At 69.7% G+C, this 81285-nt stretch carries 63 protein-coding genes and 4 pseudogenes (1 of these 67 running past the window's edge); 24 read left to right on the plus strand and 43 right to left on the minus strand.

The genetic code is table 11. The features are described 5' to 3' along the window. A protein-coding gene (locus tag ACLBYB_RS22430; RefSeq protein ID WP_447700096.1) for a DNA-binding protein crosses the window boundary here: on the plus strand, nucleotides 1–565 show its 3' portion. Its footprint begins 86 nt before the window's first position; the window shows 565 of its 651 coding nt (coding positions 87–651); the start codon falls outside the window, past its left edge; it ends in the stop codon at nucleotides 563–565. Nucleotides 566–796: 231 nt separating this feature from the next. Here the strand turns inward: ACLBYB_RS22430 and ACLBYB_RS22435 are convergent, their stop codons facing one another. From ACLBYB_RS22435 to ACLBYB_RS22445, 3 genes and pseudogenes are all read right to left on the minus strand, one after another. After that, a complete protein-coding gene (locus ACLBYB_RS22435) occupies nucleotides 797–1828 on the minus strand; it encodes a hypothetical protein (protein WP_447700097.1) in 1032 nt (343 codons plus the stop codon). Then, nucleotides 1825–4044: an AAA family ATPase gene (locus ACLBYB_RS22440; RefSeq protein ID WP_447700098.1), complete on the minus strand. Its 2220-nt coding sequence runs from the start codon at nucleotides 4042–4044 to the stop codon at nucleotides 1825–1827. Before ACLBYB_RS22440 ends, ACLBYB_RS22435 begins: the two co-directional genes overlap by 4 nt. Before the next feature lie 563 nt (nucleotides 4045–4607). Continuing rightward, a pseudogene (locus ACLBYB_RS22445) lies at nucleotides 4608–5587 on the minus strand (IS3 family transposase); the annotation flags it as partial. 195 nt (nucleotides 5588–5782) lie between these two features. Between ACLBYB_RS22445 and ACLBYB_RS22450 the strand changes: the two are divergent. Then, complete coding sequence (locus ACLBYB_RS22450; protein ID WP_447700099.1) at nucleotides 5783–6118, plus strand: hypothetical protein; 336 nt, start codon at nucleotides 5783–5785, stop codon at nucleotides 6116–6118. Nucleotides 6119–6173: 55 nt separating this feature from the next. Here ACLBYB_RS22450 and ACLBYB_RS22455 read toward each other — a convergent pair whose 3' ends face one another. The 3 genes from ACLBYB_RS22455 to ACLBYB_RS22465 all read right to left on the minus strand — a co-directional run bounded on the left by ACLBYB_RS22455 (nucleotide 6174) and on the right by ACLBYB_RS22465 (nucleotide 9472). Then, entirely contained in the window at nucleotides 6174–7010 is an 837-nt protein-coding gene (locus ACLBYB_RS22455; RefSeq protein WP_447700100.1) for a hypothetical protein, read from the minus strand. Then, nucleotides 7007–8716: an ATP-binding protein gene (locus tag ACLBYB_RS22460; RefSeq protein ID WP_447700101.1), complete on the minus strand. Its 1710-nt coding sequence runs from the start codon at nucleotides 8714–8716 to the stop codon at nucleotides 7007–7009. The genes ACLBYB_RS22455 and ACLBYB_RS22460 overlap by 4 nt, the downstream gene beginning before the upstream one ends. A gap of 507 nt (nucleotides 8717–9223) precedes the next feature. Further along, the gene (locus tag ACLBYB_RS22465) at nucleotides 9224–9472 is read right to left on the minus strand and encodes a hypothetical protein (RefSeq protein WP_447700102.1); all 249 of its coding nucleotides are present in this window, start codon (nucleotides 9470–9472) and stop codon (nucleotides 9224–9226) included. Between the two features lie 573 nt (nucleotides 9473–10045). On the opposite strand from ACLBYB_RS22465, the gene ACLBYB_RS22470 reads away from it, so the two are divergent. Continuing rightward, entirely contained in the window at nucleotides 10046–11134 is a 1089-nt protein-coding gene (locus ACLBYB_RS22470; protein WP_447700103.1) for a flagellin, read from the plus strand. Here the strand turns inward: ACLBYB_RS22470 and ACLBYB_RS22475 are convergent. After that, a complete protein-coding gene (locus ACLBYB_RS22475; RefSeq protein WP_447700104.1) occupies nucleotides 11106–12167 on the minus strand; it encodes a hypothetical protein in 1062 nt (353 codons plus the stop codon). The genes ACLBYB_RS22470 and ACLBYB_RS22475 overlap by 29 nt on opposite strands. A gap of 841 nt (nucleotides 12168–13008) precedes the next feature. Between ACLBYB_RS22475 and ACLBYB_RS22480 the strand changes: the two genes are divergently transcribed. From ACLBYB_RS22480 to ACLBYB_RS22535, 12 genes are all read left to right on the plus strand, one after another. Then, entirely contained in the window at nucleotides 13009–16134 is a 3126-nt protein-coding gene (locus ACLBYB_RS22480; RefSeq protein WP_447700105.1) for a MobA/MobL family protein, read from the plus strand. Between the two features lie 282 nt (nucleotides 16135–16416). Next, the gene (locus ACLBYB_RS22485) at nucleotides 16417–17061 is read left to right on the plus strand and encodes an AAA family ATPase (protein WP_447700106.1); all 645 of its coding nucleotides are present in this window, start codon (nucleotides 16417–16419) and stop codon (nucleotides 17059–17061) included. Beyond that, complete coding sequence (locus ACLBYB_RS22490) at nucleotides 17058–17387, plus strand: hypothetical protein (RefSeq protein WP_447700107.1); 330 nt, start codon at nucleotides 17058–17060, stop codon at nucleotides 17385–17387. Before ACLBYB_RS22485 ends, ACLBYB_RS22490 begins: the two co-directional genes overlap by 4 nt. 300 nt (nucleotides 17388–17687) lie before the next feature. Beyond that, on the plus strand, nucleotides 17688–18818 hold the full coding sequence (locus ACLBYB_RS22495; RefSeq protein WP_447700108.1) for a hypothetical protein: 1131 nt from the start codon (nucleotides 17688–17690) through the stop codon (nucleotides 18816–18818). A gap of 463 nt (nucleotides 18819–19281) precedes the next feature. Continuing rightward, on the plus strand, nucleotides 19282–20235 hold the full coding sequence (locus tag ACLBYB_RS22500) for a hypothetical protein (RefSeq protein WP_342144827.1): 954 nt from the start codon (nucleotides 19282–19284) through the stop codon (nucleotides 20233–20235). Nucleotides 20236–20384: 149 nt separating this feature from the next. Continuing rightward, the gene (locus ACLBYB_RS22505; RefSeq protein ID WP_342144829.1) at nucleotides 20385–21839 is read left to right on the plus strand and encodes an exodeoxyribonuclease VII large subunit; all 1455 of its coding nucleotides are present in this window, start codon (nucleotides 20385–20387) and stop codon (nucleotides 21837–21839) included. A gap of 23 nt (nucleotides 21840–21862) precedes the next feature. Next, a complete protein-coding gene (locus ACLBYB_RS22510) occupies nucleotides 21863–22069 on the plus strand; it encodes a hypothetical protein (protein WP_447700109.1) in 207 nt (68 codons plus the stop codon). 664 nt (nucleotides 22070–22733) lie between these two features. Then, entirely contained in the window at nucleotides 22734–28034 is a 5301-nt protein-coding gene (locus tag ACLBYB_RS22515; RefSeq protein ID WP_447700110.1) for a sacsin N-terminal ATP-binding-like domain-containing protein, read from the plus strand. A 290-nt stretch (nucleotides 28035–28324) separates the two neighbouring features. After that, nucleotides 28325–29056, plus strand: coding sequence for a hypothetical protein (locus ACLBYB_RS22520; protein ID WP_447700111.1), 732 nt, complete (start codon nucleotides 28325–28327; stop codon nucleotides 29054–29056). Between the two features lie 169 nt (nucleotides 29057–29225). Further along, nucleotides 29226–29639 carry a DNA-binding protein gene (locus tag ACLBYB_RS22525; protein WP_447700112.1) on the plus strand — a complete coding sequence of 138 codons (414 nt, stop codon included), beginning with the start codon at nucleotides 29226–29228 and terminating at the stop codon, nucleotides 29637–29639. A gap of 78 nt (nucleotides 29640–29717) precedes the next feature. Next, nucleotides 29718–30308 carry a hypothetical protein gene (locus ACLBYB_RS22530; protein ID WP_447700113.1) on the plus strand — a complete coding sequence of 197 codons (591 nt, stop codon included), beginning with the start codon at nucleotides 29718–29720 and terminating at the stop codon, nucleotides 30306–30308. 192 nt (nucleotides 30309–30500) lie between these two features. After that, the gene (locus ACLBYB_RS22535) at nucleotides 30501–31160 is read left to right on the plus strand and encodes a hypothetical protein (RefSeq protein ID WP_447700114.1); all 660 of its coding nucleotides are present in this window, start codon (nucleotides 30501–30503) and stop codon (nucleotides 31158–31160) included. 508 nt (nucleotides 31161–31668) lie between these two features. On the opposite strand, the pseudogene ACLBYB_RS22540 reads toward ACLBYB_RS22535, so the two are convergent. The 6 genes and pseudogenes from ACLBYB_RS22540 to ACLBYB_RS22565 all read right to left on the minus strand — a co-directional run. Beyond that, nucleotides 31669–31962: pseudogene (locus tag ACLBYB_RS22540) on the minus strand (DUF411 domain-containing protein); the annotation flags it as partial. A 31-nt stretch (nucleotides 31963–31993) separates the two neighbouring features. Further along, nucleotides 31994–35344, minus strand: coding sequence for a UvrD-helicase domain-containing protein (locus tag ACLBYB_RS22545; protein ID WP_447700115.1), 3351 nt, complete (start codon nucleotides 35342–35344; stop codon nucleotides 31994–31996). Continuing rightward, nucleotides 35344–38001: a PD-(D/E)XK nuclease family protein gene (locus tag ACLBYB_RS22550; protein WP_447700116.1), complete on the minus strand. Its 2658-nt coding sequence runs from the start codon at nucleotides 37999–38001 to the stop codon at nucleotides 35344–35346. The genes ACLBYB_RS22545 and ACLBYB_RS22550 overlap by 1 nt, the downstream gene beginning before the upstream one ends. Nucleotides 38002–38349: 348 nt before the next feature. Then, complete coding sequence (locus tag ACLBYB_RS22555; RefSeq protein WP_447700117.1) at nucleotides 38350–40668, minus strand: DEAD/DEAH box helicase; 2319 nt, start codon at nucleotides 40666–40668, stop codon at nucleotides 38350–38352. Further along, nucleotides 40665–42014: an ATP-binding protein gene (locus ACLBYB_RS22560; protein ID WP_447700118.1), complete on the minus strand. Its 1350-nt coding sequence runs from the start codon at nucleotides 42012–42014 to the stop codon at nucleotides 40665–40667. The genes ACLBYB_RS22555 and ACLBYB_RS22560 overlap by 4 nt, the downstream gene beginning before the upstream one ends. Further along, nucleotides 42011–45319 (minus strand): TerB N-terminal domain-containing protein, encoded by a 3309-nt coding sequence (locus ACLBYB_RS22565; protein ID WP_447700139.1) that lies wholly within the window; start codon nucleotides 45317–45319, stop codon nucleotides 42011–42013. Before ACLBYB_RS22565 ends, ACLBYB_RS22560 begins: the two co-directional genes overlap by 4 nt. A 370-nt stretch (nucleotides 45320–45689) precedes the next feature. On the opposite strand from ACLBYB_RS22565, the pseudogene ACLBYB_RS22570 reads away from it, so the two are divergent. From ACLBYB_RS22570 to ACLBYB_RS22580, 3 genes and pseudogenes are all read left to right on the plus strand, one after another. Then, a pseudogene (locus tag ACLBYB_RS22570) lies at nucleotides 45690–45824 on the plus strand ((R)-mandelonitrile lyase); the annotation flags it as partial. A 139-nt stretch (nucleotides 45825–45963) separates the two neighbouring features. Continuing rightward, nucleotides 45964–46779 (plus strand): hypothetical protein, encoded by an 816-nt coding sequence (locus ACLBYB_RS22575; RefSeq protein ID WP_447700119.1) that lies wholly within the window; start codon nucleotides 45964–45966, stop codon nucleotides 46777–46779. An 8-nt stretch (nucleotides 46780–46787) separates the two neighbouring features. Further along, on the plus strand, nucleotides 46788–48170 hold the full coding sequence (locus ACLBYB_RS22580) for an FAD-binding protein (protein WP_447700120.1): 1383 nt from the start codon (nucleotides 46788–46790) through the stop codon (nucleotides 48168–48170). Nucleotides 48171–48456: 286 nt separating this feature from the next. Here the strand turns inward: ACLBYB_RS22580 and ACLBYB_RS22585 are convergent, their stop codons facing one another. The 5 genes from ACLBYB_RS22585 to ACLBYB_RS22605 all read right to left on the minus strand — a co-directional run bounded on the left by ACLBYB_RS22585 (nucleotide 48457) and on the right by ACLBYB_RS22605 (nucleotide 54495). After that, nucleotides 48457–48792: a cupin domain-containing protein gene (locus tag ACLBYB_RS22585; protein WP_376770389.1), complete on the minus strand. Its 336-nt coding sequence runs from the start codon at nucleotides 48790–48792 to the stop codon at nucleotides 48457–48459. A 37-nt stretch (nucleotides 48793–48829) separates the two neighbouring features. After that, the gene (locus tag ACLBYB_RS22590) at nucleotides 48830–50245 is read right to left on the minus strand and encodes a hypothetical protein (protein ID WP_447700121.1); all 1416 of its coding nucleotides are present in this window, start codon (nucleotides 50243–50245) and stop codon (nucleotides 48830–48832) included. Continuing rightward, nucleotides 50242–51228 (minus strand): hypothetical protein, encoded by a 987-nt coding sequence (locus ACLBYB_RS22595; RefSeq protein WP_447700122.1) that lies wholly within the window; start codon nucleotides 51226–51228, stop codon nucleotides 50242–50244. Before ACLBYB_RS22595 ends, ACLBYB_RS22590 begins: the two co-directional genes overlap by 4 nt. A 713-nt stretch (nucleotides 51229–51941) precedes the next feature. Next, a complete protein-coding gene (gene atzD, locus ACLBYB_RS22600; RefSeq protein ID WP_447700123.1) occupies nucleotides 51942–53048 on the minus strand; it encodes a cyanuric acid amidohydrolase in 1107 nt (368 codons plus the stop codon). A 502-nt stretch (nucleotides 53049–53550) separates the two neighbouring features. After that, nucleotides 53551–54495, minus strand: coding sequence for a LysR family transcriptional regulator (locus ACLBYB_RS22605; RefSeq protein ID WP_447700124.1), 945 nt, complete (start codon nucleotides 54493–54495; stop codon nucleotides 53551–53553). Nucleotides 54496–54737: 242 nt separating this feature from the next. Between ACLBYB_RS22605 and ACLBYB_RS22610 the strand changes: the two genes are divergently transcribed. After that, nucleotides 54738–55178: a hypothetical protein gene (locus ACLBYB_RS22610; RefSeq protein ID WP_447700125.1), complete on the plus strand. Its 441-nt coding sequence runs from the start codon at nucleotides 54738–54740 to the stop codon at nucleotides 55176–55178. An 82-nt stretch (nucleotides 55179–55260) separates the two neighbouring features. Continuing rightward, a complete protein-coding gene (locus ACLBYB_RS22615) occupies nucleotides 55261–55749 on the plus strand; it encodes a DUF302 domain-containing protein (protein ID WP_447700126.1) in 489 nt (162 codons plus the stop codon). Nucleotides 55750–56006: 257 nt separating this feature from the next. On the opposite strand, the gene ACLBYB_RS22620 is transcribed toward ACLBYB_RS22615, so the two are convergent. From ACLBYB_RS22620 to ACLBYB_RS22720, 21 genes are all read right to left on the minus strand, one after another. Beyond that, nucleotides 56007–56693, minus strand: coding sequence for a zinc metallopeptidase (locus tag ACLBYB_RS22620; RefSeq protein ID WP_447700127.1), 687 nt, complete (start codon nucleotides 56691–56693; stop codon nucleotides 56007–56009). Between the two features lie 175 nt (nucleotides 56694–56868). Continuing rightward, nucleotides 56869–57660 carry a sulfur oxidation c-type cytochrome SoxA gene (gene soxA / locus ACLBYB_RS22625; RefSeq protein WP_091681520.1) on the minus strand — a complete coding sequence of 264 codons (792 nt, stop codon included), beginning with the start codon at nucleotides 57658–57660 and terminating at the stop codon, nucleotides 56869–56871. Between the two features lie 9 nt (nucleotides 57661–57669). Further along, on the minus strand, nucleotides 57670–57990 hold the full coding sequence (locus tag ACLBYB_RS22630; RefSeq protein WP_020095601.1) for a thiosulfate oxidation carrier complex protein SoxZ: 321 nt from the start codon (nucleotides 57988–57990) through the stop codon (nucleotides 57670–57672). A 5-nt stretch (nucleotides 57991–57995) separates the two neighbouring features. Then, nucleotides 57996–58448, minus strand: coding sequence for a SoxY-related AACIE arm protein (locus tag ACLBYB_RS22635; RefSeq protein WP_056531344.1), 453 nt, complete (start codon nucleotides 58446–58448; stop codon nucleotides 57996–57998). 29 nt (nucleotides 58449–58477) lie between these two features. Next, nucleotides 58478–58924: a sulfur oxidation c-type cytochrome SoxX gene (gene soxX, locus ACLBYB_RS22640; protein WP_234083010.1), complete on the minus strand. Its 447-nt coding sequence runs from the start codon at nucleotides 58922–58924 to the stop codon at nucleotides 58478–58480. 20 nt (nucleotides 58925–58944) lie between these two features. Then, complete coding sequence (locus ACLBYB_RS22645) at nucleotides 58945–60204, minus strand: NAD(P)/FAD-dependent oxidoreductase (protein ID WP_020095604.1); 1260 nt, start codon at nucleotides 60202–60204, stop codon at nucleotides 58945–58947. After that, nucleotides 60204–60488 carry a cytochrome C gene (locus ACLBYB_RS22650; RefSeq protein ID WP_170863003.1) on the minus strand — a complete coding sequence of 95 codons (285 nt, stop codon included), beginning with the start codon at nucleotides 60486–60488 and terminating at the stop codon, nucleotides 60204–60206. The genes ACLBYB_RS22645 and ACLBYB_RS22650 overlap by 1 nt, the downstream gene beginning before the upstream one ends. 5 nt (nucleotides 60489–60493) lie before the next feature. Then, the gene (locus ACLBYB_RS22655) at nucleotides 60494–62689 is read right to left on the minus strand and encodes a molybdopterin cofactor-binding domain-containing protein (RefSeq protein ID WP_447700128.1); all 2196 of its coding nucleotides are present in this window, start codon (nucleotides 62687–62689) and stop codon (nucleotides 60494–60496) included. A gap of 14 nt (nucleotides 62690–62703) precedes the next feature. Further along, nucleotides 62704–63165 (minus strand): (2Fe-2S)-binding protein, encoded by a 462-nt coding sequence (locus ACLBYB_RS22660; protein WP_020095607.1) that lies wholly within the window; start codon nucleotides 63163–63165, stop codon nucleotides 62704–62706. Nucleotides 63166–63463: 298 nt separating this feature from the next. Next, entirely contained in the window at nucleotides 63464–64696 is a 1233-nt protein-coding gene (gene urtA, locus ACLBYB_RS22665) for an urea ABC transporter substrate-binding protein (protein ID WP_091681517.1), read from the minus strand. 174 nt (nucleotides 64697–64870) lie between these two features. Beyond that, complete coding sequence (locus tag ACLBYB_RS22670; RefSeq protein ID WP_042675556.1) at nucleotides 64871–65707, minus strand: urease accessory protein UreD; 837 nt, start codon at nucleotides 65705–65707, stop codon at nucleotides 64871–64873. Between the two features lie 2 nt (nucleotides 65708–65709). Continuing rightward, nucleotides 65710–66336, minus strand: coding sequence for an urease accessory protein UreG (ureG, locus tag ACLBYB_RS22675; RefSeq protein ID WP_447700129.1), 627 nt, complete (start codon nucleotides 66334–66336; stop codon nucleotides 65710–65712). 42 nt (nucleotides 66337–66378) lie between these two features. Next, nucleotides 66379–68091 (minus strand): urease subunit alpha, encoded by a 1713-nt coding sequence (gene ureC, locus ACLBYB_RS22680; protein WP_447700130.1) that lies wholly within the window; start codon nucleotides 68089–68091, stop codon nucleotides 66379–66381. A 10-nt stretch (nucleotides 68092–68101) separates the two neighbouring features. Beyond that, nucleotides 68102–68797: an urease subunit beta gene (locus tag ACLBYB_RS22685; RefSeq protein WP_056530829.1), complete on the minus strand. Its 696-nt coding sequence runs from the start codon at nucleotides 68795–68797 to the stop codon at nucleotides 68102–68104. Between the two features lie 10 nt (nucleotides 68798–68807). Beyond that, the gene (locus tag ACLBYB_RS22690) at nucleotides 68808–69491 is read right to left on the minus strand and encodes an urease accessory protein UreF (protein WP_056530826.1); all 684 of its coding nucleotides are present in this window, start codon (nucleotides 69489–69491) and stop codon (nucleotides 68808–68810) included. Next, entirely contained in the window at nucleotides 69485–69949 is a 465-nt protein-coding gene (gene ureE, locus ACLBYB_RS22695) for an urease accessory protein UreE (RefSeq protein WP_026605247.1), read from the minus strand. Before ureE ends, ACLBYB_RS22690 begins: the two co-directional genes overlap by 7 nt. Before the next feature lie 90 nt (nucleotides 69950–70039). Then, nucleotides 70040–71347 (minus strand): type III glutamate--ammonia ligase, encoded by a 1308-nt coding sequence (gene glnT / locus ACLBYB_RS22700; protein ID WP_447700131.1) that lies wholly within the window; start codon nucleotides 71345–71347, stop codon nucleotides 70040–70042. Nucleotides 71348–71422: 75 nt separating this feature from the next. Further along, entirely contained in the window at nucleotides 71423–72751 is a 1329-nt protein-coding gene (locus ACLBYB_RS22705) for an FMN-binding glutamate synthase family protein (RefSeq protein WP_447700132.1), read from the minus strand. A 103-nt stretch (nucleotides 72752–72854) separates the two neighbouring features. Then, complete coding sequence (locus ACLBYB_RS22710; protein ID WP_100252594.1) at nucleotides 72855–73541, minus strand: GltB/FmdC/FwdC-like GXGXG domain-containing protein; 687 nt, start codon at nucleotides 73539–73541, stop codon at nucleotides 72855–72857. Nucleotides 73542–73575: 34 nt separating this feature from the next. Continuing rightward, nucleotides 73576–74484, minus strand: a complete 909-nt coding sequence (locus ACLBYB_RS22715) for a class II glutamine amidotransferase (protein WP_447700133.1) — start codon at nucleotides 74482–74484, stop codon at nucleotides 73576–73578. Nucleotides 74485–74585: 101 nt separating this feature from the next. Then, entirely contained in the window at nucleotides 74586–75272 is a 687-nt protein-coding gene (locus ACLBYB_RS22720; RefSeq protein WP_020095167.1) for a helix-turn-helix domain-containing protein, read from the minus strand. A gap of 308 nt (nucleotides 75273–75580) precedes the next feature. Between ACLBYB_RS22720 and ACLBYB_RS22725 the strand changes: the two genes are divergently transcribed. The 4 genes from ACLBYB_RS22725 to ACLBYB_RS22740 are packed head-to-tail and all read left to right on the plus strand — an operon-like array spanning nucleotide 75581 to nucleotide 78921. Further along, nucleotides 75581–77035: an FAD-binding protein gene (locus ACLBYB_RS22725; protein ID WP_447700134.1), complete on the plus strand. Its 1455-nt coding sequence runs from the start codon at nucleotides 75581–75583 to the stop codon at nucleotides 77033–77035. A 59-nt stretch (nucleotides 77036–77094) separates the two neighbouring features. Continuing rightward, nucleotides 77095–77514, plus strand: coding sequence for a DUF4383 domain-containing protein (locus ACLBYB_RS22730; RefSeq protein ID WP_026605246.1), 420 nt, complete (start codon nucleotides 77095–77097; stop codon nucleotides 77512–77514). Further along, nucleotides 77511–78638: a hypothetical protein gene (locus tag ACLBYB_RS22735; protein WP_447700135.1), complete on the plus strand. Its 1128-nt coding sequence runs from the start codon at nucleotides 77511–77513 to the stop codon at nucleotides 78636–78638. The genes ACLBYB_RS22730 and ACLBYB_RS22735 overlap by 4 nt, the downstream gene beginning before the upstream one ends. Beyond that, a complete protein-coding gene (locus ACLBYB_RS22740) occupies nucleotides 78622–78921 on the plus strand; it encodes a hypothetical protein (protein ID WP_447700136.1) in 300 nt (99 codons plus the stop codon). Before ACLBYB_RS22735 ends, ACLBYB_RS22740 begins: the two co-directional genes overlap by 17 nt. A 46-nt stretch (nucleotides 78922–78967) precedes the next feature. Here ACLBYB_RS22740 and ACLBYB_RS22745 read toward each other — a convergent pair whose 3' ends face one another. The 4 genes and pseudogenes from ACLBYB_RS22745 to ACLBYB_RS22760 form a co-directional block, all read right to left on the minus strand. After that, a complete protein-coding gene (locus ACLBYB_RS22745; protein WP_447700137.1) occupies nucleotides 78968–79312 on the minus strand; it encodes a hypothetical protein in 345 nt (114 codons plus the stop codon). Between the two features lie 152 nt (nucleotides 79313–79464). Next, nucleotides 79465–80391, minus strand: coding sequence for a lysozyme inhibitor LprI family protein (locus ACLBYB_RS22750; protein ID WP_447700138.1), 927 nt, complete (start codon nucleotides 80389–80391; stop codon nucleotides 79465–79467). A gap of 91 nt (nucleotides 80392–80482) precedes the next feature. After that, complete coding sequence (locus ACLBYB_RS22755) at nucleotides 80483–80902, minus strand: hypothetical protein (RefSeq protein WP_056530795.1); 420 nt, start codon at nucleotides 80900–80902, stop codon at nucleotides 80483–80485. 128 nt (nucleotides 80903–81030) lie between these two features. Then, nucleotides 81031–81285: pseudogene (locus ACLBYB_RS22760) on the minus strand (hypothetical protein); the annotation flags it as partial.

The following is an 81285-nucleotide window of genomic DNA, read 5'->3' on the forward strand; positions in this document are numbered from 1 at the left end:
CGGCGAGCGCGTGCTTACGGCCATCACGAATGAGATCATTGTCCCTGACATCGTGGCTGAGGAACTGGAGCACGAGACGAGCCGGAAGAACGGGGAACACAGTTTTCTGGGCGATCTCACTGCGCGCGGCCTGGTGACCGTCGTCGGCATGACTGACGCGGAGTATGAGTTGTTTGCTACTTTGTCCGGCGGCTCCCCTTCTTTGGATGACGGGGAGGCTGCTACCGTCGCTATCGCGGTGCATCGAGTTTTCCGCGCCGTCGTCGATGAACGAAAGGGCCGCGCGCAGGCAGTTGCGCTCATGAATGGCGAGGAACCCGGCTGGTCGCTCAATCTTCTGCGGCATCCCAGCGTTGTGCGAAGCCTAGGCGAGCGCTTGGCCGCTGACGTCGTCTATTCGGCATTGCGGCACGGTCGTATGCGCATCCCGGCGCAGTGCGTCGACGAAGTCGTGGCTTTGATCGGGCGAGAACGTGCCCTTGAATGCACTTGCCTGCCAAACTTCAAAAATTTGCTGCGGGATGCGTCGATTTCTGTGCCGCCGCTAGTGCGGCCACTTCGGTAAGAACGGCGCGAGTCTGAGTAGGCCGCGCCATGCCTGCAAGCCGCACATATTAGGACCTCTGGCGCCGACGGCCGTGTGCTGATCATCGGCGAAATCGGCAGCTGAGCCAACATCGGGAGCCGGCTCGAAAACAGACGGTTGCAACGTCCGCTACGAGTCATTCACCCCCCTAGGGGGCGATCACCCTACTGGTGTGTCCAGGCTCAACCAGTTCCGGCGTAAGGCGACGCACTACGACCAGACCGCGGCCTCGTTTCTCGCCTTCTCGAACTCGCAGCCCTGCGCATCTGGACCCGATACGTCCACGCCACCTAGTCGGGTGGTTGTAGACGGTCCTGCCGCTTCAGCGTCGGCCAGGATGGCGGCGGGTGCGTTCGCTTGTAGCCATGCCCCGAGTTCTTCGCGGAAGGCGGCGACGAAGGCCGTCGCCATAGCCGCGAACTCCTTGTCGGCGCCGCAGTGCAATTGCATATCTCTCACGCTCTGCAGGACCAATTGCATAGCCTGTGCCTGCGCGGTGTCCGGTATCGCGCGGGCCGCTTCCAGGCTTTCGAGGATGCGGACCCTTTGTCCCCGGAGGATGTTCAGCTGCTTCGTCCGTGCTTCCACCAGGCCCACCCGGTTGAGTGCCAAGCAGCGGATCGTTTCTGTTCCCTCGATCGACGGCGGCCCTGAGTTGGAGCGGGGCGCAAGGATGCTGAAGTCCGACGCGTGGCTCCAACGGAGATGATCGTTCGGGTCGCTCCGGGTCGGATCGATGAGATGCGGCTGCTCGGTGGCATGGTCTTCCGACCCGGCCGTCAAGCGCGCCGCACCGACCGGAAACTGGTTAGCCTTGCCCGCGAGCTTCGCGGCCGGCCTTGCCTGAAGCGCCTCGACATCGTCGACCGTCATGTCGGCGGTCACGAGGTGCTGCCTCAAACCCTTGTTACATGGCCCGCACGTCGGCAGGAGATTGGACCAACTGTGGGCCAGCCACCAATAACCCGGGTGGAGGGGATCGCCGACGCCGCCCTTCGGCCGATAATGCTCGACCTCACGCGAGCCCTTCTCAATTGTGCGTTCGCAATAGGCGCACTTGCCGTGAAACATCTTGCGCAACGCGTCGATGACGTCGCTCCCGGCATAGGCCTTGAACTTGCCGTATGCCGCCATGCCGGGTTTCCAACCCGCGTAATGGAGCGCTGCCGCCTTCTTCTCCGACTCGGCCGCGTCCCCGCCGAGCGAAGAAGGCACCTCATCCGGTCTCTTCGCCCGGATCATGCCGGACCCCGCTCCGGCTCGCCAGGGCCGAAGGACGGCGGCGCCGCGAGCGCCCTGTAGACAGCCTCAACGGCCTCGGCGCGAACGTCGGTCCGGAGGCTGCCTGCTGGCTTCTCGCGCCTGTCGAGGAAGCGCTGGAGCGCCGCCTGGACCACCTGTTCGCCCGCGCTGTCGCCGAGCGTCAGACGGGAGACCGCCTCGCTCGTCACGTGCTCGTCGGGACGCTCGGCGACTTCCGCGGCGAAGCGAGCCACCTCGAGCTCCGTCTCGGGGTCGATGGTACTCGAGAGCCCGAAGTAGTCAGACGTGAGCAACTGTTCGGCCCGCATGCCCTTGAGGCCCGGTAGGCCTTGCAACAGCGCGATCTCGCCGTCGGCGTCGCGTTGTAGAACTACCACCTCGCCGTCCTCCATGCCCCGCAGGCAGAGCGGATCGTGGGTGGTAACGATGAACTGGACGTTCGGCAGGGCACGCCGTAGCGCACGCATCACCTGCATCTTCCAGCGCGGATGGAGGTGCGTCTCGATCTCGTCGACCAGTACCACGCCATGCGCGCGTTCGAGGTCGCGAAATCGGTTCAGCATCTGCCGGAATATGTCGGCGGCGAGCGCGAAAACCGAGCGATAGCCTTCGCTCAGTCGCTCGATCGGGACCGGTCGGTCCTCGACCTTCACGCAGATGCGTCCGTCCGTGTCCCGCACCAACTCGTCGTTGTCGCTGAGCGCCAGGATTGGACGCAACGCCCGCACGACGGCGTCGAACTGGTCGTCGGGAAGGCTGTTCAGCCAGACTCCGGGATACGGGATCGTCGCCAGTGGGTCGAAAAGCGTGCGCACGCACGCGTAAGGCTGCGACGCGGCGGCCGTGCGGCGGCGGTCGAAGTAACGTCGGGGGCCGTAGCCCAGAACGAGGGTGGCGGGAGGAGCCGAGCCGACGATGCGCCGCTGCGTTCCGTCGAACTCGATGGTGGCGTGCCCCTCGTCGAAGAGAAAACCCACCTTGAGTGAGGCGGGCTCTGGATCAAGCTGATCCCAGCGTCTCGTACTCCGGCTGCGGAGGAAGTCGTCCGCCGTCAATCTCAAGCGCCTGGCCTGCGGGCCGCCGAGCAAGGCGAGGGCTATGCCCTGCAGAACCGTGGACTTCCCTGTTGCGTTCTCACCGAGAAGCATGAGGCACGGTGCCCCACGACGTGTCCGGCGCGCCGTATTGCCCTCTATCCTGAGATGGTCGATGCCCTTGAGGTTGCTGACCTCGATGCGTCCCACGTGGCGCGGCTTCATGGACCGCACGCCCATGCGGCGTTCCTCCGGCGGAACGGAGCGCGTCACGGTCAGGTAGTCGTGGTGGTCCTGCTCGACTTCCCGCGCTTCGTCAGCCTTGCGCAAGTCGTCCAGTCGCGCGAGCACTCGACGCCGCTCCTCGATACCGGACGCGAGAAAGCGCGCCATCCGTGTCGGTAGAAGCCGTGCGGGGCCGCGCATGGACTTCCCGAAGAAGGTCATGCCCTCCAGCGCTCGCCTCAGGACGTTCAGGCGGGCGCCGGCGAAAGGACGCCTGCGGTCGAAGGCGTCCTCCACCTGCTTCCAACCGCCGTCTTCGGCCCTGGAGCTCAGCTCCATCTGAAGTCGACCGAGATCGTCCTGCCGCTGCTCGCGCAGGCGCTCGCCGCCGAGTTCGAACAGCGTCGTCGTCGCCCGCCCCCTGTCAGTCAGCGGCGCGCAACGCCCGTCCATGAGGAAATCAAAATGCCGGTCGGGTGCGTCGTGGTACGGGTCGACGAGGAGCGGCGCTTCGAGCCGGCGCACTTCCTCGAAGCTCGCCAAGTAAGGTGCTCGCTCTCCGATAACCGGAAATCGGTCTTCCCTCGCACGCGAACAATACTCACACATCGAAATCAGATTGTTCCACTCATATGCAAGCCAAGCGTAATGATTGAAATTTCCTCCGTCTCCGATGTCGCGCACGCGAGGCGGCCGGAAGTGCTGGACGCCGTTGCTGATTTGAGCGGCTTCGCAGAACGCACACTTGTGACTACAGCGTTCGGCGACCGCATCCCACAACTCACGATGGTAGAACAACTCGTCGGCGATCGGTGGTCGGCGGCTCAGTCGAGCCGCCTCGGGGCGACGTAGGTACGCGAGCAGCCGCTGCCTGTGCTCCCACACGACGGGTGAAGTCAGGATTTCCGGCACGGGGCGGCTGTCGATCCGGATCATTCCACCGCTCCGCGGTCAGTGAACGACGTCCTGGTGAGGTCGCCGACCAAGGCGCAGGATGGCCTGCCGGACCTCGGGTTGGCAATGCCCGCATCCCCTTTGGAGTGCGTCGCGCGACGTCTGCACGATGCGCCAACTCGTCCTGCCCCAAGTGCAACAAGACACGAACGGCTCGGCACTGCGCCCACGGTGTTTCCACGTGTCGCCAGATCTCAGGCCTTAGTGCTGCACCGCATTCGAAGTGACAGGCAGTCGGACCTCGTCGTGCCACGTCTGCTTACGGGAAACGCCGGAGCCGCCCGGAATCGCCGAGCTGGGCGCAAGGCAAAATGTTCGCTTTTCGCCGGAGGCTCAACGTCGGCTCGCCATGCCATCCGGACCTTCGGCGGGCATAGGTCAAATGTCCGCTTGGGGCCGATTTTGTTCTCTAATGGGTCAATGGGTGGCAGCTCGGTCCAGAGCGTTCGACGCTTTCGGGTGCCTGCGTTCTCTACGTGCTCGTGCGGCACTTGATGGGGTCAGCTGGGTGCAGAGCGGCTCGGTTGAAAGCGCAGACGGCACGAGGCCGCCGGCAGGCCCCTGAACAGATGCTCGTTCAGGCACTCGTCGCGCAAGCTCCCGTTCAGGCTCTCGACAGAACCGTTCTGCTGCGGCTTGCCGGGGGCGATGTAGTGCCACGCGACCGCACGCTCCTCCTGCCACCGCAGGATGGCGTGCGAGGTCAACTCGGTGCCGTTGTCCGAAACGATCATCAGCGGCTTGCCCCGGTCCTTGATGATCCGGTCGCGTTCGCGCGCAACCCGCTTTCCGGACAGCGACGTGTCGATCACCAGCGCGAGACACTCCCGCGTGCGGTCGTCGACCACGACGAGGATGCGGAAGCGCCGCCCGTCGTCGAGCGTGTCGGAGACGAATTCCAGGCTCCAGCGCTGGTTCGGCTCCTGGGGCACGGCGGCCGGTGCCCGCGTGCCAAGGGCTCGTTTGCGCCCACCGCGCTTGCGCACCGACAGCCGTTCCTCCCGATAGAGGCGGAACAGCTTCTTGTGGTTGAGTATGAGGCCCCCACGCCGCATCAGGATGAGCAGGCGCCGGTAGCCGAACCGGCGGCGCTCGCCGGCCAGGCTGCGCAGGCGTGCCCGCACGGCTGCATCGTCACCGCGGGTCGAGGCGTAGCGGTACGTCTTCGGCTGAAGGCCGATCAGCCCGCAGGCGCGACGCTGCGAATAGCCCTTCTCCGCGATGGCCCAGTTCACGGCCGTTCTCCGTGGACCGGGCGTCAGAAGTTTTTTCCCAGCGCCTCACGCAGCGTCGCCACGTCGAGCATCGCCTCGGCCAGGAGCTTCTTGAGCTTGCGGTTCTCCTCGTCGAGCGCCTTCAGGCGACGCGCGTCAGAGACCTCCATGCCGCCGAAACGCGAGCACCACGTGTAGAACGTCGCGTCGCTGATGCCGTGGCGACGGCAGATCTCAACGACCGGTAGCCCGGCCTGCTGCTCCTTCAGGATGCCGATGATCTGCTCTTCGCTGAACCGGCTCTTCTTCATCGTCCGTCTCCTGCTCGACGAATCCTCGCTTCAGATCGAGGGCAATCCAGGGGGCAAGGTCACCCGTCGCCCGGCAGCTCTGCTATTTCATCGCCTATCAGCATGAGCCCTCCGGGCTCGCCGCTGACGGCACGAAATATAGCAAAGGCAAGATCGACCTCGCCGTCCTGTTCGACTGGGAGTCGTGAGCGCTACTTGGCCTACGAATGCAAACGCCTGGATGTTCGAAATTCCGGTGCACGCGCCTCTCTGGCCACGGAGTACGTGGTCGAAGGTATGATGCGGTTCATCACCGAACAATATGCCCAGGATTTGCCGATGGGTGGCATGCTCGGCTATGTCATTGACGGAGACTTGGCCTTTGCCGACCAGCGCGTATCGGCGGCCATCGCCGCGCATGCGCCGCTCGGCCTAATTCATGGCCCGACCTCGCGTCCGCCGCTCGGCCCGCATTCACGGTTCGAGACGCACCACCGACGGGCCAGCGGCAGCGAGATCGATTTGCGGCACGCGCTCCTTTCTTGCATCTGATCATTCCGGACGCGGCGCTAGGCATGGTGCCTAGCGCCTTCGCGTCCCGCATGGTCTAGCGATAGGCGGGCAGATCTTCGTCGTTGAGATAGGCCAGCATGGCGGCGTTGGCCAAGACCGCGTGATAAAAGACATGCTCCCAGGCATTCCGCGTCGGATGGGCCGCGTTGTCACGAAAGAGGGTCAAGTTCTCCTCCACGTCGAGATCGGCGTCTCGAAGGCTTTGAACCAGCCGTAAGAGCCGTTGATGCTGGTTGCGGAAGAAGCGTGCGTAACGCGGGACGATGCCGAGCTCCTGGAGATGTCGGTTCACCAGGGCGCGTTGCGGCGCCGTTAGGCCAGCCACCGCGCTGAGGTCGAAGGTCGGCGTGGCAAACGGCGGCTCAATAGACAGCTCGAGCACTTGGTTCGCGATGAACACGTCGAAATAGGGGTGCAGGAAAAAGCGCGGGTCGGCGGCATCGCCCGTTTTCTCCTTCTTTTGGGTCTGGCAGGCGTCGCACATCGGGAAAAGGTTGTGGGGCGTCACGCAGAAGTGCGGATATTTACCCTTGGGAAGGTAGTGATCGAGCGTATTCGGCGCGCCGGCTTCGCCGCAGGCGGGGCACAATGACAATGCATGGTCCCGCATCGCTTCAAGCACCGCTCCTTGCACCGAGCTTTCGGTCGGCGACAGGTAGAGATTAAGGAAGCTGTTCTTCTTATGCGCAATGTCAGGCCAAGTCGGAACGAATTCAGGAGACCCTGCTGCGTCAATGTAGACCTGGACCCGATCACGCCAGTCTTGGGCTATTCCCGTGAAAAAGCCGGCGTTCTTTCCCCCCTGACGCTCCGCGACAACGTCGTCGACCAACTGGAGACTGCAGGTCGCCGGCGTGGTGAGTAGCATCACCACTGGCCACGCTCCATTGCTTTGATCTGAACGATTAGCTCTTCGTTGAGATCATCACCCAACGCGGCGATCACCGCGTCCGCCGTTTCCAATTCGTCGAGTTGCGCCTTGATCCAGGACTCAAAGGGCTTGGACACCGCCTTGTCCCCGAAGACATAAGACGAGATGCGCTGAAAATCACCACCGAACGTCTGAAAGGGCGGGTGTTTGAGCACGACATCGTCATCCGTCTTCTCAAACACATGGACGCATTGGGAAGGGATCTCGCGCACTGTCACCACCGAGTGCGTCGCCAACAGGGCCTTCGAGTTGAAGCGCGACAGGATCGTCTTCAACATGTCGACGAACTGGATCTCGAGCGTGGGATGCAGAAACAGCTCGGGCTCGTCGACGAGGATCAAGCTGTTGCGTCGAATGGCGCCCAAGATGTTGATTACGATGTAGGCGAACAGGCGCTGCCCCGAGCTCAGCTCGATCGGCTGACCTTCAAGGAAGAAAGTGACCCCGGATGCTGGCTCCACCGCCGCAGTTAGACGTTCGTCGTCGAGTTCTTCGATGCGGTCGGACCCGATTGGGATGAAACGCTGCCGGTCCGTCCCTTCGCCGACATCGAACCCTAGGGGATCGAGCAGTCCTGTCTCGCGGTAGAAGGACTCGATCCGCTTGCGCGGCATGACCTCGACGGCTGCGAAGTCGAAGCTGATCGCCGTTCGGAGCACGCGCTCCATCGTGGCGACCTTTCGCGACCAATCTCGGATCGAACGAAGCCGCCGGTCGTCGGCCAGACATTGGATCAGCGACTGCGCCGCGTTCCGTTTCGGGTAGTCGTGCGACAAGGTGATCCGCCCGCGCTTGCTCGGATCGCTCGGTGTGGTGCGACCGCGCAGGCCGAAGTAACGATAGGCCTCCTGATCCTGGAGCTTGCGGCCCGCGAGATCGACTGGGAAGCGCTCGAACGGGCTGTAGGAGATCACGACAAGCTGGCTGAGGTTCGGCTTTTCGACGAACCCCGTCTCGTCCTCCTCAGACGGCGAAATCCAGTCCCTCACCATCTGGTGGAGAAGCTGCGACTTGCCATAGCCGTTCGGTCCGATCAGCACGTTCACATCGTGCGGCAGCCGGGTCCTCGGTTGGAACTTCAGCTCGAGCGTCGTGCGATTGCCAAACACGTTCTCGAAATCGAAGCCGAGATCGAGCACCGCGATCGCTTGTCGTTCAAACACACGCCAGCCGTCTATGAAGGCTTGCGTGCTCGCGCGCTCGCGTTGCAACGAATTCCGAAAACCTGCGCTGTCGACCAGTGCCTTGGCCGCCTCGTCTTCGGCGACGTGGACAAGATAGCTGGCGTCGCGCAGTTGCTTCGCGGCTTCGATCGCGGCTTCGATGCCCAGCGCGCCTTCGATCTGTTCGTAGAAAGTGATCTCGGTCGGAACCGACACATAGTCGGCGTCCGGGATCGGAAACACGCCGTCCCAGCCTTCATTGAGCATACGATCAAGGGCGGTGCTGGACGTGAGAGCTTCTGCCACCAACAGCCGAAGGCCCGGCAGATCGACGATCTCGTCGTTCAGCCGGCATGTCACCGGAAAGCTCGTCTTATAGCCGTAGTCGTCCCAGTTGTTCGACAACAACTCGATGACATTGCCCTCAACTTGAGGAGGCGGATTAGTGCGGCGGCTCGCGCGGCCGAGATAAACAATCTGCATAAGCCCTTGCTTCTCCCGCTATGAGCAGTCGCCCCTTAAGGATTCAAACATATCAGTGATGCTGCGATCACCGGCACGCTCGTCTCGGTAGCGCTCCTTCCACTTGTCTTGCATGTGATCGGCATACTAGTCTTCGTGCTCCTCCCACTCGGCGTTGGCCTCCTCAACCCGTTTGATCAGAGCACGAACGTCGACCCCGAGCTCGTCTCGAGACAGCTCCTGCTCCAGCGTACTCGATCGGGTCCGGTCATAGCACCGATCGCGAAGCTTAAAATCCGGTTTGCGCATTGATCGGGCATCAGAGCCAGAGGGGCAAAGATAACCGACTTAATCAGATCGCCAGCCCAGAAGCGAACCCTCTGAATGTCTGCAAAGGGTCAAAATTTCACTCCGCCCCGCTCCTGCTTCCAATGAGCTTCGAAGCCGTTGCTGGAGGCACGGGAGCATGTTCGACCGCGTTCAGCGAGCAGGGCGAACTCCAGAATGTTCACAATGGTGCCGGTTACGTCAGGGCTCTGCACAGAGCGCTTCAGCCTCCCGCTTGTGCAGGACGCCATCGTATCCTGGGCAGCCGGTGAGCGCGCCATTGCGGATCTCTCGCACGGCGAACAGCAGCAACAAGGCAGCCAGCAGCATCAACACGGCCCAGGCGGTGAGGTCCGACAGGCGCTGGCCCGGCAAGAGTAGGTCGGCCACGCGACTCAGCCGCTGCCAGTACCGGCGAGGGTGCGAAGAGGAGCGGCGGCTCTCGGACATGGCTGTGATCTGCAGGTTGGAGGGGTACGACAGGGATCAGCCGAGCCAGCCACCGACCACCATGGCGAACACGTAGGTGACCAAGACGAGGGCGACGCAGACGGCGAAGCTTTCCGGGGTCGGTTCTCGCCTCATCTCGGCGCCTGCCGCACCAACTGAGGTTCGTCGCCTCGGACCTCAGCTGCGACCCCGGAGCGGACGTCCCACGACAGCGTCCTGCGACGTAGGCGGCCCACGTTGGACATCACCATCCGTATTGCGGTGATATCCAACGCAGGGAAGCGGCTTCGCTTAAGGGGAGACCGCACTAGCAGGTGCGTTGGATATCTTCTCGCGTCGAATACCGCATGCTCTCCAACGTCTTAGCGTTGCGTTGGATATCACACGCGGCTCGGCGAGCGCGGCTGCCCCAGCGATCAGAGACAGTCGCCGAAAGTATCGAATCGCGTGAGATGGCACACATAGATCTTTACGCAGCCTATCACCGGCGCTACACAAGCATCATGGCGCTGAACAGAATTGCCAATTCTGTCGTCCTTTAATTTTTAACGCTTTTTTGCTTGCGTAGACTTGGTGGACTGCGGTACAATCCAGACCATCCAGACCATCCAGGCCGCCTCCAAGGGCGTCGACACCCTGACCGCCCTCGTCAAGCAGATGCAATCCGTCGTCGCCCAGGCCCAGTCGAACGCCGCCACCAACCTGCCGAAGATGCAGGGCACGGTCGCCCTCGGCACCGCGGCCGAGGCCACCGCGACGGGCAAGAGCCAGCACGATGTGGCCGCCGCCAAGACCATCCTCGGCACCGCCGCGAGCGCGACCGCCTCCACGACCGGCGTCGTCGGCGTGGAGGCCACCAAGGCCGAGACGCTGCAGCTGAAAGCGGGCGCCAGCGTCTACAACGTCGGTATCGGGGCGAACGACACCCTCAACGACATCAACAAGTCGGGTCTGGCCACCGCGGCGATCGACGCGCAGGGCCAGCTGCAGATCACCGGCACGGGATCCGACACGCTCACCGTGCAGGCCGGCAAGATCACCGCCGCCACCGGCGCAATCACGACCGATGCGGGCGAGCTCGCCAAGCTCACCGGAGGCGCTGCGGTCTCGGCGGCGGGCGGCACCTCGGCCCAGCGCTCGGCGCTGGTCGATCAGTTCAACACGCTGCGCACCCAGATCAACCAGGCGGCGCAGGATGCGGGCTTCAACGGTACCAACCTCCTGAACGGGGACAGCCTGACCATCGCCTTCAACGAGAAGACGGGCGCGGCCCAGTCAAAGCTGTCCGTGCAGGGCAGCGCCATCACGGCCGACGCGCTCGGGCTCGGGCGCTTCGTGGATTCGGCCACCGCCCAGGCCGGGGCGAACTTCGGGGTTCAGAACAACACCGACCTGTCGAAGGCCTCCGACGCGCTGCCGAACGCGCTGACGGGGCTGAAGTCGCTGTCCTCGAGCCTGGGCTCGAACCTGTCGGTGGTGCAGACGCGCCAGGACTTCGCCAAGCAGATGGTCGACGTGCTCGACACCGGCTCGGGCAACCTCGTGAACGCGGACATGAACGCGGAGGCCGCGATCGAACCGGGCTGCCGGCCTGCTGGTCTCTGCTCAACATCCTGCCGTACTCATCGCTCCTTCAGACGCCTTCGGCCAGAAGCGCTGTGAGTTCGAGCCAGACCGAACGCCGGTAGGGATCCAGGGTCGCGACGAACTCAGTCTGCTCGTCCTGGAACATCGCCCGGGCCTGCTCGCGCGTCGCGGCCTGCCACGAGCCGCCGGGCGCAAGAGCAACGACGCAGCGGTACCATTCGAGCAGATCGGACCACAGGGCGCAACGGGCCTCCTCCCGCTCGAGCGCCTGCGAGAGCGCTGCCCGGCAGGCGGCCCCGTCCTCGGACCAGAACCACTCGAGCAGATGCGCCTCGAAGATGGGCGCCGCCCGGACGAGATCGTCATGCTCTGCGGGTAGCCGCACGAGGAGCTCGATCAGGTTCTCGCCGTCGATATCCCTCAGTGGACCGATCCGCTTCTCGAACAGGGGAAAGCGCTCACGCACGCTCTGCGGGGGCGAACGGACCTCGCACCAATCCGGCGCACACGCCTCGATCGTCGGCAGCATGGCTGCGAGCTCCGGGTCGTCATCGTGCTCGATGGGATCGGCAGCCGGTCCCGGGCCGGGGTCACCATCGGCAGGCCGCTGCGCCGTGGACGTGCCGTTGCCATCCAAATCGTCGGCTCCCGCTGGGTTGTCGCTCCGGGAAGCCGACACGGTCTCACCGCTTCCCGGATCGGTCTCGTGATCGGGAGGCGTCGGCGTCTCCACGTTTCCCGGATCGGATGAGGGTGTGACCGTCGTCTCGAGGGGCGACACCGTCTGCGCGCTCGAACCCGGGACAGGCGCGGCCGCGTCGGGCTTGCCCGACCGTTCCGCCGCCGCGGCATACAGATCCGCCATCGTCAGTTCGAGCAGGCAGGCCGCGCGTCGTTGTCCGAGCTCGTGCATCCTGCGGGTGAAGGCCTGCGTCGCGGCCTCCTGCTCAGCCTCGATCACCGCGAGCTGCCGCATCAGGCGGTTACAGCGGGCCCGCAGCTTCTCCTCGCCCCAGACGTACGGTGCGCCGGGACGCGGCTGGTAGGGCTGCAACCCGAAACGGGCGCACAGGGCCGCGAATACCTCGCGGACGTCCGGGTTGGTCACTCTCCGCTTCACGACACCACGCACCTCGCATTCGGGCCGCACCGGGGATCGGCGACGGGCTCACGCGTGAAGGCGACCAGGACGCGCGGCCAACCGTCAAGCTCCTGCTGATCGTGTCGGAGCGCCGGATCGGCTGCCCGGGCCACCGCGGCGGGCGGCCTGGGCAGCCCTCAAAATCCCGGAAGGGAACCCCAGAAGACGGCCGCCCCGACGGGCGGCGGCCGGGCTTTGCCGTTCGCTCGGGCGCGCGAACCAAAGCCCGGCCAGGACCCCGGAAGGACATCGATCCCGGGAAGGACGATCCCAGAAAGACGTCCCGGTTCGTCTCGCTCATCCGAGCCGACCCGGGACAGGGCTCAGCTCCCCTAATCCAGAGCAGCCCGGCGGCCGCTCCCGATTAGGCGGCACCTGCGCGCCGGCTTCGACTTCCCAAACAAGGGCGGACTGACCGGGCCGTCAGCCGCCGGATCGCGGTGGTTCGATCGGCTCGGCACGAGGCTGCCTGAGCCCGTTTGACGTCGCCGCCAGTCGGACCAGAGACGGGCGTGGGTGGCCCGTCAGAACGCGTCCTGTGACGGGCCCGGGATGCCTGGTGCGGCAGAACATCGCATTGTACAGCATACAACCTAGGGCGAGCCCGACAGCAGCAACTCAATTTCAGATGGTTAGCGATTCCTTACCGCTTGCCATCCATTGGTTAAGCCCAAGACGTCAGGTCAGGACACCTAATCGACTCCCACAGACCGAATCGCTCAATGCTTTTGTGCGCTTGATCGAATCGACAACCCCTGCCTAAGCTTGGCCATCTGCACTTGCCGGTGCTTGCCGCCGGCCATCGAACATGCCCGATCCAATCACCACGCACCCCTTCGTGCGCGGCGTCCTCGCGTCTCTCTGCCACGACGCGGACGGCCCGCTCATGCCCGAACACGGCCTCGACCGCGCTCGCCTGCCCGAGACGGTGCTGCGCCTGCATCGCTCGCCGGGCGTGCGCTTCGCCGGCCGCGGCGGGCGCGAGCGCCCGCTCTCGCGCGACGGGGCGGTGACCTGCCACTTCTCCCAGACCTCGGTCTCGAAGACCTCGCCGATTCTAGCGAGGATCCGGGCCGCCAAGGCGGGCCGGTGCTACCAGGGATCACGCGCCGTCGCGCACGAGGCGTATATCGAGCGGCCGGGCGCCGCCGAGCGGCTCGGGCCGGCCCGGAGCCGACGCGCCGCCGGCCGCGACGGTCCCGCGCAGCAGGTTTATCTCGAGCGCGACGGAGCGGTCGAGGCCGATCCGGACGACGCCCTCGCGCTCGCCTCGTTCGGCACGATCGGCGACACGCCCGAGGAACGAGCGCGGTTCTGGACGCTCGTCGAGGAGAGCGAGCGCTCGGCCCGGGGCGACCGGATCAGGATCGCGCCGGGGCGGGACCCGGACTGGTGGGCGCGCGCGCTCTCCGCGATCGACGACGCACCGGAGGCGGCCCGGGCCACGCTGCGGGCGGCGGGCCCGCAGCGTTCGACCCCCCTGACGCTGACGCTTGCGACCGAGGACGCCTTCGCGCTGTGGCACTGGGCCATCGGCCTCGGCGCGGACGCGCCGGTCACGATCGCGCCGGGGCGCGGCGGGCGCATCCAGACGCGGGTGATCGCCGAGCTGCCGCACGAGATCGACGCCCGTCAGCGGCTGGCCATCGTCGAGGCCTTCACGGGCAAGCTCGCGGGCAAGGGCTTTCCCTACTGGGCGGTGGTGCACGCGCCGGATGCCCGCAACGACGCCCGCAACGTCCACGTCCACATCGTCTACTACGACCGCCCGGCGCTACGGATGCCGCACCCCGACACGGGCGCACCGAGCTGGGACTTCGCGATCACCTGCGAGAGGCGGCGGGCGAACCGCACCCGGGTGCTGACGCGGCCCTACCGGCAGCCCAAGGATCGCGCCAGCCACGACCGCGCCTGGATCGGAGAGCTACGGTCGCACTGGGGCGCGTGCTGCAATGCGGTGCTGGCCGAGGCGGGGATCGCCAAGCGCTACGACCTGCGCGCCTACGCCACGATCGGCATCGCCCAGGCGCCGGGCGTGCACATCCCGGCGCGCCAGTACAACAACGAGCGCAAAGGCGCCCTGACCGAGGCGGGGGCCGACCTCGCCCGCAGGCAGTGGCAGGCCGAGGCGGACCGCATCCTCGAGGCGCGGGCCGCGGCGACCGGGGCCAAGCTCGGCCTGTTCCTGCAGCGCGGCCGGCAGGCCGAGTTCGCCGCGCCGCGCCCCGCGATGGGCGAGCGGGGTGCTGCCGGCCGTGACAGGGCCAGTGGCTCCGGCGAACCGGTGCGGGCGCTGATCCGGCGCGGGCTCGCCCTCGTCGTGAAGATCGGCCGGCTCGAGCTCGCGCGGGATCTGGCCCGGCTCGTCTGCGCGCGGACCCTGTCCCGGCCGCGCCTGCTCCTAGCGGCGAGCACGGCGCCCGCGCGCGCTCGGGGCGCCAAGGCCGATCCGGGCGGGATCACCGCCGAGGATCCCGCGGTGCCGGAGGGCGCGCCGTTCGGTCTGGCGCGCCGGAGCGAGTTCGTCGGGCTGTGCGACCGGCTCGATCGGGGGGCGGGGCAGCTCGCTGCGGCCTACGAGGCGCGGATCGCGGACGCGTCCGAGCGGCTCGACCGGATCCGGGCCGACCTCGCCCTGGCCGGGCGAACGCAGCCCGTGGATCAGGCGCGGGCGGGAGCGGCCTCCGCGGTGGGCCCGGATCCGGCGATCCCCGCTGTTCCGATCGATCCGGTCCCGGAGGCTGAGTTCACCGCACGGGTGCGGGCAAGCCTGGAGCCCGCCACGGCGGCGCTCTGGGCTCGGTACGCCGCGGCCGAGCCGGCAGAGGCCGAGGCGGCGGCCAAGACACCATCGCCGGCGATCGCCTTGCGCGAACCGACACCGAACGTGAGGCCCGCGGTGGATCCGGCGGCACCGCCACCGCCTCCGGTCGCGCCGGTCGGCACCCACGTTTCGTCTTGGTCGGACGCCGTCGCGCGTGCGGCGGAGCGGCATGGCAAAGCTCAGGTCGATCCGATCCCACCCCTGCGGCCTCGACCGCCTCAGCACGAGCGCGCCCGACCGCCCGTCTTCAGCCTCGGCGGGGCTCGCCGCTCGAACGGTGCGCCGCTGATGCAGGCCGCTCCTCATCCCACGGCCGGTCGTGCGGGCGCAGAGGCCGCGGATCCGGGCGCAGGTCAGCCGCTCGCGCGACCGCCCGAGGCGCGTCGTGCGGTCTCGCCGCCGGCCTCTTCCATGCCGGCGTCCGTGCCTGCAGCGGAGGCCGCGCGCGCAATCGTCGCGGAGAGCGTTGCGTCGACCGCCGCCTCAACGCCGGTAGCCCCCGCCGCGGTCGCGCCGGTGCCCGACAAGACCGCGGTGCCACCGAGGGCACCGGTGCCGGTACGACCGGAGCCCGAGGTCACGGACGCCACGTCGGCTCCGGTCGCCGCGGGCTTCGAGGCTGACGCACTGCCCGAGCCGGCCGCGCCGGCCCTGGCCCCATCAGAGATCGTCGCTGCTCCCGCCACCGCGGACACGCATCCCAGCCGGATCCAGCCTCCGCACTTGGAAACGCCGGCGATCCGGAGCGAGCCCGCGCCACAGGTCCTGGCACTCCAGTCCGAGCAGGCGGCGCAGGTCCGAGCGGAGAGATCCTCCACCGCCGATGACCCGATCGCGGCCCAAATCCCGACCGCGCCGCAGCGGCGCGGCGGCGAGGACGACGCGCCCTGGCCCCGGCCACCGCAGGACGGAGCGCCCGACCCGGCGCCTCGGGTCGCCCTTCCGGCCCGCCCGCCGCCCGAGGCCCCACCGCTGCGCGTGCCGCTCTCGGCCGTCCACGGCGCGGACGAGGCTGCCGCGACCGGCAAGCGTCGCGCGGGTCGGCAGCAGCACGCACCACACCCAAAGCGAAACGGACGCGGCCGCGGCGGTCGCGAGATCGGAGACTGAGATGATGAACCCCCGTGCCCATCGGACCCGACATCGCCCGCCCGCCTCGCACCTGGCGAGCGGCCGGCCCCGCACGATGAGGCTGCAGTGTCACGGCGCTGTGATGCCACGACGCCGTGGCGCTGCGATGCCGTGGCGCCACGACGCCGGGACGCCAGGGCGCTGGAGCATCACGATGCCATGGCGCTGCAGCGCCGTGACGGCGTGTCATCGCGATGCCGAAGCGTCGGGACGCCGTGATGCGGCGGTGCTTGGCCGTCCCACGCGCGGGGGGCCGTCGTGATGGACGTCCTCGCGATCGCCACCCAGAAGGGCGGCTCCGGCAAGACCACGGTGGCCGTCAACCTCGCGGTCGCCGCCCATCAGGCCGGGCGACGCGTCGCCGCCCTCGACCTCGACCCGCAGGGCTCGCTCGCCGCCTGGGCCACACGCCGCGCGGCCGACGATCCGGCCGTCGACCATCTCGGGCTCGAGCGGGTCGGGCAATTGCCGGAGATCCTCACCGCGCTCACGCGGCGCGGCTTCGACCTCGTCGTCCTCGACACCGCCGGGGCCCTGAGCCCCGCGGCCAACCAGGCGCTGCGCGCGGCCCATCTCGTGCTGGTCCCGGCCCGGCCGACCCTGCTCGATCTCCTCGCCACCGAGCCGACGCTGCGCGCGCTCGCCCAGATCGGCCTCGCCGCGCGCGTGGCGCTCATTCTGAGCCAGTGCCCGCCGCAAGGCGGGGCGCGCACCGCCGGCTACGCCGAGCGCCTACGCCGCTGGGGGCATCTGGCCGAGCCGCCGCTGACCCAGCGGGTCGACCATCAGGACGCGCTGCTGGGCGGGCAGGCCGTCACCGAGTTCGCCCCGGCCGGCAAGGCGGCGGCCGAGATCCGCGCGCTCTGGTCCTGGACCGCCCAGCGCCTGACGGAGATGCCGCGATGAGCGACCCGACCCGACGCCCGCGGAAGCGGCTCGACCTGCTCGGCAGCCTGGACGATCTGGGCGGTACACCGCCCGGCTCCGGCCCGTCGGCCACTCCGGCAGAGCGCGGCCCGGCGGAGCGGAGCCGGGAGAGTCCGGCCCCGAGCCGAGGCTCCGAGGCGACGCGGCGCACCTCGGTCTATTTGTCCGCGGCGATGCTGCGGCGTCTGAAGGAGCTCGCGCTCGCCCGCGACTGCAAGGTCAACGACCTGCTGGTCGAGGGCGCGGAGATGGTCCTGCGCGAGAGCGGACACCTGCCGTCCCCGGTCCGCCGGGACACGAGCTGAGCGCGCTCCTGCCTCGGTCCCGCCTGCCCGACCTCACGACGCCTCGATGCCGTGACGCTCCGGCATCGTGAAGCTTCGGCATCACGGCATCTCGGCGCTCCAGCATCAGGGCACCTCGGCAGCCGGGAGCGCTGCTGCGTCTCACCCCGGAGGCCGGGCAAAGACCGCCCCGCCTCCAGCCTCGATCCCCAGCGCCACGCCCCGCCGGCCGGCCCCATCCCCGGGCGCCGCGCTGCTGGGGCAGCCCCGATGCCGGGGGCACCCACCATCCCGTAGCATGAGCACAAGGAACCCACGATCATGTCGAACAAGCGCCAGATCTACGATCCCAACATCGATCGGGATCACTCTCGACCCCCAGCGGCCATCGCATCGGTCCTCGATCACATGCGCGAGGGCGTCGCGAGCCAGCGCTTCCGCCTGGCCCTTGTGGGCGCGCAGCCTTCGAAGGCCGCCACGGCGACAGCGGACCGGCACGCCGTCACGGATGGCGGTGTCGGGCAGCCACCCCGCGACGTTACAGCACCCACTGGCTCCGAGGCGTCACGCCGCCATACGGCCCGGGACAGCTTGAACGCGCGGATGCGCCCGATCCTCTACGCACTCGCGCAGAACACCGGCCTCGACCCGGCTGTCTGGAAGGCGCGCATCGATGCTCCGATGCCGTTGACCGATCCCGAGATCGTGCGCGCGCTGCCCGAGGTGTTCGCGTCCGACGCCTTCCGCGACGCCCGCGCGGCCTGCCGGGACATGACCCTGTTGCCGCCGGAACGGCGGCGATTCGCCGAAGCACCGTTCGACCTCGGCTTCCGCGGGTGCCCACCGCCGCAGATCCTGGTCGATTATCCGTGTTGGGACCTCCCCTTCGTGCCGGGAGCCCGTGCCTTGGAGCGTTGGACCATCTCGGATGCATCCGACTGGATGCTCGAATGGCCGCCCGAGTCCGGCGAGCTGAAGCATCCGATCGATCTCTGGGACGCTCCCACTGCCGACCTGTGGCTGCGCCGGCACACGCTCTTCGATGGTCAAGAGGCGGACAAGACGGACCCGCTCGTCGCCTTCCGGGAAGGGCGGTCGCGGAAGTATCCGCTCAAAATTCTGGCCGGGCTCGACGACGATGCGCTGCTCGTCTTGACCGACGCGGTGCTCTGCGAGCGCCTGCGCCGCGAGGTGATGTCCGGGCTGATGCAGGATCGCGCCGACCTCATCCATGTCGGTCTGGATATGGTGGCGTGCGGCTATCTGAGCCTGGATGATGTGCGGGCGGCAGTCGCTGCGCATGACGAGGCGCGGGAGGAGAGGTTCCGAGAAGCTTTTGCCGATAACGACGACTGGATGGGCGAGTGGATCGTCGATTGGAGCAGGAGGCTGATCGGTCTCTACGACTGGCCGCTGCGCTACGAGTCCCGTGCCGTGTCCAAGGGCGAGTGAGGCCCGAGGCGGACCGTGCTCCTGTTGACCCGAGCGCTGCGCGGTCGAAGCGGGAGGCGCCGGATCGTCCGGATCCGGCAGATGGGAGAGGGGTACGACGCCGAGACGGATGACCCTGGGTTACACATCGGCGTGGTGGGTGCGTTGGACAACACCTGAGGCCGAATGCCGGTTGTTTAGCAAAGACTTGGCGCTGCGTTGGACAACACACAACGGGGTGAACAATGGCGTTCCCACCCGAGCCGGTGCCGCCGGGGACGCGGTACCGGCTCGGCTGAGGGGATCGGGTACGAGAACAGGCGAGGACGAGAACAAGAGCGGGGAAGTTGGGCGAAGGCTCCTTCGCTGCAAACCCCTGAATGACGCGATGACGTGATGGGGAGGGCGACGCTCGCACAGCGTCCGCCCGAGGTCGGCGAGGCTCCTTCGATCCCCTGACCCTGCATCACGAAAGTCTCCCACCATGACAGATCACCACGCGCCCTCCGGCGCGAACGAGCCCGGCTGCGCGCTGACCCCGACTGGCCTCTGGGTCCGCGCCCAGGTCCGGCAATCGCGCCGACACCGGGACGGGCTGCTGCTCGGCCTAGAGCCGCTCGATCCGCATCGCCCGGGCCGGTTCAGCGCCGTCCTCTCCGGCCCCTTCCTACGCCAGATCGAGGCAGCCTCGGGCGTCCTGCTCGATCCGGACCACCTCGTCGGCGAGCACACCCTGCTGCTCACCCTCGTCATCGATCCGCTGCTCGGCCTGACCGGGCAGGTGCTCGGGCTCGAGCGCGGCGCCTTCCTCCAGGCCTGGCGCGAGCAGGATCGGACAGCGCAGGCGGCATTGGAAGCGGATGGACTGTGGGACCGCCAACGCGGCTTTCCAGTCCCGCACAAGCTCCGGCGGGTCGTGCTGATCGAGCCCGACGACGCCGCGCCACACACGCTCGGGGCGACGCTCGCGCGCTGGTTCGACCAGGGTCTCCTCGAGCTGATCCGCCTGCCCGTTCCTTACGAGGAGCCGAGCTCGGTCGCTGCGCTGCACGAGGCCTTCGGGGCGGCCTACGACCAGTTCGATTGGGGCACCCTCGACGCGGTGGTTGTCGAGCCGGGCCTCGGCTTCGCCCACCGGGCGCTCTCGGACGAGGGGCTGATGCGCCGCATCGCCGTGCTGCCGGTACCGGTGCTGTTCCGCCGGGGCGGCGCGCCGACACTGCTCGACGGTGTGGCCTTCCGCGCCCACGACACCGCCGAGGCGCTGCTCGCCGATCTCACCGGGATCCTGCGCGGCGAACTCCGCACCGGGGGCTTTGCCCGCCTCACTTCGATCGCCCACGCGCTCGGTCCAGACCCGGCCGCGTCTGCGTCTGCATCGGGGTCCGACGCTCCCGCCGATCCGAGCCCTGCCCGACAGGGACCGCTGTTCGACTGAAGCCGTCCCACTGCCGATCCGGCTGCCCGCACCGAGAGCGGCCGGATCCACCACCCTCAGTCACCTCGCCTCACGCTGCTCCTCGACCCTCCGCCCACGAGCCCGCGCGCTCGCGACATCCTCACCCCAACACGGATCCCGACACTCCCATGCGCCATCACAGATTCCACCACGGGCCGGACGCACCGCCCCGACCGCCGCGCCCGGCCTCCCAGCAGGACGGCGCCCACCGAGGCCTGCCCGATGCGGGCGATGCAGTTCAGTCCGAGGCAGCGGTCGTCGGCGAGCTGCGCGACCTCATCGGCTGGCTGCGCCAGCGCCTGCGCGGCGAGCACAATGTCCGGGCGAGCGTGCTCACGGTTGAGCCCAACGGACCCGACAGCTATCTCATCCTGCTCGGCGAGGCGGAAGGCCGCCTCACCAACGATCCGCCTCGGCTGAAGGCCCGGCTCGATGCGGCCGAACTCGGCGCTATCCGGGCCGAGCACGGCACCGACTTCGATCCGGTCGGTCTCGTCAACCGCACGGTCACGCTCACCTTACGCACCAGCCTGCGCCAGCGCTTCGGCCGCGGGGCCGGCGTCCAGGCCAAGGTCATGGGCTTGCTCTGCGTCGGGCAGGTCCCGCTCGAGGCCGATCTCGACCGCGAGCGCACGCTGCAGCGGCTGCGCCTGGAGGGGCAGCGCTTCGGGCCCGAGACCTGGAGCGAGCCGGAGGATCCCCGTCATATCGCCCTCGTCGTCTCCGAGCACGGCGAGGTGCGCCGCGACGTGGAGCATGTGCTGCAGCCGCTGGAAGACGCCGGGCTGATCCGGATCCACCGGGTCTGGGCGATCTTCGAGGGGGCGGGGGCGGAGCGTTCGCTGGCCGAGGCCTTCGCCCGGGTATCGGGCCTTCAGCGGGAGCACGGTCTCTCAGCGACGCTGGTCTGCCGGGGCGGCGGACCGGTCGAGGCGTTCCGGCCTCTCAACGCCTTCGTGACAGCGAACGCTGCCGCGCACCCTGAGGTTCCGAACCTGATCACGGGCCTCGGCCACGCCGGCACACCGCGCACCGCGCTCGACGCGGTGGCGGCGCGCTCGGAGCCGACCCCGACGGCGGCGGCGATGCGGGTGCGCCAACTCGTCGAGCGCACCGGGACCCGGGCCGAGCGGGCGCTGGCCGACCTCGATGCCGCGATCGAGGCTGAGCTGGAGGCGGCCGGCCGCATCGTCCTGGCCCGGACCGGGGCCGCCTTCGACCGGGCACTGCGCGATCTCGCCGACCAGGCCGACGAGCGGCTGCGTCAGCTCGGCCAAGCGGTCGAGCAGAGCCTACTCGCCAATCTCGCCGCCGCCACCGGTGTCAGCGCGAAGTCCGCGTCGGGCGCCAACACTGCTGAGACTACTCCGCTCGATCAGGCTGATGCGCTCGACGAGGAGGGCGACGACGATCGCCTGAGCGAAGCCCTGACGCTGGTGATCGCAGCCGAGACCGGCCGGATCGTCGCCACGGCTGAGCAGGCCCGCGCAGAAACAGACCTGCTGCTGCACTTCCCGGACGGCGTCGTACCCGCCCGGGTCGAACCCCGCACTACAGCCACCCGCTACGCAACCACCCACTGACCCATCACGAGGAGAACCCCAGCATGACCACGACCCGTACCGACATGACCGCTGCGCCCGAGACGCCGAGCTTCCTCTCGGCGGTGAGACGCATCGAGGCGCTGACGCAGGAGATCCGCCGCGAAGGTCTCGGCGCCTTCGAGAAGGCGGAGGCCGCCTACACCGAGGTTGAGCACCTGCGTGCCGTGCTTACCGCACGCATCGCCGACCTACGCCGTCGCAGCGCGTAGTCGGGAGCAGCGCCACCGCCAAGCCTGATGGTGCCGGCGGTAACGTTCCCACAGTCAGAAGCGAAGAGGCCACTCCCTTCGGATGCGATGCCGCACAGGCATGGGTACGGTACCAAACCCCGTGCGAACACATCAGACGGCAGCCCCGTGGACCGAAACCTCAGTTCACGGCGGAAAGGCCCGCTACGGTAAAATCTGCTCAGTCGAGGGTTCGGACCGGTTCAGGCCGAGAACCACCTGTCCACTCTGGGACGTGGCTTCCAAGAGTGCGGACATTCAGCACGGCCCAAACGAATGCCTCAGTTTGACCCTTAGCAGTCATTCAAGGAATTTCCTGCAAGCAGCCCCTTTCGGTCTCGAAGCGGACGTGCATCATACGTGGCGAAGCTCGACGGAAGCGGACCCGTATTCCTTAGAGCTTGTTACTATTGCAGCGTGATCGATCGGTCCGCGATCCACTCGGCCATCACCGTGTCATGCGTGACGAAGAGGATAGCGAGGGCCATTAACCTTGCCAGTCGTCTTTTTGCGGATCGAGACGTCAATTTGCGTCCTAATGGCCTAGCCTGGCGCTTCAGGTCTGGTGTCCCGGCGGCGGATTCGAAGCATGTGTCTGTGGCGGTCTCCTCTTCGATCATGCCAGCGCCCTGCCGGGTGAGCCGACGTGCTTGACGAGCTCATCCGCGAGGATTTTGCGGGCGGCCAATCTGAGCCGGCGCGTCGTTTGGACGAGGCATGCCGCAAGGCTGCCCGCGATGCCCTGCACCTGCCCGAGATCTTCGCCAGCCTGACTGGTACGATCCGTCACATCGCGGCGGATTACCGTAACCGGGCGGTCTTCGAGATGATCCAGAACGCCCACGACGCGCTCGGGGGCGAGGGTGCGGACGAGATACGGATCGTCTTGAGTAGAACCCATGCCGGCTCCGGCACGCTCCTGGTCGCCAACCGCGGCCGCGGTTTCTCTTGGGAGAACGTGTCGGCCGTTCGCCTGCCGGCCCAGAGCACGAAATCGTACGGCGAAGGCATAGGGAACAAGGGGCTGGGCTTTCGGAGCGTCATGTCGTTGACGTCCGTGCCGGAGGTGTACTCCTGCATAGGCGACGGTCGGCCTCGCGAGATTTTCAACGGGTTCTGTTTTCGTTTCGCCGACGACGCCCAGGCCACGGCCCTGTTCCAGGACGCAGGGGGCAGCCCCGATCAAGTTCGGTCGCTGCTTCGTGACGTGCCTCGGTCCATGCTCTCCCTTCCGGTCGGGAGGCAATCGGACGAGATCCGTGAATTCGCGAGACAAGGGTACGCCACCCTCGTGCGCATCGAGCTACCCGACGCGGAGGCCGTGTCGGACGTGGAAGCTCAAATCTCCGAGCTGCGCGACGCCGAAACTCCGCCTACCCTGTTCCTGGATCGCATCGGCAGCCTCGTCGTCGAAACGCAGGTGGAAGGCTCGAACCCGTCTGTCACGCGGATCACGCGACAATCGAGCCACCTCTTCGACCTTCCCGGCGCCGTCCCGACCTCCGTGGAGAAGACCAGAATCAACGGCACGGACTTCCTGGTCGTCCGGCGTCGTGTCGAGACGGCGGCCTTCGAGACTGCGGTGAGGAGCAGCCTCAAGGACGACAACAGGTTGGAGGAGTGGCTCGGCTCTGACGCCCCGACGGTCGTTTCCGTCGCCGTGCCTCTCAAGGCCCCGCGGCCTCGCGCCGGTCGGGTCTACTGCTATCTTCCTCTCGGGAGTTCCGTCGAGGCGCCGATCTTCGGCCACCTCGACGCCCCTTTCCTCGCCTCGCTCAACCGCAAGGACTTCGTCGAGAGCGTACCCTTGAATGCCTTCCTCCTGGAGGCTTGTGCGGGAGCCGCCCTTGCTGCCGCCCGACATCTCGCGGGCGGTGCGGCCGTGGCTCACGGGATCGAACCACGGGCAGTCGTCGACCTCGTGGCGTGGCGCGCGTCTCACATGCGTCATGTCGTGAAGGCCAACGGTGGCCGGCCGCCCGTGAACGACGAGATCCTGCCTGTCGCGGGAGGAGGCTGGACCAGCTTCCGTCGCGCCCGGTGGTGGGGGGCGGCTCGTACCGCCCTGAAGGCGCCAGTTCTCGCCGAAGTCGCTGGCGCGCCGCTTCTCGATCCCAGGATCGGCGACATTCGATTGGCCAGGCTGACGGAGGCGCGCCCGGCGCTTTCGTTGCCGGCAAACATGGCCCCGAACGCGTCCGAGATGGCGGAATGGATCGAGGCCGTGGCCAACGAACGGGCTCGCGGCCGTGACCCCTGGAAAGGCTGGGACAAGTTCCTGGACGCTGTCGTCGGTTCGTTCGACGACCTCGAACTCGATCTCGACGCCGTCGCCGGAAAGTCGATCCTCTTTGGTGGGCCTTCGGGTTCCCCGCCCCATCTCCTCCCGGCGCAAACCGACGAGGCGCACCCCGTCTACCTCATGGACCGTGGAGGCCGCGGGAGGTCGCGCGAGGTGAGGATGCCGCCGCGCTCCCTCAGCCGCCGCGTCCCGTACCTCGACCCCAGGATCACGTTGACGTCCGAGACCAGGACGGCCCTGCTAAAGGCCGGCCTCGTCAGCGAGATGGACCCGGTCAAGATCCTTGCGGACCATCGACGCATCGTCGCCGCGAACCCCAAGCCGGAGACGCTCGGCGATATCCTAGCCTGGGCCTTCGACGTATGGTCCGTAATGGGAAAGGAGTGCGAGCCGGCGCTTCGCGAGGCGCGCCTTCGCGTCCCTGTCGGATCCGGTCGCTGGATCGAGGCCGAAGACGCCCTCATGTCGGGAGCGTGGTCCGAAGACGGGCGCCGGCTCGAAGCGGTCGTCGCGGAATTGGTCGAAGTCTCCGACGACGCGAAGAGGCTTCGCGACCGCATGCTGGTGCACCCCGGTTGGGGGTTGAAGGGCGGGGACGGCAAAGAGGGGTCGCGAGATGCCTGGGCCAAGTTCCTCGAAGCCTGCGGAGTGAAGGACGGGCTTCAGCCTATCCCGGCGGCGCCCGTCGCCGGCTACGTCCATCTCTTCTGGAGACAATATCTCGCCGGAACGAGGAAGCCCGGTGCGGCGGACCCGCACTGGGTCGAGGACGTTGCGAAGACCGAGTTCAGGTATTCGCAGTCGATGTACGTCTCCCGGGCAGCGCACGGGCTCGGATTCTGTCACCTTCCATGTCAGGCGGAACACGGCAAACTCTCCGAGGAAGGTCGCTCGGAGTACGCGATGCTTGTGCTGGGGCTACTGCGTCGTCTCGATCCCTTCACGCTGAAGGTGGCGGTCCATCACGAAAGCAGAGGCGACCATCACGAGCTTCCGACGCCGGCGTTGTCGTTCCTGAAACGGGCGGCTTGGTTGCCGTGCGTCGAAGGCTCGGGCATCGGCTTCGTTCCTCCTCGCTCCGTCTGGTGGCGACGGTCGCGCGGACGCGAGATACCGCGCTCGGTGCCGCGGCCCCATGAGGACGTCCGCACCGCGTTGGTCGAAGAGACCGCCTGGGGTCGCCTGAAACGCCTCGGGCTTGGCGACTGGTCGGACGCGGGCACCGCCTTCCGCCGCCTCGCTGTCCTCGCCCAAGCGGTTCAGAAAGCCCAGCCCGCCTCCGAAGAGAAGCCTTCGATCCGCACCGCGGTCGCCGTCGCATGGGAGGATGTCGTCGCGACGAAGGCCTCGCCGCCTCCGGGTCTCAAGATCGTGGCCGAAGCGAGCGACATGTTCGTAGCCGTCGGCCCCGGCGAGTCGCGCCTGTACGTCACGTCGGACATGGCATCGTTGGAAGCACGGATACTGCAGGATCGCGGGGCTCGCATCCTGGAGGGCGTCGCCCAACCTGCGGCGGTGGCCACCATCCTGACCCGCGCCGGCATACCGGCCGTTTCCCTCGCCGATGTCGACGTGTGGATGGAGGCGGACGGGAAACGCTTCGTGCCCAGCGCTTCCGATCCGAGACTGCCGGCCGGGGGGCGTGGCTGGTTGGTGCATCTCGCGGTGCTGGCTTTGGACGTGGAAGGAAGGGGGTTTGCGTTCCAGGTCTCCCGGACGGCGTTCCGGGCCGCGCTTGCCAGGGTGCGCCTGCACTTCTGCGACAGTTTGGCCGTCGTCGTGGACGGTGGAGACCCAATTCCGCTCGCCGAGCGGTTCGTTCACCTGCGCGACCGCGAGCACCCGACCTTGATGGTTGTCGGCAGGCCGGAGTTCGGGTGGGACGACTTGCGGCCTCTCGCGCGTGCCCTCGAACGTCTTGTCGACGGGCGCGCCGACGGGGCGCTCCGAGTATGCTTCGGCACGGTCGCGAGCGAGTTCGCTCACACGCCCTTTGAAAGGCCGCCGAACGAGGCTCTCGCTTCCGCCCTGAGGTGGCATCCCGCACGGATAGCGCAGGCGTTCGGATCGAACGTCGGCAGCGTTGACCAGATCCGCGACCTCGTCGCACCCGTGATCGCCTGCGTGGCCGGGGTCGAGTACGGCGCGGCGCTGTTGCTGGCGTTGGAACAGGTCGACGACTTCGACTTGCCGTCATGGCTTCACCGCCAGAAGGTTCCGCTACCCTGCGCGTTGCAGGAGTTTGTCGCCGCCTGCACCGGTAGCGAGGATCGGGATGCGCTACGCCGCCGATTTTCGATCTCGTTGTCGAATTTCAACGCCGCCCTGGCGGCGCTCGGACAGGAGCCGCTGACCAGCCGTGCCGACCTGCGCGGCCAGTTCGAGTTCGCTCGACGCGCCGTCCGCGACCGGGTGATCGAGCGTCTCAGGCGCCACCAGCGCGCCCAGTTCGTCGAAGGAGGTTCGCTCTCGGGATACGCACAGGCGCGCACCCTGTCGTTCATCGCCTACGATCCCTCGTGGGAAACCACTCTCGAAGGCGTCGGCGAGACCTACGTGTGGAACCTTGCCTCGGCAGAAATGGACGCTGCGCACGGCCCCGATCTTCCGGAAACGCTGGAACCGTTCAGCATCGTTCATTCCCACAACGCGGAGGTTGCCCGTGAGGCGGTGAGGGACGCCATGCCATCCGTGGTCGCCTGGTGCGAGCACAACGGCCGAGACGTGCCGGCCGCCTGGAAGAAGACTATTGTGGACATCGTCCGTGACCTGGACGAGGCAGGAGTTCTGGATTTCGAACGCCTGACGCGTTCGGGCTTTCTGCTAGCTTTCAGGTTGGCGGGAGTCTGGCCTGCGGGCATGCCAGACAGCCTGGACCCGAGCACCCTCGGCATCGACGCGACGTCGGTGGAGGCGGCGCGGAATTGGCGAGCCGACCAACAGCGGAAGCGAGATGCGGAGCGGCGAACCGTCTCGTTCGGCGGCCAGCCCTATGACGCGGGCAACAAGGCGGACCTCGCCAAGCTCGTATCAGCCGCGCTCAAGGATGCCGAGGACGACCAGGATTGGCCTTCCCGCTGTGGTCCCGCCACACTCAACCCGATCAGCAAGGCGCCATCGAAGTCCTCGCGAGGTGGCGGTGGCGAGGGCGGGCGGAGAGGCAGCTTCGTCGTCGCCGAACGTCGGATGTCGGAGGACCAGCGTGCCGCCATCGGGTTGCTTGGCGAGACGCGCGCGTTCCTCTGGATACGGCAGAGGCACGGCCTTTCGGTCGAGCAGGCGGAAGCGGCGTGGGTTTCGCCGAACCGGTCGGTGAGCTTGCTAGGTGACCGAGGCACGGACGCATCGGGATACGACTTCGAGGTCATCAAGGAAAACGGCGTTCGATGGCGCTATGAAGTGAAGGCCTCGACCGTCGACCCCGGTGAATTCGAACTCGGTTCGAGCGAAGTCCAAGCGGCGCTTGAGGCCTCGGCCGACCGCAGCGTGAAGTTCCGCATCCTGTACGTTCCCGAGGTGACCACCCCGGGACGATGGAGGGTCGTCGAGCTTCCCAACCCGATGTCACCGACGAAACGCGGCTTCTTCGAAGAACTCGGGCGAGCCTCCATCCGGTTCGGCTTCGATCCCAAAATCAAACCTTGAGCGGGGTGTCGGTACCCATTGGGGGAAACCACATCGGTCACTGCAAGCACCCTTGCTGAGCGCCTCCGGTCGCGGAAGGCCTGCCGTCGTCGTTCGGCAGACGGTGTAGCCGTCCCTTTCAGTTCGCCCTGGACCTAAGGTCGACGATCAGAGTTGTCGCGCTGGGACGCAGCCTGAGCTAGCGAGGCGCGTTCCGACGATTCCGACATACGAGTCCCGGCAGCGCTCAAGCTTGGGGCGGCTCAGGTCGTTTCGATGTCGCATCACCGCCCGGATCAGGAGGGGCACCGTTGGACGACTCGGAGAAGCTGGTCGATACCTACCTGAGGAGCTTGGGTTTCTCGGATGTCCTATATGAGCCGGACGGCAATATCCCGCCCGACTTCCTGGCCGACGGTCGTTTCGCCGTCGAAGTGCGCCGGCTGAACCAGAACCACGACGATGGCGGCGGGCGCGGCACTAGGGGTCTCGAAGAAACGGCGATCCCGCTCTGGCGGCGCATGGAGACGTATCTCCACGGTCTCGGACCCGCTCCGGCATCGGGCCAGAGCTGGTACGTCCTTCACCGGTTCAGTCGACCGGCTCCTCCTTGGAGGGTGCTAAAGACGGCGCTGGACGCGCTCCTGCTGCCGTTCATGGCGAGCGCCGATCCCCAGCCCTTCGACAAGCCGCTCAACTTGCAGGGCGAGTTCTCGATCAAGGTTTTCCGGGCACCGGGCCCGAAGCCGACCTTCTTCAGGCATGCCGGGCAGAGCGACGAGCAGTCGGGAGGCTGGCTGATCGAAGAGATCCGCAGCAACCTAGCGCATTGCGTGACGGAGAAGACGGGCAAGATAGCGGCCTACCGGCCCAAGCACCCGGAATGGTGGCTCGTTCTGCCGGATCAAATCGGCTACGGGCTCGACGATTTCGAGCAGTCCTTGTTCCTGGATCAGGCGACGGTCCAGCCAGGCAGCTTCGACAAGATCGTCCTTCTCGACCCGCGTGATGCCGGGCGCTCGTTCCAGGTCTATCCGCGATAGCGGGGAAGCGGACATGTGCGACTCCTCGCGTCACGGTCACGCGTAACGATACCCGCCACCGTTACGGCCAAGCCGGCCGCCTTCCCGCGCTGCCGGGACGGAAACCGGTCTGCAACCCGTTTCGTCCAGGATCGTCGCGGGCGTAGGTTGGGGCGCGGCGATGCCGACGATGCAGGAGATCGAGTTGGTTGCCGCGAAGCTGCTGCGGACCAACAGGCGCGTGAGCGTGTGCAACGTCCGTGGCGAGCTCCCGCGTGGCGGCTCGCACTCGGACATCGGCCCGATCCTGGCAGTCTGGAAGGCGAACGCGAACTACCGCCCGAAGGAGTTACCGAAAGAAATCCCGGGCAAGCTCGCGCCGGTGATCGAGGAGTTCGCCGCGAAACTCTGGGCGGCGGCGCGCGAGGAAGCGGAGACCGTGGTCGAGGCCCGCCTGAGGCAGCAGGCGGAACTGGAGCGGGTCTACGAGGTCGAGGCCGGGATCGCCTGGGCCGAGGCCGGCCGTCTGACCGAGGAGGTGCGGCGGCTGCGCGGACTCCTGTGCGAGACCGGGCAAGAGATTGGTACGATGCTGCCGCCCTAGGCGTCTCAGGAGGCGCGTGATCGGTCGAAGGAGGTCTGGGGCGGGACCGACGCCTCGCCTCCTCGTGACGAGCGCGTAGTGGCGCCGTCGGGCCTGACCGACCGGATCGGCAAGAAGGCGGCCGCGGCCATCGGCAAGTCCGGCAAGGAAGGGCTGACGGCCGCCGAGATCCTCGCTCTGATCGGCGATGTCCGCCATTCGAACTGTAAGCCGGTGACGGAGAAGACGGCCACCCTGCTCCTCGACAACCTGGCAGGGCAGTCCCGCCACGTCCGAAAGTTGGAGCACGGTCGGTACGCGTCGCTTCGCCCAGCCAAGGCGGCGGCGGCGTCGAGACACAAGTCCTCGCGGTACGATCCGGTCGTGGAGGAACACCTGGCGCCTGTCGAAGAGGGCTGGTCGTGGAAGCACCTCGTCGCGGACGGGATCACGTCCCGGAAGTTCTGGGACGGGGTGATGCGCTACGTGGCCCAGGTGATCGAGAGTTGGCGCAAGGACGCGCTGTCCGCGGCGGAGATCCTCGCCGCCCTGCCCGAGCCGGTGGTCCGCAAGTCAGCCGACTTCGAGCCGATGGACGCCGCGATGCTGGCGGAGAAGCTCGCCTTCCGGTCGATCAAGGGCGAGTATGTGATCGACCTGAAGGACGGGACGTTCGCCGCCAAGCCCTGACCATGAGGCGCTTGCAGCCGAACGGCGCCAGCACTACGTTGGCGTCCGGAGCCGATGGCCTGGGCTGCAAGCGACCCAAAAGGCGGCGCGTTCGATTACGCATCGACACCTGAACGGCAACCACTCAGCCGGCGCATGGTGATCATGAAGCGCTTGTGACCACCAATCAGACGCCGGGCTGACGGGTTTGCCATGTCCTTCAACAAGCTCTGCGCGGACCACCTGCGCGCCCAACATCTTGCCCGATCCGGCGAGAAGCTCGCGTCCGGGCATGCACACGAGATCGTCGCTGCCTTTTTCGGGTACGGCAGCGCGGCTGCGCTAAGCCAGGAGGTCAAGTACCCACTGACCGACCTGGAGCAGGCCGCGTTCCTGGTGCCCGACCTTAAGGGCATGGACCAGCGTCTGTCCGCTCTCCGCGGATTGCCGCCGAGCCTGCCGTCCGTCGACGACATCGCCACCGAACTGTCCGCCTATCTCGTCGCGAACGGCCATTTCACGGGTCAGGTCTGGCAGGCGCGCCAGCTCGACGACGACATCAACGGGTACGTCCAGAAGGAAGCTTCCCAGATCGAGGATGCCCTCGGAGGGGAGATGGCAGGCACGAACGCCTACTTCGACGAGATCAACCTCGACGAATACGGCTACCAGTCGACCCCTGACGCGTGGATCGTCACCGTGATGGGCACTTTCGACGGCGAGAACGACCCGGACAGCACCTACGTCGGAGACAGGATCGATTTCTCAACGACCATGACCTTCGACCGGGTAGCCGGCAGGACGGCCTTCGCCGATCCTGAACTCGATACCGGCGGAGCGGTCGACCGATCCGGCTATTACGATCCCGAGTGATCCGGACGGCGCATTACGACGAACCGGTGCTGCGCGTCTGATGCGGTACCGGTTCAGAGCGGATCGCTCGTCACGGCTCGACTACGTCACCGCGGCGCGCGCGGACGCCGGCCACGACCGCGGCCAGCGCGAGCCTGACGTCGAGCGGATAGCCCCTGTCGCGCGCCAGACCTAGGATCGGGACTGGGCTCGAAGGTACGCGAACCGGCGGGGTGAAGACGGTCATCGGACGCCGCGGCATCCTGGGCGGTTGAGCGGGCGGGACATGTCGGGCCCGCATGAGGGACGCCTCACGCCCGCGGGCTTACCGCCTCGCCACCGGGTGGTCCCGTCCGCCTCCATCGCCATCCGAATCCGCATCACGGCTACAGTCGAGCATCGTCTCGCCGTGCCGGCAAGGCGGCTGCTGCATGGGCCTTTGATCCGGCCATCAAGTCATTCGTCCGGTCTCCTGCCTCGTTTCGAGGGGGGCGGGCTCCGCCGAGGCCGATCCGGCGCGCCACGAGGATCACGCCGGGTTCGCGCCCCGGTACCGTGCGAAGGTGCTCCGCCCTTCAGGCCCGAACAGGACCACGTCGTAGGTGGCCGGCTCCATGCCGTCGACCTCCATGCCGGGCGAGCCCGCTGGCATGCCTGGCACGGCCAGCCCGATGCCCTGGGGCTTCTCGGCGAGCAGTCGCTTGATCGCGCCGGCCGGCACGTGCCCTTCGATCGCGTAGCCGTCGACCTGCGCGGTGTGACAGGAGGCGAGCTCCCGCGGCACGCCGAGGCGCACCTTCACGGGGTTCACCGGGCCCTCGGTGTCTCGAGGATTCCCGCGGGCGGCGCCTGCCTCAGGCCGGCGTGACGGAGACGACGGTCCCGTCGGTTACGAACACGATCAGGCCCATACGCGCGCCGGTCGCGGCGAGGTAGCGCGCGACCTGCGCGCGATAGCCCAGGACCGCACCCTCCTCCGGGGCGACGTCGCTCTTCCAGTCAACGACCACGTCCGGCTGTCCGTGCTCGTCGCAGGCCAGTGCATCGGCCACGCCCGAGGTCGCCCGCTCCTCCTCGTCGAGGGCCTCGTAAGCGTAGACCGGCACCTCCGCGCGGAGGCGTTCGCGGATGCCTGCGACCTGCGGGAGGGCGAGCGCCCTGGCGACGCAGGCGGCAATATCGGCGGGATCGAGCGCGGCCGGCCGGCCGTCCGCTCCGCACGGACGCAGGTGCCCCGCGAGGAAACGTGCGCGGGCCTCCAGCCCGTCACGCTCATCAAGCTCCCCGGTGAGGATTTCCTCCAAGAGCTTGTGGATGACCGTGCCTCGCTCCCGGCCGCCTTGCGGAGGCGCCGGTACCGCTTCGGTCGGAATGGGCAGCGGCTCGGAGCCGGCGTCTTCGAAGCCCGGCACCGGGGCGTCGTCCCGGCTCGGCACGATCCACGTTAGCCGCCGATGGCGCGCGACCGTCGCCGCCTCCGAGGCGAAAACCTCGCGCGTCTGTTCGTTCAGCGTCTCCGTCACGGCCGCCATCGGCCGGAGCGGAAGCCGTTCCAGATCGATGGCGGGGACGGCGTCGAGGCCGAGAGCGATCACCGACGCCCAGGAGGTCCGGTCGGACGGCTCGGGGAAGCGCGGCAGCACGAGGGTCTCGCGGGCCCGCGTGGCCGCGACGTACCAGAGCCGCACCCGCTCGTTGCCGACCTCGCGGCGTTCGCGGTCCAAGGCATCCTCGTACCCGGCCGGGCGGACCCCGAAGACCGGGCAGTACAGGCAGTTCGCCGGTCGGTCGACGAGGGCTCCGCTCACGGCCTTCGTCCTGGTCGAAGTGTTGATCGGAATAACCACGGGCCACTCAAGGCCCTTGGACGCGTGCATCGTGAACAGGGAGACCGCCGCCTCCTGGGCGTCGGGCCTTCCCTCGACCGTGCGCGTTCGCCCGTCCCAGGCCGCCTTCATCGCCCTGGCGAAGGCGCGCAGGCCGCGCACGGCGTAGGGGCGCGACATCTCCAGGAAGAGGTCGACGTTCGCCAGCGCGCGCTCGGCGTGGCCGTCGTGCCGTTGCCGGACGACGGGCCGAAGCCGGATCGCGTCCACCGCCTGGCTCAAGATGTCGTGCGGCGTCGTGCCGAGCGCCTGCCTCGCCAGGACCTGCAGGCGCCCGATGACCTCCCGCGCGACCGGGTGGGCGACGTGCGCGACATCAAGGCCGAGTCGCAGCTTCTGCCGCGCGTCGGGTCGCTCGGGGTCGCGCGGCAGGGCGTCAACCAGGTCGAGCAGTTCCTCGTCGGTGAGGCCCACCGCCGGGCCGCGCAGGAGCGCCCCGAGGGCCAGGGTGTCGCGAGGGTCGGCCAGGACCCGCGTCAGGGCGATCAGGTCCTGGATCTCCTGCCTGCGGAAGAACCCCTTCCCCGCCTGGGTCGACACTGGGATGCCCCTGGCTTCCAGGGCTTCCTCGTAGCGCCACAGGTCGCTGCCGCTCGGCGCGAGGAGCGCGATGTCGCCGGCCTGGAGGATCCGGGTCCCGTTGCGGCTGCAGGTCACGAGACGCTGGCCGATCAGGCGCGCGCACAGGTCCGCGACGGCTTCCGCCTCGGCGTCGCGAAGGGCGTCGGCGCTGCGCTTCCCGTCCCCCTCCGCCGCCGGGATGTCGAGGGCGGCGACGCAGGGACCCCGGTCGTGGTCCTCGTGGAACGGGTCGAGGGCGACGTAGCCCGGTTGCCCCTCCACCTGCAGCACCTCGCGGAAGCGGTTGTCCACGAAGGCGAGGATCGAGCGGCAGGACCGGAAGTTCGTCGAGACGGAGATCACGTCATCCGGCGACTTGGCGCGGATGCAGTCGCGCGCCTGCACGTAGGTCGACACGTCTGCGCCCCGGAAGCGGTAGATCGCCTGCTTCGGGTCGCCGACGAGGAAGAGCGCACCGGGCCGCAGCACGCGGTCGGTCCAGGTCGCGCCGGCCGCGTCGGCGGGCAACTCACCGCACAGGAGCCAGAGGATCTCCGCTTGCAGCGGATCCGTGTCCTGGAACTCATCGACAAGGACGTGGCGGTACCGCCTGCCGAGCGCCTGCCGCACCTCCTCGTGGTCCCGCAGGAGCGTGGCCGCCGATGCGATCAGGTCGTCGAAGTCGAGCAGGGCGCCCGCGCGCTTCCGCTCCTGGTAGCGGCGGAGGACCTCGCGGACCTGCACGACCAACCTGACCAGGAGCTCACTGGCGGCGTTCGCCCGCATGCTCTCCCACGTGTCGCAACAGGCGCCGTGCAGGGCCTTGGCCGCCTCGTGGAACAGATCCGCCTCGACCTTAGGAATCCCGACGGCCTTGGCGGCGGCCGCCCACTTGCCCTTCCCGCCACGATAGCTCGCAAACCCGCCGTCCTTGATGCACAGGCTCGGCTCAGGCTCGGACGTTAGCAGAGAGACGACCGTGGCGTCGTCGTTGCCGTCGAGGTGGCGGACGCGCTCGGCCATGGCCTGGAACGCCAGCAGGGCCGACGCGGTCTCCTGCTCGGCTACAGGGCAGGCGCGGACGAAGTCGGCGAACGCGGTAACTCGTCCGCGGAAGGCCTTCGTCGAGTGGGGCAAGGGTTCCGCAGGACGCGTCCCGACCGTACGCCCCTCGCGCAGGCACTCCGCCACCCGGTCGACCGCGTCCTTCGCCGCGACCGGGTCCGCCAGCACCATCTCGGCGACAAGGCCGCCGCCGCCCGAGAGACATTCCCGCAACCACTCGTCGAGGAGGTCGCGGAAGATGCCGTCGGCTTCCGCCTCGTCGGCCACCCGTGCCCCCGGATCGATGTCGGCCTCGACCGGGTAAGGCTTCACGAGGCGCTGGCAGAAGCCGTGGATGGTCGTGCAGACCAACTCGTCGAGCCGGGCCTCCGCCTCGGCCAGGTTCGCACCCTGGAGCGGCGACAATCCGTGCGGGAGTGCGAGCCTCAACTCCTCCGGGACCTCGCCGGCGAGCAAGTGGGCGACGACGTCGCCGACCCGCTCAAGAAGTTCGCTCGCGGCGAGTTCGGTGAAGCTGACGGCCGCGATTGCTCCGGGGGCGACGCCGGAGGCGAGCATCAGGGCGATTCGGCCCGACATCAGGGCCGTCTTGCCGGAGCCGGCCCCGGCCTCCACGATCATCGACCGCTCGTGCGCGGCGATGGCGAGGGCCCGCTGGGCGGCGTCGGCTAGGGTCCTGTCGTGCGCGGTCATTAGGCGGCCTCCCAGATCCCGGCGGCCTCGCCGAGCACGACCCTTACGGCGTCCCGCTTGCGCGGGCAGTAGAGCTCGCTGGCGTTGGCCGGGAGCGCGAACGACAGGTCGTTGTATGCATCCTCCGCGTCAGGGCCGGGATGCGCGTTGCCAGCCCTGAGGCTGTCTCCAGCCGCCGCAAGGTGGCGGGCGAGGTCGCCGAGCGCCGTGTCAGGCTGGTTGAGGGTCAGGCAGATGTCCTCCTTCGGGTAGTGAAGCGAGGCGTCGACGGAGACGCCCGGGCCTAGAAGGACTCGCGCGGCGTAGCCGTACAAGCACCGCTGCAGCTCGCGTCCGCCGGCAAGCACGTCGGTGGGCTTGCGCGGCTTCTCGGTCTTGTAGTCGCGCACGCGCGCCTCCGAGCGGCACTCGGACAAGTCCAGTCGGTCAATGAAGCCGGAGATGCGAAATTCCGTGCCCGGGATCTCGACCGGCAAGCTGTGGTCCCACGGCACCGCGGCCCCGGCCCGTTTCGGCGCCTGCCCGCCGAACGGCACCTCCACCCAGGTGGTCTGCCCGGCGTAGGCCGCATCCGGATGGGACAGGGCGGCCAGCGAAATCCCAGTCACCTCGTCCAGGGTCCGCCGCCAGACGAGCGCCGGGGGGACCGGCCTCTCGCGCTCCCACGCGGCGGCGACCGAGGCCACGGCGGCGGCCAGCGCCTCCCGCCGGCGGTCCGCCGACGCCGCCGCGAAGCCGCCCCCGGTCTCCAGAGCGCCGACGGTGGCTTCGAGAACCTCATGCATGAGGCTGCCGAACGCCCTGGGGTCGAGCGTGAGGGTCTCCTCGCTCGGGTCCGCGGTCTCCAGGCCGAGCCCGTAACGCCAGACGAAGCCGAGCGGGTCGCGCAGCAGCTTGCGCAGCGACCGGGCCGAGTGGACGCGCCCGAGCACCGAGAGCACGACGGGATGGTTCGGGCGTATCCGTCCGTCGTGGGCCGTGAGCCCGGCGCCAGCCCAGGCCCTCCAGCAACTCGCGGCAGCCGTGGCCTGGGCTGTCCCCCGGAACTCCTCCGGCCTCGCCATCAGGCGGTCAATCTCGCCGACGGCGTGCTCGGGGACCCGGTTCCGGCCGAGGTGCGTCCCGTCGGGGTGCCCGCGCAGGAGCGGGCTCTTCCCGAGCAGGCGGCCGTCGGCGCCGCGGCGCGGACGCGAGAGAACGACCGCGTCGGAGCTGGTCGACAGGATGGCGGCGAAGTCGCCGCGATCGGAAACCGAGCGCGGCACCGGCTCGAGGATGCGGGATGGCACTAGGTGGTCCGATAGCAGCCGGTCCTCGGAGGCCACCTGCGGCCAGCCGCGGGAGCTCAGCCCGAGCAAGCGGACGAACCGCCTGGGGGCGCAGGCCAGGGCCGAGGCCGGGGCCCAGACGACCGAGGTCCCGGCGTCGGCGTCGTCGTCGATGCGCTGGTGCGACAGCGTCAGGTCGACGACCGCCGGCGAGCCTTCCAGGAGCGCCTTCCGCCAGATCCGCAGCGAAAGTCCATGCAGCAGGGTCTCGCCAGCCTCCGCGGCGGCCGACGTCCCCCGTGCCAGGAGCGACAGGATGGCGCGAAGGTCCTTGGCGACGGCTGGCCCCTCGGGGCGGGTCAGGACGTCCTTGCCGGCGAGCAGGCGCTCCCAGGCCGCTAGGTCGGTCAGCGGCGCCTCTCGCGGGAGCATGGCTGTCCATCCGGGCGGGAGCGTCCCGAACGGACCGGGACCTTGGCGCAGGAGCGCGGCGAGGCGCCGGATGCCGTCCTGCGAGAGGCCCCTCACCAGGACGTCCGCAAGCGCGGCCGCCGCCTGTCCCTCGCGCACGGAGGCGGACGGGACGCCGTGGACGAAGCGAACGTCGAGGTGCGCCTCGGCCCGCAGCGCAAGCACGACGTCGTCGTACTCCTCAGTGCGGCAGGCGGCGATGGCGATCTCGGACGGCCGGGCGCGGCCGGACGCCATCAGTCCGCGGGCCCAACGGAGCGCCTCCAGCACCTCGTGACGGGGCGTCGCAGCGCTGCAGACCTCGACGACGGGGGCCTCTGGCTCGCTGGAAACGACCCGGATGGCGGTCGCCGCGATCCATTCGGGGACGGGCCGCGGTCCCGAGGCCCAGGTGACCGCGACGCGCTGGGCAAGCGCGACGACGACGGGGCGCCAGCACGGCGCCAAATCCGAGAGGTCGATGAATTCGACGGGCCCGAGGATGGCTGGCGCGTGGTCGATCCGCACCGCGGCGGCCGCGGCCATCTCGCCGGGGCGCAGCATGCCCGGCGGCAGCGCTGCGACCACCGCCCGCTCCAGGTGGGCAATGGAGGCGACGCGGTCGCCGCGGCTGGCAGCGGCCTGCAGGTCGAAGCCTGCAGACCATGCCTTGCGCAGCGTTTCCGCCGCCGCGTCGATCATCCCCGGCAGCGCCTTGATGGGATCAAGCTCGCCGAGTTCCGTCTCGGGAAGCACCGCTTTCAGGGTCGACTTGAGCGTCTCCTCGTCGACCGGCCGCGCGAAGCCCCCCGCCAAGCGTGCCACAAGGGCGTCGATGGATAGTACGCGGACGCCATGCTCCCCGCGCCGCGCGGCGCTCAGGCGTGCATCCGCCGTCGCCAAGCGGCCCTGGACCACGACCGCTCGACGAGACACCATACCCGACAACCTTAATCTCAGGTTGCGGTAAGTCTCCGGATTTACCTCCGTATGGTCAAGCTTGGTCGGCTGTGGATATCGGGTAGAACGTCGCGTTTCGATGGCTGGGATTTGACGGGTGTAATGGCGGCTTTCGACACCGTCCGAACCCGAGGCAATCGCGTGATCGGTGGTAGCGCTCTACTCCACGCTGATGGTCCTGACGCTCCTCGCGCTGTCAGGTGTGCTTACCCTATTCGTCATGAGGTGTGTTCGCCCCGAGTTCGTGTGCCGGATCGCGTGGCCTTGGCTCCGCCGTTTCCGGGCCGGTATCGCACGACATTCCTTCAGACTTTTCCGCTCTGAGTGTCAGGCACAGGTTCCGAGGATGCGGCGGGCGACGGCCGGTATCGACGCCGCGTCCAGACGCTCAGCTGTCGCAGCCTTTGTGAGTAAGGCGTCCGTGAGATAGGGGTCGTACTTCTCCCGGGCTGGCTTGGCGGCGAGGACCGCCAGCACCTCGCTGTCAGGCGGCGGCGATGCGGCCATCTCGGATAGGACTGCGCGCAAGTCGTCGGCGGAGCAGTCCCGTACCTCGACGGTGTGCCACAGGGGGGATGCCTGGAAGTTGCGCGCCAGCAGCGCCAGCGCGAGCGTCTCAAGCTTGAGGCTCCCGACCCAAGGAAAGATCACGCAGTCGCGCTTGATCTGCAGGATGGAGCGCCGGTCGAGGCCGTCCGCACGGAAGGCTTGCCTGCCCTGTTCGAGCAGCGCGCGCGCGCCGGGGTCGAGGAACGCCGGCACGTGCGTGCCGGCCAGGCACCTCTGCATCGCCGCCACGACCTCGTCGTGGATGGAGGCCCCGTCTCCGCCGAACCGCGGCGGCAACGCGGCCACGGTTGGGATTACCAGGAGCACCTTGGCGCGCGCGTCGATGCTCTCGACCCGCCATCTCCGGCCGTTGAAGATGATGGTCTGTCCCCGTGCGAGCGTCGTGTCGAGCGGCACGGTGCCCAGGGTCTTACCGCCTGCGACGACCACCCGGTACTCCTCGTCCACCTGGAACACGGCGTAGAAGTCGTAGCCCGCCGCGAGGCGCTCGCCGGCCCGGCCCAGCATCAGCAGGCCGTCCGGAGACATCTCGACAAGGGCCGCTTCCGGTCGGGCGATGGCGCGTAGCACCTCGACGAACAGGTCGCGACCGACGTTCCGGAACGGGCCCCGGCGGCACAGCACCTGCCAAGCCGTGTCCGGGCGCAGGCCCCCGGTCTGGGCGATCAACGCGAGTACCTGATGGACCAGGGTGGAGAGGTGAAGACCCTGCACCCGCGGCGGCTCGCACCACCGGTCTAAAAGAAGCTCGACCATGGCGACGGCCTGCGCGAGGTCGAGCCTGAGCCGATCGGCCGGGTGAAGCGTGGGGGCGAAGACGTCCTCCGCCACGTAGATGCGGAGGATCGACGGCTTCCCCTTGCGGCGGCCTGAGCGTCCCAGGCGTTGGCGGAGGGACGAGACCGACCAGCCGGGCCCGATCTGGGCCACGCTCTCGACGTCGCCGATGTCGATGCCGAGCTCTAGCGTGGTGGTCGCCACTGCGGTGGTGGGCCGCCCGTCCTCCCGCAGGCGCGTCTCGACCGTCTCGCGCTCGGCCCGCGCCAGATTGCCGTGATGGGGGAAGAACTCGTTGGGCAGGCGCGCCGCCTCCGAGAGCGAGCGGAGGCGGTCGGTGTAGATCTCGACGTTCTGGCGCGAGCCGGCGAACAGGAGGTTGCGTCGGCCCCGCAGCACCTCGAAGAGGTGTTCGGCGATAGGTCCGACCTCGGCCGATGCCGGGTGGGATCCGTCCTCCGGGCGGACGGGGAGGGTGCCCCTGGCGCCGGGGCCGGCGGGGGGAAGCGCTGGCGTGTCCCGTGACGGCTCCCGGCGCTGGGGGCATTCATAGCCGCGAACCTGCAGAAGCAGGTCGGAGCCGCCTTCCCGGCTCTCGACCAGCCTGACGCGATCAGGCTCGCCGGGACGCAGCGCCTCGCGGGCGAGCGCCATGTCGCCCAGCGTCGCCGAGAGCCCGATCCGGTCGATCCGGTCGCGGCCCGCGCCGGCCTCGATGCGCGACAACACAGACTGGAGTTGGCGCCCGCGCTCGGTCCCGACGAAGGCGTGGAGCTCGTCGATGACGATGGCGGCCAGGGCGCCGAACAGGCGGGGCGCGTCCCCCCCGCGGCGAACAAGCGTGGCCTCCAGGGACTCGGGCGTGATGAGCACCACGCCCTGCGGACGCTCCCTGGCCTTGCGCTTGGCGTCCGCGGACACATCGCCGTGCCAACGGTGCAGCGGCAGGTCGCAGGCTTCGAGCAGGCTTTCAAGGCGTCGGAATTGGTCGTTGATGAGAGCCTTGAGTGGGCTGATGTAGAGCACGGAGAAGCCGGGCCGACCGCCGTCCAGGGTCGGCAGCACCCGTGACAGGAGGGGCAGGAACGCAGCCTCCGTCTTGCCGGCGGCCGTGCGCGCGGCGAGGATCACGTCGCCGCCAGCGAGGATGGCAGGCACGGCCTGCTCCTGGACGTCCCGTAGCTCCGACCAGCCCTGCTGCCAGATCCAACGGCGGACCGGCTCGGCGAGCTTTTCGAAGGCCTGCGAGGCGCGGTCCTCGGAAAGGGCCGGGACCGGGGCCGCGGCGGGACCGGTCACAACTGAAGGCGCGCTAGTTCGTCGTCACGATGGACGGGCTCGCCGTCGTCCGGGTCGGCCGCGGCCGCCAACTCGTCGACGCCGCCGCGGTCCTCCGACACGGTCACGACGCCGAGCCGCTCGCGCCAGTCGGTCCCGGGGTTCTGCTCCAGAACCGCGAGCAAATCGACGAAGGCCTTTACCGTGTTGCGGGGCGTGCGGAAGTATGCGTCGCCGACGCGCGCCCGACAGTGGTCGAGGAACGCGTGCAGCGCCTCGTCCGGCACGAGGTGGCGCATCGGATCGCCGCCCGCAAACACGGTCCGCAGCCGCTCCAGCAGGACGAGCATCTCCTCGGGGGTCAGGTTCTGGAGCCTCACCACGGGCCCCGAGAGATCGACGAGCCCATCGGTGGCGAAGCTGTTCCCGGCGAGGCGGGACTGGAGCGCCTCGTACGAGTAGAGCCCCCGCCTTGTGTCGAGCATGAACTCGGGCGTGCCCCCGAGCACGAATCCCAGGCCCTCGACGGTGCCCTGCAAGACGTCGTTGAGAATGCGCAGGATCTGCTCGTAATTCTGGTTACGGGCCTGGGCGCTCTGGAGCTTGTAGAGGTTCACGAGCTCGTCGAGGCACACGAACAGCCCGCCGTAGCCCGCCATGCGGACGAAGCGGGCGAGCAGCTTCAGGCTGTCGTAGACGTTGGCATCATCGATGATGCTGCGCACGCCGAGGTCCTGCCGCGCTTCCGTCTTCGCCGTGTACTCGCCGCGCAGCCAGCGAAGGGCGTTCGCCTGCCGCGTTTCGTCGCCGTCCTCGTGGGCGGCCGCGTAGGCCGCCACCACGGTCGCGAAATCGTACCCCCCAACCTGTTCCTGCAGGTTGACGAGCCTTGCGCGTATCCAGGCCTCGGTGCCGCGGCCTTCCCGGCCCGCATGCTCGATGGCCTGGGCGACGAAGCGCTCCAGGACGTTGCGCAGCGCCCCCCCGTCCGGCGCGGTCCGGGTCGCGAGGTTGCGCACGAGTTCGGCGTAGAGCAGGCGAGCCTGTCCACCGGTCGCATGGAGGCGCCGGTCCGGGGCTAGGTCGGCCTGCAGGACGACGAGGTTCTTGGCGAGCGCAAGCTGCCGCACCAGGAACAGGAAGAAGGTCTTGCCAGCCCCATATTCCCCGACGACGAAACGCATCGCGGCGCCCCCGTCGGCCACCCGCGTGACGTCGGCGATGAGCGCTTCGATCTCCCGGCGCCGGCCGACCTGGATGTGCTGGAGGCCGAGGCGGGGGACGACGCCGGCCCGCAAGGCGTTGATGACGGTGTCCCGGTCTCGGGGCTTGATGGGGGGCGCGGACTTGGTCCCGGGGGCGGTCATGCGGCTTCCGACAGGGTCTCGGGGAGCAGGTGCAGGTTGACGTGGACGGGATCGCCCTCCTCGACGAGGACGTCGTCGAAGCAGTCGTAGGCCCACGCGTTCAGGTCTTCCATGGCGGCGCCCGGCATCAGGCCGAACTCGCGCGCGAGGCGGTCGAACTCGGCCCGTGGCCAGGCCGGTCGCGCGATCAGCTCGCGCAGGAGGCGGGCGTGGCGGGGGTCGAGGCCGGCGAAGGGGCCACCAGCCTCCGCTGCGTCCTCCTCGGCTCGTGCGGCCCCGGTAGATCCGGCGTTCGCCGCCTCCGGCTCGGTATCGAAGACGCCGGCGAGGACAGCGCTGATCGCGAACGTCTCGGCTCTGATCGCCGCCAGGCGCTCGGCATCGACCTGGTCCGCCGCCTCGGCGGCTACCGTGCGTCCGCCCTGGACGCTCGACGTGTCCGTGACTGCCGCCTGTCGCGCGGCCGCCGCCGAGGGGTGGGGCGCGGCGATGGGCGCCGGGGCACCGGGGATGGCGTAGGTTCTCTCGCTGTACGTTCCGAGCGCGACGCGCACCAAGTCGTCGGGAGCCGCGGCGACCCGCGCCGCATCGGGGCCGGGACCTGCCCGGTGCAGCGCCGCGTAGAGGCGGTCTTGATCGAGGCCCATCTGCCTGAACGCCTTTTCGAGGAGCGCGATTTCCGCCCGGTGATGGCTGCCGTCACTGGAGGCAACGCGCACGAGTGCGTCGCCGATGGATTGCCTTTGCCCGATATCGAGCTCGGAAAGTCGGGAGCGCAGCGACGGCAGCTCGGCGGGATGGGCTTCGAGCCAGGATGCGTCAGCAGCCAGGCGGCGTCGCTCGTCAGGGGCGAGGCCAGGCGTTGTTGCCACCAATTCGTTCAAGGTGGAGCGCTCATCGTCGGTGACCTCACCGTCGGCCTTCGCGACCAGCATGCCTACCGACAAGGTCAGGAAGGCCGCCTTGTAGATGTCCGACGGCGGGCCGACCGACTCGCTCGGGGCGTCCAGAGGGAAGAGCAGCAGGGCCGACGAGGAGGGCGCGCGCACGGGGAAGCGCGGGTCGGGGATGAGCCCCAGCCCGAAGCGGCAGAGCGTGTCCGCGAGGTCGCGGAGCCTTGCCGGCGTGGCCTTCTCCTGGGGCTGCCCACCCACCCGCGCGCACACTTCCTGGAAGGGCACGGGTGCGCCCGCGGCCGCGCGTGCCACCAGCCAGGCGAGGCCGTCGCCTACGGCCTCGCGCGACGCGCTCTCGCGCCGGCCCGGCGGCAGCAGCGCCAGGGCATGCAGGGTCTCGCCGGCCGAGGCGCCCCCTCTCCCTAGGTGCCGGCTATATGCGTCTAACCGCTCGGTGCACAGGTCCAGCAACTCGCGGCCGGTGGCGAGCGCCTCTGGATAGCGTGCCAAGTCAGGCAAGCCCTCCGCGCCGGCCGGGCACAGGTCGGCGCTGAAGGTTCCGCTCGCGGAGCGGTACCGGATGGGCGAGATTCCGCCCTTGCGGACCTTCAGGGGAAGGCCTCCGGACGGGTTCCTGCGACTGAACTCAGAGGTGAACTCGGACCTGAGATGCTCGAAGGCGCGACGTGCAGGGGTCCGCACCCGCGTTTCGGGATGCGACATCGTCCATGCCAGCAGCCAATCCGCATCGACCGGCCGCCCGTCCTGGATCCGGGCCCCGATCCCGATGCGGATCGCGGGTGGGAGGTCCCCGCCGCTCGGGAAGAAGACGGGCGGTGGATCCTGCCCGGGCGCGAGGTCGAGGATGTCGAGGGCTGCGAGAAGGTCGCCGGCGTAGCGACGGAACGAGCCGTGGTGGCCATACACGGCGAGCAGGCGCTCCACCTCGGCACGGATGGCAGGGCGGTCCTCGACCGACCGCTCCAGCACTGCGCGCCGCTCCAAGCCGTAAAGGTAGACGAAGACGTAGCCGATGTACGTGTCGGGTCCGGAGCGGTCGCCTGACAGCCATTCGAGGAACGCGCGTCGCGAGGACGGTCGCATGCTCTCGTAGGCTGGCCAGTAGTCCATGTGCTGGCCGACGGCATCGGCGTTGCTCTTGGAGACGGTCAGGCCGGGATCGACGAGGCAGTTGTCGTTGCGGCCGTAGCCTTCGGCGGGCGCCAGGATCCGGCCGACGTAGACCAAGCCGGGGATCGCGAAGCCGGCGACCGTCGCCCTAGCGCCCGCGGGAACCCATGCTTTGTCACCGGCAGCCCTGTGTGGCGACGGTTTCGCCGGCGGCTTTGGCGTCGCCGGCTCGCGGTCCGGGCGGCCCGCGGAACGCGGGGGCGGCGCTTCCGCGCTCGCCGAAAACTGAGGAGGCAAGCCCCTCGTGCCGAATGTCGCCCGGGGCTCGGGCGTGGTACTCGGCGAGGTGGCGGGGGGTGCACTTTCAACTTGAACGGACGCTACAGGCGGGACGCTGGGCGGGACGACGGGGGATGGGCCGACAGGCTGGGCTGCCGGAACGTGCGGTGCGCTTGCCGGTGGCTGGTGGACCGTTTTGTCGGGTTGCCCCGGAACGGTCGCGGGTGACGGGACCTGCCCGCCTTGAACGCCGCTTGGCCGCTCCGAAGTCTTGTCGGTGTCGTTCCCGGAGGCACCGCCCTCTCCCGACGCAGCCTGGGAACGCCGACGCATGCCCCAGAACGCTAGGAGGCCGCCAGCCAGGAGTCCAAGCGCCCAACGCGGCATCGCATTCGACCAGCCTGGACCGGAATGGGCCGACGCTTCCCCCTCGGCCTCGCTGGCGTCCGCGAATACTTTTGGAAGGTCGGGCGCGGCATTGGCGGCCGGCTCGGGGGGAGAGTCGGTGACGGGCGGCGCTTGCGGCGCCGGGTCCGAAGTTGCGGCGGTGCCCCCGGGAGTGGTGGGGGACTGGATCCCTCCCTGGGCCGTATCGTCGGCTGTTGCCGCCACAGGAGCCGGAAGGGCCGGTGGCGGGGGTGCGCTAGAGGTCGGCCAAGTGGGTGCCGATACGGAAGGGGCGGCCGTCTCGATCCCACCCGGCGGGGCAACAACGGCCTGCCTCCGCTCTCGCAAGCGGGCTACGGTCACGGGGTCGGCGCGTCCGCTTGGAGGCAGGCCTTCCGTTCGCTGAAAGCGGAGAAGGGCTTGAAGCGACTGGCGACCCCATCGACCGTCGATGACGCCGGGATCGAAGCCGAGTGCGTGAAGGTCGGCCTGTACGGCGCGCGCAGGCGCAACTGGCCCACCTTGCTGTGCCGAAGCCGGCGACGGGATGGAACCGCTCCCCGCGAGGGCAGTCATTCCGCAGAGGAGCAGCCACCGCGGCGCGGTTCGCATAGCCTTGGCCACGTAGGTCGCGCCCCCACTCGCAGCCGTCAGATCCCCGGTCCTGCGCCCTTCCACCCGACTGTATTCTAAGTTGCTGGGTCAAACCAAGGCCTCATCTGCAACCTGTGAGCCTCACTACCTCCTCACTCCTGGGCTCATGCGAAGGGACGCCTTTCGAGGGTTCACGCCGGCGACCGTCGGTCGACCGATGCCTCGTCCATCCAGTCGTGCCTGCCTGCCGTTTGCCGGCCCGCGGCCCGATAGCCTGAGCAGGCCGGCATCCAGCCTGCACAGATGGCAGGCACCAGTTCGTCAGACCCACTCCATCTCGCCCTTGATCGGCTTCAGCCCGTTCGTAGCCTTGAGCCTGCCGGACATCCCGCCCAGGGTGAAGCACTGGCACGGGGCCCTCCCCACCGCCGGGAAGAGCCACATCGCCCTGTCGGAGGCGGTCGACGGCAAGGTCGTCGACTGGCTGGAGCACGTCACCGACGCGCAGTACCGGGGTGAATGAGCCCTTCGAACCACGCGAGTGAGTAGCCCGATAGTCCGGTGCGCAGGCTGGGAAGGCTCTACCGCTCGACGCTGACAAGCCCTATTCTCTTCCCGTGACAAGAAGGGACGTGGGGCCAACCTCGCGTCGGACTAACGGTATGAGCGAGACCAGGGACTTGGCCGAACCTGTCGAAGCTGCCCGCCGCGCCGGCGCCGGTGCGAGCGGGCTTGCGTCTCTGCACGCCGACCTGACCAGTTCGACGAAGCAGCCACAGAAATCGCAGCCCGTCATCGTCCCGCGGTTTAGGGCCCTGGGACCTCACGTATCCGGGAATCCGAAGGGCAAGAAGGCTGCTAAGCGGGAGTTCTGGAGGAATGTCCGCCATGCCGGCGGTTCCGACGCGGCTTCGATGCTGATTCGGAGGGAGAACAGGTTCGATCCCCGAGCTGCCAGGGCCCCTGCGGTGGCCCATGCCGTTCCATCCGGTGTGGATGCAGGGTGGGCGGCCCTCGGACAGGAGTTCGGGTTCCTCCCGGTCTGGAACGACATCGCCGTCATCGAGCACCGGAGCCCGACCTATGTCGGGGCGCTGGCCAAGGTTGAAGGCGCATCGCGCAAGGTCGCCAGGCTGAGGGAACTCCTCGCAACGAAGGGCATCGACGACGTCACCGTGGTCCTGGCCATATCGAAGCCGAAAGCCGAGGAGATCGACCTCATCTGCGACCAGGACGCTCATGTCGTCGCGGTGCCGGAAACGTTCTGGGCGCAGGATGCGGCCGGACGGGTCGGCACCTGCAGGGGCTTGATCGCCCAACCCTCGGGCGTCGACCATCTCCTTCCCGGCATCACGGCCGACGAGATGAGGCTTTGCGACCGGGTCGATGGCCAATACTCGGGCAGGAACCCGGACCTGGATGAGGCGGACGTCGAGGAATGGCGGCATAGGGTGTTCGAGACGGCAAGGGTCGCCTAAGCGCCCCGATGCCTAAGGACCCGGTGCTGTCGGCGCACGCCGTCAGCGACAACCTGTTCGAGATCGGCGGAGAGTTCGCGCCCGCGAGCATCCGTGACCAGATGGTCAGGGCGCGCCTCGTCGTGAACCGCCTGATCGAGAACGGTCGCATCGGCAAGGGCGGTCCCGACCTGCTCGTGATCGGAGCCGGTTCCACCGGGCTGACGGCGGCCATCCGCGCGGCGAGCCTCGACGTCAGGACCGTCGTGGCGGACAAGGAACCGCCTGGCTTCCGCCTGAGCCGGTGCACGTCCAGGGACGTCGAGCCGACGCTATATGACTGGCCGGCCTCCCACTGGCCCGAGGCGCGTTTCCCCTGGGGTGGCGAGGCCATGCCGTTGCCCTGGACGGCGAAGAAGGCCAACGAGATCGCCCTCGACTGGGACATCCGGCTTCGGGCCTGGCGCCGCGCCCTCGGCAAACGGCTCGACATCCGTTACCGGACGACGGTCCGGCTCAGTTCGAACGTCCTCGCACCGTCCGCCACGCCGTCGGACCTCGTGGAGGTATCGTGCGTGAACACGGCCGTCCAGGCGCCCGAGAAATTCGGTGCCGTCATCAGTTGCATCGGCTGGGGACAGGAGAGCTGTGAGGGTCTCTCGGCGCCCTACCGAACCAATTATCGCGGCTTCGATTTCTGGGAGAAGGACGAGTTCCAGGATCGGAATTGCGGATTGGCCTCGCCGCCGAACATCCTGATCTCGGGTGGTGGGGACGGTGCCCTGCAGGACCTGATCCGGATCTTGACGCGGAGGAGCGCGGCCCAGGCCTTCGCGCTCGTCCTAGATGCCATGCGGGGGCATCCTGGCGTGCTCGCGGCGGTGACGGAGGAGATCCGCGAGGCCGAGGACATCGCCCGGCGCGCCCTGTCGTGGAACCTGACCGAGCGGCACGACGCCGCCGTGTTCAGGGGCCTGGAGGACGCGCATCTCAGGGCCATCGCCCACCTCAAGGGTTCCGCGGCCTGGCCATCGGTCCTCCGTGCCGTCCGGCTCATGCTGGTCGACCCGGAGCCGATAGTCCACGTGGGACACGGCAACCCGTGGTTCTCGCAGTGTTACCCGCTGAACCGTTTCCTCGGGCTCCTTCTCCTCGACGTGGCGGGCGGACGTATCCGCAAGCCGGAAACCCGCGTCGTGCGCGTCGTAGGCTACGGTCACGTCTGCGGCGGGATTCCCGGGGATTGCCACGGCAAGGCCCACGACGTGTGGATCCGGGATGCCGCGGGTGTCGTCACCCGGCACACCTACGACGTCATCATCCTGCGGCATGGCCTCGTGGGTCCGAAACGCTTCTTCCCCGGCGAAGCCCTTCGCGTCAGGCAGATCCTGCCCTATCGCGTCCAACCCTAGCGCCGGCGGTCGATCGAGGCTTCCCCAGGACCGAATGCGCGATCCGCGACCGGGACGCCGAAGCCTCATACGCCGCGACTGCTGAACTCAGCTCACGACGACATGCCGGAACGAGCGGGTAGTCATCGTGAACGCATCGGATAGGCTGCTCCGGGGATCCTATCCTTCGCCGGCCCCAACGACGTGAGGTCGACTTCGTCTGCGCCGACCGATGGTCATCAAGGCGCCCGACGCCGAGCATCGAGAGCGCAGGTCAACCCGGCAGGGTGCCGGTCGTGAAGGTCCGTCAGTCTCGATAGTGCTCGTACTCGACCCGTTCGAGCCAGCTTACGACCTTGCCGTCGACCGCCTTCTGGATGGCGATGTGGATCATGGCGTTCGTCGTGGTCGCGCCGTGCCAGTGCTCGACGCCCGGCGGGATCCAGATCACGTCCCCGGGACGGATCTCGCGCTTCTGCCCGCCGCGTTCCTGAACCCAGCCCAGGCCGGCGGTGACGACCAGCGTCTGGCCGGCTGGGTGGGTGTGCCAGGCCGTGCGCGGCCAGGCTCGAAGGTCGCGGACGCCAGTCCGGCGCGGGCTTGGCGGAAATGGTCGGTTCGAGGATTGGCTCCGGAGCGACATGACGTCGGGTCCCGGGAGCCGCCGCGGTCACGAACGGCTAGGGTCTCGCCGGACCGGCCGTCGCCCACGCGTCCCGGGCCGCGGACACCCATCCCGGTTCCGCCACCGCCACGAGGTAGACGGCTGCCGCGACGTAAAGGGTCGCGACCACCGGCAGGGCCAGGCGATAGACGGCGCGACCGCGACGGATCGGTCGCTCGACCAGCCTCGCCCACTCGGTGTTCGAGATGAACGCGTAGAGCTTCATGCGCCACTCCGCCCGGGCCTCGTCCGCGAGCCTGTTGAATCGGGCGTTCGCGAAGACCGTGACGCCGAGGCTGATCGCGAGAAGGAAGGCTGTCGCGAGCGTCACCCACCGCAGGACCTCGGCGCTCGCGATCTGTGGGGCCGTCGGTGATTTGAGCGCGAGCACGACGCCGGCGACGGCAAGGTCCCGCCACAGCGCGGAGAGCAGGTCGCGGGTCGCGGCCTGCGCGCGCGCCACCTCGTCCTGCAGGCTCTTCCTGAGATCGCCGAGCGTTTTCAGCGCGTCCTTGCTCTGGTCCTGCAGGTGGAAGGCGTAGGCCTCCCTCGCGCTCGCGAGGCTGCCCGGTAGCAGGTGGAGGAGGCCGTCGGGCCAGTGCAGGCCGTCGCGCCAGTCGAGGGAGAGGTGGTTGTTCAGGAACAGGAACCGCGCCTCAGCCTCGCGCGGGGCGGCGTAGACCCAGGTCGCGGCCTCGGTCAGGGGCTCCCGGATCTGGGTGGGCCAGTCGCTCGACGAGGGGACGACCGCCACCGGGGTGGCGCGGGGCCCCTTCAGCACGACGCGCTCCTCCCCGTCGACGGATCGGACCTCGTACGTCAGGGAGAAGGCGAGCTTCTCGACCGCGACCGCCGACCACGCGTCGAAGACCGCCGAGCCCGTCGCGGGCGGCGTCGTCAGCAGCCAGGGCCCGATCAGCGGCGGGGTACGCCCGTGGGTGAGGTCACGCACCAACTTGCGCGGCCGCTCCGGCGGCGTTCCGGCCTCGGGCGGCGTCCGTGCGCCGCCCCAGGGGGCCACCGTCAGCGTCATCGACGCGAAGGGTGCGAAGGTTGTCGCGACCCAGATGGCGAGAGGCTCGGCGACGAAGTCATCCCGAAGGGACGCCGCGAAGCCGGCTTCCGTCAGGAAGTAGCACCAGCCCGGCTCGCTCGCCTTCGTGAGCACGACGCGGAGCGGTTCCGTCTCCAGGTCTTCGTAGGGATGGGTCGCGGGATCAATCTCCCCCGAGAAGGTCCCGTAGACTTTCAGGGTACCCAGGCCCTCTGCGGCGACGAGCCGACCGACCTCGCCTAGGCGGGCGAGCGCTTCGGCATCGGCGCAGGTCGTCTCGTCGACGCGGCAGATCCCCACCGTCTCCGAGATTGCCGCTCCCTCCCGGGCCGACAGGTCGCGGAGCAGGCCGGCGAGGATGTCCCCGGCGGCGCTCATCGTTCGGTCACGTGGCCGGTCCGGATCGTCACGAGCGTCGAGCCGTCCGGTTGGGTCTCGATGCTTAGCGTGTCACGGGCTGCCTCCGGGACCACGATGTTGACGCCCTCCTTCGTGCGATATTTGCGCGGCCCGTCGGTCGGCAGCGCCGTCGCCTCGAAGGTGAAGCCCTCGCCGTCGAAGCCCTGGCCGGCGAGGTGCCGGTCGAAGGTCGCGCGGACGGCGTCGGTTCCGTGGACTCCGAAGTAGTCCCCGAAGAACCGGTCGGCGTCGAAGTCCGGCCTTCCCTCCGCGATGCGCACCAACCGCTGCTTGACCTGCGCAGTGATCTCGGCCGGCAACTCCTCGGCGTGGGCGCGCACCGTCCTGACGAGGGTACGGGTCACGGCCTGGGTGAGTTCGGCCTCCCCGTGCAGCCGCCGCACCCCGAGAAAGTCGCGGAAGAAGTCCGTGATGCCGGTCGGCTTGCTGCGGTCCAGCACGACGAGGCTGCCGCCGTCGGCGTCCAACTCGATGAGCGCGGATTTCTGGAGCGCCTTCGCCGATTCGGTCAGTCCGGTCACGACCGCGCGCAGGGCCGCGCCGGCATCGACGACGTCGAACGCGATGACCCGCTCGTGGTCGTACTTGATGAGCGAGTAGAGTTTGCGGGGGCCCGTCGCCAGCGTCGTCACCATCAGGATGCCGCGCCGGAAGCGCCCGTCGTCCTTGTGGAACTGCCGGGCCAGCGCCTTCGAGGCTTCCACGAAGGCCCCTGGCCCGGCCTCGGCACCCCGGAGCTCCACCAGGGTGGCCGAGGCCGCCTCGAACACGAAGCGGTTGCCGCGCAGCGTCTCGATCACGCGTCCGATGAAGAAGGGTTCGAACTCGCCGATGGGCGTGCTGTCGAAGAGCACGGGCTCCGCCTCGCCGTGGTGCACGACGTGGAAGATGAAGTTCTCGACGCGGAGGGCAGCCCTCTCGGCATCCGTCAGCAGCGGCATCCCCGACCCTTCCCCCCGGCCCCCGCATCCCAGGATGGAGGTTCCGCCTTTGTTCTATTTAGCACGAGCGCGGGGCGTTGCCAGCGTGATCGTGGGGCAGCTGCCGGCGATCCAGATCCCCAGCGACCGTCGGCCTCCACCCGAGGGTGATTTAATGCCCCACAACGTCAGGATGTTGTGGCCGCCGGGACTTACCACTCCGTGCCAATGGCAGCTTTCGGAGGCTAAACGGCCATTCCGAGGGCTTTGTTCGAAAGGCTGCTTATGGCGCAACGGAGACCTACAAGCTGGGCGGCTGCAGCGTCCGCTTCGGAGAAGCCACGAAAGGAAGCTAAGCGGCCGAGAAGAACGACAAGCAGGGATTGCACACTGGTCCATATTTATAGCAGAATTTCAACGACATAGGTGTTCGCGCTTTTGTTCCGGCTGGCGCGCCAATAAAATCAAGCGCTTGGCTGCATCTGGCGGCCTGCCTAGCTTCTCTTGGGAAGAATTCGGGGCGAAATGGCTCCTGCCGTGTACCCGCGGCTTGGCTTGTTCCTCATCGCCCTTTGATGCGCAGGCCGATTTCGCTGTTGCGGCCTTGCGCCCACTCTCGCAGCCTGATTTTCACCAACGGGCGGTTGCAGAGGGCCGGTGCAAGGGACAGGTCGAACGGCCTTGTCCCTGACTCTCGGCAATGCGGACGCACTTCTGCTTCCCCGCCCCCGGCTTCAGTCCCTCACGCGGGCTATGACCGCTACCGGGCCGCCGCCATCCGGCCCCTGATGCTCAGCGCCGCCGGAGACGAAGAGGTCTGTCCGGCCGATCGCCGCGGCGGCCACGCCGCCGACCAGGGCGCGGGCGTGCCGGGTGGCGTTGATATCGCTGTCGTCGTTCATGATGTGGCGCCGTCCCCGGATCAGGCCGTCATGGGAGGGCTCCGCTTTGGCGAGCAGGGCGATCACGCGCTCCGCCTCAGGAGGCGGCAACTGCCCCGCCTCCAGGAAGCCGAGGTCGGTGAGCACCCGCCGAATCGCGGACAGGTCGATGCCGTCGTCCATGACCCGGTGGGCGATGGCGAGCGGGCCGGTCCAGCCCTGGGCGTTGCCGAGCACGATGATCTCGTTGCGCATCAGCTCGATCCCCGCCGAGCAACTGGCGCGGCCGGAGAAGAGATCGCGTCGGGTGCCGATGGCGGAATCCGCGAGATGTTCGCGGTCGACCTCTCCTAGGGCGAGCGCGATGCCGAGCGCCGAGGCGCCGCGGGATAAGCCCATCGAGGCGTAGGTGTCGTGTGTGGCGACGCCGTGGCCCCGGGCGGCCGCCTCGGCGATCCGAGCGCTCGTCAGGAGCGGGCACTTCACCTGCACGAAATGCACGTCCGCGGGATCGGTGAGCCCCGCCTCTGCCATGGCCCGGCCGACCGCCGCCGCAGTCGCCTCGACCTGCGCTATCCGGCCGATCTCCTCCGCGCGGAACTCCTGGGTGAAGGCCGTGGCGATGGCGAGCGCCTTGCCCTCCGGCACCGCGGGGCCTTCACGCCGGGCGAGGACGAGGAAGTGCGGCGACAGCCCGCCTTCGGTGCCGCCGGACATGACGAGGGCGATCCGCGCTCCGACCTCCGCCGCCGTACAGCCGAGGGCGGTGGCGAGCGCCGTCTCCAGGGCCATCACCGCGAGCTGCCGGGTGAAGTCATTCACGCAGCCGTTGCCCTCGGTCTTGCCGAAGATCGCGACGATCTCGGTCGCGTCCACCGCCCCGGAGGCGACGAGGCCCATCACCTCGGAGACGTCGGCGGGATGCTGCGCGGGCACGCGGAAGACGAGGCATTCGGGCATGGGGGAACCGGGGTGGAACAAGAAGGGGCGCCGCCCTTCCATTGGGGCGATCCCGTCGTCTGTCCGCGTCCAGCGACGACAGAAACCGGCACGATCGGGTGGCCATCAGGGGCAAGCACAGACCGGACCATATCTGGAGAATCCCCGAGCCTTCTACCGCGCGGGAGAAGCAACGCGTTGATCGGCTCCCGACGCCGAACCAGCAGGGTGGCCCAATCTGTGGTAGAAGCAGATCGTCTCTAGACCACTCCATGCCGCCGTTCCGGTAGCGACCCTGGCTGTGTCGAAACCTCGATGGTGGTAGCTCTGTCCGGCACGCCCGGGGGGCGGCATGGAACGGTTCGTTGTCGGCGCCGAGCGCGATCAGACGACGCTGTTCCCGCCTTATCTCGAAGATCGGATCGCCGAGGACAACCCTGTCCGGGTCGTTGATGCCTTTGCTGCCTCCAGGGGCATCCAAACGGAAAAGTGTCTCAGGGACCGAGGGGCGTGAGGCTACGAGTTATACCGCATCTTCGCGGGCGCTACCGGCCTCCCGTCCCAGGCGAACCATGACCTCCCGCAGCCAGCGATGGGCGGGATCGCGGTCATAGGAGGCGTGCCACAGCATGGAGATGACGATCTCCTCGGTCGGCACCGGCACGGGGGTCGTCGCCAGGCCGAGCTGTGTCGCGAAGGTCGTAGCCAGCTCGTCGGCCATCGTGGCGATCAAGGGCGCGGCCTGCACGTGAAATGGCACGGTGGCGAAGCGCGGCGTCGTCGCCGCCAGCCTCCGCGTCCGGCCCACCTTCGCGAGCGCCTCGTCCACCACCCCCGGACCGACGCCGGTCAGGTACGTCAGGATGTGCGGGAAGCGGACGAAGTCGTCGAGCGAGAGCGGACCGCTCACGCCGAGCAGCCGGGGATTGAACAGGCTCAGGAAGCCGAAGCGATAGAGGGGCCGCACCTTATGGTGGACTTGGCCCTCGGAGATCATGCCGACGGCCATGTCGATCCTGTCGGCGTCGAGGTCCCCCTGCACGCTCCCGTAATCGAGGCCGACCAAGTGCAGGCGGATGCCGGGCGCCTCGCGTGCGAGGAACGCGAGCAGGCGCGGGATGAGACGTACCTCGACGCTGCCGGGGATGGCGAGCGTGAAGGACCGCTCGACCTGCGAGGGGACAAAGTCGTCCTCCCGGAGGACGACGCCCTGGAATTGGCGCAGGGCGGCGCGGACCGGCTCGACGAGGGCGAGCGACCGCGGTGTCGGGCGCATGCCGTCCGGCGTGCGCGTCAGGAGCTCGTCGCCGAGGAGCCTGCGCAGGCGGGCAAGGCTGCTGCTCATGGCGGATTGCGTGATGCCGACCTTCGCGGCAGCGCGCGTGACGCTGCTCTCGGTGAGGAGTGCGTCCAGCGCCACGACCAAGTTCAGGTCGATGCCCGCGAGGTCACGGTGCTTGATCGTCATGGTCAGGTCCGCCGGTGGCTCGCGACCAGGGTCTCGGCGACCGGACAATGCGGCATCCGACCGAGCGGGACCATCAGACTTCCGAGTTGCATCGGCCGCGCCATCGCGGCCGTCGAAGCCGGCCCATCATTTACGGCGTAGATACTGGGTATCAACCGCATCTGTTTGATGAATGCGCCTCCCGGCAGCATCTCCTCCTCATCGAAAGACGGGCCACCCCGTCACACCGAGAGGATCGAGAGATGACCCACCCTACCATCACCCTCACCGCCGCCCTGACGATGACCGTGGCGTCCCTCCTGCCGGCCGCCGCGTCGGAGGTGACCCTCGACACCGCCGCGCACGGCGCCTTCTCCGTCCCCGCCGTCATCGGCGCGGCCCACCATACGCCGGGTCTCGCGCTGAGCGCCGCCGACGTCCGTGCGCAGGGTGGTCTCCTCGTACCGGCCCTCACGCGCTGGCAGGAGGCTCGGCCGGCCATCGCCTCCGTCGAGCCCTTCAAGGCGCCCGCAACCATCACCGTCGCCTATCGGAGCCGAGACGTCGCGACGCATGCCGCGCAGGTCCTCAAGCAGGGGGGCTTCGCGACCGCGGGCGTCGTCCGGTGGCTGCCCGACGCGCCTGTTACGGTCGAGGCCAACACGAACACGATCAAGCTCGGGTCGCTTGAGGCCATGAACTGAGCGAGCACTCGGACAGGCCGAGGACGAGCAGTCGAGGCCCGCCCGGCGAGCCGCCCGCTGCATGAAGTCAGGAGATCAGATCATGTCCGACCACTTCGCGTCGACCGAAATCGCGGTCGAGCACGTCATCCTTTCCTCGGCCAAGTCTTTCGAGGCGGTCCGATCCGCCTTGGAGGCTTCGGTGCCCGTCATCGACCTCGATTACGCCACGCTCCTGAAGGCCGGACGAGTGGACGAGGCGCGCGACCTCCTCGAACGGCAGGCGCCGCTCTCGATCTTCGGCTCCCGAGACCATGGCGATGTGCTGCGCACCGCCGGGTTGAGCCGCAAGGCCGTCCAGTACGACATCGGCAACCCGCTGACGGCCGCGTCGATGACCCGGCACGCCGTTTCTGCCGCCTTGTACGCGCCGATCCGGGTGCTTCTGCGTGAGGATGCCGAGGGTGGCGTCGCCTTCGAGTACGACCGCCCGGTCAGCACCTTCGGCCAGTTCGCGAATCCGCAGGTCGACCGCGTCGCTGGCGAACTCGATGAACTGCTTCGGAGCACGCTCGCCGCGGCCGCAGCGTGAGGTGAGGCGCTCGAGAACGCCGCGGATCGGGGCCGAGTGTCTCCGTTCCGCGGGGCGCGCCGTGACACGGCAGCTCTGTTCCACGCGCGGTTCCGACGCTTGTTCGGCTTCACGGCATCTTCGGCCGCGACCAGACCTTCCCAAAGCCACCCATCCGAGACGTTCGAGCGGTCGCTCGGTGGTGACAGAGGCTGGCTGATCGAAGGCAGTCCGCAGGCGGCCGAGCAGAGCAGGAGCGGACGCGCGTTTGGTAGGTCTCAGAACCGGAGGAGTCGCCGGAAGCGGGCGATGTTGACGAGCGACACGAGGGACGAGGCCACGTAGGTGAGGGCTGCGGCGCGCAGTACGGTGCGGGCGCCACGCATGTCGTCAGCGTCGAGGAAGCGGCCCGTTTCCAGGATGGGCAGAGCCCGGCGGTAGCTCGCATCGAGCTCGACGGGCAGCGTCAAGAGGTGAAACACGAGGCGAACGCTGAGGAGCGCGATGCCGAACCCGACCTGCAGGGTGAGCAGGGCGGGGGATTTGATGACGGCGAGCATGATGGGCGCGGTCATCATCACCAAGCCTGCGGCAAGCTCGAAGCCCTGCACGACCGGCGCGAAGGTCACCCGCGCCGCGAGCAGCCGGTCCCCCGCCGCGTGCTGGAGCGCGTGGGAGAGCTCATGTGCCGCCACCGCGACCGCCGTGATGGAGCGGCCCTCATGGTTCTCCGGCGACAGGCGCACGACGTTCGCGACCGGATCGTAGTGGTCGGCCTGCGCGATCTCGACGGGAACGTGCTCGAGCCGTGCCAGGTCGAGCAGATGGCGGGCAAGCTCGCCGCCGGTCCCGGGCAGGTCCGGCCTCTCGGTGGCGTGTTGCCGCATCACCCGGCGCACCCACCACTGGGGGCCGAACACGAGACCGAACAGCAGGGCGGCGCCGAGCGCCAGGAGGATCGGCATACCGGGTATGTAGGCGCGGGGCCGAATCCGTGGAAGCGCGGCGCCGGCTCGACCGCTGGAGCCACAGTCGTGGATCGACCTGTGGCTGAGGCGTTCGCGCTTCGGCCGTCCGGCGGGTCACCGCGGCGGTTGACAAGGTGCGCGCGGCGTCGAGCGGTGGCCAGTCCGCGCTCGATCAGGGGCGCACGGCCGGCGTCTCCAGCGGCAGCGGCGCGGCGCGCGTCGCGAGGTAGAGTTCGAGCGCAACATAGTCCGGCGCGCCGTACCCGAAGGGCTCGGCGCGCATGCCGGTGAGGCAGTTGCGCAGGCGCCGCTGCAGCGAGCCGAGACCTTGCCATTCGAGGCGGTAGAGCGGGTAGCCGGTCGGGTGTCCCTGCGGGATCATCGCTGCGCCGAGGCGGTGACCCCGATGGTCGTCGTGGCAGATGGCGCAGGACAGGCCGAGCTGGCCCTGGCGCGTCTCGAACAGCGCGCGACCCGCCGCCCGCGCGGGCTCGAGCCGGGGATCGTCCGGCGGAGCGATCGGCAGCCCGCGGGACTGCGCGGCGACGAAGGCCGTGAGCGCCAGCAGGTCGGGGCTCTCGTAGGCGAGGGCCTCGGAGCCCTGATGCTCGCGGCGGCACGCGTTGACGCGAGACTGGAGGTCGATGGGCCTGCCCGTCCGCGCGTCCCAAGCGGGATAGCGTGCCGCGACGCCCCGCATCGTGGACGAGGCCTCGCCGTGGCAGCCGGCGCAGGCGAGTCCCCCGGAAATGGGCGCCTTCGCCCAGAGGTCCTCCCCGTCCGCGACCGCGAGCATGCCGGGATTGGCCCCGTCGTCCCGCTGCATCGCCTGGATCTCGGGGCTCATCTGGTCGAAGCCCGAGCGTCGCTCGGCCGGCGGGACCGGCTCCGACCGCGCGAGAGGGCTGGAGAGGAGCAGCGCCACGAGCGCCGTCTGCAGCGGGGAGCCCGAGCGGCGCGGCACGGCGGAGACTCAGGCCACGGTGATCGCCGCGGATTCGGTCTGATCGAAGCCGCCATCGCCGCGCCACGTGAAGCTGAAGCGGCCGCTGCGCGTCGCGACCCAGGTGAAGGTCAGGTAGGGGTTGGCCGCCGAAGCGGGAAACAGCTCGGCCCGGAAGATCTCCTCGTCCTCGAAGCGGCAGACGAAGTCCGTCACGATGTTGCGCGGCAGGATCCGGCCGTCGGCACCGGGGCGGAAGCCCGTCTCCATCGGGTGCGAGATCAGGGTCCTGATCGTGATCGTGTCGCCGGGCTCGGCGGTCTTCGGCAGGTTGATCAGCGTGCGGGCCATCGGGGTCAGCCCTCCAGGCAGGCGGCGAGGGTCACGATGGCATCGGCGCTCGCCGACCAGTAGGTCCCGTCGCTCATCTCGGCGATGGCGGTGATGCGCTGCGTGTCGGCGAGCCGGATGCGTGTCGAGACCTGCGCGCGGCCGGCGCCCGGCCGCAGGTGGACCGTCACGACGTTCGGCTGCGGGTTCCTCTCGTTGAACACCCCGATCCGGCGCACGTGATCCTCGGGCGTCATCGCGCTCTCGACGGCGACGGTGAGCGGCACCGTGTTGCCGTTCTCCACGAGCGGCGGCAGGTCGAGGGTCACCCGGCCCGGTCGGATCGGGTTGTCACCCGCGAAGCGTCGGATGGCGGATTCCGTCGTTTCCGTGCGCGGGAGCGTCGCCGCGGCGGCGGGGCGCAGCGCGACGGCGAGCGCGGTGCCGACCGCCCCGGCGAGCACGCCGCGCCGGTCCATCGAACGCACGCTCCGTCTCCTGTGCCTGCTCATCGACCTTCCTCGGGACCCGCCTCGCGCAGCGTCGCCAGGAAGGCGACGACATCCTCGATCTCGGCCGCGCTCAGGATCGGCCGCCCCTGCCACGGCCGCCCCACGCGGGTGAGCCCTGTCAGGCTATAGTACGGTGGCATGATCGTCTCCGGGTTCAAGACCCGTCCGTCCACCAGCCGCAGGCGCAGCTGACCCGAGCCCAGCCGCCCGCCGACGCCCGCGAGATCCGGGGCGAGGTTGCCCTGGAACCGCTCCTCCGGGAAGGGCCCGGTATGGCAGAGAAGGCAGAGCCCGCGGGTCCGGTCCACGACGATGGCCCGGCCGCGCGCGGCATCACCCGGCGCGCCGGTCAGGCTCTCGGGGATGGCGTCGCCGACGATCGCGGTGGGGACCAGGCCCTCCCCGGCCTGCGCCGGCGGGGCGGCGACTGCCAGCACGAGCATGGCGGCCACGCGGCCTTCCCTCATCCGAACACGTCCCGGGTGATCGTCCGGTACCAGCTCTCGCCGTAGGCCGCCTCCTGCGCGCGCACCGCGTCGGGCGCGTCGAGGGGGCTGATGCCGCCGGCTCCCGGAACGTCCGCCAGGAGGCCGTCGGTCGGGCGGAAGACGCCCGCGATCGAGATGCCGTTGCCCGGTGCGACGAGGCTCCAGCAGGTGTTGATGAGCCTCGGGCTCTCGGGCTCCCGTCCGGCCATCAGGTCGATCACCGCCTGCGCGCAGACTTTGGCCTGCGCGTTCGCCGAGAAGGCGGATTTCGGCATCGCCCCTGCGATCGCCGCGTCGCCGATGACATGGATGCCCGGCACGAGGCGCGATTCGAAGGTCACCGGATCGATCGGGCACCAGCCGCTGCGGTCGGCGCAGCCGGCCTGCGCCGCGATGGGGCCGGCGCGCTGGGGCGGGATGATGCACGCCACATCGGCCTTGTACTCGGCGAAGTCCGTGCGAACGACCATCGCGGCGGCGTCGACTTCCGTGACCGCACCGCCCGAGGCGAGCGGCACGTATTCGAGCACGTCCGGGTACAGCTTCGCCCAGGCCGCCTCGAACAGTTTCTGCTTCGAGAACGTGTCCTTGGCGTCGAGCAGGACGAGCTTCGCCTTCGGCTTCCGGGTCTTCAGGAAATGCGCGATCAGGCTCGCGCGCTCGTAGGGGCCGGGCGGGCAGCGATACGGGTTGGCGGGTGCCGAGAGGACCACCGTGCCGCCCTCCGGCATGGCCTCGAGCTGGCGGGCGAGGAGCACCGTCTGCGCCCCGGCCTTCCAGGCATGGGGCATCGCCTCGGCGGCCTTCGCGTCGTAGCCCGGCACGGCGTCGAAGCGCAGCGCGATGCCCGGCGAGAGGACCAGGCGGTCGTAGGGCAGGACTGTGCCGTCGCCGAGCGTCACCCGGCGCGCCACAGGGTCGACCGCATCCGCCGTTCCGCGCACGAAGCGGAGCCGAGCCCGGCCGAGGGCCTCGTAGCCGAAGGTCTGGGCCTCGATCCCGCGCAGGCCAACGACGACCGCGTTGCTGCCCGTGCAGGCGACATAGCGCTCGGCCGCCTCGACCAGGGTCACGTCGACGCCGCCCGCGGCGAGGCAGCGCGCCGCCGTGGCACCCCCGAACCCGGCGCCCACGACCACGACGCGCGGCGCTGTGCCACCGAGGGCCGGGCGCGCCAGCGCGGCGGCCGCGGCTCCGCCGATCAGGGCGCGGCGGGTCGGAGAAGGAGCGCGCATCACCGCGATCCCTGCGCCGCGAACCAGGCGGCGATGGCCTGGCTCTCCTGCGCGCCGAACCCCTTGGCGATGCGGTTCATGAGCGTCGCCGGGCGCGCGCCGGTCCGGAAGGCCTCGAGGGCGCCGACGATCTCGGCTTCCGGCCGCCCCGCGAGCACGCCCATCGCGGAGCCCTCGGCGTGGCATCCGGTGCAGGACGAGGCGCCGGGCGGCGGCCGCATCTCGGCGGCGCACGCGCCCGTTCCCCCGGCGAGGGCGGCGAGCAGCGCGAGCGCCGGCGTCATCGCCCTCATGCCCGGCGGAGATCCGTGTCCTTCAGCGGAAGCTGGCGGACGCGCTTGCCGGTCGCAGCGAAGATCGCGTTGAGCACGGCCGGCGCGGCGACCGCGATCGTCGGCTCGCCGACGCCGCCCCAGAAACCGCCGGACGGCATCAGGATGGCCTCGACCGCCGGCATCGCGTCCATCCGCATCACGGGATAGCTGTCGAAGTTCGTCTGCTCGATGCGCCCGTCCTTCACCGTGCAGGCGCCGTACAGCGCGGCCGAGAGACCGTAGACGAAGGAGCCCGCCACCTGCGCGTCGATCTGCTGCGGATTGACCGCGTGGCCGGGGTCGGTCGCCGCCACGATACGGTGGATCTTCAGCTCGCCCCGGTCGGAGACCGAGACCTCGGCCGCGCCCGCGACGTAGCTCCCGAACCCCATCGTCTGGCAGATGCCGCGGTAGACCCCCGCGGGCGGCTTGCTGGCCCATCCGATCCGCTCGGCCACCGCCTGCAGCACGGCCCGGTGCTTCGGGTGGTTGTCCATCAGCTTCAGCCGGAAGGCGAGCGGGTCCTGACCGGCGGCGTGGGCCAGCTCGTCCATGAAGCATTCGAGATAGATGGCGTTCGGGTTCAGGTTCACGCCCCGCCAGAAGCCCGGCAGGATGTGCGGGTTGCGCATCGCGTGATCGACCAGGATGTTGGGGATCGTGTAGCCGATCGCGGCCTCCGGACCTCCGGGGTTGAGACCCTGGAAGGTGACCGGGTCGCGGCCCTCGACCATGCGCTGGGGGGCGACCGAGGCCAGGATCGACTGGCCGGAGATGCGCATGTGCAGGCCGGTCAGGTTGCCGTCCCCGTCGAGGGCGGCGCGCATCCGGCACTGCGTGACCGGGTGGTACCGGCCATGCGTCATGTCCTCCTCGCGGGTCCAGATCAGCTTGACCGGCGTGCCCGGCATCTCCCTAGCGATGAGCACCGCCTGACGCACCCAATCGTGCGTGGCGCCGCGCCGGCCGAAGCCGCCGCCGAGATGGATCTTGTAGACCTCGCACGACGTGGCCGGCAGCCCGGCGGCGTCGGCGGTCGCGGCCAGAGCCGCCTCGCCGTTCTGCGTCGGCGTCCAGACCTCGCAGCGCTCCGGCGTCCAGAGCGCGGTGGCATTCATCGGCTCCATCGTGGCGTGATTCTGGAACGGTACGCCGTAGACGGCCTCCACCACCTTGGCGGCGCCCTTGAGGGCGCCGGCCACATCGCCGGCCTTATTGCCGACGAAGGCCTGCTCGGCGTCGAGTCCCTCGCGCAGGGTCGCCGCGATGGTCTCGCTGGAAACCGTCGCGTTCGGTCCCTCGTCCCAGACGACCGGGAGGGCGTCGAGGGCGGTCTTGGCGCGCCAGAACGTGTCGGCCACCACCGCGACCGCGCTGTCGCCGACCTGGAGCACTCTTCGGACACCGGGCATGCCCGACACAGCCGCGGCATCGAAGCTCCTCACGCTGCCGCCGGTCACCGGACAGTCGCGGATCGCGGCGTTGAGCAGGCCGGGCAGCTTGAGATCGATCCCGTAGACCTGGCTGCCGTCGAGCTTGGGCAGGGTGTCGAGCCGCTTCAGCGGCTTGCCGGCGATGGTCCAGTCCTTCGGATCCTTGAGCACCACGTCCTTCGGCGGCTCGATCCTGGCCGCCTCCGCGGCGACGGCGCCGTAAGTGATGCTGCGGCCGGAGGTGCCGTGGGTGATCACGCCCCGCTCGACGCGGCACTCGGCGGCGGGTACGCCCCAGCCCTTCGCGGCGGCGGCAACGAGCATCGTGCGGGCGGCGGCGCCGCCTCTTCGCACGTACTCGTGAGAATCGCGCACGCCGCGGCTGCCGCCGGTCGAGTAATCACCCCAGACGCGCTTGCGGGCGAGGTTCTGGCCCGGGCTCGGATACTCGGTGGTGACCCTGGCCCAGTCGCAGTCGAGCTCCTCGGCGACGAGTTGCGCGAGGCCGGTGAGCGTGCCCTGGCCCATCTCCGAACGGGCGATGCGAATGACCACGGTCTCGTCCGGCTTCACCACGACCCAGGCATTGACCTCCGGCGCGGTGGGCGCCGCGTCGAGGGTTGCAGCCCGTGCGGGAAACGGGATGTGGAAGCCGAGGGTGAAGAGACCGGCGCCGGCGAGCAGCGTGCGGCGGCTGGGGCGGGCAGCCTTCGGAGAGGCCTTGGATTCGAGGCTCATCTGCTCGTCCCCCGTCAGCCGGACTGGCCGCGCTCGGCGGCGATCTTGATGCCGGCGAGCACACGGTTGTAGGTGCCGCAGCGGCAGATGTTGGTGATCTCCTGGCGGATCTGCTCCTCGCTCGGACGCGCGTTCTGCGCCAGCAGCGCCGCCGAGGCCATGATCATCCCGGGCTGGCAGAAGCCGCATTGCGGCACGTCGAGCTCGGCCCAGGCTTGCTGGACCGGATGGCGGGCATCCGGGGCTAGCCCCTCGATCGTGACGATCTTCTGCCCCGCCTCGATCGCCGAGAGCGGCACGGAGCAGGAGCGGACGGCCGCCCCGTCGATATGCACGGTGCAGGCACCGCATTGGGCGATGCCGCAGCCGTACTTGGTACCGGTCAAACCGATCTGCTCGCGGATGACCCAGAGGAGCGGGGTGTCGGCCTCGGCATCGACCTCACGCACGACGCCGTTGACGTTCAGTCGTGCCATCTGACCCCTCTCCCGAACGAGATTATGTATCCAGTATCCCCAAAGCGGGGGAGGCCTCAAGGGAGGGCGTCAGCGACCGTCGGCAGCAGCCATCCGGCGCTCGGACAGGTCGACGTCTGCGACCCGAATGCGCCAAGGCTCTCGAGGCCCAAGGCGTGACCTCTCCTGCCATCGAACCGACTTCCCGCAGATCCCGGCCGCCCTCAGCGGGATCGGAACCGAGCACCGAGCCGTGGCCGCTGGCCTGACGCTGTTCTCCGAGCGGATCAACGCGCATCCTCCCAGCCGTCAGCCTGGCCTACTGGTACCCTTTCGGGAACGGATCGGGCTTGATCAGCTCGGGGCTGGTGTAGACAATCTCGAACTGGCCATCGGGCTTGGCCCGGCCGACCCGCGTCTTCGACCAGAGGTGATGGTTCTCGTCGATCTTCACGTAGCCTTCCGGCGCGCCCTTGAATTCCAGGCCGGGCGAGGCCGCCACGACCTTGTCGACGTCGAAGGTGCCGGCCTTCTCGCAGGCCATCTTCCACAGGAACGGGCCGAGATAGGCCGCCTGCGTCACGTCGCCGATGACCGTCTTCTCGCCCCACATCTTCTTGAACGCGGCCACGAACGCCTTGTTGTTCTCGTTCTGGATCGACTCGAAGTACTTCATGCACGAGTAGGCCCCGGCGATGTTCTCGCCGCCGATGCCGTCGACCTCGTCCTCGGTCACCGACAGCGTCATCAGCACCTGCTTCGACAGGTCGATGCCCGCCGCCTTGAGCTGCTTGTAGAACGCCACGTTCGAGCCGCCCACGATCGTGGCGAAGATCACTTTCGGCTTGGTGAGCTTGATCTTGTTGATGACCGAGTTGAACTGCGTGTGGCCGAGGGGGAAGTACTCCTCGCCGACGACCTTGCCCTTGAGCACGGTCTCGATGTGCCGGCGGGCGATCTTGTTGGAGGTGCGCGGCCAGATGTAGTCGGAGCCGATGAAGTAGAAGCTGTCGCCGCCCTTCTCCTTATGGACCCAGTCGAGGCCGGCGAGAATCTGCTGGGTGGCCTCCTGGCCGGTGTAGAAGACGTTCTTGGACTGCTCCAGGCCCTCGTAGAAGGTCGGGTAGTACAGGAGGCCGTTGTACTGCTCGAAGACCGGCAGCACCGCCTTGCGCGAGGCCGAGGTGAAGCAGCCGAACACGGCGGCGCAATGGTCGTTGACGAGGAGCTTCTTGGCCTTCTCGGCGAAGGTCGGCCAGTCGGAGGCGCCATCCTCCTGGATGATCTTGATCTTGCGGCCGAGCACGCCGCCGGCGTCGTTGATCTGCTGGATCGCCAGCTTCTCGCCCTGGCTCGGCCCGGTCTCCGAGATCGCCATCGTGCCGGTGATCGAGTGCAGGATGCCGACCGTCACCTCGCTGTCGGTCACCGCCAGAGCGCCGGCCTCGGCGGCCGCCGCGACGCGCGGCAGCGATGCCGCGAGCGGGGCCGCCGCCAGCCCGAGCAGCAGGCGCCGGCGGAGGGTGAAGTGCGCGGGATCGTCTGTCGCCATGGCGGGCAAATCCTTCAGATCGTTCGAGAAGGTGGGCCGCCCCGTCCGCACCGGATCAGCCGTCGCGCACGGATCGTCTCCTTCGGCACATTTCTTCAAAAGAAAAAAAATTTCGCAAGATGAAAACATCGGCAGCCTGCCCATATCGGCGGCGGCGCTCCCGGGCGCCGGCTCCTATTTGCGGCGGCGCGCCGGGGCGAGCCCGGTCAGCGCCGCGAAGGCGCGACCGGCGGCCGCCTCCAGCCCCGCCGCCAGGGTGCCGCCGTCGGGCGCGAGGAGCCGGAGGCCGAGCCCGGCCGCGTTCGGCAGCGGGCTGAGCCCGGCCCGGCAGCCGGTGCGGTCGGCCGCGGCCTGGACGTCCCCGGGATCCGGCAGGCACGGGGCCGGACCGAGGATGACGAGGGCGCCGTAGGCCCGCCACGGGCCGAGCGGCGAGGCCGGATCGCGGAACTCGGCGCCGGCGATGCGCGCCCGCTCGCGGACCAGGACGGCCCCCGCCGCCGTCTCGATGCCGAGGGCGAGCTCGACGTGCTCGAACGGCCTGCCGCGGCCCTCCGGGTCGTGACACGCAATGCTCTCGGAGACGACGGCACGGGCCCCGGGCTCGAGCGTGACCCGGGTCGAGGCCGAGAGGGCGGCGCCGGGGAACAGGATCAGGGGATCGGGCACGCAGTGGAGGAAGGCATCGGCGCCGACGCGGATCCGCGTGTCCTGGCGGGCCGGCTGGTCGGCGCTGCGATGGACGACCGTGGCGGCCTGGGTGGTGACGTGCGCCGCCGAGCCCGGACCCATCGCGATGTCGAGGCCGAGACGGTCGCCGCGGTAGAGGCCGCCGGAGGCCGATTGCAGGTACAGGGTGATCAGCTCCGGCCGCTGCGGATACAGGCGGAACGGCCTCGTGATGTGGAACGGGTACGGCACGTGCTGGTCGGCGAGCACGGAGGTCCCGCCGCCGCGCACGAAGCCGAGGCGGGCCGTCGCGCGGCGGCCGGTCTGGACGTCGTCGGGCACGGCTAGGGCGCGAACAGGACAGCCCGGCCGATGGCATCCGCCACCGCGTCGATGCCGAGGCCCGCGCGCGCGTTCGTGGCGAGGACCGGCCTGCCGCTCCGGACCCGCGCGGCCTCCGCGAGCATCCCGTCGAGGTCGACGCCGACATGCGGCGCGAGGTCGATCTTATTGATCACGAGGAGGTCGCAGCGCAGCACGCCCGGGCCGCGCTTGCGCGGGATGTCGTCGCCGCCGGCCACGTCGATCACGAAGATCCACCAGTCCACGAGGTCGAGGGAGAAGGTCGAGGCGAGGTTGTCGCCGCCGGATTCGAAGACGAGCAGCTGCAGGCCTGGGAAGCGCGCCTCCAGCGCGTCGCCCGCGGCGATGTTGAGGGTCGGGTCCTCCCGGATCACCGTGTGCGGGCAGGCCCCGGCCTCCACCGCCTCGACGCGGCGCGGATCGATCAGCCCGGAGCGGCGCAGCCGCTCGGCATCCTCCTCGGTGACGAGATCGTTCGTGATCACCGCGAGATCGACGCCCCGCGCCCGCAGCACGGGGATCAGCCGCTCGATCAGCGCGGTCTTGCCGGATCCGACCGGGCCGCCGATCCCGATCCGGGCGGCGTTCGCGGGAGTCACGTCGGTCATGGGGAGCGGGGCCGTGAGAGGGGTGGCGGGGTTCGGCGCCGCTCAGCGCAGCATGTAGCGCTGGGCGAGCGGCAGGGTCCGGGCCGGCTCGCAGGTGGCGAGCACGCCGTCGACGAAGACGTCGAAGGTCTGCGGATCGACGCGGATCTCCGGGCAGGCGTCGTTCCAGAGCATGTCGGCCTTCGTCAGCGTGCGGGTCCCGCGGGCGGGCAGGAGCGTCTTGCGCAGGCCGAGCCGGCCGCCGAGATCGGCCTCGATCGCCAGGGGATGGACGAAGCAGGCCGAGAGCGCCTGCTTGGCGCGCCCGAAGGCGCCCCATTGCGGGCGCATCAGCACCGGCTCGCAGGTCATCAGCGAGGCGGCGGAATCGCCCATCGCGCCCCAGGCGATGAAGCCGCCCTTGATCACGAGCTCCGGCTTGATCCCGAAGAAGGCCGGCCGCCAGACGACGATGTCGGCCATCTTGCCGGGCTCCAGCGAGCCGACATGCTCCTGGATGCCGAAGGTGCGCGCCGCGTTGATCGTGTACTTGGCGATGTAGCGCTTGATCCGGGCATTGTCGCCGAAGCCCGGCCTCTCCTCGGGGAGCGGGCCGCGCTGGTCCTTCATCTTCGAGGCGAGCTGCCAGGTCCGGCAGACGACCTCGTGGATCCGGCCCATGCCCTGGCTGTCGGAGCCGAGCATCGCGATCGCCCCGATGTCGTGGAGCACGTCCTCGGCGGCGATGGTCTGGGCGCGGATGCGGCTCTCCGCGAAGGCCACGTCCTCCGGCAGGGCCGGGTTGAGGTGGTGGCACACCATCGTCATGTCGAGGTGCTCGTCGAAGGTGTTGACCGTGTAGGGGTTGGTCGGGTTCGTCGACGACGGCAGGCAGTGCGGCAGCCCGGCGACCCGGATGATGTCCGGCGCGTGGCCGCCCCCGGCCCCCTCGGTGTGGTACATGTGGATGGTGCGGCCGCCGATCGCCGCCAGCGTGTCCTCCACGAAGCCCGACTCGTTCAGCGTGTCGGTGTGGAGCTGGACCTGGAAGTCGTACGCGTCGGCGAAGCCCAGGCAGGCGTCGATCGCCGCCGGCATCGCGCCCCAGTCCTCGTGGATCTTGAGGCCGAGGACGCCGGTCTCCAGCTGCTCCTTCAGGGCGGCCGGCCGGTGGGTGTTGCCGCGCCCGAGGAAGCCGAAATTCACCGGCCAGGCCTCGGCGGCCTGGAGCATGCGGCCGGTGTTGAACGGGCCGCCGGAATCGATGCCGACGGTGATCGGCCCGAGCGAGCCGCCGAGCAGGGTCGTGACGCCGGAGGCGATCGCGTGGTCCGGCAGGCCGGCGGAATCGAAGTGCACGTGCACGTCGATGGCCCCGGGCGTCGCGATCAGGCCCTCGCAGTCGCGCACCGTCGTCCCGGCCGACACGATCAGGCGCGGGTCGACGCCGTCCATGATCGCCGGGTTGCCGGCCTTGCCGAGCGCCACGATCCGCCCGTCCTTGATGCCGAGATCGCCCTTCTGGATGCCGAGGACGGGGTCGATCACCACGACGTTGCAGAGGAGGAAGTCGAGCGCGCCCTGCGCGGCGGTCACCCCGGGCGCCATCCCGATCCCGTCGCGCAGGGTCTTGCCGCCGCCGTGCAGGCACTCGTCCCCGTAGACGGCGTGGTCGTGCTCGACGACCGCCACCAGGGCGGTGTCGGCGAGCCGCACCCCGTCCCCGGTGGTCGGCCCGTAGAGGGCGGCGTAGTCGCGGCGCGGGATCGTCACCATGGCACTCTCCCTAGGCGCCCTTGAAGCCGCGGGCCTTGGCGCGGGCGAGGGCCGCCGCCCGCGCCGCGTCGTCGGGCAGGGTCCCCTGCGTCAGGTCGTTGAGCCCGGTCAGCTCCCGGGCGCCGCCGAAGCCGACCAGCGTCACGGTCTTGCGCTGGCCCGGCTCGAAGCGGATCGCCGTCCCGGCCGGGATGTCGAGGCGGTGTCCCAGGGCCGCCGCCCGGTCGAAGTCGAGCGCCCGGTTCACCTCGAAGAAGTGGTAGTGCGAGCCGATCTGGACCGGGCGGTCGCCGGTGTTGACGACGTCGAGGGTGACCCGCGGGCGGCCCGCGGCGAGCTCGATCGCGCCGTCGGCCGGCAGGATCGCGCCGGGCTCCAGGGTGTCGGCGGGGGCGCCCGCCCGGGCGCGGACCGGCTCGTGGACCGTGACGAGCTTGGTGCCGTCCGGGAAGACGCCCTCGACCTGCAGGATCGGCAGCATGGCGGCGATGCCCGGCATCACGTCCTCGGTCGACAGGATCGTGGAGCCCCAGCCGATGAGGTCGGCGACGCTGCGCCCGTCGCGCGCGCCCTCCAGGATCTCGTCGGTGATGAGCGCCACCGCCTCCGGGTAGTTGAGCCTGAGGCCGCGGGCCCGGCGCTTGCGGGCGAGCTCGGCCGCGGTGAAGATCGTGAGACGTTCCAGCTCGGTGGGCGTGAGCAGCATCACCCGCTCCCTAGTTGGCGAACAGGCGCAGGTCGGCGCGCGCGTGCCGCATCGCGGCGACCTCGATCAGCGGCGTGAAGCCCGTGAGGACGATCGCGCCGTCGGGGTCCTCGGTCACGGGCCGCTCGGCGATCTCCGCGACGAGCGGCAGCACCGTCTGGAGGGCCTGCTGGCCCTGGATGGCGCCCACCTGACCGAGCCGGACCGTGGCCGAGACCAGGCCGGAGACGAGCTGGTAGCCGGCGACGGCCGCCGCCTCCGCTTCCGACAGGCCCAGCCCCCGCCACAGGGCGCCCTGCACGGTGGCGAGGTGCCCCAGCATGAGCCCGGACCGGATCGCGGCGCGGATGTCCCCGGCACCGGGCGTGGCGAGCCGCGCGTGGGTGGTCAGCAGGGAGGCGCCGTTGCGCCGGCTGCCGGTGCGCATCGCCTCGACGAGGGTGGCCGCCTCCACGGCGGCGTCGATGCGGCCGAGCCGGGCCGGATCGGGGCCGGCGCGGTGGGCGAGGATCAGGGCGACGCGGTCGCTCTCCGCCCACCGGAAGCGCACGAGGGCCGTGAGCGTCCGCGTCAGGCTCCCCGTGTCGAAGGCCGGGTCGCCCGCGACGAGCCCCTCGATCCCGTTGGAGAAGGCGAAGCTCCCGCTCGGGAAGGCGGCGTCGGCCTGCTGGAGGGACAGGAGCCGGCTCAGCACGGCGCCGCCTCGTCGAGGATGGTGTGGGTCACCTGCCGGTCGGTGACGAGGGCGCCGAGGCGGACGAGGTACGCGTCGGCCGGTCCGTCCAGGGCCACCAGGAGGGCGCCGTCGGCGAAGCGAACCCGCCAGTGGAGGTTGCCGGCGTGGTAGCCGAGTTCGAGGGCGGCGGCCTGGCTGTCCGGGACGAGGCGGAGCCAGCGCTCGGAGCCGACCCGGGCGACGAGGGCGCGGTCCGCCTCCAGCGCCAGCACGGCCCCGTCGAAGAGCGGCTCGTCCCGCGGCAGGGCGAGGGCGATCTCCTCGCCGGACTGGGTGGTCGCGCGGATCCGCCGCCGGGCGACGTCGGTGCTCGACACGACGAGCACGTCCACCGCGCCGTGATGCGCGAGATGGTGCAGGCGCTCGGCCATCCCGGATTCGTGCCGGCTGCCCAGGATACGATGGATCACACGCATGTCGGTCCGCGTCCCGCTCCCCGTCGCCAGGATCGAACTGGGCCTTGCAAGAGCCGGTCCGCCGTTCGGCGCGTCACCGGCAGCACCGGCTCAGACATCGAGCGTGGTCTCGCGCTCCCAGGCGGTGAAATGGGCGCAGTAGCTGTCCCACTCATTTTGCTTCAACTTGAGGTAGGCGACGGAGAACGCGCCGCCCAGATTGTCCCGCAGGGCCTCGTCGGCCTCGAAGGCCCGCAGCGCGTCCAGCAGGTTGAGCGGCAGGCGCGGCGCGCCGGTGACGGCGTGGCCGTCGCGGTACATGTCGACGTCGCTGTGCGGCCCGGGATCGGCCGCCGACGCCAGGCCGTCCAGGCCCGCGGCCAGGATCGCCGCCTGGAGCAGGTACGGATTGGCCGCCCCGTCGGGCAGGCGCAGCTCGAACCGGCCCGGCCCGGGCACGCGCACCATGTGGGTGCGGTTGTTGCCGGTCCAGGTCACGGCGTTCGGCGCCCAGGTCGCGCCCGAGATCGTGCGGGGCGCGTTGATGCGCTTGTAGGAATTGACCGTCGGGTTGGTGATCGCGGCGAGCGCGGGCGCGTGCCGCATGATCCCGCCGAGGAAGTGCCGGCCCCGGGTCGAGAGGCCGAACGGCATCTCGGGATCCGCGAAGGCGTTCACGGTGCCGGCATTGTTCCACACCGAGACGTGGCAGTGGCAGCCGTTGCCGGTCAGCCCCGGGAACGGCTTCGGCATGAAGGTCGCCCGCAGGCCGTGCCGCTCGGCGACCGAGCGGACCATGAACTTGAAGAAGGCGTGCTTGTCGGCGGTGGCCAGCGCGTCGTCGTATTCCCAGTTCATCTCGAACTGGCCGTTCGCGTCCTCGTGGTCGTTCTGGTAGGGCTTCCAGCCCAGAGCCAGCATGTGGTCGCAGATCTCGGCGATCACGTCGTAGCGGCGCATCAGCGCCTGCTGGTCGTAGCAGGATTTCTCCGCCCGATCGTGGTGATCCGAGATCGCCGATCCGTCCGGGCTCAGCAGGAAGAACTCGGCCTCGACGCCGGTCTTGACCCGCAGGCCCTCGTCGGCGGCCCGCGCCACGAGCTGCTTCAGCACCACCCGGGGCGCCTGGTCGACGGGCGCGTCCGCCATGGTGCAGTCGGCCGCCACCCAGGCGACGTCCGGCTTCCAGGGCAGGCGGATCACCGAGGCGGTGTCCGGCATCGCGAACAGGTCGGGATGGGCCGGTGTCAGGTCGAGCCAGGTGGCGAAGCCGGCGAAGCCCGCGCCGTCGCGCTGCATGGCGCCGATCGCCTGCGCCGGCACCAGCTTGGCGCGCTGGCAGCCGAACAGGTCCGTGTAGGAGATCATGAAGTACTTCACGCCGTGCTCGGCGGCGTAGGCGGAAAGGTCGGTCGTCACGGCAGCCCCCTGAGCGCGGATCGGGTGGGGGCCGGCCGCGCCCCGTTCCGGCGCGACCGGCAGGGTTGAAGGGCCCTAGAAGCCCGCTTTGCCCGGGTACCAGTCGGTGCCGGCCAGCGGCACGCGGGCCATGGCGGCGGCCTCGAGCGTCAGCGCCACGAGGTCCTCGGGCTCCAGATTGTGCAGGTGGTTGTGGCCGCAGGCGCGGGCGATGGTCTGCGCCTCCAGGGTCATCACCTTCAGGTAGTTGGCGAGCTTCCGGCCGGCGCGGACCGGGTCGAGGCGGGCCGCCAGCTCGGGGTCCTGCGTGGTGATGCCCGCGGGGTCGCGGCCCTCGTGCCAGTCGTCGTAGGCGCCCGCCGTGGAGCCGAGCTCGCGGTACTCCTCCTCGTAGGCCGGGTCGTTGTCGCCGATGGCGACGAGCGCCGCGGTGCCGATCGAGACCGCGTCCGCCCCCAGCGCGATGGCCTTGGCGACGTCCGCGCCCGAGCGGATGCCGCCCGAGATCACGAGCTGCACGCTCCGGTGCAGGCCGAGGTCCTGCAGCGCCTGCACGGCGGGGCGGATGCAGGCGAGCGTCGGCTGGCCGACATGCTCGATGAACACGTCCTGGGTCGCCGCCGTGCCGCCCTGCATGCCGTCGAGGACGACGACGTCGGCCCCGGCCTTCGCGGCGAGCGCGGTGTCGTAATAGGGCCGGGCGCCGCCGACCTTCACGTAGATCGGCTTCTCCCAGTCGGTGATCTCGCGCAACTCGCCGATCTTGATCTCGAGATCGTCCGGGCCGGTCCAGTCCGGATGCCGGCAGGCGGAGCGCTGGTCGATGCCCTTGGGCAGGTCGCGCATGGCGGCGACCCGGTCGGAGATCTTCTGGCCGAGCAGCATGCCGCCGCCGCCGGGCTTCGCGCCCTGGCCGACCACCACCTCGATGGCGTCGGCGCGCCGGAGGTCGCGCGGGTTCATGCCGTAGCGGGAGGGCAGGTACTGGTAGACGAGGATGTCGGAATGGCCGCGCTCCTCGTCGGTCATGCCGCCGTCCCCCGTGGTGGTGGAGGTGCCGGCCAGCGTAGCGCCGCGGCCGAGGGCCTCCTTGGCGTTGGCGGACAGGGATCCGAAGCTCATGCCGGCGATGGTGATCGGGATCTTCAACGCGATCGGTTTCTTGGCAAATCGCGTGCCGAGGGTGACGCCGGTCCCGCAGGTCTCCCGGTAGCCCTCCAGGGGATAGCGGGACATCGAGGCGCCGAGGAACAGCAGGTCGTCGAGATGCGGGAGCTTGCGCTTCGTGCCGCCGCCGCGGATGTCGTAGATGCCGGTGGCCGCGGCCCGGCGGATCTCCGCCAGGGTGTGGTCGTCGAAGGTCGCCGACTTGCGCGGCGGCATCGGCGGGTTCTGGTAGGTCATGCCCGGTCTCCCGCTTGAGCCGCTCCCGATCGGGAGCGGCTTTAAGTCCTTGATTCGACGCGCTCGCTCGCGCCGAACCGGTATCCACTCCGGCGGCGCGCTCTCAGTAGGCGTCGGCGTTGTCGATGTTGAAGCTGTAGAGTTTGCGGGCCGAGCCGTAGCGCCGGAACTCTTCCGGCCGGACGTCCGCGACCCCGGCGCGGTCCAGCAGGGCCGCGAGGTGCGCGCGGTGCTCGGGGCGCATCGGCTTCTCGACGCAGTCGGCCCCGAGGCTCTTCACGCTGCCGCGGACGAACAGCTTCGCCTCGTAGAGCGAGTCGCCCAGCGCCTCGCCGGCATCGCCCAGCACCACCAGCGAGCCGGACTGGCCCATGAAGGCCGACATGTGCCCGATCGAGCCGTGCACGACGATGTCGATCCCCTTCATGGAGATGCCGCAGCGCGAGGCCGCGTTGCCCTTGATGACGAGGAGGCCGCCGCGCCCGGTGGCGCCGGCATATTGCGAGGCGTCGCCCTCGATCACGACGGTGCCGGACATCATGTTCTCGGCGACGCCGGGGCCCGCCGAGCCCTGCACCGTGACGGTGCCGCCGTCGTTCATGCCGGCGCAGTAGTAGCCGACTGGGCCCCGCACCGTGACGGTGACGGGCCCGTCGATCCCGACCGCCACCGCGTGCTGACCCCGCGGGTTCAGCACCTCGAATTCGGTGTCGTTGGCGCCCGGCGCGACGCCGTGGAGGGCCTGGTTCAGGGCGCGCAGGGGCGTCGCCGCCAGATCGAAGACGGGCATGAGCGAGATCCGTGAAGGCTGCGGGGGGAGCGGCTCAGGCGGCCTGCCGCTGATCCCAGAAGTAGACGGTCGCCGGCTCGGGCTCCCAGACGCGGGCGGATTCGATCCCCGGCAGCCCGACGAGCGCCCGGTATTCCGAGCCGAAGGCGACGTAGCGCTCGGTCTCGGCCATGATCGCGGGCTTGCAGGCGATCGGGTCGCGCAGCACGCCGAAGCCGGACTTGGTGCCGACCACGAAGGTGAAGAACCCGTCGAGATCCGTGAGCGCCCCCGCGAGCGCCGCGCCGAGGTCCCGGCCCCGCGCCATCGCGGTGGTGAGATAGGCCGCCGCGACCTCGGAATCGTTCTCCGTCTCGAAGGCCATGCCGTCGCGGGCGAGGCTCCGGCGCAGGTTGTTGTGGTTCGACAGCGAGCCGTTATGGACGAGGCACTGGTCGGCGCCGGTGGAGAACGGGTGCGCGCCCATCGTGGTCACGGCCGATTCCGTCGCCATCCGGGTGTGGCCGATGCCGTGGGTGCCGGACATCCCGGCGATGCCGAAGCGCGCCACCACCTCCCGCGGCAGGCCGACCTCCTTGTAGATCTCCACGCTCTCGCCCGCGCCCATCACGCGCAGATCGGGCGCGAGGCCCTTCAGGGCGCCGCGCGTCGCGGCGAGGCGGTCGGACGCCACGGTGATGACCGCGTGCGAGCTCTTCACCGCCACCCGCGCCGAGCCGCCGGAGGCCTCCGCGAGGCGCTGCTCCAGGGCGGGGAAATCCGCCTCCGGGCGTGCCGACTGCACGGTGATCTTCGACAGGCCGGGCGCCGGCGGCCGGTAGATCGCGAGGCCGGCCGAGTCCGGCCCCCGATCCGTCATGGTGACGAGCATGTCGGCGAGCAGCGCGCCGAGCTGCGGCTCCAGGGCGGGGTCCTTCAGGAACAATCCGACGATGCCGCACATGGCACCACCTCCGTCGCGGGTTCGCCCGGAGCATAGGCGGCCTGCGCGGCGGAAATCAACCCTCAAGAAATAAGATTTCTTCCTGAGAACAACGCGGCCCGTCAGCCGGTGCGGCCCGACTGTGGATACGCGATCACCGAGAGGTAGCGGGCCGGCAGCACGAGCAGCTCCGCCGGCCCGTGCGGGGCATCGGCGTCGAAGAACAGGCTGTCGCCGGGCTGCATGTGGAAGTGCCGGTCCCCGTGCCGGTACAGCACCTCGCCCTCCAGCATGTAGAGGAACTCCAGGCCGGGGTGCTGGAAGGTCGGGAACACGTCCGAATCGGTCGTGAGCGTGATCAGATACGGCTCGACCGTCACGCCGCTGGTGTTCTCGTGGATGTGCCCGAGCAGGTTGTACTGGTGCCCGGCCCGCGTGCCGCGCCGCTCCAGCTCGATCCCCTCCCCGGCCTTGACGAAGACCGCGTTGCGGACCTCCTCGTAGCCGCGGAAGAAGCCGGTGATCGGCATGCCGAGCGCCTGGGCGAGCAGCTGCAGCGTCGTCAGGGACGGCGAGATGTTGCCGTTCTCGATCTTCGACAGCATGCCGGGCGACAGGCCGGTCGTCGCGGCGAGGTCCGCCGAGGTGATGCCGAGGCGCTTCCGGCGCTCGCGCACCGCGTGGCCGATCGCGCGCTCGAGGTTGTTCTCGCGCGGCTCGCGGACGGCGTGCGGATCCTGCAGCAAGACCGGCTCCCGCTCCGGCCGCGGGGCCTCCCCTGCCGTCCGGTTCGAAGCGCCTGACGGCATGGCGGATCTCCCTCCTCGGCGATCGTGGGCTCCGGCCACGCGGGTCCTCCGCCGCCGTGCCGCGGCGTCGGACGCCTGTCAACGTCGCGATCCGCGACCCGTCGAGGAACCGCGGTTGAGGACGGATCGGCGCGTGGCGCCGACGGCCGGAGCGCGGGTGCTCGACCGCGCCGGGGGCGGCGTGGCATCGTCCCGGCCGGCGGCGGACCGCGCTCCGTGCGTGATCTCACGCCGCCGGATCCGAACCCGTCGCAGGGTTGGCCGGCGGGGCGAGCCGGTCGCCCCGCCGGCGCGAATCGAGGGTGGGCATGGCCGGGACAGGACCGAGCAGGCGCGGGATCCTCGCGGGCGGCGGCGCCGCGGCGGCCGCCGCGCTGCTGCCGCGGGCGGCCCGGGCCGCGCCGCGGATCATCCTCAACGACGCGAGCGGCCTCAACCCGACCCCGGTGACGCGCCACGCCGTGCTCCCGCCGGGCTCGACCGACGCGCTGATCGAGGCCGTGCGCGCCGAGATCCGGGATGCCGCCGCCGCCGGCCGGCCGGTCGCCGTCGGCGTCGCCCGCCATTCCATGGGCGGCCAGAGCCTCGCCCGCGACGGGACGGCCGTGACCCTGGAGGGCGGCCCGATCGAGCCCGACACAGCCGCCGGCCTCTACCGGGTCGGGGCCGGCGCGCGCTGGTCGCAGGTCATCCGGCAGCTCGACCGGATCGGCTACTCGCCGACGGTCATGCAGTCGAACAGCGATTTCGGGGTCGGCTCGACCTTCTGCGTCAACGCCCACGGCTGGCCCGCGCCGCACGGCCCGTTCGGCTCCACCGTCCGCGCCCTCCGCCTCGTCCTGGCCGACGGCAGCCTCGTGACCTGCTCCCGCGAGGAGAACGCCGAGCTGTTCGGGCTGGCGATGGGCGGCTACGGCCTGTTCGGCATCGTGGTCGACCTCGTGGTCGAGATGGTGCCGAACCGCCTCCTGACGCCGACCTTCGCGGTGATGCCGGCCGCGGATTTCGCGCCGGCCTTCGCGGCGGCGGTGGCGCGCGACGCCCGCCTGCGGATGGCCTACGGCCGGCTCTCGGTCGCGCAGGCCAGCTTCTTCGACGAGGCGATCCTCGTCACCTACGCGGAGGCCGAGCACCCGCCGCAGGTCCTGCCCGCGGCGGCCGCGCAGGGGGCGTTCTCGGCGGTCTCGCGGGAGATCTACCGGGCCCAGGTCGGCAGCGAGTTCGGCAAGCGCGCCCGCTGGATCGCCGAGACCCGGCTCAACCCGACGCTCGATCCCGGCCTCGCCACCCGCAACAGCCTGATGAACGAGCCGGTGGCCAACCTCGCCTCGCGCGACCGCAGCCGCACCGACATCCTGCACGAGTACTTCGTCCCGCCCGAGGGCTTCGACGCGTTCCTCGTCGCCTGCCGCGAGACCATCCCGCGCTCGGGCTGCGACTGCCTCAACGTCACCCTGCGCTACGTGGCGGCGGACCCGGACTCGGCGCTGGCCTACGCGCCGGGCCCGCGGATCGGCGCGGTGATGTCGTTCTCGCAGGGCCTCACCCCCGGCGACGAGGCCGCGATGATGCGCATGACCGAGGCCCTGATCGAGCGCGTCGTGGCGATCGGCGGGGCCTATTACCTGCCCTACCGCCTGCACGCCCGGCGCGACCAGATGGCCCGGGCCTATCCCAGGCTCGACGCCTTCGTGGCCGCCAAGCGCCGCTACGATCCGGGGCTGCTGTTCCGGAACGCCCTGTGGTCGACCTACATGGCCTGACCGCGCCCCGGCACGGATCCGCCTCGCGCGGGCCGCGCGTGCCGACTCAGGAGACGCCCATGAGACCCACGCCCCCGCAGGTGGCCGCCCTCGCCTTCGCGGCCATCCTGCTGTTCGCCGCCGCCACCGACTACGTCCCGGCCTTCCGGGACGCGGAGGGCCGCGTCTTCGGCCTGTTCCGGCTCGACGTCTACAAGGACGCGCTCCACCTCGCCTCCGGCCTGTGGGCGCTCGCCGCCGGCCTGTGGTCGCGCTCCGCCGCCGTGACCTTCCTGCGGGCCTTCGGGGCGATCTACCTGCTCGACGGCGTCGTCGGCGTGCTCACCGGGTCGAGCTTCCTCGACCTGTCGCTGTTCCTGAAGGGCTTCCAGGACAGCCCGCTCCTCTCCAACGGCCCGCACCTGAGCCTCGGCCTCGCCGGCGTCGTGCTCGGCTGGTGGCCGTGGCGCGCCCGGACCGCGGCCGGGGTCGCCGCGTGAGCCCCCGGCCCCCCCGTCGCCGGCGACGGGTCGTCCGCTGGGCGGTCGCCGGCCTCGCCGTTCTGGTCCTCGCCTGCGCCCTGCCCGTCGCGGCGATCGAGGGGGGCTGCACGGTCAGGCCCGATCCCGCCGGGCCGGGGCGTTCGGCGGGCGGCTCGCGCTTCGGGATCGCCCCCGAGGGCTACAAGCGCGCGGCCGGCGACAGCTACCTCACCTTCCCCGAATGGGACATCGTCCACGCCTACGCGGACCTCGCCGGGGTGACGCGTTCCGCCTCGGAATCGGCCTTCGACTACTGGGCGGCGACGACGGGCTTCTGGATGAGCCTGTGCGGAGCGACCCGGGCGGCCGGGCGCACCGGCGACGTCACCGCGGGCCAGAAAGTCACCAACTACGTGATCGGCCTGAGCTTCACGGCCGAGATGCTGATCCAGGGCGCCTACGAGCGCACCCTCGGGGCGCTGACCGCGCGGTGGCGGGGGCCGGAGCCGACGGACGAGGACCGGTTCAACGCCCGGCTGCTCGGGGATTACGCCGCGTTCCTGCGCCAGACCCCCTGGTACCGCTACCCGTTCGACGCGGAGCTGTCGCGGCTCTGGCACGAGGTCCCGTTCACGCCGTCCCTGCGGGCGGTCGAGCGGCGCGGCGCGCTCACGCTGCAATACGGGGTGAAATGGGCCTACGCCCAGGGGATCGCGTGGCTCGCCGGGATGGACCCGGCCGGCCTGACGATCCGCAGCGTCGTGGCGGGGCTCGATGCCGGCGACGCGGCCGCCGACCCGCGCATCACTCTCCTCGGCCCCGTCCCGGCCGGCGACGGCGGCCCGGCCGCCCTGATGGAGACGCCGCGCTACCGGGCCTTCACGGAGATCGTCCGGGGCCTCGGCGCGCGGGGCCGGATCGTCCTGGAGATCGCCGGCAACCACCGGATCCTCACCACCGTCCTCCTGCCGCCGGGCCGGACGGTCACCCTCGGCGGGGCCGAGCCGCTGTTCGCGATGCCGATCCAGTCCGAGCCGGGCTGGCAGCGCGTCGGCTACGACACCGCGGTGGAGCAGCTCGTCGCGCAGATCCGCGCCGTGGAGGCCGCGGGGGGCCGGTTCGAGCATGCCTACGATTACTGATCGGCGCCCGCGGCGCGGCCTGCCGGTCGGCGCCGTCGCGGCGGCGCTCGCCGGGGGGCTCGGCGTGACCGCGCTGACCGCCCTCGCGGTCCAGCCGGAGACCGTGGTGGCGCTCGGGAACCCCGGCACCCTGGCGGCCGCCGACGACGGGGCCCTGGTCTCGGCCGGCCGCGCGTACCTGGTGCTCCGGCCCGCCGCGCCGGGCGCGGTCCGGCGCCTCTACGCGGGCGGCGCCTGGCTGGTCCTGCCGGCGCCCGGGACCGGCTGCCTGGGCACGCGCTGAGGAGAGCGCCCGCGGGGCAGCCGGAGGGCCGGCCGCGGGCCGGTGCTCAGTAGGGATCGGAGCGCTCGAGGATCTCCTGCCCCATCAGCACGCAGCTCCCGGGCATCGGCGCGTAGATCAGCCGGATCCGATACGCGCCCTTGTAGATGCTGCCCTCCACCTCGATCACCTGGAAGCGCCGCGTCCCGACCAGGGACGCGACGGTGCCGACGGACCGGACGGACGCGGAATCGACCGTGGCCCGCGTGTCGCCGTCGCTGTGGAAGCGCAGCAGCTTGAGGGCCTGCCGCTCGGCGTCGGCCGCGCAGGGGGGAATGGGGGCCGCGACCGCGGCGGTCGCGGCCAGGCCCGTCACGGTGATCAGCGGCAGCGCCCGCAGGATCCGTTTCATCGGCACGCGACTCCGTATTCGTGGACCTCGGGCAGTTCGCCATCGCCCGTCGTAGTCACCGAGAGCGTGCCGGCGGCCCCGGGCCGGCGCAGGGGCCGGCGCAGGGGCCGGCGCAGGGGCCGGATCGGGCGTGGGGGCGTGCGGTCCCATCGTCACCGGCTGCTCGGGGCGCCCGCGGGCGCGGGCGGGCTCGATCCCGGGGCCGTCCGGGCCGCCGGAACCGGGTCGGGCGGCGGATAGGCGGGGTCGGTCAGGCACACCGAGAGCCAGGTCTCGGCATCGGCGTCCGGGGCCAGCTCGACGTCGAGGACGGGCCGAGGTCCCGCGGGTGCCGCCGCGCCGGCGACGGTCGGGGCGGCAGGCCGCGCCCAGCGGCCGTCGGCGTTGTCGGGACCCGGGCATTCCGCGTCGTCGCCCCCGCCGATCGTGCAGGTCGCGACCGTGCGCGCGGCGCCGTCGACGACCCGCGCGACCGTGCGCGTCTCGGAGGTGTGGCCGCTCGCCCAGTCGTCGGACAGCGTGCAGACCCGGTCGCCGTTCTGGTAGCGCCGGCTGCCGAAGCACCCGTAGACCCGGTCCCGCCCGACGGGGAGGAAGTCGCACGCCGCGTCGAACCCCGCGAAGGGGCCGCCGGTGAACCGCGCCGCGAAGGCCCGCTGCCGCAGCGCCGCCGCGATCCAGTGCGGTCGGGCGGGATCGCTCTTCGAGCGGCCGGACAGGTCCTCGGTCCGTGCCCGGATCGCCTTCAGCACGACGGCGCGCGCGTCGGCCGCGTCCAGGTCGCCGAGCCACGTGTCCCGGGCCGCCACCCAGCGCTTCTGGCTGGCGACCAGCATCGCGCGGATCTCGGCGTCGTCCGTGCTGTGCAGGAGGCCGGAATAGGCCGCACCCAGGGCGGCGTCCGCCTTCCGAAGCGCCGGGTCGGCGCAGATCATGCGCTCGAGCGGGCTGGCCGCCTTGCGGCAGTCGATCGCGCGGGCCGACGACGGCGCCAGGAGGGTTGCGGCGAGGAAAGCGGCGAGGGCAGCGGCGAGGGTGGCCGCCGGGAGGCGCGTCACGGCCGGCCCCGCGCTGAGCATCGCCCCGAACCTCGCCCCGAAGCTCGCACCGGACCGCGCATCGGAACCTCGCCTCTGGGCCGCGTGCCTGGAGCCGGTCGACATCGGGGGCCTACTGCGCCGCGGCATCGACGATGCGGCACAGGTTCTGGTCGACGTCCTGACCGATCTGGCCGGCCTGCACCATGAACAGGGCGTCGACCCGGCTGCCCGCCCCGGCCTTGCGCACGACGACCCGCAACGTCTGCGGTCGCCCCGAACCGGATGTCTCCTGCTGGGCCGTCAGGGTGCCGAGCGCCTTCTCCACGTGCACGCCCACGAACCCCTCGGCCAGGACCGCCCGCGTCACCCGGTCGAACGCGGCCCTGGGGCTGACCGAGGGGAAGATCATCCACGTCTTGTAGGTGATGGCCTGGAGCATCGGCGTCCCCTCGCTCCGGTAATGGTCGCGGCACGTCTCCGCCGCGGCCGCGGGGAGCGGGAGCGTCGATAGGATGGCCGCGTAGATGAACGCGTTCCGCATCGATCCCATGGGGCCCCTCTCACTTCGCTCTGCTGGTGGTTCTGTCGATGACCTGCCGGACCTGTGCAGCGGGGGCCGGTCAGGCGTGGATTCGTCGGATGAGCGAGGCCGGGCCGCACCGGCCGGCCCCGCGGGTCTCAGAGCTGCGGCGTGGCCGCTGGCCGGGGGCGCGGCGCCGGCGCCATCGCGCGCGGCGGCGGAGGCTCGGTCCGAGGCGGCGCGCCGGGCGCGTCCGCCGCGGCCGCCTCGGACACCGGAGGCTCCGCGACCGGTGCCGGCCGCGGGGCCGCGACCGAGCCGCGGACCGTGTCGCGCAGGAAGTCGCCGGTGCTGGTGCCGGCCTCCCGGGGGGCCGGAGCCGGCGTCGCCCGGGCCGCCGGCGCGGCCTGCCC

The sequence above is a fragment of the Methylobacterium sp. D54C genome (assembly GCF_053345595.1).

Bases quoted from the DNA above. Each gene is read 5' to 3' on its own strand.
- ACLBYB_RS22435 (WP_447700097.1), bottom strand. From the start codon at position 1,828: ATGATCCGGGCGAAGAGACCGGATGAGGTGCCTTCTTCGCTCGGCGGG.
- ACLBYB_RS22440 (WP_447700098.1), bottom strand. From the start codon at position 4,044: ATGATCCGGATCGACAGCCGCCCCGTGCCGGAAATCCTGACTTCACCC.
- ACLBYB_RS22460 (WP_447700101.1), bottom strand. From the start codon at position 8,716: ATGCAGATTGTTTATCTCGGCCGCGCGAGCCGCCGCACTAATCCGCCT.
- ACLBYB_RS22465 (WP_447700102.1), bottom strand. From the start codon at position 9,472: ATGTCCGAGAGCCGCCGCTCCTCTTCGCACCCTCGCCGGTACTGGCAG.
- ACLBYB_RS22480 (WP_447700105.1), top strand. From the start codon at position 13,009: ATGCCCGATCCAATCACCACGCACCCCTTCGTGCGCGGCGTCCTCGCG.
- ACLBYB_RS22485 (WP_447700106.1), top strand. From the start codon at position 16,417: ATGGACGTCCTCGCGATCGCCACCCAGAAGGGCGGCTCCGGCAAGACC.
- ACLBYB_RS22490 (WP_447700107.1), top strand. From the start codon at position 17,058: ATGAGCGACCCGACCCGACGCCCGCGGAAGCGGCTCGACCTGCTCGGC.
- ACLBYB_RS22495 (WP_447700108.1), top strand. From the start codon at position 17,688: ATGTCGAACAAGCGCCAGATCTACGATCCCAACATCGATCGGGATCAC.
- ACLBYB_RS22500 (WP_342144827.1), top strand. From the start codon at position 19,282: ATGACAGATCACCACGCGCCCTCCGGCGCGAACGAGCCCGGCTGCGCG.
- ACLBYB_RS22505 (WP_342144829.1), top strand. From the start codon at position 20,385: ATGCGCCATCACAGATTCCACCACGGGCCGGACGCACCGCCCCGACCG.
- ACLBYB_RS22510 (WP_447700109.1), top strand. From the start codon at position 21,863: ATGACCACGACCCGTACCGACATGACCGCTGCGCCCGAGACGCCGAGC.
- ACLBYB_RS22525 (WP_447700112.1), top strand. From the start codon at position 29,226: ATGCAGGAGATCGAGTTGGTTGCCGCGAAGCTGCTGCGGACCAACAGG.
- ACLBYB_RS22535 (WP_447700114.1), top strand. From the start codon at position 30,501: ATGTCCTTCAACAAGCTCTGCGCGGACCACCTGCGCGCCCAACATCTT.
- ACLBYB_RS22545 (WP_447700115.1), bottom strand. From the start codon at position 35,344: ATGACCGCGCACGACAGGACCCTAGCCGACGCCGCCCAGCGGGCCCTC.
- ACLBYB_RS22550 (WP_447700116.1), bottom strand. From the start codon at position 38,001: ATGGTGTCTCGTCGAGCGGTCGTGGTCCAGGGCCGCTTGGCGACGGCG.
- ACLBYB_RS22560 (WP_447700118.1), bottom strand. From the start codon at position 42,014: ATGACCGCCCCCGGGACCAAGTCCGCGCCCCCCATCAAGCCCCGAGAC.
- ACLBYB_RS22565 (WP_447700139.1), bottom strand. From the start codon at position 45,319: ATGCGAACCGCGCCGCGGTGGCTGCTCCTCTGCGGAATGACTGCCCTC.
- ACLBYB_RS22575 (WP_447700119.1), top strand. From the start codon at position 45,964: ATGAGCGAGACCAGGGACTTGGCCGAACCTGTCGAAGCTGCCCGCCGC.
- ACLBYB_RS22580 (WP_447700120.1), top strand. From the start codon at position 46,788: ATGCCTAAGGACCCGGTGCTGTCGGCGCACGCCGTCAGCGACAACCTG.
- ACLBYB_RS22585 (WP_376770389.1), bottom strand. From the start codon at position 48,792: ATGTCGCTCCGGAGCCAATCCTCGAACCGACCATTTCCGCCAAGCCCG.
- ACLBYB_RS22590 (WP_447700121.1), bottom strand. From the start codon at position 50,245: ATGAGCGCCGCCGGGGACATCCTCGCCGGCCTGCTCCGCGACCTGTCG.
- ACLBYB_RS22595 (WP_447700122.1), bottom strand. From the start codon at position 51,228: ATGCCGCTGCTGACGGATGCCGAGAGGGCTGCCCTCCGCGTCGAGAAC.
- atzD (WP_447700123.1), bottom strand. From the start codon at position 53,048: ATGCCCGAATGCCTCGTCTTCCGCGTGCCCGCGCAGCATCCCGCCGAC.
- ACLBYB_RS22605 (WP_447700124.1), bottom strand. From the start codon at position 54,495: ATGACGATCAAGCACCGTGACCTCGCGGGCATCGACCTGAACTTGGTC.
- ACLBYB_RS22610 (WP_447700125.1), top strand. From the start codon at position 54,738: ATGACCCACCCTACCATCACCCTCACCGCCGCCCTGACGATGACCGTG.
- ACLBYB_RS22615 (WP_447700126.1), top strand. From the start codon at position 55,261: ATGTCCGACCACTTCGCGTCGACCGAAATCGCGGTCGAGCACGTCATC.
- ACLBYB_RS22620 (WP_447700127.1), bottom strand. From the start codon at position 56,693: ATGCCGATCCTCCTGGCGCTCGGCGCCGCCCTGCTGTTCGGTCTCGTG.
- ACLBYB_RS22630 (WP_020095601.1), bottom strand. From the start codon at position 57,990: ATGGCCCGCACGCTGATCAACCTGCCGAAGACCGCCGAGCCCGGCGAC.
- ACLBYB_RS22635 (WP_056531344.1), bottom strand. From the start codon at position 58,448: ATGGACCGGCGCGGCGTGCTCGCCGGGGCGGTCGGCACCGCGCTCGCC.
- soxX (WP_234083010.1), bottom strand. From the start codon at position 58,924: ATGCTCGTGCTGGCAGTCGCCGCCCCGCCGGCGCAGGCCGGGGAGGGC.
- ACLBYB_RS22645 (WP_020095604.1), bottom strand. From the start codon at position 60,204: ATGCGCGCTCCTTCTCCGACCCGCCGCGCCCTGATCGGCGGAGCCGCG.
- ACLBYB_RS22650 (WP_170863003.1), bottom strand. From the start codon at position 60,488: ATGACGCCGGCGCTCGCGCTGCTCGCCGCCCTCGCCGGGGGAACGGGC.
- ACLBYB_RS22655 (WP_447700128.1), bottom strand. From the start codon at position 62,689: ATGAGCCTCGAATCCAAGGCCTCTCCGAAGGCTGCCCGCCCCAGCCGC.
- ACLBYB_RS22660 (WP_020095607.1), bottom strand. From the start codon at position 63,165: ATGGCACGACTGAACGTCAACGGCGTCGTGCGTGAGGTCGATGCCGAG.
- urtA (WP_091681517.1), bottom strand. From the start codon at position 64,696: ATGGCGACAGACGATCCCGCGCACTTCACCCTCCGCCGGCGCCTGCTG.
- ureG (WP_447700129.1), bottom strand. From the start codon at position 66,336: ATGACCGACGTGACTCCCGCGAACGCCGCCCGGATCGGGATCGGCGGC.
- ureC (WP_447700130.1), bottom strand. From the start codon at position 68,091: ATGGTGACGATCCCGCGCCGCGACTACGCCGCCCTCTACGGGCCGACC.
- ACLBYB_RS22685 (WP_056530829.1), bottom strand. From the start codon at position 68,797: ATGCTGCTCACGCCCACCGAGCTGGAACGTCTCACGATCTTCACCGCG.
- ureE (WP_026605247.1), bottom strand. From the start codon at position 69,949: ATGCGTGTGATCCATCGTATCCTGGGCAGCCGGCACGAATCCGGGATG.
- ACLBYB_RS22705 (WP_447700132.1), bottom strand. From the start codon at position 72,751: ATGACCTACCAGAACCCGCCGATGCCGCCGCGCAAGTCGGCGACCTTC.
- ACLBYB_RS22710 (WP_100252594.1), bottom strand. From the start codon at position 73,541: ATGCCCGTCTTCGATCTGGCGGCGACGCCCCTGCGCGCCCTGAACCAG.
- ACLBYB_RS22715 (WP_447700133.1), bottom strand. From the start codon at position 74,484: ATGTGCGGCATCGTCGGATTGTTCCTGAAGGACCCCGCCCTGGAGCCG.
- ACLBYB_RS22720 (WP_020095167.1), bottom strand. From the start codon at position 75,272: ATGCCGTCAGGCGCTTCGAACCGGACGGCAGGGGAGGCCCCGCGGCCG.
- ACLBYB_RS22725 (WP_447700134.1), top strand. From the start codon at position 75,581: ATGGCCGGGACAGGACCGAGCAGGCGCGGGATCCTCGCGGGCGGCGGC.
- ACLBYB_RS22730 (WP_026605246.1), top strand. From the start codon at position 77,095: ATGAGACCCACGCCCCCGCAGGTGGCCGCCCTCGCCTTCGCGGCCATC.
- ACLBYB_RS22740 (WP_447700136.1), top strand. From the start codon at position 78,622: ATGCCTACGATTACTGATCGGCGCCCGCGGCGCGGCCTGCCGGTCGGC.
- ACLBYB_RS22745 (WP_447700137.1), bottom strand. From the start codon at position 79,312: ATGAAACGGATCCTGCGGGCGCTGCCGCTGATCACCGTGACGGGCCTG.
- ACLBYB_RS22750 (WP_447700138.1), bottom strand. From the start codon at position 80,391: ATGCTCAGCGCGGGGCCGGCCGTGACGCGCCTCCCGGCGGCCACCCTC.
- ACLBYB_RS22755 (WP_056530795.1), bottom strand. From the start codon at position 80,902: ATGGGATCGATGCGGAACGCGTTCATCTACGCGGCCATCCTATCGACG.